109 protein-coding genes and 1 tRNA gene (1 of these 110 only partly in view) are annotated in these 112,455 nt (G+C 73.4%); 57 read left to right on the forward strand and 53 right to left on the reverse strand.

Features of this window, described 5'->3' with window-relative positions:
- On the forward strand, positions 1–362 hold the final stretch of the coding sequence (locus D7193_RS08295) for an SDR family NAD(P)-dependent oxidoreductase (protein WP_120778687.1). 463 nt of this gene lie to the left of the window's left edge; the window shows 362 of its 825 coding nt (coding positions 464–825); its start codon lies off the left edge, out of view; its stop codon occupies positions 360–362.
- 36 nt (positions 363–398) lie between these two features.
- Here D7193_RS08295 and D7193_RS08300 read toward each other — a convergent pair whose 3' ends face one another.
- Both D7193_RS08300 and D7193_RS08305 read right to left on the reverse strand, forming a co-directional pair.
- Positions 399–2,615 carry an APC family permease gene (locus tag D7193_RS08300; protein WP_120778688.1) on the reverse strand — a complete coding sequence of 739 codons (2,217 nt, stop codon included), beginning with the start codon at positions 2,613–2,615 and terminating at the stop codon, positions 399–401.
- 107 nt (positions 2,616–2,722) lie between these two features.
- A complete protein-coding gene (locus D7193_RS08305) occupies positions 2,723–3,679 on the reverse strand; it encodes a DMT family transporter (protein ID WP_120778689.1) in 957 nt (318 codons plus the stop codon).
- A gap of 101 nt (positions 3,680–3,780) precedes the next feature.
- Here D7193_RS08305 and D7193_RS08310 point away from each other — a divergent pair, with 101 nt between their 5' ends.
- Positions 3,781–4,494, forward strand: coding sequence for an HAD family hydrolase (locus D7193_RS08310; protein ID WP_120778690.1), 714 nt, complete (start codon positions 3,781–3,783; stop codon positions 4,492–4,494).
- Between the two features lie 15 nt (positions 4,495–4,509).
- On the opposite strand, the gene D7193_RS08315 is transcribed toward D7193_RS08310, so the two are convergent.
- Positions 4,510–5,022 carry a hypothetical protein gene (locus D7193_RS08315; protein WP_120778691.1) on the reverse strand — a complete coding sequence of 171 codons (513 nt, stop codon included), beginning with the start codon at positions 5,020–5,022 and terminating at the stop codon, positions 4,510–4,512.
- Between the two features lie 54 nt (positions 5,023–5,076).
- Entirely contained in the window at positions 5,077–5,946 is an 870-nt protein-coding gene (locus D7193_RS08320) for a PhzF family phenazine biosynthesis protein (RefSeq protein WP_120778692.1), read from the reverse strand.
- Positions 5,947–5,979: 33 nt separating this feature from the next.
- Between D7193_RS08320 and D7193_RS08325 the strand changes: the two genes are divergently transcribed.
- The 3 genes from D7193_RS08325 to D7193_RS08335 all read left to right on the forward strand — a co-directional run bounded on the left by D7193_RS08325 (position 5,980) and on the right by D7193_RS08335 (position 9,156).
- The gene (locus D7193_RS08325; RefSeq protein ID WP_120779354.1) at positions 5,980–7,266 is read left to right on the forward strand and encodes a magnesium transporter MgtE N-terminal domain-containing protein; all 1,287 of its coding nucleotides are present in this window, start codon (positions 5,980–5,982) and stop codon (positions 7,264–7,266) included.
- The gene (locus D7193_RS08330; protein WP_120778693.1) at positions 7,259–7,843 is read left to right on the forward strand and encodes a DUF1003 domain-containing protein; all 585 of its coding nucleotides are present in this window, start codon (positions 7,259–7,261) and stop codon (positions 7,841–7,843) included. The genes D7193_RS08325 and D7193_RS08330 overlap by 8 nt, the downstream gene beginning before the upstream one ends.
- Positions 7,844–8,007: 164 nt before the next feature.
- Complete coding sequence (locus D7193_RS08335) at positions 8,008–9,156, forward strand: Mrp/NBP35 family ATP-binding protein (protein WP_120778694.1); 1,149 nt, start codon at positions 8,008–8,010, stop codon at positions 9,154–9,156.
- Positions 9,157–9,279: 123 nt separating this feature from the next.
- Here D7193_RS08335 and D7193_RS08340 read toward each other — a convergent pair whose 3' ends face one another.
- Together D7193_RS08340 and D7193_RS08345 are read right to left on the reverse strand one after the other, a co-directional pair.
- A complete protein-coding gene (locus D7193_RS08340; RefSeq protein ID WP_120778695.1) occupies positions 9,280–9,699 on the reverse strand; it encodes a twin-arginine translocase TatA/TatE family subunit in 420 nt (139 codons plus the stop codon).
- Between the two features lie 75 nt (positions 9,700–9,774).
- Positions 9,775–11,091 (reverse strand): S1C family serine protease, encoded by a 1,317-nt coding sequence (locus D7193_RS08345; protein ID WP_120779355.1) that lies wholly within the window; start codon positions 11,089–11,091, stop codon positions 9,775–9,777.
- A gap of 303 nt (positions 11,092–11,394) precedes the next feature.
- Here D7193_RS08345 and D7193_RS08350 point away from each other — a divergent pair, with 303 nt between their 5' ends.
- Positions 11,395–11,967: an O-methyltransferase gene (locus D7193_RS08350; protein ID WP_120778696.1), complete on the forward strand. Its 573-nt coding sequence runs from the start codon at positions 11,395–11,397 to the stop codon at positions 11,965–11,967.
- A gap of 45 nt (positions 11,968–12,012) precedes the next feature.
- Here D7193_RS08350 and D7193_RS08355 read toward each other — a convergent pair whose 3' ends face one another.
- Positions 12,013–13,488, reverse strand: a complete 1,476-nt coding sequence (locus D7193_RS08355; protein ID WP_120779356.1) for a leucyl aminopeptidase family protein — start codon at positions 13,486–13,488, stop codon at positions 12,013–12,015.
- Between the two features lie 136 nt (positions 13,489–13,624).
- The gene (locus D7193_RS08360; RefSeq protein WP_007455245.1) at positions 13,625–13,792 is read right to left on the reverse strand and encodes a DUF3117 domain-containing protein; all 168 of its coding nucleotides are present in this window, start codon (positions 13,790–13,792) and stop codon (positions 13,625–13,627) included.
- A gap of 190 nt (positions 13,793–13,982) precedes the next feature.
- On the opposite strand from D7193_RS08360, the gene D7193_RS08365 reads away from it, so the two are divergent.
- Together D7193_RS08365 and D7193_RS08370 are read left to right on the forward strand one after the other, a co-directional pair.
- Positions 13,983–14,801, forward strand: coding sequence for a PaaX family transcriptional regulator (locus D7193_RS08365; RefSeq protein WP_120778697.1), 819 nt, complete (start codon positions 13,983–13,985; stop codon positions 14,799–14,801).
- A 4-nt stretch (positions 14,802–14,805) separates the two neighbouring features.
- Positions 14,806–15,597: an enoyl-CoA hydratase/isomerase family protein gene (locus D7193_RS08370; RefSeq protein WP_120778698.1), complete on the forward strand. Its 792-nt coding sequence runs from the start codon at positions 14,806–14,808 to the stop codon at positions 15,595–15,597.
- A 46-nt stretch (positions 15,598–15,643) separates the two neighbouring features.
- Here the strand turns inward: D7193_RS08370 and D7193_RS08375 are convergent, their stop codons facing one another.
- Positions 15,644–16,264: a hypothetical protein gene (locus tag D7193_RS08375; RefSeq protein ID WP_120778699.1), complete on the reverse strand. Its 621-nt coding sequence runs from the start codon at positions 16,262–16,264 to the stop codon at positions 15,644–15,646.
- Between the two features lie 13 nt (positions 16,265–16,277).
- Positions 16,278–16,859, reverse strand: coding sequence for a DNA-3-methyladenine glycosylase I (locus D7193_RS08380; protein WP_174242564.1), 582 nt, complete (start codon positions 16,857–16,859; stop codon positions 16,278–16,280).
- A gap of 145 nt (positions 16,860–17,004) precedes the next feature.
- On the opposite strand from D7193_RS08380, the gene D7193_RS08385 reads away from it, so the two are divergent.
- Complete coding sequence (locus D7193_RS08385; protein WP_120778701.1) at positions 17,005–17,913, forward strand: sterol desaturase family protein; 909 nt, start codon at positions 17,005–17,007, stop codon at positions 17,911–17,913.
- A gap of 24 nt (positions 17,914–17,937) precedes the next feature.
- Here the strand turns inward: D7193_RS08385 and D7193_RS08390 are convergent, their stop codons facing one another.
- Both D7193_RS08390 and D7193_RS08395 read right to left on the reverse strand, forming a co-directional pair.
- Entirely contained in the window at positions 17,938–18,429 is a 492-nt protein-coding gene (locus D7193_RS08390) for an SRPBCC family protein (RefSeq protein ID WP_120778702.1), read from the reverse strand.
- Positions 18,426–18,995 carry a DivIVA domain-containing protein gene (locus D7193_RS08395; protein ID WP_120778703.1) on the reverse strand — a complete coding sequence of 190 codons (570 nt, stop codon included), beginning with the start codon at positions 18,993–18,995 and terminating at the stop codon, positions 18,426–18,428. The genes D7193_RS08390 and D7193_RS08395 overlap by 4 nt, the downstream gene beginning before the upstream one ends.
- A gap of 152 nt (positions 18,996–19,147) precedes the next feature.
- On the opposite strand from D7193_RS08395, the gene folP reads away from it, so the two are divergent.
- On the forward strand, positions 19,148–20,017 hold the full coding sequence (folP, locus tag D7193_RS08400) for a dihydropteroate synthase (RefSeq protein ID WP_120778704.1): 870 nt from the start codon (positions 19,148–19,150) through the stop codon (positions 20,015–20,017).
- A gap of 41 nt (positions 20,018–20,058) precedes the next feature.
- Here the strand turns inward: folP and ndhC are convergent, their stop codons facing one another.
- Complete coding sequence (ndhC, locus tag D7193_RS08405) at positions 20,059–20,436, reverse strand: NADH-quinone oxidoreductase subunit A (RefSeq protein WP_120778705.1); 378 nt, start codon at positions 20,434–20,436, stop codon at positions 20,059–20,061.
- Positions 20,437–20,567: 131 nt separating this feature from the next.
- On the opposite strand from ndhC, the gene D7193_RS08410 reads away from it, so the two are divergent.
- From D7193_RS08410 to D7193_RS08420, 3 genes are all read left to right on the forward strand, one after another.
- A complete protein-coding gene (locus D7193_RS08410; RefSeq protein ID WP_120778706.1) occupies positions 20,568–22,028 on the forward strand; it encodes a hypothetical protein in 1,461 nt (486 codons plus the stop codon).
- 253 nt (positions 22,029–22,281) lie between these two features.
- A complete protein-coding gene (locus D7193_RS08415) occupies positions 22,282–24,129 on the forward strand; it encodes a 2-oxoacid:acceptor oxidoreductase subunit alpha (protein ID WP_120778707.1) in 1,848 nt (615 codons plus the stop codon).
- Positions 24,122–25,156 carry a 2-oxoacid:ferredoxin oxidoreductase subunit beta gene (locus D7193_RS08420; RefSeq protein WP_120778708.1) on the forward strand — a complete coding sequence of 345 codons (1,035 nt, stop codon included), beginning with the start codon at positions 24,122–24,124 and terminating at the stop codon, positions 25,154–25,156. The genes D7193_RS08415 and D7193_RS08420 overlap by 8 nt, the downstream gene beginning before the upstream one ends.
- 102 nt (positions 25,157–25,258) lie before the next feature.
- Here the strand turns inward: D7193_RS08420 and D7193_RS08425 are convergent, their stop codons facing one another.
- Positions 25,259–25,906 (reverse strand): FMN-dependent NADH-azoreductase, encoded by a 648-nt coding sequence (locus D7193_RS08425; protein WP_120778709.1) that lies wholly within the window; start codon positions 25,904–25,906, stop codon positions 25,259–25,261.
- A gap of 90 nt (positions 25,907–25,996) precedes the next feature.
- Between D7193_RS08425 and D7193_RS08430 the strand changes: the two genes are divergently transcribed.
- Positions 25,997–26,479, forward strand: a complete 483-nt coding sequence (locus D7193_RS08430; protein ID WP_120778710.1) for a MarR family winged helix-turn-helix transcriptional regulator — start codon at positions 25,997–25,999, stop codon at positions 26,477–26,479.
- A gap of 42 nt (positions 26,480–26,521) precedes the next feature.
- Here D7193_RS08430 and D7193_RS08435 read toward each other — a convergent pair whose 3' ends face one another.
- A complete protein-coding gene (locus D7193_RS08435) occupies positions 26,522–27,535 on the reverse strand; it encodes a potassium channel family protein (protein WP_120778711.1) in 1,014 nt (337 codons plus the stop codon).
- Positions 27,536–27,698: 163 nt separating this feature from the next.
- On the opposite strand from D7193_RS08435, the gene D7193_RS08440 reads away from it, so the two are divergent.
- The 4 genes from D7193_RS08440 (at position 27,699) to D7193_RS08455 (ending at position 30,663) form a co-directional block, all read left to right on the forward strand.
- Positions 27,699–28,211, forward strand: a complete 513-nt coding sequence (locus D7193_RS08440) for a SigE family RNA polymerase sigma factor (RefSeq protein WP_338324083.1) — start codon at positions 27,699–27,701, stop codon at positions 28,209–28,211.
- Between the two features lie 11 nt (positions 28,212–28,222).
- The gene (locus tag D7193_RS08445) at positions 28,223–29,332 is read left to right on the forward strand and encodes a hypothetical protein (RefSeq protein ID WP_120778713.1); all 1,110 of its coding nucleotides are present in this window, start codon (positions 28,223–28,225) and stop codon (positions 29,330–29,332) included.
- 113 nt (positions 29,333–29,445) lie between these two features.
- Entirely contained in the window at positions 29,446–29,925 is a 480-nt protein-coding gene (locus tag D7193_RS08450) for a helix-turn-helix domain-containing protein (RefSeq protein ID WP_120778714.1), read from the forward strand.
- A gap of 135 nt (positions 29,926–30,060) precedes the next feature.
- Positions 30,061–30,663 (forward strand): ATP-dependent Clp protease proteolytic subunit, encoded by a 603-nt coding sequence (locus tag D7193_RS08455; RefSeq protein WP_120778715.1) that lies wholly within the window; start codon positions 30,061–30,063, stop codon positions 30,661–30,663.
- A 304-nt stretch (positions 30,664–30,967) separates the two neighbouring features.
- On the opposite strand, the gene D7193_RS08460 is transcribed toward D7193_RS08455, so the two are convergent.
- The gene (locus D7193_RS08460; protein ID WP_120778716.1) at positions 30,968–31,321 is read right to left on the reverse strand and encodes a winged helix-turn-helix transcriptional regulator; all 354 of its coding nucleotides are present in this window, start codon (positions 31,319–31,321) and stop codon (positions 30,968–30,970) included.
- A gap of 113 nt (positions 31,322–31,434) precedes the next feature.
- On the opposite strand from D7193_RS08460, the gene D7193_RS08465 reads away from it, so the two are divergent.
- The 4 genes from D7193_RS08465 to D7193_RS08480 all read left to right on the forward strand — a co-directional run bounded on the left by D7193_RS08465 (position 31,435) and on the right by D7193_RS08480 (position 35,817).
- Positions 31,435–32,283: an SDR family oxidoreductase gene (locus tag D7193_RS08465; RefSeq protein ID WP_120778717.1), complete on the forward strand. Its 849-nt coding sequence runs from the start codon at positions 31,435–31,437 to the stop codon at positions 32,281–32,283.
- 100 nt (positions 32,284–32,383) lie between these two features.
- Positions 32,384–33,046: a class I SAM-dependent DNA methyltransferase gene (locus D7193_RS08470; protein WP_120778718.1), complete on the forward strand. Its 663-nt coding sequence runs from the start codon at positions 32,384–32,386 to the stop codon at positions 33,044–33,046.
- 135 nt (positions 33,047–33,181) lie between these two features.
- Complete coding sequence (locus D7193_RS08475) at positions 33,182–35,266, forward strand: phosphocholine-specific phospholipase C (RefSeq protein WP_120778719.1); 2,085 nt, start codon at positions 33,182–33,184, stop codon at positions 35,264–35,266.
- A 104-nt stretch (positions 35,267–35,370) separates the two neighbouring features.
- Positions 35,371–35,817 carry an Rv0361 family membrane protein gene (locus D7193_RS08480; RefSeq protein WP_120778720.1) on the forward strand — a complete coding sequence of 149 codons (447 nt, stop codon included), beginning with the start codon at positions 35,371–35,373 and terminating at the stop codon, positions 35,815–35,817.
- Positions 35,818–36,098: 281 nt separating this feature from the next.
- Here D7193_RS08480 and D7193_RS33180 read toward each other — a convergent pair whose 3' ends face one another.
- Complete coding sequence (locus D7193_RS33180; RefSeq protein ID WP_147434339.1) at positions 36,099–36,548, reverse strand: zinc finger domain-containing protein; 450 nt, start codon at positions 36,546–36,548, stop codon at positions 36,099–36,101.
- Between the two features lie 145 nt (positions 36,549–36,693).
- Between D7193_RS33180 and D7193_RS08485 the strand changes: the two genes are divergently transcribed.
- Positions 36,694–37,533, forward strand: a complete 840-nt coding sequence (locus tag D7193_RS08485; protein WP_241562851.1) for a helix-turn-helix domain-containing protein — start codon at positions 36,694–36,696, stop codon at positions 37,531–37,533.
- Positions 37,534–37,598: 65 nt separating this feature from the next.
- Positions 37,599–38,180, forward strand: coding sequence for a dihydrofolate reductase family protein (locus D7193_RS08490; protein WP_120778722.1), 582 nt, complete (start codon positions 37,599–37,601; stop codon positions 38,178–38,180).
- Positions 38,181–38,261: 81 nt separating this feature from the next.
- On the opposite strand, the gene D7193_RS08495 is transcribed toward D7193_RS08490, so the two are convergent.
- Entirely contained in the window at positions 38,262–38,711 is a 450-nt protein-coding gene (locus D7193_RS08495; RefSeq protein WP_147434340.1) for a hypothetical protein, read from the reverse strand.
- Positions 38,712–39,622: 911 nt separating this feature from the next.
- Between D7193_RS08495 and D7193_RS08500 the strand changes: the two genes are divergently transcribed.
- Both D7193_RS08500 and D7193_RS08505 read left to right on the forward strand, forming a co-directional pair.
- Complete coding sequence (locus D7193_RS08500) at positions 39,623–40,114, forward strand: VOC family protein (RefSeq protein ID WP_120778724.1); 492 nt, start codon at positions 39,623–39,625, stop codon at positions 40,112–40,114.
- Positions 40,115–40,623: 509 nt separating this feature from the next.
- Entirely contained in the window at positions 40,624–40,944 is a 321-nt protein-coding gene (locus D7193_RS08505; protein ID WP_147434341.1) for a tyrosine-type recombinase/integrase, read from the forward strand.
- A gap of 330 nt (positions 40,945–41,274) precedes the next feature.
- Here D7193_RS08505 and D7193_RS08515 read toward each other — a convergent pair.
- A tRNA-Arg gene (locus D7193_RS08515) sits at positions 41,275–41,350 on the reverse strand.
- A gap of 564 nt (positions 41,351–41,914) precedes the next feature.
- A complete protein-coding gene (locus tag D7193_RS08520) occupies positions 41,915–42,661 on the reverse strand; it encodes an SDR family oxidoreductase (protein WP_120779357.1) in 747 nt (248 codons plus the stop codon).
- Positions 42,662–42,770: 109 nt separating this feature from the next.
- Between D7193_RS08520 and D7193_RS08525 the strand changes: the two genes are divergently transcribed.
- From D7193_RS08525 to D7193_RS08540, 4 genes are all read left to right on the forward strand, one after another.
- Positions 42,771–43,004 carry a hypothetical protein gene (locus tag D7193_RS08525; protein ID WP_120778727.1) on the forward strand — a complete coding sequence of 78 codons (234 nt, stop codon included), beginning with the start codon at positions 42,771–42,773 and terminating at the stop codon, positions 43,002–43,004.
- Between the two features lie 115 nt (positions 43,005–43,119).
- Positions 43,120–44,163, forward strand: a complete 1,044-nt coding sequence (locus tag D7193_RS08530; protein WP_120778728.1) for a sensor histidine kinase — start codon at positions 43,120–43,122, stop codon at positions 44,161–44,163.
- A gap of 7 nt (positions 44,164–44,170) precedes the next feature.
- On the forward strand, positions 44,171–44,830 hold the full coding sequence (locus D7193_RS08535) for a response regulator (protein ID WP_120778729.1): 660 nt from the start codon (positions 44,171–44,173) through the stop codon (positions 44,828–44,830).
- 89 nt (positions 44,831–44,919) lie between these two features.
- Positions 44,920–45,534: a hypothetical protein gene (locus D7193_RS08540; RefSeq protein ID WP_120778730.1), complete on the forward strand. Its 615-nt coding sequence runs from the start codon at positions 44,920–44,922 to the stop codon at positions 45,532–45,534.
- Positions 45,535–45,539: 5 nt separating this feature from the next.
- Here D7193_RS08540 and D7193_RS08545 read toward each other — a convergent pair whose 3' ends face one another.
- From D7193_RS08545 to pgsB, 4 genes are read right to left on the reverse strand one after another with little or no spacing between them, the layout of a single operon-like run.
- On the reverse strand, positions 45,540–46,712 hold the full coding sequence (locus D7193_RS08545; RefSeq protein WP_241562852.1) for a CapA family protein: 1,173 nt from the start codon (positions 46,710–46,712) through the stop codon (positions 45,540–45,542).
- Between the two features lie 14 nt (positions 46,713–46,726).
- Positions 46,727–47,782: an NlpC/P60 family protein gene (locus tag D7193_RS08550; RefSeq protein WP_120778731.1), complete on the reverse strand. Its 1,056-nt coding sequence runs from the start codon at positions 47,780–47,782 to the stop codon at positions 46,727–46,729.
- A complete protein-coding gene (locus D7193_RS08555) occupies positions 47,782–48,246 on the reverse strand; it encodes a poly-gamma-glutamate biosynthesis protein PgsC/CapC (protein WP_120778732.1) in 465 nt (154 codons plus the stop codon). Before D7193_RS08555 ends, D7193_RS08550 begins: the two co-directional genes overlap by 1 nt.
- A 14-nt stretch (positions 48,247–48,260) precedes the next feature.
- Positions 48,261–49,667 carry a poly-gamma-glutamate synthase PgsB gene (gene pgsB, locus D7193_RS08560; RefSeq protein ID WP_241562853.1) on the reverse strand — a complete coding sequence of 469 codons (1,407 nt, stop codon included), beginning with the start codon at positions 49,665–49,667 and terminating at the stop codon, positions 48,261–48,263.
- 895 nt (positions 49,668–50,562) lie between these two features.
- Here pgsB and D7193_RS08565 point away from each other — a divergent pair.
- Positions 50,563–51,852: a sensor histidine kinase gene (locus tag D7193_RS08565; protein ID WP_120778734.1), complete on the forward strand. Its 1,290-nt coding sequence runs from the start codon at positions 50,563–50,565 to the stop codon at positions 51,850–51,852.
- Entirely contained in the window at positions 51,849–52,517 is a 669-nt protein-coding gene (locus tag D7193_RS08570) for a response regulator transcription factor (protein ID WP_174242602.1), read from the forward strand. Before D7193_RS08565 ends, D7193_RS08570 begins: the two co-directional genes overlap by 4 nt.
- 14 nt (positions 52,518–52,531) lie before the next feature.
- On the opposite strand, the gene D7193_RS08575 is transcribed toward D7193_RS08570, so the two are convergent.
- Complete coding sequence (locus D7193_RS08575; protein ID WP_120778736.1) at positions 52,532–52,942, reverse strand: DUF6010 family protein; 411 nt, start codon at positions 52,940–52,942, stop codon at positions 52,532–52,534.
- 81 nt (positions 52,943–53,023) lie between these two features.
- Here D7193_RS08575 and D7193_RS08580 point away from each other — a divergent pair, with 81 nt between their 5' ends.
- On the forward strand, positions 53,024–53,980 hold the full coding sequence (locus tag D7193_RS08580) for a GlxA family transcriptional regulator (protein ID WP_120778737.1): 957 nt from the start codon (positions 53,024–53,026) through the stop codon (positions 53,978–53,980).
- Between the two features lie 70 nt (positions 53,981–54,050).
- Here D7193_RS08580 and D7193_RS08585 read toward each other — a convergent pair whose 3' ends face one another.
- From D7193_RS08585 to D7193_RS08595, 3 genes are all read right to left on the reverse strand, one after another.
- Positions 54,051–54,809: an SRPBCC family protein gene (locus D7193_RS08585; protein WP_120778738.1), complete on the reverse strand. Its 759-nt coding sequence runs from the start codon at positions 54,807–54,809 to the stop codon at positions 54,051–54,053.
- A gap of 87 nt (positions 54,810–54,896) precedes the next feature.
- A complete protein-coding gene (locus D7193_RS08590) occupies positions 54,897–55,358 on the reverse strand; it encodes a DUF6069 family protein (protein ID WP_120778739.1) in 462 nt (153 codons plus the stop codon).
- 1 nt (position 55,359) lies between these two features.
- Positions 55,360–55,968, reverse strand: a complete 609-nt coding sequence (locus D7193_RS08595) for an ArsR/SmtB family transcription factor (protein ID WP_174242565.1) — start codon at positions 55,966–55,968, stop codon at positions 55,360–55,362.
- Between the two features lie 278 nt (positions 55,969–56,246).
- On the opposite strand from D7193_RS08595, the gene D7193_RS08600 reads away from it, so the two are divergent.
- On the forward strand, positions 56,247–57,272 hold the full coding sequence (locus D7193_RS08600; protein ID WP_120779360.1) for an aldo/keto reductase: 1,026 nt from the start codon (positions 56,247–56,249) through the stop codon (positions 57,270–57,272).
- Between the two features lie 331 nt (positions 57,273–57,603).
- A complete protein-coding gene (gene ileS / locus D7193_RS08605; protein ID WP_120778740.1) occupies positions 57,604–60,726 on the forward strand; it encodes an isoleucine--tRNA ligase in 3,123 nt (1,040 codons plus the stop codon).
- A gap of 48 nt (positions 60,727–60,774) precedes the next feature.
- Here ileS and D7193_RS08610 read toward each other — a convergent pair whose 3' ends face one another.
- On the reverse strand, positions 60,775–64,089 hold the full coding sequence (locus D7193_RS08610) for an ATP-binding protein (RefSeq protein ID WP_120778741.1): 3,315 nt from the start codon (positions 64,087–64,089) through the stop codon (positions 60,775–60,777).
- Between the two features lie 220 nt (positions 64,090–64,309).
- On the opposite strand from D7193_RS08610, the gene D7193_RS08615 reads away from it, so the two are divergent.
- The 3 genes from D7193_RS08615 to D7193_RS08625 all read left to right on the forward strand — a co-directional run bounded on the left by D7193_RS08615 (position 64,310) and on the right by D7193_RS08625 (position 67,163).
- Complete coding sequence (locus D7193_RS08615; protein ID WP_120778742.1) at positions 64,310–65,182, forward strand: alpha/beta fold hydrolase; 873 nt, start codon at positions 64,310–64,312, stop codon at positions 65,180–65,182.
- A 371-nt stretch (positions 65,183–65,553) separates the two neighbouring features.
- Entirely contained in the window at positions 65,554–65,889 is a 336-nt protein-coding gene (locus D7193_RS08620) for a YciI family protein (protein WP_120778743.1), read from the forward strand.
- A gap of 8 nt (positions 65,890–65,897) precedes the next feature.
- Positions 65,898–67,163, forward strand: a complete 1,266-nt coding sequence (locus tag D7193_RS08625; RefSeq protein ID WP_120778744.1) for an RNA polymerase sigma factor — start codon at positions 65,898–65,900, stop codon at positions 67,161–67,163.
- An 8-nt stretch (positions 67,164–67,171) separates the two neighbouring features.
- On the opposite strand, the gene D7193_RS08630 is transcribed toward D7193_RS08625, so the two are convergent.
- Positions 67,172–68,080: an LLM class flavin-dependent oxidoreductase gene (locus D7193_RS08630; protein WP_120778745.1), complete on the reverse strand. Its 909-nt coding sequence runs from the start codon at positions 68,078–68,080 to the stop codon at positions 67,172–67,174.
- On the reverse strand, positions 68,077–70,398 hold the full coding sequence (locus D7193_RS08635; protein ID WP_241562854.1) for an LLM class flavin-dependent oxidoreductase: 2,322 nt from the start codon (positions 70,396–70,398) through the stop codon (positions 68,077–68,079). The genes D7193_RS08630 and D7193_RS08635 overlap by 4 nt, the downstream gene beginning before the upstream one ends.
- Before the next feature lie 135 nt (positions 70,399–70,533).
- On the opposite strand from D7193_RS08635, the gene D7193_RS08640 reads away from it, so the two are divergent.
- Genes D7193_RS08640 through D7193_RS08650 form a run of 3 tightly spaced genes read left to right on the forward strand, consistent with a single transcriptional unit; the run spans position 70,534 to position 72,841 of the window.
- On the forward strand, positions 70,534–71,013 hold the full coding sequence (locus D7193_RS08640) for a MarR family winged helix-turn-helix transcriptional regulator (RefSeq protein ID WP_206611856.1): 480 nt from the start codon (positions 70,534–70,536) through the stop codon (positions 71,011–71,013).
- Positions 71,014–71,054: 41 nt separating this feature from the next.
- Complete coding sequence (locus D7193_RS08645; protein WP_206611857.1) at positions 71,055–71,888, forward strand: MEDS domain-containing protein; 834 nt, start codon at positions 71,055–71,057, stop codon at positions 71,886–71,888.
- Positions 71,885–72,841, forward strand: a complete 957-nt coding sequence (locus tag D7193_RS08650; protein ID WP_120778746.1) for a sensor histidine kinase — start codon at positions 71,885–71,887, stop codon at positions 72,839–72,841. The genes D7193_RS08645 and D7193_RS08650 overlap by 4 nt, the downstream gene beginning before the upstream one ends.
- A 45-nt stretch (positions 72,842–72,886) precedes the next feature.
- On the opposite strand, the gene D7193_RS08655 is transcribed toward D7193_RS08650, so the two are convergent.
- Positions 72,887–73,345: a hypothetical protein gene (locus tag D7193_RS08655; protein WP_120778747.1), complete on the reverse strand. Its 459-nt coding sequence runs from the start codon at positions 73,343–73,345 to the stop codon at positions 72,887–72,889.
- 2 nt (positions 73,346–73,347) lie between these two features.
- The gene (locus D7193_RS08660) at positions 73,348–75,786 is read right to left on the reverse strand and encodes a molybdopterin oxidoreductase family protein (RefSeq protein ID WP_120778748.1); all 2,439 of its coding nucleotides are present in this window, start codon (positions 75,784–75,786) and stop codon (positions 73,348–73,350) included.
- Positions 75,787–75,948: 162 nt separating this feature from the next.
- Here D7193_RS08660 and D7193_RS08665 point away from each other — a divergent pair, with 162 nt between their 5' ends.
- Both D7193_RS08665 and D7193_RS33380 read left to right on the forward strand, forming a co-directional pair.
- Entirely contained in the window at positions 75,949–76,473 is a 525-nt protein-coding gene (locus tag D7193_RS08665; protein ID WP_120778749.1) for a DUF421 domain-containing protein, read from the forward strand.
- Positions 76,474–76,550: 77 nt separating this feature from the next.
- Positions 76,551–76,721 carry a hypothetical protein gene (locus D7193_RS33380; RefSeq protein ID WP_158674783.1) on the forward strand — a complete coding sequence of 57 codons (171 nt, stop codon included), beginning with the start codon at positions 76,551–76,553 and terminating at the stop codon, positions 76,719–76,721.
- Positions 76,722–76,775: 54 nt separating this feature from the next.
- Here D7193_RS33380 and D7193_RS08670 read toward each other — a convergent pair whose 3' ends face one another.
- Positions 76,776–77,183, reverse strand: coding sequence for a four-helix bundle copper-binding protein (locus tag D7193_RS08670; protein WP_120778750.1), 408 nt, complete (start codon positions 77,181–77,183; stop codon positions 76,776–76,778).
- Positions 77,184–77,392: 209 nt separating this feature from the next.
- On the opposite strand from D7193_RS08670, the gene D7193_RS08675 reads away from it, so the two are divergent.
- The 3 genes from D7193_RS08675 to D7193_RS08685 are packed head-to-tail and all read left to right on the forward strand — an operon-like array spanning position 77,393 to position 78,716.
- The gene (locus D7193_RS08675; protein ID WP_147434342.1) at positions 77,393–77,803 is read left to right on the forward strand and encodes a hypothetical protein; all 411 of its coding nucleotides are present in this window, start codon (positions 77,393–77,395) and stop codon (positions 77,801–77,803) included.
- Positions 77,800–78,300, forward strand: a complete 501-nt coding sequence (locus tag D7193_RS08680; RefSeq protein ID WP_120778752.1) for a universal stress protein — start codon at positions 77,800–77,802, stop codon at positions 78,298–78,300. Before D7193_RS08675 ends, D7193_RS08680 begins: the two co-directional genes overlap by 4 nt.
- A complete protein-coding gene (locus D7193_RS08685; protein WP_120778753.1) occupies positions 78,297–78,716 on the forward strand; it encodes an SAV_915 family protein in 420 nt (139 codons plus the stop codon). The genes D7193_RS08680 and D7193_RS08685 overlap by 4 nt, the downstream gene beginning before the upstream one ends.
- On the opposite strand, the gene D7193_RS08690 is transcribed toward D7193_RS08685, so the two are convergent.
- From D7193_RS08690 to D7193_RS33850, 8 genes are all read right to left on the reverse strand, one after another.
- Positions 78,679–79,359: a response regulator gene (locus tag D7193_RS08690; RefSeq protein WP_120778754.1), complete on the reverse strand. Its 681-nt coding sequence runs from the start codon at positions 79,357–79,359 to the stop codon at positions 78,679–78,681. The genes D7193_RS08685 and D7193_RS08690 overlap by 38 nt on opposite strands.
- Positions 79,356–81,908 (reverse strand): sensor histidine kinase, encoded by a 2,553-nt coding sequence (locus D7193_RS08695; protein WP_120778755.1) that lies wholly within the window; start codon positions 81,906–81,908, stop codon positions 79,356–79,358. Before D7193_RS08695 ends, D7193_RS08690 begins: the two co-directional genes overlap by 4 nt.
- An 88-nt stretch (positions 81,909–81,996) precedes the next feature.
- A complete protein-coding gene (locus D7193_RS08700) occupies positions 81,997–82,878 on the reverse strand; it encodes a potassium-transporting ATPase subunit C (protein WP_120778756.1) in 882 nt (293 codons plus the stop codon).
- Positions 82,878–85,070, reverse strand: a complete 2,193-nt coding sequence (gene kdpB / locus D7193_RS08705) for a potassium-transporting ATPase subunit KdpB (protein WP_120778757.1) — start codon at positions 85,068–85,070, stop codon at positions 82,878–82,880. Before kdpB ends, D7193_RS08700 begins: the two co-directional genes overlap by 1 nt.
- Positions 85,071–85,090: 20 nt before the next feature.
- Positions 85,091–86,746 (reverse strand): potassium-transporting ATPase subunit KdpA, encoded by a 1,656-nt coding sequence (kdpA, locus tag D7193_RS08710; RefSeq protein ID WP_120778758.1) that lies wholly within the window; start codon positions 86,744–86,746, stop codon positions 85,091–85,093.
- Positions 86,746–86,835 (reverse strand): K(+)-transporting ATPase subunit F, encoded by a 90-nt coding sequence (kdpF, locus tag D7193_RS08715; RefSeq protein WP_091592907.1) that lies wholly within the window; start codon positions 86,833–86,835, stop codon positions 86,746–86,748. Before kdpF ends, kdpA begins: the two co-directional genes overlap by 1 nt.
- Before the next feature lie 271 nt (positions 86,836–87,106).
- Positions 87,107–87,652: a plasmid pRiA4b ORF-3 family protein gene (locus D7193_RS08725; RefSeq protein ID WP_241562855.1), complete on the reverse strand. Its 546-nt coding sequence runs from the start codon at positions 87,650–87,652 to the stop codon at positions 87,107–87,109.
- Positions 87,653–87,671: 19 nt separating this feature from the next.
- Positions 87,672–88,127 carry a hypothetical protein gene (locus D7193_RS33850; RefSeq protein ID WP_187356246.1) on the reverse strand — a complete coding sequence of 152 codons (456 nt, stop codon included), beginning with the start codon at positions 88,125–88,127 and terminating at the stop codon, positions 87,672–87,674.
- Between the two features lie 246 nt (positions 88,128–88,373).
- Between D7193_RS33850 and D7193_RS08735 the strand changes: the two genes are divergently transcribed.
- Positions 88,374–91,571 carry an AfsR/SARP family transcriptional regulator gene (locus D7193_RS08735; RefSeq protein WP_120778759.1) on the forward strand — a complete coding sequence of 1,066 codons (3,198 nt, stop codon included), beginning with the start codon at positions 88,374–88,376 and terminating at the stop codon, positions 91,569–91,571.
- Here the strand turns inward: D7193_RS08735 and D7193_RS08740 are convergent.
- Positions 91,547–92,338 (reverse strand): ABC transporter permease, encoded by a 792-nt coding sequence (locus D7193_RS08740; protein WP_120778760.1) that lies wholly within the window; start codon positions 92,336–92,338, stop codon positions 91,547–91,549. The two genes, D7193_RS08735 and D7193_RS08740, sit on opposite strands and share 25 nt — an antisense overlap.
- The gene (locus tag D7193_RS08745; protein ID WP_120778761.1) at positions 92,335–93,291 is read right to left on the reverse strand and encodes an ATP-binding cassette domain-containing protein; all 957 of its coding nucleotides are present in this window, start codon (positions 93,289–93,291) and stop codon (positions 92,335–92,337) included. Before D7193_RS08745 ends, D7193_RS08740 begins: the two co-directional genes overlap by 4 nt.
- 113 nt (positions 93,292–93,404) lie before the next feature.
- Here D7193_RS08745 and D7193_RS08750 point away from each other — a divergent pair, with 113 nt between their 5' ends.
- Both D7193_RS08750 and D7193_RS08755 read left to right on the forward strand, forming a co-directional pair.
- Positions 93,405–94,553: an acyl-CoA dehydrogenase family protein gene (locus D7193_RS08750; protein WP_377456391.1), complete on the forward strand. Its 1,149-nt coding sequence runs from the start codon at positions 93,405–93,407 to the stop codon at positions 94,551–94,553.
- A complete protein-coding gene (locus tag D7193_RS08755; RefSeq protein ID WP_120778763.1) occupies positions 94,543–95,715 on the forward strand; it encodes a CaiB/BaiF CoA transferase family protein in 1,173 nt (390 codons plus the stop codon). Before D7193_RS08750 ends, D7193_RS08755 begins: the two co-directional genes overlap by 11 nt.
- Positions 95,716–95,799: 84 nt before the next feature.
- Here the strand turns inward: D7193_RS08755 and D7193_RS08760 are convergent, their stop codons facing one another.
- A complete protein-coding gene (locus D7193_RS08760; protein WP_120778764.1) occupies positions 95,800–97,200 on the reverse strand; it encodes a cation:dicarboxylate symporter family transporter in 1,401 nt (466 codons plus the stop codon).
- A gap of 109 nt (positions 97,201–97,309) precedes the next feature.
- Here D7193_RS08760 and D7193_RS08765 point away from each other — a divergent pair, with 109 nt between their 5' ends.
- The 6 genes from D7193_RS08765 (at position 97,310) to D7193_RS08790 (ending at position 103,311) form a co-directional block, all read left to right on the forward strand.
- The gene (locus D7193_RS08765) at positions 97,310–98,899 is read left to right on the forward strand and encodes a sensor histidine kinase (RefSeq protein WP_120778765.1); all 1,590 of its coding nucleotides are present in this window, start codon (positions 97,310–97,312) and stop codon (positions 98,897–98,899) included.
- The gene (locus D7193_RS08770; RefSeq protein ID WP_120778766.1) at positions 98,896–99,579 is read left to right on the forward strand and encodes a response regulator; all 684 of its coding nucleotides are present in this window, start codon (positions 98,896–98,898) and stop codon (positions 99,577–99,579) included. Before D7193_RS08765 ends, D7193_RS08770 begins: the two co-directional genes overlap by 4 nt.
- Positions 99,580–99,654: 75 nt before the next feature.
- Positions 99,655–100,905 (forward strand): DUF2786 domain-containing protein, encoded by a 1,251-nt coding sequence (locus D7193_RS08775; RefSeq protein WP_120778767.1) that lies wholly within the window; start codon positions 99,655–99,657, stop codon positions 100,903–100,905.
- 149 nt (positions 100,906–101,054) lie between these two features.
- Positions 101,055–101,411: a YciI family protein gene (locus D7193_RS08780; RefSeq protein ID WP_241562920.1), complete on the forward strand. Its 357-nt coding sequence runs from the start codon at positions 101,055–101,057 to the stop codon at positions 101,409–101,411.
- Positions 101,408–102,679: an RNA polymerase sigma factor gene (locus D7193_RS08785; protein ID WP_120778769.1), complete on the forward strand. Its 1,272-nt coding sequence runs from the start codon at positions 101,408–101,410 to the stop codon at positions 102,677–102,679. Before D7193_RS08780 ends, D7193_RS08785 begins: the two co-directional genes overlap by 4 nt.
- Positions 102,676–103,311 (forward strand): dihydrofolate reductase family protein, encoded by a 636-nt coding sequence (locus D7193_RS08790; RefSeq protein WP_120778770.1) that lies wholly within the window; start codon positions 102,676–102,678, stop codon positions 103,309–103,311. The genes D7193_RS08785 and D7193_RS08790 overlap by 4 nt, the downstream gene beginning before the upstream one ends.
- Positions 103,312–103,362: 51 nt before the next feature.
- Here the strand turns inward: D7193_RS08790 and D7193_RS08795 are convergent, their stop codons facing one another.
- From D7193_RS08795 to D7193_RS08830, 8 genes are all read right to left on the reverse strand, one after another.
- Positions 103,363–104,838, reverse strand: a complete 1,476-nt coding sequence (locus tag D7193_RS08795) for an alpha/beta hydrolase (protein WP_120778771.1) — start codon at positions 104,836–104,838, stop codon at positions 103,363–103,365.
- Positions 104,839–104,957: 119 nt separating this feature from the next.
- Positions 104,958–105,227, reverse strand: coding sequence for a hypothetical protein (locus tag D7193_RS08800; protein WP_147434343.1), 270 nt, complete (start codon positions 105,225–105,227; stop codon positions 104,958–104,960).
- A 5-nt stretch (positions 105,228–105,232) separates the two neighbouring features.
- A complete protein-coding gene (locus D7193_RS08805; RefSeq protein WP_120778773.1) occupies positions 105,233–105,580 on the reverse strand; it encodes an ArsR/SmtB family transcription factor in 348 nt (115 codons plus the stop codon).
- A 142-nt stretch (positions 105,581–105,722) separates the two neighbouring features.
- On the reverse strand, positions 105,723–106,232 hold the full coding sequence (locus D7193_RS08810) for a hypothetical protein (RefSeq protein WP_147434344.1): 510 nt from the start codon (positions 106,230–106,232) through the stop codon (positions 105,723–105,725).
- A gap of 167 nt (positions 106,233–106,399) precedes the next feature.
- Positions 106,400–106,573, reverse strand: coding sequence for a CsbD family protein (locus D7193_RS08815; protein WP_120778775.1), 174 nt, complete (start codon positions 106,571–106,573; stop codon positions 106,400–106,402).
- A gap of 174 nt (positions 106,574–106,747) precedes the next feature.
- A complete protein-coding gene (locus tag D7193_RS08820) occupies positions 106,748–109,015 on the reverse strand; it encodes a heavy metal translocating P-type ATPase (RefSeq protein WP_120778776.1) in 2,268 nt (755 codons plus the stop codon).
- A gap of 11 nt (positions 109,016–109,026) precedes the next feature.
- Entirely contained in the window at positions 109,027–110,016 is a 990-nt protein-coding gene (locus D7193_RS08825) for a hypothetical protein (protein WP_120778777.1), read from the reverse strand.
- A 30-nt stretch (positions 110,017–110,046) separates the two neighbouring features.
- Positions 110,047–110,256, reverse strand: a complete 210-nt coding sequence (locus D7193_RS08830) for a heavy-metal-associated domain-containing protein (RefSeq protein WP_120778778.1) — start codon at positions 110,254–110,256, stop codon at positions 110,047–110,049.
- A gap of 145 nt (positions 110,257–110,401) precedes the next feature.
- Between D7193_RS08830 and D7193_RS08835 the strand changes: the two genes are divergently transcribed.
- Together D7193_RS08835 and D7193_RS08840 are read left to right on the forward strand one after the other, a co-directional pair.
- Complete coding sequence (locus D7193_RS08835) at positions 110,402–110,698, forward strand: metal-sensitive transcriptional regulator (protein ID WP_074311710.1); 297 nt, start codon at positions 110,402–110,404, stop codon at positions 110,696–110,698.
- Between the two features lie 298 nt (positions 110,699–110,996).
- Positions 110,997–112,355, forward strand: a complete 1,359-nt coding sequence (locus D7193_RS08840) for a YibE/F family protein (RefSeq protein ID WP_120778779.1) — start codon at positions 110,997–110,999, stop codon at positions 112,353–112,355.
- Positions 112,356–112,455 lie beyond the last annotated feature (100 nt).

Consider the following 112,455-nt stretch of genomic DNA (forward strand, 5'->3'; position numbering starts at 1 on the left):
GCCGGTACCGGCCGATGACCGCGTACGGCACCAGCAAGCAGGCGAACATCCTCTTCGCCGCCGAGGCCGCGCGGCGGTGGCCGGAGGTACGCGCGCACAGCTTCCACCCCGGCGTGGTGCGCACCCGCTTCGCCAACGACAGCCGGCTGGTGGCTCTCGGCATGCGGCTGCTGCCGTTCCGCAGCCCGGAGAAGGGCGCCGAGACGCTGGTCTGGCTGGTCAACTCCGACCCGGCCCGGCTCGTCGACGGCGGCTACTACTACGACCGGCGGCTGCGCCGGCCCCTGCGCAAGGCGGCCGATCCGCAGCTCGCCGCCCGCCTCTGGACGGCCAGCGCAAAGGCCGTGGGCATCGACGAGTAGGGCCGGCCGCTGCCGCGGCATCGAGGTACCTGGCGGTTACTCGCCGAGGTGGACGGGCAGGTTGGTCACCACGACGCCGGGCAGCGCACGCAGCGCGCGGCGCAGCCGCTGGCCGGTCCGGCTGTGCAGGAGCTGGTGCCGCCGCCGGCGGACGACCACCTCGGGCACGACGACGGTGAGCAGCACGTCGGGCCGGGAGGCGTGCAGCGCCTCCAGGTAGTGCGCCAGCGGCCCGATCACCGCTCGGTACGGCGACACGATCGTCTCCAGCCGGACGTGGTTGCCCCAGGCCTGCCACTGCTCGCGGAACCGGTCCGACTCGGCGTCCTCGGGAGCGATGTGCACGGCGAGGGTCGGCTGACCGAGGGACGCCGCGTACGCCAGGGCACGCAGCGACGCCCGGTTCAGCCGGGCGACCGGCACCACGACCAGGTGCCGGACCTGCTGCGGAAGTTCCTGGGCCTCGGCCGCCGCACCCGGTTCGGTCGCGCCGGGCAACGGCGCCGGTGCGACCGCCGTCCCGGCACCCGCGCCGTCGGGCGAGGCCTGCAGCGCCAGCGACCGGTGCAGCGTCCGGTAGTGCCGTTGGATGGCGCGGAACAGGAGGATCAGCAGCGGTACGGCGATCACCACGACCCATGCGCCCTCAGTGAACTTGGCGAACGCGGCGGTGATCAGGACCAGTCCGGAGAGGACGGCGCCGACCCCGTTGAGGACCGCCCGCCGGCGCCACCCGCGTCCGCGCCGCCGCCGCCAGTGCACGACCATCCCGCCCTGGGAGAGGGTGAACGCCAGGAAGACGCCGACCGCGTAGAGCGGGATGAGCGACTGGGTGTGTCCCCGGAACGCGACGAAGATCAAACCGGCGGCGAGGGCGAGCGTGGCCAGTCCGTCGTTGAACGCCAATCGGTCCCCCATGTGCAGGAACCGGCGCGGCGCGTGGCCGTCCCGGGCCATGAAGAAGAGCAGCCGGGGGAAGTCGTTGAACGCGGTGTTCGCGGCCAGCAGCAGGATCAGCGCGGTCGAGGCCTGGATCAGCCCGTACCAGGGTCCGCTCGGGAAGCTCTGCCTGGCGAGCTGGGAGAGCAACGTCTGCTCCGGGACCGGTACCAGCCCGGACAGGTGGATGAGCACGATGAGCCCGACGAAAAGCACCACGAGCATGCTGACCATCCAGGTCAGCGTCGTGCGGGCGTTGCGCCACTCGGTGCGCCGGAAGGCTGGTACGGCGTTCGACACCGCCTCGATACCGGTCATCGACACCGCGCCGGAGGAGAACGCGCGCAGCACCAGCAGCAGGCCGAGCGCTTCGGCCGCCGCCGTCGGCGGCGGTGGGACCGGCGCGAACCCCCGGCCGGCCGCGTGGGCGTAACCCGCGAGGAGCACCGCGATGACCGCCACCAGGAAGGCGTAGGTGGGTAGCACGAAGATGTTCCCGGCGACCCGCACGCCGCGGAGGTTGCCGGCGAGCAGCACGCCGATCACGAGGAGCCCGAGAGGCACGGCGAATGTGGTGAGCGCGGGCATCGCCGAGGTGATCGCCGCGATGCCGGCGGACACTGAGACCGCCACGGTGAGCACGTAGTCCATCATCAGGCCCGCAGCCGCGGCGAGGCCCGGGCCGCTGCCCAGGTTGTCGCTGGCGACGATGTAGGAGCCGGCGCCGTGCGGGTACGCGCGGATCGTCTGGCGGTACGAGGTACCCACGGCGATCATGAGCGTCACGAGGAGCGCCGCGAGCGGCAGCGACAGCGACAGGGCACCGCTGCCGGCGAGCAGCAGCACCCCCAGCATGGCCTCCGGCCCGTACGCGATGGAGCTGAGCAGGTCGGAGGAGAGCACCGGAAGCGCGACCAGCTTGCGCATGCGCTCGTACAGCACGGCGGTGCTGCGGAGCGGCGGCCCGAACAGCACGCGCCGGAGCCGGCTGAGGGCCCGGCCGAACCGACTCCCCGGGACGTAAGCGTGTTCCGTAGCGACGAGCTCGCCCGGCTCGTCGGTGCGGAACATCTCGATCGGGGCGAGGCGCCCGAACCGGCTCGGCGCCGTCCGCCCGTCCAGGCGGCGCAGGGTCGGGTCGACCGGAAGCTCGGCGGACGACGTGGCCGCGGGCGGCGTACGCCACTGCTCGCCGATCCTGCGCAGCGAGGGCAGTTCCTCCGGGCCAAGGGGCGGAAACTCGGCCGACGGTGTGACGACCGTGCCCTGCGCACCCTCGTCCTCCTCGCCCTCCGCGCCGCGCCGCCCGGTCATCCCACGCTCCCCTCCCTCCGCACTTTCACGGAAAGCGGCCCTTCCGGCGGCGGAATGCCGACTCTTTCCGAGAAAGTGCGCCCGCGCGGGGGCGGCGGAGTGGCGGCTCAGTCGGGCAGCGGGCTGGCGTCGGCGGGGACGGGGGCCGGCTCGGCGCGGCGGCCGGCGCGCGCGCCGCCGAGCACCACCACGGCCACCCCGGCCAGCAGCAGCGCCAACCCGGGCAGGGCGAGGGGGCGGGGCAGCTGACCGAGCCAGACCCAGCCGATGAGCGCGGCGCCCGGAGCCTCCAGCAGGACCAGCACGCTCACCGTCGTGGCGGAGATCCGGTGCAGCGCGTAGTTGAACATCGAGTGCCCGAGCAGTTGGGCGCCGGCCACCAGGGCGAGGATCGCCAGCCAGGTGCGATTGTCGAAGCCGACCAACCGCACCCCGCCGACCAGGCAGACGACCAGCAGGATCACGGCACAGACCCCGTAGCAGATCGTGGTGTACGTCGTGGTGCTGATGCTGGTCCGCGCGCGCTCCCCGAAGGCGGTGTAGACCGCCGCGAACATCCCGCCGGCCACGGCGAGCAGGTCGCCCGCGACGGCCCGGCCGGACACGGCGAAGTCGGCACCGGTGGCCACCGCGGCACCGACCACCGCCACGCCGATCCCGGCCCAGACCACCAGCGGCAGCCGCCGGCCCTGCCCCCGCGCGATCAACCCCTGCCACACCGGCTGGGTCGCGCCCAGGGCGGTCGCCGCGGCGACCGAGGTGAGCTGAGGGCTCGGCATCCAGGTGGCGAAGTGCGCGGCCAGCGCGACACCGGAGAGCACGCAGTACCAGCCCTCGCGCCGCCCGGCGCCCACCGTCAGTCTCCGGAACTCGGCCCGCCGGCGGGTCATCGAGACCGGCCCGACCACGGCGACGGCGAGCAGGTTGCGCCAGAACGCGACGGCCAGGGCGGGAGCGGCCGCGAAGGCGATCAGCGGCGCCGACGACGAGACGGCGACGACGGCGAGGGCGACCGCGCCCGTGGTGAGCGGGTCGAGCGGCGGGCGGTGCGGAGGCGAGGACACGAGGAGCAATCCTCACACGGCCCGGGTCACCACGGACCGTGCGCGCTCCGCTACGATCACGCGGTCCGCGCCGGCGACCCCCCGTCCGGAGGCGTTCCCCCATGCCCAGGTTCCAGGCCGTACTCTTCGACTTCTTCGGCACGCTGACCCGGTCCGTGCAGCGTGGCGAGGCCCACCACGGCACCGCCCGGCTGCTCGGCTGCACCAACGAGACGCTCGCCGCGGTGCTCGACCGCACCTTCTACGAGCGGGCGACCGGCCGGCTCGGCAACGCGGAGGCGACGCTGCGCTGGGTCTGCGCGCAGGCCGGGGTACACCCGTCCGATGGGGCGGTGCAGGCCGCCGTGGCGTCCCGGCACCGGGCCGTACGCGCCGACACCCGGCTGCGGCCGGACGCCGTGCCCACGCTGGCCGCGCTGCGCCAGCGTGGCCTGCGCACCGGCGTGATCAGCGACTGCACCCACGAGCTGCCCGCCTTCCTGCCGGACCTGGCGATCGCGCCCCTGCTCGACGTGCGGGTCTTCTCCGTGCAGGTCGGGCGGTGCAAGCCGGACCCGGAGGTCTACCTCGCGGCGTGCCGGCGGCTGGAGCTGCCGCCCGAGGCGTGCCTGTTCGTGGGCGACGGCGGCAGCCAGGAACTCACCGGGGCGGAGCGGGCCGGGATGGCCGCGGCCCGCTTGGCCGCGCCGGATCTCGCCGAACACATGGTGTTCAACGCCGACCTCGGCTGGAGCGGCCCGGTGCTCGGCTCGCTGCGCGAGGTGCTCGACCTGGTCGACGCCGGCGTCGCGGCCACCGCCCACGGGCACGGCTGACGCGGCCGGGCGCCGTCAGCGGCGGCGGACCCGGTGCAGCCGGAACGGCCGGCGGGTCGGCCGCGCCGCCGGGGTGTCCCGGGGCGGCTCGGCGAGAGACCCGCTGGGCAGGGCGTCACCGGAGACCGGCTCGCCGGCCGGGGTCAGCCGGTTGACGGCGCAGCCCTCGTCCGCCCAGCGCCGCATGAGGTCCGCGGCCGGCCCGTGCGCGTTCAACCGCTTCCCGGCCAGCAGCGGCGCGACGGTGTCCCACTCCTCGCTGCCGGGACGCACCCGGCTGACCGCGGCCGGCCACGTCACGACCCGTCCCCCGTGGTCGCCCCGCATCGTCACGTGCGCCTCGGCGGCGTCGGCCAGCCCCGGCGCGGCCTGCTCGCCGGGACCGGTGACCACGAGCAGCGTGCCGTCGAGCGTGGCGCACCAGAGCGCCCGGGCGGGACCGCCGGCCACGCTCACCCAGGCCACCGCCGCCTTCTTGATCACCTCGTCGACCAGGGGCGTGCTGCCCCGCCGGTCCTCGTCCGTCACAGAGGCATCCTCTCCCACCGGGCGTGGTCGCGTCAGCGTCGGCGTACGGATCGCTCAGCCCACGAACGGCGGCACCATGATCTCGCCACGGGCCACCGGGACGACCTGCCCGGCCACCGTGGCGCCCACCGCCGCCCCGTTCGCCGCGGTGACCGTGCAGGCCAGCGACGAGGGACGGTTGATCTCGATGCCCTGGCGGACCGTGTAACCGGCCGTGCCGTCGCCCGGCAGCAGCCCGCTGGCCACCAGCCACACGCCGAGGCCCAGGGCGGCGGAACCGGTGGCCGGGTCCTCCGGGACGCCGAGGCCGGGCACGAAGACCCGGCTGTGCGCGGTTTGCGAGGCGGCGTCCCAGGAGAAGACGCAGACGTGATCCACTCCGTACCGCTGCGCCGCCGTCGGGTCCATCCGCGCGCGGGCCACGGCCTCCGGACGGACCGGGAGGTACGGGAACTCCAGCCCGCACCCGGCGACGCGCGGCGCCGGGCCGGCGTGGTCGTCCGCCGCGAGGCCGACGATCTCCAGCAGCGAGTCCGGGTCCAGTTCGGGGCCGAGGGTCGGCCCGCCGCCGGTGAGGGTCGCCCCGGTCGCGGTCACCTCGATGGGCAGGACGCCGGCGCCGCACTCCTGGGTGACCTGCCCCACACCGAAGAGGCCCCGCCGGCTCGCCACGACGGCCGCGCCCACGCTCGGGTGGCCGGCGAACGGCAGCTCCTCCACCGGTGTGAAGATGCGGGCCCGGTACGTGGCACCGACCTGTGTGGGCGGCAGCACGAACACCGTCTCGGAAAGGTTGAACTCCAGCGCGAGCGCCTGCATCTGCTCGGTGGCCAGAGCCTCGGCACCGAACACGACGGCCAGCGGGTTGCCGGCGAACGGGCGGTCGGTGAAGACGTCCACGATCTCGTACGCCAAGGTCGACATGCTGATAAACACTAGGCGCTTAGGCTGGTGGCCGTGACGACCCCGACCCGGGTGTACATCGCGAGACTCGCCGGAGTCGCCGTCTTCGATCCCAACGGCGACCAGGTGGGCCGTGTCCGCGACGCCGTGGCCCGCCTCCGGCCCACCCAACGGCCACCGGAGGTGGTGGGGCTCGTCGCCGAGATGCCGATGCGCCGGCGGATCTTCCTGTCCATCAACCGGATCACCTCGATCGACGCCGACGCGGTCGTGCTGGGCAGCGGCACGCTCAACCTGCGCCGCTTCGAGAAACGGCCGAACGAGCTGCTGGTCCTCCAGGAGCTGCTGGACCGGCGGGTGCAGGTCGACCCGGGCGGGCAGTCGGGCACGGTGGTGGACGTGGCGATGGAGTGCAGCCGGGGCGGCGAGTGGTCGCTCACCCGGGTCGCCGTGCGGGAGCACACCGGCCGGCTCACCCGCCGGGGCCACCTGCACCAGGTCGAGTGGGAACGGGTACGCGGGCTGAGTGGGATCGCCGACAGCCGGGGCACGGCCAACCTGCTCGCCGTGCTGGAGGACATGCGCCCCGCCGACCTGGCGAACGCGTTGCAGGACCTGCCCGACGCGCGGCGCAACGAGGTCGCGGCCGCCCTGGACGACGAGCGGCTCGCGGACGTGCTCAGCGAGTTGCCCGAGCGCGACCAGGTGGAGATCCTCGCCGCGCTGGACCGCGAGCGGGCCGCGGACGTGCTGGAGGAGATGGACCCGGACGACGCGGCCGATCTCCTGAACGAACTTCCCCCGCCGGAGCAGGACGTGCTGCTGGACCTGATGCAGCCCGACGAGGCCGACCCGGTGCGCCAGCTGCTCAAGTACAGCCCGGGCACGGCGGGCAGCGTGATGACCTCCGAGCCGGTGATCCTCCCGCCGGACGCCACGGTCGCCGAGGCCCTGGCCCGGATCCGGGAGCCGCAGCTCAGCCCCGCCGTGGCGGCGCAGGTGTTCGTGGCCCGCGCCCCGATGACCACCCCGACCGGGCGCTACCTGGGCATGGTGCACTTCCAGCGGCTCCTGCGGGAGGCGCCGTCCGACCTCCTCGGCGGGGTGGTGGTCAACGACATCGACCCGCTGCAGCCCACCACGCCGCTGCCGGAGATCACCCGTCGGATGGCCACGTACGACCTGGTCGCGATGCCGGTCATCGACCGGAACAACCGGCTCGTGGGCGCCGTGACCGTGGACGACGTCCTGGACCATTCGCTCCCCCGCGACTGGCGGGACCGGGACGCGCTCGCCGCCCCGACCCCCGCCGAGGCGACGGTGGACGGCGCGGATGGCTGAGCAGCGGAGGGCGGAGCGGCTGGACCAGCCGCGCGAGCCTCGGGGCGTCAAGCTGCCCCGCTTCGACCCGGAGGCGTTCGGCCGCTGGTCGGAGGGGATCGCGCGGAGCATGGGCACCGCGAACTTCATCGTCTACATGACGTTGGTGATCGGGGTCTGGTTCGGGTGGAACACCCTCGCCCCGGCCAGCCTGCGGTTCGACCCGTACACCTTCACGTTCCTCACCCTGGTGCTGTCGTTGCAGGCCAGCTACGCGGCGCCGCTGATCCTGCTCGCGCAGAACCGGCAGGCGGACCGGGACCGGGTGGCGCTGGAGGAGGACCGGCGGCGGGCCACCGCGCAGAAGGCCGACACCGAGTACCTGGCCCGGGAGATCGCCGCGCTGCGGATCGCGCTGGGTGAGGTGGCCACCCGGGACTTCGTCCGCACCGAGCTGACCCGACTGGCCGAGGAACTGGACGAGGCGAGTCAGCGCCGGCAGCGGCGGCAGCAGGAGAAGGGCCGGCCCCGGACGGCCGGCGGCGAGGGGCTTGACGAGCCCCGCGACGAGGTGGACAGCGACCTCCGGAACGTTTGAACGCCGCGCGCCTCAAGGGGCCAGGCGAGCGGCGTTCGTCTCGATCGTCCCACTTCGTCGGTTGGTCGTCCAGCCCTCGTCGGGTCACCGTGGGGTCCATCGATTCGCTCACACCGCCACCGGTGAGCGCGGCCACGGATCACCGCCGACGTAACATTGCGGGCATGTCAGCACCCGTCAGCACCGTCGAGGACGCGATTCAGGCCGCCCTGGCCACGGTCAACGACCCGGAGATCCGCCGGCCCATCACCGAGCTGGACATGGTGCGGTCCGCCACGGTCGGCCCCGACGGCGTCGTACGGGTCGAGCTGCTGCTCACCGTCGCCGGCTGCCCCCTGAAGGACAAGCTGCGCGCGGACATCACCGCAGCGGTCGCCGCCGTGCCCGGCGTGACCGGCGTGGAGATCGAGTTCGGGGTGATGAGCCCCGAGCAGCGCCAGTCGCTGCAGGCGAAGCTGCGCGGCGGCACCGCGGCCGCCGAGCCGGTGATCCCGTTCGCCCAGCCCGGCTCGCGCACCCGGGTGTACGCGGTGGCCAGCGGTAAGGGTGGCGTCGGCAAGTCCAGCGTGACGGTCAACCTGGCCGCGGCGCTGGCCGCCCGCGGGCTCTCCGTCGGCGTGGTCGACGCGGACATCTACGGCCACTCGGTGCCCCGCATGCTCGGCGCGGACGGTCGCCCGACCCGGGTGGAAGACATGATCATGCCGCCGCAGGCGCACGGCGTGAAGGTCATCTCGATCGGCATGTTCACGGCCGGCAACGCCGCCGTCGTGTGGCGCGGCCCGATGCTGCACCGAGCGTTGCAGCAGTTCCTCGCGGACGTCTACTGGGGCGACCTGGACGTCCTCCTGCTCGACCTGCCCCCGGGCACCGGCGACGTGGCCATCTCGCTGGCCCAGCTGCTGCCCAACTCCGAGATCCTCGTGGTGACCACCCCGCAGGCCGCCGCCGCCGAGGTGGCGGAGCGGGCCGGCGCGATCGCGTTGCAGACCCACCAGCGGATCGTCGGTGTGATCGAGAACATGTCGTGGCTGGAGCTGCCCGACGGCTCGCGGATGGAGGTCTTCGGCGCCGGCGGCGGTCAGGCCGTGGCCGAGTCGCTGACCCGGACCATCGGCGCCCAGGTGCCGCTGCTCGGGCAGATCCCGCTCGACACCCGGGTACGCGAGGCCGGCGACGCCGGCAACCCGATCGTGCTGGCCGAGCCGGAGTCGCCGGCCGCCGTGGCGCTGGGCGGGGTGGCCGACCGGCTCGCCGTCCGGCGCGAGTCGCTGCTCGGCAAGCCGCTCGGCCTGAAGCCCGCCGGTCGCTGAGCGGGCCGCCCGCCGCGTCCTCGGCGGGCCGGCCCGACGCCCGCGCGTCGCGGGGTGGGCGGGGGCAGGCTCGAGTCGACTGATCACTGGCCCGGCCCTCGGGACGCCCGAGGGCCGGCGCGTTCAGGTGGCGTCGTCGTAGCTGACCCGGGGTGCGGGGGCGGGGGCGTTTCCGGTGGCGGTGGACGGGCGGCTGCCCGACCGCAGGTCGGCCGCGTTGGCGACGTCCTTCAGGTCGTCGTGCACCCCGGTGACGTCCGCCCGCAGGTTGTCGTAGACACCCTGCAACGGCTTCCGGATCGCCTGCTCGTCCTCCTCGCTGAGGAGGTGCTTGCGGATGAACGCCTTCGGGTGCAGATCCTCCAGCTGGATGTCGGTGCCCAACTCCCGGCTCAGGTCGCTGGTGGCGCTGCTGGCCATCTTGCGCAGGTTGCGCACCATCCGCAGCCCGTCGCTGATGACCGTCGGCAGCCGGTCGCCGAAGATCAGCAGCGCCAGGAGCAGCAGCCCACCGATCTCCCACCAGTTCAGGTTGTCGAGCATCCCCGCAGGCCCCCTCTCGGCGTCAGAGCCAGACTACGCACGAACGCGGGCCACCGGGGAGGGGGTGACCCCTCGTCACTTGGCATCTGCGGCGAGCGTCACGGACGCGTTCTGCCTGCTGGACCCCCGGCGGTACTCGACGGTGACCACCGAGCCGGGCGCGAATTTGCGGACCAGGGCGATCAGGTCGCTCGGCTCGGCCATCGGCCGCCCGTTCAGCCGCAGGATGACGTCCCCCGCCTGCAGCCCGGCGCCGGCCGCCGGGCCGGACGGCTCGACCGACGCGAGGCGTACGCCGCCACCCGCGACGGCCGCCCCGGGGCCCCCGACCTGCGCGCCGATCACCGTACGGCGGGCCTTGCCGGTGCCGATGATGTCCTGGGTCACCCGCTTGGCCTGGTTGATCGGGATGGCGAAGGCGAGGCCGATGTTGCCGGCCTCCTGCCCGTCGGAGACCAGCGACTTGATGGTCGAGTTCACCCCGACCACACGACCGGCCGCGTCCACGAGCGGGCCGCCCGAGTTGCCGTGGTTGACCGCGGCGTCGGTCTGGATGGCCGCGTAGTAGCGGACCGGCCCGCCCGGCTCGCCGGCCTGCATCGTCCGGTCCAGCGCGCTCACGATGCCCGCGGTGACCGTGTTGGCCAGCGAGAGCGGCGAGCCGATCGCCAGCACCGGGTCGCCGACGGCGAGGGCGTCGGAGTCGCCGAACTCGACCGGGCGCAGGCCGGTGCGCTCCACCTTGATCACCGCGATGTCCGACTCCGGGTCCTGGCCCACGACCTTGGCCGGTGCGGAGGTGCCGTCGTTGAAGACCACCGAGGCCTTGCCGGTGCCGCCGGCGACCACGTGGTCGTTGGTGATCACGTGCCCGTCGGCGCTGACGACGAAGCCGGAGCCCTCACTCGTACCGCCGACGCTGCTGACCCGGACCGTGACGACGCTGGGCAGCACCCGTTCGGCGACCCCGGCCAGCGACTCCGGCTTGCGTTGGGCGAGCGCGGGCGCCTGGGCCGGGTCCGCGCCGAGCACGGTGCCGGCCGCCACGCCTCCGCGCACCGCCAGCGCGTAGCCGAGCGCGCCGCCGAGGGCCCCCGCGAGCAGCGCACTGACCAGCGAGATGAGCAGCACCTGGCGCAGCCCCGGCCGGCCGGGCGCGTCCGGGTCGCTGACCGGCTCCGGCGCCGTACCGCCGCTGGCGGGCGCCGGGACGACCACCGCGGCCGGCGCGGCCGGGTCGCGCCACGGGTCGGCCAGCGCGTCGGACCACCAGGGCGATGCGGCGCGGCCCCCGGCGGTGCCGGGCGCGGCGGCCGACGGGTCAGCGGCTCGCGGCGGTGCCGCCGGAGTCGGCGCATCACCGGGCCGGCGCCAGTCCCAGCCGTCGGTCACGTCGGTGCCTCCCAGTCCGTCCCCCGGGCCCCGCACCCGCGCGACCAGACAAGCCCGCCCAGGCCGCTATCGACGGGACACCGCTTCCAGGATTGCACGGATGTCCGGGATGGGGTCAGCGGTTGCCCCCGCGATCGTGAGCGCGGGACGCGCGGCTGCGCCCGCGAACGGCCCGCCTTAGGCTCATAGCCGCCAACCCGCCCCCTGCACCATTTCGCCGCCCGGAGGTGCCCCATCGCCACGGTCGCCGGTTCCGGCAGCCCCGCTCTGCAGTTCGCCGAGTCGTACGTCGCCGAGGACCTCGTGCTGCGGACCGCCCGCAGCCTCGCCCGCGAGGTGGGCCTCGACGCGGTGACCCCGGGCTCGGGCGCCGCGTTGCGGCTGCTGGCCGCCGCCGGCAACGCCCGAGCGGTGGTGGAGATCGGCACCGGCACCGGTGTCAGCGGCGTCTGGCTGCTGCGCGGCATGCGGGCGGACGGCGTCCTCACGACCATCGACGTCGAGGTCGAACACCAGCGGATCGCCCGCCGGATCTTCGCCGAGGCCGGCTTCGCCGCCGGACGGACCCGGATCATCACCGGCCGGGCGCTCGACGTGCTGCCCCGGCTCGCGGACGGGGCGTACGACCTCATCTTCGTCGACGCCGAGGCGACCGGTTTCCACGCCTGCGTGGACGCGGCGCTGCGGCTGTTGCGCCCGGGGGGCGTGCTCGCGCTCAACGGCGCCCTGGCCGGGGGCCGGATCGGCGACCCGGCCGCGCGGGACGCGGAGACGGTGACCGTCCGGGAGACGATCAAGGCGATCCGGGAGTCGGAGCACTGGACGCCCGCGCTGCTGCCCGTGGGGCACGGGCTGCTCGCCGCCGTCAAGTGCTGACCGTCCCGGTGGACCGCCGGGACGGCCGTCCACCGGGACGCCCGCTCAGCCCAGCGTCGCCAGCCAGCGCAGCAGGGTGCGTACGCCCCAGCCGGTCGCGCCCCTGACCAGCTCGGCGTCGTCGGAGTCGGCCCACGACGGCGCGGACATGTCCAGGTGCGCCCAGCGGTCGCGCAGCTCGCCCGTGAACTCGCGGAGGTAGAGCGCGGCGACCACCGAGCCGGCCCCCTGCGTCGGCGCGCTGTACAGGTCGGCGATCTCGCTGCCCAGGTACTCGACGTAGTCGGCGGGCAGCGGCATCCGCCAGGCCGACTCGCCGGCCTCCCCGGCCGCGGCGACCAGGTCGGCGGCGAGCCCGTCGCTCTCGCTGTAGAGGGCCGCCGTGCGCTTGCCCAGGGCGACCGCGTTGGCACCGGTCAGCGTGGCGAGGTCGACCAGCAGGTCCGGCTTGAGTTCCTGGACCGCGTACGCGAGGGCGTCGGCGAGCACCAGCCGCCCCTCGGCGTCCGAGTTGGTGGTCTCGCTGGTCACCCCGCCGTAGTGGCGGATGACGTCGCCGGGCCGGAACGCCGAGCCGCTGGGCATGTTCTCCGCGAGCGGCGCCAGCGTGGTGACGCGTACGGGCAGCCGCAGCGCGGCGGCGCCCACCGTAGCCGCGATCACCGAGGCGGCGCCGCCCATGTCCTTGCGCATCAGCTTCATGGCCGGCACCGGCTTGATCGAGATGCCGCCGGTGTCGAAGGTGATGCCCTTGCCGACCAGGACCACGTGCGTACGCGCCCCGGCCGGGTGCCAGTCCAGCTCGACCAGGCGCGGTTCGCTCGCGGAGCCGCCACCGACCGCGAGGATGCCGCCGAAGCCCTCGGCCACCAGCTGGGCGCGGTCGCGTACCCGCAGGTGCAGGTCGGCGATCCCGGCGCTCGCCTCGGCGACCTGGTCGGCGAACCACTGCGGGTTCTTCACCGAGGAGGGGGTGTTGGTCAGGTCCCGCGCGAACCGGGTCATCCGGGCCGTGGCGCGGGCCGCCTCGACGACCGCGAGGTGCGCGTCCGGATCGGCCACCACCAGGTCGACCGCGGCCAGGGCGGGCGGGTCACCGGCGTCGGTGAGGCGGAAACGGTACGAGGCCAGCAGCAGCCCCTCGGAGAGCCCCCGTACGGCGGCCGGCGACGCGTCCGCCGGGAGCGCGATCGTGGCGTGCGTCTCATCCGCGGCGGCCCGGGCGACCGCGGCGCCCGCCCGCCGCCAGCCCGCCTCGTCACCGTCGCCCACCCCGACCAGAAGCAGCACGCCGGGGGTGCGCCCGGGTCGCAGCTGCACCCGGGTCTCGCCGGCACGGCCGGTGAGCCGGGCGGCCGGCGTCAGCGCGGCGGCCTCGTCGGCGACTCCGTCGGGCAGGGCCACCGCGGGCGGGACCGGCACGGCCCGGGCGTCGCCGCCCTCCCCCGTGTCGGCGGGTCGGACGGGCAGGACGAGGGTGTCGAGCCGGTCAGGCTCGGCGAGCAGACGGATGGCGAGCACGCGGGACCGTACCTCCAAGGAAGATCGCGGCGCGGGGAGATCCGCACCGGTGAAGCCCTGAGCCACCGGCCGGGCCGGTGGCTCAGGGTATGACGAACCGTCCGGACGGCGGCACGCCGCCCGGACCGCTTGTCGATCAGCCGGCGGCCGCCTTCAGCGCGTCACCGAGCGCGTTGGCCTCGTCCGGAGTCATCTCGACGACGAGCCGGCCACCGCCCTCCAGCGGGACCCGCATGACGATGCCCCGGCCCTCCTTGGTGACTTCCAGCGGACCGTCGCCCGTCCGCGGCTTCATCGCCGCCATGTTGTCTCCCCTCAGACCTACACCAGGGTCGGTGGGTTGCCCCACAGCCACTTCGTCACGACCACCCGCAACCGTCGCGGGGGCGTCGACCAACGATTTTCCCTGATGAACACCGCCGGACCCAAACCGAAGCAGCATTGATGTAACAGCATCTAGCTTATCTTGAGAAGGCCTGTCACAATGTGCGGTCATGCAGGCACGGTCGGCACTCTTCGACCTGTACGGCGACCACCTCCGGTCCAGGGGTGGCCGAGCGCCGGTGGCCGCCCTGGTCAAGCTCCTGGCACCGCTCGGCATCGCCCCACCGGCCGTGCGCACGGCGGTCTCCCGCATGGTCCGCCAGGGCTGGCTGGACCCCCTCAGACTGGCCTCCGGCCCCGGATATTCGATCACGCCGAAAGCCGCCCGGCGGCTGGACGACACGGCCGCCCGGATCTACCGGACCGGCCGGGTCAGCTGGGACGGCCGGTTCGACCTGCTGGTGCTGGAGGCGCCGGCCTCCCGCCGGGAACGGCAGCGGCTGGCCGCCAATCTGACGTTCCTCGGCTACGGCACGCTGGACGAGTGCACCTGGGTGGCGACCCGGCCCGGCGAGGACGTGGACGTCCTGCTCAGCGAGGCGGGGGTGCGCTACGAACGCTTCACCGCGGCGCACGCGGCCGGGACCCCCGGCGCGATGGGCGTGGTGCGCCGTGCCTGGGACCTGGGCGAGATCGGGCGGGCGTACGAGCGGTTCGTCGCGGAGCAGCGGCCGCTGCTGAGCAAGGTGACTGTGCGCAGCGGGGACGAGGAGGCGTACGCCGCCCGGTTCCGGCTCGTGCACGCGTGGCGTACCTTCCTCTTCCGGGACCCGCAGCTGCCCCCCGCCCTGCTCCCCGAGCGCTGGCCCGGCACCGCCGCGGCCAGCTTCTTCGACCGGCACGCGGCGCGGCTGCGGCCGGCCGCCGACCGGTACGTCGAGCAGTGCCTCGACGCCGGCAACCGCCTCGCCAGACAGAAGGGTCGTTAGACACGTGATCGAGCCCCTGCTCGTCGACCGGACCGACGCCGTCGTCACGCTCACGCTGAACCGCCCGAAGGCGATGAACGCGCTCGACGTGGCGCTGAAGGAGGCGCTCCGGGACGTCCTGGCCGAGCTGGAGACCGACCGGACCTGCCGGGCCGTGGTGCTCGCCGGCGCGGGCGGGTCGTTCAGCGCGGGGCAGGACCTGCGCGAGCACGTGGCGACCCTGGAGTCCGGCGACGGCGATCCGCTGTCGACCGTCCGGGCCCACTACAACCCGATCGCCGCCCGGCTGGCGAACCTGCCGAAGCCGGTGGTGGCCGCGGTGCGCGGGATGGCGGCCGGAGCGGGGGCGTCGCTGGCGTTCCTGGCCGACATCCGGATCGGCGGCCCGGGCACGAGCTTCCTCATGGCGTTCGCGAAGGTCGGCCTCGCCGCCGACACCGGCGCCTCGTGGACGCTGCCCCGGCTGGTCGGCCACGCCAAGGCGGTCGAGCTGCTGATGCTCGCCGAGCCGGTGCGGGCCGAGGAGGCGTGCCGGCTGGGGCTGCTGAACCGGTTGGTGGACGACGACGAGCAGGTGCTGCCGGCCGCGCAGGAGCTGGCCGCGCGCCTCGCCGCCGGGCCGACCGTCGCGTACGGCGCGATCAAGCGCCAGCTCTCCATCGCCGACGCCGGCACGCTCGCCGACGCCCTCGCGGCCGAGGCCCAGGCGCAGGCGATCTGCGGCGCCACCACCGACCACCGGGCGGCCACCATGGCCTTCGTGGCCAAGGAGCGGCCCACCTTCGAGGGCCATTGAGACACCCTCCGCACCGCCCGCGCGGACGCGGGCGGTGCGGACCGGCTCAGTCGTCCTCTTCCGGATCCTGGTTGGCCTCGGCGCCCAGCACGAACGCCTGCATGGCCAGCTCGTCGCCGGACGGCGAGACGAAGGCGGGCAGCTCGCGGGGGCCCAGCTCCTGCACGTACGCCCAGAAGAGCCGGACGGCCTCGGCCGGCGAGTCGGCCTCGATCGGCAGGTCGAGGCTGACCAGCCAGGTGCGCCGGGGCGGTGGTGGACCGAGCCGGTCGGCGAGCCCCCGGTAGACCGCCGGGTCGAGCGCGGTGACCGGCCCGTCGAGGGTGAGGTGGCCGGCCGGCAGCGGCTCGTCGAACGCCCGCCGGGTGTACGTCACCACCAGCGCCGCCTCCCGGTCGGACTGCGGGTCGTCCGGGTCCTCGGGCCGGGCGCCGGCCGGCGCGCTGACCCGGCCGAGCGCCACCAGCCGGACCGGCTCGTCGACGAGCACCGCCACCTCGTCACCGGGGCGGGGGCGAACGGTCTCGTCCAGGCCGGTCAGCTCGAGCGTGTCGTGGTGCACCAGCCGCTCGGCGTCGTAGCGGCCGGCGGGCAGCAGCACGGCCCAGGCGCCGGCGCCCGCCGCCCGGCTCGCACCGGCCGCTCTCTGCGCGGTGTCGGTCGTCATGCCCCCCATCCCATCACGCCGTCCCGGTCGGCCTCACGTGACAGCCGGCCAGGTGGTCGTCGACCATGCCCGTGGCCTGCATGAGCGCGTACGACGTGGTGGGCCCCACGAACCGGAAGCCGCGCTTCTTGAGCGCCTTGGCCATCGCCGTCGACTCGGGGGTGATGGCCGGCACCTCGGCGAACGAGGCCGGGCGGCTCGGTCGCCGGGACGGGGCGAACGACCACAGCAGCGCGGACAGGCCCTCGGGCAGCTCGGCGGCGGCCCGGGCGTTCGCGATCGCCGCCTCGATCTTGGCCCGGTTGCGGACGATGCCCGCGTCGGCCAGCAGCCGCGTCACGTCGGCCTCGCCGTAGGCGGCCACGGCGGGGATCCGGAACTCGTCGAACGCGAGCCGGAAGGCCGGGCGCTTGCGCAGGATGGTCAACCAGGACAGCCCGGACTGGAACGCCTCCAGCGTCATCCGTTCGTAGAGCACGTCGTCGCCGTGCAGCGGCTGGCCCCACTCGGTGTCGTGGTAGACGGCGTAGTCCGGGGTGCTGGCCCCCCATGCGCAGCGCGGCAGCCCGTCGGCGCCGATCACCAGGTCACTCACGGCCCACACGGTAGGCGAAACCTCCGACACCCCCATTGCCTCCCGGCCGGAGCCTGCCTATGGTGCAGGTTACCGACCGGTAGGGGCGCGGCCTCCGAGGGCACGCGGAGGCCGCGCCGTGGGCACCGACCGCGGGAGGCGGGCCATGAAGGAATTCCCGGACGTCATCGCCTGGTCGATCCCGGCCTTCGTACTGCTGGTGGTGCTGGAACGGATCTCCTACCTGCTGCACCGCGACGACGACGAACTGGGCTACGCCGCCGCCGACACCGCCACGAGCCTGGCCATGGGTCTGGGCAGCGTCTTCACCGACCTGCTCTGGAAGGTGCCGATCGCCGCCGCGTACGCCCTGCTCTACGCGCTCACTCCGCTGCGGGTCGCCGAGGTCTGGTGGACCTGGCCGCTGATCCTGCTCGCGCAGGACCTCTGCTACTACTGGTCGCACCGCGGCCACCACGTGATCCGGATCCTCTGGGCCGCCCACGTGGTGCACCACTCGTCGCAGCGGTTCAACCTCTCCACGGCACTGCGCCAACCGTGGACCAGCGTGACCGGCTGGATCTTCTACATCCCCATGATCCTCCTGGGGGTGCACCCGGCGGTGGTCGCGTTCGCCGGCTCGGTCAACCTGCTCTACCAGTTCTGGATCCACACCGAGCGGATCGACAAGCTGCCGCGCTGGTACGAGGCCGTGTTCAACACCCCGTCCCACCACCGGGTCCACCACGCCTCCCAGGGCGGCTACCTGGACCGCAACTTCGGCGGCATCCTCATCGTCTGGGACCGGTTGTTCGGCACGTTCGCCCCGGAGGGCGAGCGCTGCGTGTACGGCCTCACCAAGAACATCGGCACATACAACCCGATCCGTGTCGCGTTCCACGAGTACGCCTCGATCGCCCGCGACCTGCGGGCCGCCGCCGGCTGGCGGCAGCGCGCCGGCCATCTGTTCCGCTCGCCCGGCTGGCAGCCGGCCCCGACCGGACCGCTTCCGGCCACCGCGGCGCCGCCGCTGCCCAGCGCGTCCACCGCCGCGCCAGGCGGGTCGGCCGGCTGACGCGGCGGGTCGGCCGGCTGACGGTCAGGGCAGGCGGCCCTGCTCGACCAGGCGGCCGAACCGGCGCAGCGCCTGGGTCAGCCCGACCTTCGGGCCGGGCCAGAGCAGCGGCCAGGCGACCCGGCCGGCCGTGCCGCCGGGCAGGTGGAACCACTCGTGCCAGACAACCTGCGTCCGGTCCCGTGCCAGCGGCGTGCAGCGCAGGACCCCCGGCCCGCGCAGCAGCCGGCCGCAGTGCACCACACCGATCTCGTACGGCTCGTCGACCCGGACCACGCGCATCTCGTCGCGGAGTTCGGCCGGGCCGAGGGCCGTCACGGCCTCCACGAGGCTGCCCTCGCGCCCGTCGCCCTCGACCACGCGCACGCGGGTGAACGGGATCCAGTCCGACTGGCGTTCCCACGCCAGCAGCGCCGCGAAGACCCGCTCCGCCGGGGCGTCGACGATCACCGCGGCGGTGACCTCGGCGGCACCCGGTTGGGCCTCCCCGGGCAGGTCCTCCTCGCCCTCCGTCACACCGACTCCGAGCGCACCACCGTGCCCGGCTCGTCCGAGTCGTCCGCCGCCAGGCCGCCGCCCGGCGCGGCGCCGTCCGCGTCGGCTGGCGACGAGGTGGCCTCGGGCAGGGCCTCCATGGTGGCGGCGCTGTCGTCACCGTCGTCCGGCGCGGCCTCGGTGGCCAGGGCACCGGGCACGGCCACGACGCCCGCCGGCGGCGCCATGCCGGCGGCCTGCTCGCGCGCCCGCCGCAGGGCGTCCGCGTCCGTCGTACGTCCCTCGCGCAACGCGGCGACCTCCGCTTCCAGCACGCCGATCAGCTCGGACTTGTACCCGATGTCGTAGGCGGCGCGACGCATCGCCTGGTCCACCTGGCCCATCCGGTACCCACGCAGGGCGGTGTCGAACCGGACGTCCGCCACGTCCGACTCGTGCAGCGGGCGGTTGCCCGGCAGCGGTACGGCCCGCCCGTCGGGCTCGGTCGGCACGAGCCCCGGATCCCGGCCGGTGACCAGCACCGTCACCCCGAACACCACCGCCGCGACGGTCAACGCCACGACCAGCATGAGCAGAAGCTGACCCATGCACAGATCGTGGCATGCCGGCCCGGCCGGAGCGACCCCGCCACCGAGGCCGGCCCGGCGGACCGCACGGAGGCCCCGCCGGCCGACCGGTTAGCGTCGGGACCGGCCCGCGGCGCGGTACGGCGGCGGGAGGACACGGAAGGGAGGCGGCCATGGCCGGGGAGCTTCGGCTCGGTGGGCGCACGTTCGCCCCCGGCGAGCTGGTGGTGATGGCGATCGTCAACCGCACGCCGGACTCGTTCTTCGACCGGGGCGCCACCTTCGCGGCCGACAGCGCCCTGCGGGCCGTCGAGCGGGCGGTGGACGAGGGCGCCGGAATCATCGACATCGGCGGCGTGAAGGCCGGCCCGGGCGCCGACGTGGACGCCGCCGAGGAGATCCGGCGCACGGTCGACACGATCGCCGCCGTCCGGGCCGCGTTTCCCGACGTCGTCATCTCGATCGACACCTGGCGGGCCGAGGTCGCCGTGGAGGCCGTGGCCGCCGGCGCCGACCTGCTCAACGACACCTGGTCCGGGGCGGACCCCGCGCTGGCCCGGGTCGCGGCGGAGACCGGGGCGGGGCTGGTCTGCTCGCACGCCGGCGGTCTGGCCCCGCGTACCCGCCCGCACCGCGCCGCCTTCGACGACGTGGTGGCCGACGTGGTCGCCACGGTCACCGGGCTCGCCGAGCGTGCCGTGGCGCTGGGCGTACGCCCCGACGGGATCCTCATCGACCCGGCCCACGACTTCGGCAAGAACACCCGCCACTCGCTGGAGATCACCCGTCGGCTGGACGAGCTGACCGCCACCGGCTGGCCGCTGCTGGTCGCGCTCTCGAACAAGGATTTCGTGGGTGAGTCGCTGGACCTGCCGGTGACCGAACGGCTGGAGGGCACGCTCGCGGCGACCGCGGTCTCCGCCTGGTTGGGCGCCCGGGTGTTCCGCGCCCACCAGGTGCGTCCCACCCGTCGCGTGCTGGACATGGTGGCGACGATCCGGGGCGACCGCCCGCCCGCGGCCACCCGCCGCGGTCTGGCCTGATCCACGCCCGGGCGTAGGCGTCCCGCCCCCTCGGGGGCGGTTCAGGTCCAGCGCAGGATGTTGCGGCGCCAGGCGTAGAGGATGCCCAGCGCCAGCACGGCCACGAAGATCGCCATCTCGACGACCGTGACCAGCCCGAACCCGGGGCGGTCGAAGACCACGGCCCACGGGAAGAGGAACACCGCCTCGACCGCGAACAGCACGTAGAGATACGCGTAGACGTAGTAGCGGATCTGCATCTGGGCCCAGTCGCCGCCGACCGGGTCGAGCCCGCACTCGTAGCTCGTCCGTTTGCCGGGCGGATCAGCCGGACGGCTTGGACGTAACACCCGATTGGCCGAGAACGCCACACCGAAGAAGAGGACGCTGACGAGCAGCAGCAGCCCGAGCGTCGCGTACGAGCCCAGGTATCCGGTCACGGTCGGCAGCCTACCGTCCGGCGCCCGGGGACGTACCGAACACGTTACGGATTCGTTTCCGCCCGGGACTAGTGCCGCACGGCAAGCATTAACGACCATGAGGGACCCCACCCCTCACCACCGGAGGACGCATGGCCAGCGTGGACGTACCGCCCGAGCGGGCACGACGGCGCCCCGTGCCCGCGCTCGGGGTGGCGCTCGCGCTGGGCGTGCTCGTCGCGCTCGCCGGGCCCGGCTGGGCCACGGCCGCCGGCCCGGAGGCCAGCCCGGCCGCCGTGGTCACCGAGCCCGGCACCGATCCCGGCGGGGAAACCCCCACCGCCGAGCCGACCGGGCCGTCCCCGGACCCCACCACCCCGCCGCCGACCATCGATCCGCCCGAGGAGACCACTCCTCCGCCGCCGACGACCACGCCCCCGCCGCCGGCCACCACCGCGCCCGAGACGCCGCCTCCCACCACCACCGTGCCCACCCCCGCCACGAGCCGGTCCACCCGGCCGTGGACACCACCGCCGCCGCGGCCCCCGGCGTCGAGCGCCGCACCGGCGCCGACGCCGCTCGGCGTCCGGATCACCACGGGCGACGTCCGGCTGGGCCCCGGCTACTGGAACGCGGCCAGCACCGTCACCACCCTGCGGGTCACCGTCACGAACACCGGCCGCACGACCGAACGGATCCGCCTGTCGTACAGGCTCCCCGCCGGCCTCACCGACGCCGGCACGGCCGGCTGCGCGGCCAGCGGCGACCGCGCGTACCGCTGCGGCGAGTGGACGGCCGACGCGGGCGACCGGTTCAGCACCCTCGTCCGCGTCCGGGTCGCCGGCAGCGCCTGGCAGCGGATGCCGCTGAGCGGTTCGGTCACGGTCACCGCGAGCGCCCCCGGGGTGAGCGGGACGGCGCGCGACAACGAGGGCTTCGCGGTGCTCTTCCCGCCCGGCCCGCCGGTGCCCGGCATCACGCTCCAGGCCGACGAGGTCGCCTTCGACATCAGCGGAGGCGCGAGCGACCTCGCCGTACGGCTCGCCAACACCGGCACGGTCGACGCCGCCGGCCGGATCGACGTCGTCCTTCCCGCCGGGGTCTCCGTGCCGGTCCCGCCCGCCGGCTGCGCCACGGTCGACCCCGGCCGGACCCGCTGCGACCTCGGCACCGTCGCGGCCGGTCGCCGCGCCGACCTGCGCCTGCCCGTCGAGGCGACCCCGGAGGCACAGCGGGACGCCCCACTGGCCGGCGCCGTGGTCGGCCGGCTCGATCCGCGTAACGGGCGGACCCGGCAGGTGCAGATGAGCTTCCGGATCACCGCTGCGGCGGCGCTGGCCACCCCGGTGGCCGCAGGTCCCCTGCCGACCGGCTCGCAGGGCGTGCTGGCCGCCGACGACGTCCTGCCGGACCCGGCCGACGGCGGCTCGGGGCGGCGTACCGTGATGATCCTCATCGCCGCCTCGGCCCTGCTGGTCGTGCTGGCCCTCGGGCTGGCGACCACGTCGCTGCGGCGTCGGCTCACCGAGCCGCTGGCCGAGCCGTCGGCGGCACCGGGAGGTGACCTCCGGGTCGGCCGGGCAGACGCCGGGCCGGACATCGGCCGACGGTGATCTCGATTACGGCGGGCGACGCGAAACACCACTAAGTGGTGAATTTCACCCCCCGATTCGGTCCCAGTCGCCGAACCTCCGGGGAAGGTGACGGGTCGATCCGACGTAGGCTCTCAGGTGAGAAACCACATGCGGGCCGGGCCAGCCACGGCCGGCGCGGTGCAGCGGTGCGTCAGGGAGGTCACGTGGCCGGGCGAGGCGAGGTCACCCTGATGTCGGGCCGCCATCGCGCGCAGCGAAGCGAGGTGCAGGCGTGACCAAGCAGATCCGTCAACTGGACCGGGTGGTCATCCGGTTCGCCGGCGACTCCGGCGACGGCATGCAGCTGACCGGGGACCGGTTCACCTCGGAGACGGCCCAGCTCGGCAACGACATCTCCACACTGCCCAACTTCCCGGCCGAGATCCGGGCCCCCGCCGGGACGCTGCCCGGCGTTTCCAGCTTCCAGGTGCACTTCGCCGACTACGACATCCTCACGCCCGGCGACGCGCCGAACGTGCTGGTGGCGATGAACCCGGCCGCGCTCAAGGCCAACCTCGCCGACCTGCCCCGGGGCGCGGACATCATCGTCAACACCGACGAGTTCACCAAGCGCAACCTCGCCAAGGTGGGCTACCAGGTCAGCCCTCTCGACGACGACACCCTCGCCGGCTACGCGGTGCACCCGGTCGCGCTCACCACCATGACGATCGGCGCGCTCGCCGACCAGGACGTGTCCAAGAAGGACGCCGAGCGGGCCAAGAACATGTTCGCCCTCGGCCTGCTCTCCTGGATGTACTCCCGCCCGTACGAGTCGACGCTGCGGTTCCTGGAGCGCAAGTTCGCGGCCCGTCCCGAGCTGGTGGCCGCGAACGTCGCCGCCTTCCGGGCCGGCTGGAACTTCGGCGAGACCACCGAGGACTTCGCGGTCCGCTACGAGGTCAAGCCGGCGAAGATGCCGCCGGGCACCTACCGCAACATCACCGGCAACGCGGCGCTCTCGCTCGGCCTGGTGGCCGCGGGCGTCCGCTCCGGGCTGCCGGTCTTCCTCGGCGCCTACCCGATCACGCCGGCCTCGGACATCCTGCACGAGCTGAGCAAGCACAAGCGGTTCGGCGTGCTCACCATGCAGGCCGAGGACGAGATCGCGGCGGTCGGCGCGGCCCTCGGCGCCTCGTACGGAGGCTCGCTCGGCGTCACCACCACGAGCGGTCCCGGTGTCGCGCTGAAGAGCGAGACGATCTCCCTGGCGGTCGCGCTGGAGCTGCCGCTGGTCATCGTGGACGTGCAGCGTGCAGGGCCGTCGACCGGCATGCCGACCAAGACCGAGCAGGCCGACCTCAACCTGGCGCTCTACGGCCGCCACGGCGAGGCGCCGGTCGCCGTGATCGCACCGAAGTCACCGGCCGACTGCTTCTACGCGGCCCTGGAGGCGGCCCGGATCGCGCTCACCTACCGCACCCCGGTGATCCTGCTGTCGGACAACTACGTCGCCAACGGTTCCGAGCCGTGGCTGCTGCCCGACGTCGAGTCCCTGCCCGACCTGCGGGTCGAGTTCGCCACCGCCCCCAACGGGGAGGACGGCACCACCTTCCTGCCGTACCTGCGGGATCCGGAGACCCTGGCCCGGCCGTGGGCCATCCCCGGCACCCCCGGCCTGGAGCACCGGATCGGCGGGCTGGAGAAGGCCGACAAGACCGGCGACATCTCGTACGACCCGGCGAACCACGACTTCATGGTGCGCACCCGCTCCGCCCGGATCGAGACGATCCCGGTGCCGGACGTCGAGGTCGAGGACCCGGACGGCGACGCCCGGGTGCTGGTGCTCGGCTGGGGGTCGACGTACGGGCCGATCGGCGCCGCCTGCCGCGGTCTGCGCCAGCGCGGGCTCTCCATCGCCCAGGCGCACCTGCGGCACCTCGCGCCGATGCCGGCCAACCTGGGCGCGGTGCTGCGCGCGTACGACCGGGTCGTCATCCCCGAGATGAACCTCGGCCAGCTGGCGCACGTGATCCGCGCGAAGTACCTGGTCGACGCGATCGGCTACAACCAGGTCCGCGGCCTGCCGTTCACCGCCGCGGAGCTGGAGACGATGCTGGAAGAGGTCCTGAAGAATGTCTGAGCCCATCGCCCTCAAGCTCACCGCCAAGGACTTCAAGTCCGACCAGGAGGTGCGCTGGTGCCCCGGCTGCGGCGACTACGCGATCCTGGCCGCCGTCCAGCAGTTCATGCCCGAGCTGAACATCCCGCGTGAGCGGATCGTCTTCGTCTCCGGCATCGGGTGCTCGTCCCGCTTCCCGTACTACATGAACACGTACGGGATGCACTCGATCCACGGCCGCGCCCCGGCGATCGCCACCGGCCTGTCGGCCACCCGCCCCGACCTGTCGGTGTGGGTCGTGACGGGTGACGGTGACGCCCTGTCGATCGGCGGCAACCACCTCATCCACGCGCTGCGCCGCAACGTCAACCTCAAGATCCTGCTCTTCAACAACCGGATCTACGGTCTGACCAAGGGGCAGTACTCGCCCACCTCCGAGCTGGGCAAGATCACGAAGTCGACGCCGGTCGGTTCGGCGGACGCGCCGTTCAACCCGCTCTCGCTGGCGCTCGGCGCGGAGGCCACGTTCGTGGCCCGCACCATCGACTCCGACCGCAAGCACCTCCAGTCGGTTCTCCGGGCGGCCGCAGAGCACCAGGGTTCGGCGTTCGTGGAGATCTACCAGAACTGCAACATCTTCAACGACGGCGCGTTCGACCCGCTGAAGGAGCCGGCCACCCGGGACGACTTCCTCATCCGGCTGGAGCACGGGCAGCCCATCACGTTCGGCCGGGACGGGCAGTTCTGCGTGGTGCACCCGCCGGGCGGGTTCGGCCTGGAGGTACGCGAGACCGCGGCGACCAGCCCGGAGGAGATCGTCGTGCACGACGCGACGGTCACCGACCCGGCGTACGCGTTCGCGCTGTCCCGGCTGCCCGGCCTGGACCTGCGGAACACCCCGATCGGGGTGTTCCGCTCGGTGGGCCGGCCGTCCTACGACAGCGTGGTGCAGGAGCAGCTGGCCACCGCCCGGGCGACGGTCAGCGAGACGCCCGAGCAGCAGCTCGCCGGCCTGCTCAACAGCGGGGACACCTGGACCATCCTCTGACGCGGGCGGCGGGAGACCGCCGCCGCACCGGCACGCACGAAGCGGGCGGGTCGTTCCCACGGGAACGGCCCGCCCGCTCGTCGTAGCGGCCGATGGCACCGCTCAGGCAGCCGCCGAGGCGGGCACCCAGAGCTCGTCGATGGCCCGCTCGGCCGCGGCGAGGCTCTGCTCGTGCAGCGGGACCAGCTCGGCCATGGCCGGCACCACCGGTGCGAGCGTCAGCTCGGCGGTGATGAAGCGCGGCTCCAGGCCGGTCTGCGAGATGCCGTGCGGCAGCCACGGCTCGGCGTGGTCCCAGCCCTCCCGCGGGGTGCCCACGCCGTAGCCACCGCCGCGGCTGGCCACGACGACGAACTCGCGGTCGCCCAGCAGGCCGGCGCCGGTCGCCGGGTCGTACGCGATCCCGGGCGCGATCAGGTGGTCCACCCAGGTCTTCACGCTGCTCGGCGCGCTGTAGTTGTAGAGCGGCAGGCCCAGCAGGACCGTGGTGGCCTGCTTGACCTCGGCCACCAGCTGCTCGGTCAGCTCCCAGGACGCGCGCTGCGCCGGCGTGTGCTGGTCGAGCGGCGTCATCCGGGCGAGACCGCCCGCCTCGTCCAGGTGCGGCAGCGGGTGCTTGCCGAGATCCCGGTAGGTCACCGTGCCGTCCGGGTGGGCGGCGCGCCAGGCGGCGGCGGCGCGGGCGGTGAGCCGCCGGCTGGTCGACAGCTCCCCACGGATGCTGGAGTCGATGTGCAGAAGATGCGGCATGGGCTAATCCTCCATGGCTTGCGGATCGTTCGTGTAGCGCCAACTATTTATAGCAGGCACATGTTCCGCTCCGGAGGTAGACTGAGTCACATGGCTGCCGGGCCGGTCCACCAGAGGGAGCGCCACTCAGGCGCTCTGCTCGAATACCTCGCCCGGCGGATGCGCGTACGGTCGGAGTCGGTGCTGGCGCCGCTCGGCCTGCGCCCCAGGCACCTCGTCGCCCTCACCGTGCTGCGGGACACGGGCGACATCAGCCAGCAAGGCCTGGCCAGCACCCTTCAGATCGACGGCACGAACGTCGTGGGGCTGCTCAACGACCTCGAGACCGCTGGCCTGGTCGAGCGCCGACGTTCGCCGGAGGACCGCCGGCGCCACGTGGTGGCCATCACCCCGACGGGTTCGAAACGGCTCAACGAGGCCGAATGCGCGCTCGCCACCGCCGAGGACGACGTGCTCGGCGGGTTGCAGCCTGCGGAGCGCGACCAGCTCTACGACCTGTTGCGACGGGCGACCAGCGGCGCGGGCATCACCTGCGCGGAAGCGACCGCGGACGACCCCGACCCGCTCTGCTGACGCCCCGGAGCCCCGCTCGGCCCTGGGCGCGGGACGGAAGGATCAGACGGCGGGCGCCGACTGCGGGCGGTCGTCGCGGACGTGCACCAGCATGTCGCCGGTTTCGATCACCGCTCCGGCGCGGTCCGCGAGGGTGACCACCTTGCCGCGCCGGACCAGCGCGATGACGAGCGAGTCCAGGTCGCGCGGCGACCGGCCCACCTCGTCCCGCTCGGCCGACCGCATCGCGAGCGCCATCCCCTGACCCGGGGTGAGCAGGTCCTCGACGACGTCGATCAGCGGCGGCGCCGAGGTCGACAGACCGAGCAGCCGGCCCGCCGTGGCCGAGGAAACGATCACGTGGTGCGCCCCGCTCTGCTTCAGCAGCGGTGCGTTCTCCGCCTCGCGGGCGGCCGCGATGATCCGCACCTGCCCGGCGGTGAGCTGCCGGACGGTCAGCGCCACCAGGACCGAGGCGTCGTCGCTGTCGGTCGCGATGATCACCGCCTTGGCGGTCTTCACGTGCGCCTCGTTCAGCGTCGCCGAGCGGGTCGCCGAGCCCTCGATGGCGACCAGACCCGCCGCCGTGGCCTGCCGCAGCGCGGCCCCGCTGCGCTCGACGACGATGATCCGCGACTTGTCCAGCCCGTTCTCGAGCAGGGCGGAGACCGCGCTGCGACCCTTGGTGCCGTAGCCGCAGATGATGACGTGATCCTTCACGGTCTTCCTCCACCGCACCAGGCGACGGCCGGTCCGGTACTGCTCGGTCAGGACTTCGAGAGTGGTGCCGACCAGGATGATCAGGAAGATCACCCGGGCCGGGGTGATGTAGACGACGTTCACGAGCCGGGCGCCCTGGCTGACCGGGGTGATGTCGCCGTAGCCGGTGGTGGAGAGAGTCACCACCGCGTAGTAGAAGCAGTCGAGGAGGGTGAGCCCGTCCTCGTTGACGTCGCGGTATCCGTCGCGGTCGACGAAGACCACGGCCACGGTGACGAAGACGAGGGCGAGCGCGGCGGCCAGCCGCAGGCTGAGCGCGCTCAGCGGGCCGCGACGCTGCGCAGGGAAATGGATCACCCTCGAACCTGCTCCGTCGGCTGCACGCCCACAACATAGCGGGTACGGCGGAATCCGCACGTCCGGGTGGTCGACCCGGGCAACCGGATGCGGTACCGGACCCGACTACCAGTCGACGATGACGACCCGGCCGAGGCCGGCGGACGGAGAGGGCCGATTGCCCGTGGAGACGAGCGGTGGGCGCGCCGCCGGAGCCGACGCGGAGTTCACCGACTTCGTCGGGTCCCGGATGGCGCATTGGCGGCGGACCGCGTTCCTGATGTGCGGTGACTGGGACCGCGGCGACGACATCCTGCAACGGGTGCTCACCGAGCTGTACCGCAACTGGACCCGGGCCCGGCGGGCGGAACACCCGGACGCGCTGGTCCGCACGATGCTGCTGCGGCGACTGCTCGACGATCGGCGCCTGCGCTGGACCCGGGTGGTGCTCGGCGCCACCCTGCCCGAACGGCAGACCGAACCGGTCGACCCGACGGAGCGGATCACGCTCGTCGGGGCGCTGCGCCAGGTCCCACCCCGGCAACGCGCGGTGCTGGTGCTCCGGTACTTCCAGGACCTCAGCGTCGAGGAGACCGCCCGGGCTCTCGGCTGCTCGACAGGAACCGTCAAGAGCCAGGCGGCGAAGGGCCTGAACGCCCTGCGTGCCCTGCTCGGTCCCGCGCCGGCCGGGCGCTGAGAGGAGCGACGATGCTGGACGAACGTGAACTGAGCGCCCTCCTGCGCGCCGAGGTCGACTCGGCGGAGCGACCCTCCACAGTGCTCGACGTCGGGCGGGCGATGGCCACCGGCCGGCGACAGCGTCGCCTCGCCCGGTCGACGGGGGCCGCCCTGGCGGTCGGCGTCCTGGTCGCCGCCGGGCTGACCGTTCCCGGCGTGCTGGGGCCCGACCGGCCACCCGCGCCCGCCGACACCGCCGCGCCGGGCCGCGCGACCGCCCTGCCGGCGGCGCTGACCGTCGTCGAACCGGACGTGGTGTACGTCCGCTTCGGCTGGCTTCCGGAGGGGGTGCGGCACCTCCAGTACCAGGCGGGACTGCTGCTGTCCGGTCCCGGTGTCCACCTGGCCGCTTCCTTCAACGAGACGGGCGAGCCCTGGCGCGGCGCCACGGTGGACCTGTTCCCGAAGGGCGCGCAGCCACCTGCGCCGCAGCTCGACGACGGGAGCGCCGCCCCGCTGCAGGGCACCCACGCCGGGCCCGACCTGCATGGTGGGCCGAGCACCTTCGTCTCGTACGCGGGGACGCAGCGGTCCGAGGCGATCCTGCGCTGGCAGTACGCCCCGGACGGGTGGGCCCAGGTGCGGGTCCTCGGTCTCCCCGGCGACCCCGAGGACACGGCCGGACGGGTGGCCCGGACGTTGACCTTCGGGCAGGAGGTGCTGCCCATGCCCGTGACCCTGAGAGGCGTTCCGGACACGCTGCGCCCCATCACCGGCGACGTCACACTCGATTTCCACGAACCCGGCTCCTGGTACGCCGGCATGACGTGGTCGCCCGAGCCGCCGGACGCCGACCCCGGCCAGCAGCGGGCCCGCACCCTGAACGTGGGCTTCTGGCCGTACCGGCCGGCCACGGACCCGAACGGCAAGGGGTACGTCGATCCCAACACCACCATCGACGGGCACCCGGCGGCGCTCACCGGCGAGGGTGGCATGGAGTCGCTGACGGTCTACGGCGTCGCGGGGATCAACGTGTCGATCGACGACGACGGGCTGTTGCCGGGCGGCAGCCGGGCTCTCTTCCGCCGGCTCGGCATCGGCCCGAGCGCCGCCGACTGGCTGCCGCACCTGTACCGGTGAGCGTCCCGGACGGGCGTCCGCCGGCGCGGATACCCGTCCGGGGCGGTCCGGGCCGGTGGCAGCGGGCATGATGGGGGTGGTCCCGGACGACGAGGCGTGGAAGTGAGGCCGGCATGTCGTTGCTGCGACGGGTGATCGGTGGGGTGCTGCGCCGGCTTCGGCTGCGCCAGGGCCGCACCCTGCGGGAGGTGGCCCAGGCCGCCGGGGTGTCCGTGCCCTACCTCTCCGAGGTGGAACGCGGGCGCAAGGAGGCGTCCTCCGAGGTGCTCGCGGCGATCTGCCGGGCGCTCGGCATCCACCTCTCCGAGCTGCTCGAGGAGGCACGGGACGACCTGCGGCGCGTCGAGCCCCGCGTGCCGGCCGCGCCCCGCTCCGGGCCCGCCACGCTGGTGCCGGCGCCCCGGCCGCAGAGCGGGCCGGACCTGCGGCTCGGTCCGCGTACGCCGCGGGCGATGCTGCACCGCGGGCCGGGCGCGGGTGGGCCCACGCTCCGGGTCGGCGTGTCCGCCGCGCCGGCCGGGCGGCCCGGCCCGCGCAGCGCCGCGCTGCTCGCCTGCGGGCGGGCCCGCGCCGGCCGGCTCACCGCCGTCTGACCCCGACCGGTTCTGCCGGCGGCGAATCTGCCGCCGGCAGAATCGCTGGGGCCGCGACCGCCACCGCGCGCACGCTGGAGAGGCCGGTCCCCCGGGCGGTCCCGCCGCCCGCCGGCACGGTGGAAGGCGGACGCGATGATCGGGTACGACGCGGTGCGGATGCTGGACGGCGGGCAGCCGTCCTTCGGTGACCAGGTGTTCGAGCGGTTGCTGAAGGAGCGCATCGTCTTCCTCGGCACGGAGGTCACCGACGCGTCGGCCAACCAGATCTGCGCGCAGATCCTGCTGCTCGCCGCCGAGGACCCCGACCGCGACATCTTCCTCTACATCAACTCGCCGGGCGGCTCGGTGAGCGCGGGCATGGCCGTCTACGACACCATGCGCTACGTCCGGAACGACGTGGCCACGCTGGCGATCGGCTTCGCCGGATCGATGGGGCAGTTCCTGCTCTGCGCAGGGACGGCCGGCAAGCGCTACGCCCTGCCGCACTCGCGGATCATGATGCACCAGCCGTCGGGCGGGTTCGGCGGGACGGTCGCGGACATCACGATCCAGGCCGAGAACATGCTGCGCGTGAAGCGGTCCATGCAGGAACTGATCGCCCGGCACAGCGGCCGCTCCCTGGAGGAGATCCAGCGGGACTGGGACCGGGACCGCTGGTTCACCGCCGAGGAGGCCCGGGAGTACGGGCTCATCGACCAGGTGATCACCGGCGTGGACGAGCTTCCGGGAAGCTGAGCGGTGGCGGCCGGCGATGGTCCCGCCGGCCGTCACCGCTCACCCGGAACAGGGCAGGCGCGATGGTTCCTCCGTCAGGAGCGACATCGACAAGAGTCGGCGAGCGGCGGCGGACGCGCCCCCTCACTCGCGTCCGACACCGACAGCCGCAGGAATGCCATGACCTGCCGATCTCGATAGCCGGAGCCTATTCCGGTCGGGAATCCCTCGCTGGGGCGCGCGACCCCAGCGTATTCGCGTGATTTCTCGTTACATCGGGCGGCGGCCGGCGCGTGGGCCCCTGGTACGCCGCCGCCGCCCGCCGTCAGCGGGCGTCGTAGCGGGCCCGCGCGGCCTCCACCTCGGCGAGGTGGCTGGTGGCCCAGACCTCGAGGCCGGAAACCAGGTCGAGCAGGCTGCGGCCCAGATCGGTGAGGGCGTAGTCGACCCGGGGCGGTACGGAGGCGTGCACCTCGCGAGTGAGCAGCCCGTCGCGCTCCAGGCCACGCAGCGTCTGAGTCAGCATCTTCTGGCTGATGCCGTCGATGCGCCGGGCCAGGTCGCCGTACCGCTTGACCCCGTCGGCGAGGGTGAGCACCACCAAAACGCTCCACCGGTCGCCGATCCGGTCGAGCACCTGCCGGCTGCCGCACTTTCGGTCGTAGACGTTCGGTTCCACCTCTTGACTCTCCCAGCGTGGGTTACGCACTTCAAGGTGCCTACTCTCCAACGGGAAGTGGGATGCCCGGATTCCCGTTGCAGCGGAGGTCCAACCGACCGAAAGGAAGCACCATGGCCATCGTCGTCACCGGCGCCACCGGGCACCTCGGCCGCCTCATCGTGGAATCGTTGCTCGACCGGGGCGTACCGGCCGACGGGATCGTGGCGCTCGGCCGGGACACCGGCCGGCTCGCCGACCTCCACGCGCGCGGCGTGACCGTCCGGCAGGCCGACTACAACGACGTCGACTCGCTCCGCGCCGCCTTCGCCGGCGCCGACAAGCTGGTCTACGTGTCCGGCACCGAGCTGGGACGCCGGGTCGAGCAGGCCCGCAACGTGATCACCGCCGCCAGGGAGGCGGGGGTGGGCCTGATCGCGTACACCAGCATCCCCAAGGCCGACACCAGCCGGCTGATCCTCGCGGCCGAGCACCGCGGCACCGAGCAGGAGATCGCCGCTTCCGGCCTGCCGTACGTCTTCCTCCGCAACAGCTGGTACTTCGAGAACTACCTGCCCCAGATCCCCACGTACCTGGAGCACGGCGTCGCGGGCGCGGCCGGTGACGGCCGGGTCAGCGCCGCCGCCCGCGCCGACTACGCCGACGCCGCCGCCGCGGTGGTCACGGGCGAGGGCCACGCCAACCAGGTGTACGAGCTGGGCGGGTCGCCGTTCACGCTGGCCGACCTCGCCGCGGAGCTGTCCCGGCAGACCGGCCGGGACGTCCGCTACACCGACCTGCCGGAGGAGACGTACATCGAGGTCCTGGTCGGCGCCGGCGTCCCGCGGGACTACGCGGCCGTCCTCGCCGACGGCGACCGCGGCATCGCCCGCGGCGAGCTGGACGTCGAGGGTGACGACCTGAAGCGGCTCATCGGCCGCGAGCCGGTCACCCTGGCCGACGCGATCCGCGCCGCGCTCTGAGCACGCGTCGCCGCCCCGCCCGCGCCCCGGGCGGGACGGCGACGTCCGGGGCGCCCGGGCGGGCCGGGTCGCGGAGCGCGGCGGCGTAGCGTGCCGGGGCATGACCGAACCGGACTTCCTGCGTGAGACCCGGGCGTCCTACGACGCCGTCGCCGACCGGATGGCCCGACAGTTCCGCGACGAACTGGCCAGCAAGCCGTGGGACCGGGCGGTGCTCGGGGCGTTCGCCGAGCTGGTGCGGCGGGCCGGGAACGGGCCGGTGGCCGACGTCGGCTGCGGGCCCGGCATGGTCACGGCTCACCTCGCGAGCCTCGGGCTCGACGTGTTCGGCATAGACCTGTCGCCGCAGATGCTGGCGCAGGCGCGACGCGACCATCCGGGGCTGCGGTTCGAGGAGGGTTCGATGACCGCGCTCGACCTGCCCGAGGGCGGCCTCGCGGGCATCACGGCCTGGTACTCGATCATCCACGTGCCGGACGAGCTGCTGGCCGCCACCTTCACCGGCTTCCACCGCGCGCTCGCCCCGGGCGGCCACCTCGCGATGGTCTTCCAGGTCGGTGACGAGCGGGTCGTGCGTACGGAGGCGTTCGGCGAGACCATCTCGCTGACCTTCCGCCGCCGCCGGCCGGACCACGTGGCGGCGCTGCTGACCGCGGCCGGGTTCGAGGTACGCGCGCGACTGCTGCGCGAACCCGAGCCGTACGAGGGCGGAACGGAGAGCACACCGCAGGCGTACCTGCTGGCCCGCCGGCCCGGCACCTGACGGCCCCACGGGTCCACCAGGCCCGACGCCGGTCGACGGGAGGTCGCGGAAGCAACCAGCTACGGCCACCTCCCGTCAACCGGGCGCCGGTAGCGTCCCGTCGCCAGACTCTCGGAACGCACCTCGGGGTGAGCAATGGGCACAGTGGATCGCCGTACCTTCCTCAAGATGGTGGGCGCGCCCGCCGTGGGCGCCGCACTTCCAGCGGACCTCAGCAAGGCGCTGTCCATCCCGGCGAACAACCGGACGGGCTCCATCCAGGATGTGGAGCACGTCATCTTCCTCATGCAGGAGAACCGCTCCTTCGACCACTACTTCGGCACCCTGCGGGGCGTACGCGGGTTCGGCGACCCGCATCCGGCGACGCTGCCGTCCGGCAAGAGCGTGTGGCACCAGCCCGACGGCGCGGGCGAGCTGCTGCCGTTCCGCCCCGAGGTGAAGGACCTCGGCCAGACCTTCCTGCCGGACCCGCCGCACGGCTGGAACGACGGGCACGACGCCTGGAACGGCGGCCGGTTCGACCAGTGGGTGCCCAACAAGGGCGTCACCGCGATGACCTACCACACCCGTCAGGACCTGCCCTACCACTACGCGCTCGCCGACGCGTTCACCGTCTGCGACAACTACCACTGCTCGCTGATCGGCCCGACCGACCCGAACCGCTACCACATGTGGAGCGGCTGGGTCGGCAACGACGGCAAGGGCGGCGGCCCGGTCATCACCAACGCCGAGGCGGGCTACGACTGGTCGACGTACCCGGAGCGGCTGGAGCGCAACGGCATCTCCTGGAGGATCTACCAGGACGTCGGCACCGGCCTGAACGCCGCCGGCTCCTGGGGCTGGACCAGCGACCCCTACATCGGCAACTACGGCGACAACTCGCTGCTCTACTTCCACCAGTACCAGAACGCGCAGCCCGGAACGCCCCTGGCCGACAAGGCGAAGACCGGCACCGAGATCAGGACGCAGGGACGCGACCCCGAGGCGCTGCTCGCCGACTTCCGGGCCGACGTCGAGCACGACCGCCTGCCGCAGGTGTCGTGGATCGTGGCGCCCGAGGCGTACACCGAGCACCCGAACTGGGAGCCCGCCTACGGCTCCTGGTACGTCTCGCAGGTCGTCGACATCCTCGCCTCGAACCCCGAGGTGTGGAGCAAGATGGCCCTGTTCGTGACGTACGACGAGGAGGGTGGCTTCTTCGACCACCTGGTGCCGCCCACGCCGCCGCAGAACCGCGCGCAGGGCCTCTCGACCGTCCCGGTCACCAACGAGATCTTCCCCGGCGACGCGCACAACCAGGCCGGCCCGTACGGCCTCGGCATCCGCGTACCGATGATCGTCGTCTCGCCGTGGACCCGTGGCGGCTGGGTCAACTCGCAGCTCTTCGACCACACCTCGCTCATCCGGTTCCTGGAGGCGCGGTTCGGGAAGGGCCGGCCGGACCTCACCGAATCGAACATCACCCCGTGGCGGCGCGCCGTCGTCGGCGACCTCACCACCGCCTTCGACTTCCGGAACCCGAACCGGTCCCACGAGGTCAAACTGCCGGACACCGAGGACTTCAAGCCCGGGGACCTGGTCCGCCATCCCGACGAGGTGCCGGTCCCGCCGGCCGACCAGCGGCTCCCGAAGCAGGAGCGGGGCGTACGGCCCGCCCGTGCGATCCCCTACACCCTGCACGCCGACGGGCGCGCCGAGGACGACGCGTTCCACATCGACTTCCGCAACGCCGGCGGGGTCGCCGCGGTCTTCCAGGTGCGCGAGGCGGGCAGCGCGGACGCGCCGCGCAGCTACACCGTCGAGCCGGGCCGGCACCTCACCGACAGGTGGGACGCCACCTCCGGCTACGACCTGTCGGTGCACGGGCCCAACGGCTTCTTCCGCCGGTTCACGGGCGCCGAACCGGGCACGCGCTCGACCGACCTCGCCATCACCCCGTCGTACGACGAGCACGGCTACACGCTCGTCCTCGAACTCCGCAACCGTGGCGGCAAGCGGGTCGAGGTGACCGTCCGGGACGCGTACCACTCCCGTCCGGTGACGCTGTCGCTGCGCCCCGGCGAGACCGAGCGGGCCCGCTGGGAGCTGTCCCGCACGCACGGCTGGTACGACCTGACCCTGACCGTCGCGGGCGACTTCCGGTTCACGCACCGCTACGCCGGACACGTCGAGAACGGCAAGGACAGCATCAGCGACCCCGCGCTCGGCGGGCTCGTCTAGCGACACGACGGAGGCCGCCGACCCGGTCGGCGGCCTCCGTCCGCCCACGGTGGACACCCCCCGACGTCACGTCGGCGCTTGCCGATGGCCCCTACCCTGCCGGCATGGCGTACGAGCCGGTCATGGTGCCACCGAAGAACACCGGTACGAGACGGACGGTGCTCATCGTCGTCGGTGTCGTGCTCTCCCTCTGCTGCCTCGGCGGCATCGTCGGCGGCTTCCTGCTCTGGGACCTGGCCCAGGAGGCCAGAGGGCCGGCGCGCGAGAGCGTGGACACCTTCGCCGGGGCGATGGTCGAGCGGGACTTCGCGACGGCCTACGGCCAGGTCTGCGGCCAGCTGCGGGATCGGCAGAGCCAGGCCGACTTCGTCCGCCAGCAGTCCGAGCTGTTCACGGCGACCGACTACGAGATCGTCGGCGTGAACGTCGTCAACCGGAACGGCCAGGTCCGCGGGGAGGCCAACGTGCGTTGGGTCCTATCGAACGGGTCCAGCGGGACCCAGGTGCTCAACCTGGTGAAGGAGGACGGCGACTGGCGGATCTGCACGTGACGGCGTTCCGGGCCGGCCGTCGGCTTGATCCGCTCCATTTCGCCGATGTGGCGGCGTCAGGGCGCTCAACCGCGGGTGACAGCCGCCCGGCCCTTCCGCGAGGCGTCGTCCATGACCTGCTCGATCCCCTTCGGCCGCCCTACCTAGCTGCTTGTCCATCGACCGGTCGGTGCGATCGAGCCCCTCGGCGTCATGGTGCGGTTGTCTGCGGCGAGTCTCGGAAAACAGACTGTTCCTGGTGATCTCCTCGGCCCGGCTCCTGATCGCGGTTCCGCGCTGCGTCATCGTCTCTCCTGGCGCTGGGGCGACTCCCGCCAGAATGGTCGCATCAGCGAGCGCAGCCGGATGGGAATTCGGCCTTTCACGAGGGAACTTCGTGCCTGTTCCAGATCCTGCCTCAACGCGGCATCCGCCAATGGAACGGGAGGAGGCACCTCCCCCTTCAGCGCCCTTTCGACCAACTCGATCCGTTCGGGGTGAAATGCCTCACGTAGAGGGTGGCGAGGAATGTTGATACAGCGCTGGCCAGGCAGAGATTCACAGATTGGGCACTGGATGAACAGCCCACCCGACGGCACCAGTGCGACGCCTTGAGCAAGCGCCGCTCTGCCGATCTTCACAATTGCCCCGTACAAGTCGGAGTCCTGGTATCGAGTAGCAGCAACAGCAACGTCCCGCATCCCTTCCCAGAACCGCTCGTCGGCGTCAGGTTCGTCGATCTCGATCCGCACAACCTCGCCATCCCCGCATTCGGGCGAGCCAAACCGGCTCTTCACAATGCAAAGTCTCCGGGATCGGCGCCGGCTCGATGCTGGCAGCGGCGCGTCTGGGCCATCCCGGCCCGCGATGCCGGCGGGCGTCGGCGATGCTGTGGGCGTGGAGTACGTGTCCAGAGTGCCGCGACCGCCGCTGGACGGGCTGATCGACGACCTCTACTACCTGGAGGGTGCGCCGCCGTACGCCCGGCTGACGCTGCCGCCGGCGCCGTCGGCGTTGCTCATCGTCAACCTCGGGGCGCCGTTCCGCATCCGCGCCGGCACCGACATCGAGACGGTTGAGTACGCCGACGGCTGCGTGGTCACCATGCGCACCCGGGCGTTGGAGTTCGGCTACCCGCTCTGGACCCGGTCCGTCGGCGTGCACGTCAAGCCGTGGGGGCTGGCGCCGTTCCTGCCGATGCCTGCGGCCGAGCTGTGCGACCGGCCGGTGACGATAGAGCAGGTTTGGGGCCGGCCCGCCATTGCTGAGCTGCGAGACCGACTGGCCACGGCGGACGGACCGCACGAGATGCTGGCGCTGCTCGAGGAGGAGCTGATGCGACGGCTGTGCGAGACCGCCGGCCTGGGGCTGGTCCGCCATACGAGCAGCGTCATCGCGGCGACCAGCGGGGCGGTGGCGATCGGCGACCTGAGGGTTTCGGCCGGTGTCAGCAGCACTCATCTGGCACAGCGGTTCAAGGAGCTCATCGGCGTCACACCGAAGCGGCTGGCCCGCACCTACCGCTTCACCGCCACCGTGTTCTCGATCGATCCCGCCGGACCGATCGACTGGGGCGACCTCGCCGGTCGTGCAGGCTACTTCGACCAGGCCCACTTCGGTCACGAGTTCCGGGCGTTCACCGGGCTCACGCCGACCCGGTACGTCGAAGTCCGGCAGCGGTTCCTGCGCGAACATCCCGGCCACGTGCTGGACGGCTGGCCGCTGCCGGCCGATTGATTTCTTACAAGAGCGACAGCTCACGACACGCTAATTTCGTGGCACCCGAAGCAGAGGAGAGCCCCGTGGGCAAGGTGGTCGTGTACAGCTCGGTGTCGGTGGACGGCTTCGTCGCGGACGAGAATGACCAGCCCGGACCGCTGTTCGACTGGTTGTCCAACGGTGACGTCCCGCTGGACGAGAGCGGCGAGCTGAAGGTGTCGCAGACGTCCTACGACTACACCCGGGCGTACTGGGACCAGATCGGGGCGACAATCGTCGGCCGCCACGTCTTCGACATGACGGACGGCTGGGACGGGAAGCCTCCGGGCGGGATCGACCACGTGGTCGTCGTGACGCACCGGCCGGCGCCCGAGGGCTGGGACCCCGAGGCGCCGTTTCACTTCGTCGACGGCGTCGAGGCAGCCGTGGCCAAGGCCCAGGAGCTTGCGGGTGACCGCGTGGTCGAGGTCGCCGCTGGCGACGTCGGTGGCCAGGTGCTTGCCGCGGGCCTGGTCGACGAGGTGCGCATGGACGTCGTACCCGTCGTGTTCGGGTCCGGCAAGCGCTACTTCGGGTCGGTCGACGCGCAGCACCTGTTGGAGGATCCTGACGTGGTGATTCAGGGCAACCGGGTGCTTCACCTGCGCTATCGGGTGCGCCGTTGACCGATCTGAGCGGGCAAGCGAAGAAGTCCACTGCGAACGGTGACACCGATGCCCCAGGCGGCCTCGACCCCGGCCACAGAGCTAACGCTGCTTGATCTTCACAACGGTCATGATCACCGCGAGCGCCAGGAACAGCACCGCCGACCCAGCTACCAAGGGATTGACGAAACCGGGCACCAGATCGGGGCCGCACGTGGTGTCGTGCAGCGGCCACATGCTGTGCGATCCGCCAGCCGGGCCACCATGGCGGTAGTCGTAGCCCTCCGGCCGTCTCAGCGCGCACCGATCGTCAGCGTCGGTGATCAAGCCAAAGGTCGTCGCCGCCAGCCCATGACCGTAGGCGGCGATACCCGTCAAGGCCGCCGCGACCGTCAGCAACCAGCCCGCCCGCGTCAGTGCCCCTGATCTGTCCCGCATGACCTGGTCGCCTCTGAGGGCGAGCGCGGCAAGTACGACGAGCACAGCGGCACCGGCCGCTACCAGCGGCCAGGCCAGCGCCAGCAGCACAAGCGCAATGAAGACGAAAGCCATCGACTGCAACGTACACTCGGGGCGGTTGTCCCCGGCCTCGTCACCCCGCCTGAGTCCCCGAGACGGTTTCGGTCGAGCCCGCTCGGCACTGAGGCCGTTCTCCTCGACGGGCGGTCGTAGACCGTGTGATCTGCTGCCAACGGCAGGATTCGAACCTGCGACATCGGTTGAGGAAGTGTGGACACGGGCGGAAGTCGTTCGGCAGGCAGTGACCTGGCTTGACCTGCGCCGCCACGCCGGCTGCCACGTCCAGGCGCTGACCGCCGTTGGCCGCCGTCGCCCGTACCGACGCGCACGCAACGGGCACGGCGACCGAGGGATTATGAGATCAAACTGCCCGCCCCGCCGACCTAGGCACATGGCGTTCTAGCAGCGGAGACACCTCTCGACATCTCACACCGCTCCCCCGCCGTCCGTCGACCTCTTGCGGACTGGATGCGGACCGCTCACCTCGGGCTCGTGGCGCGCGTGGCGGGGGGCGGGTCGCGGTGTCCGATATTCAGTCCCGGGATCGCTCCGGGGACCTACCAGTGCCCGCCCCCCGTAGCCGCGCTGTCCCACATGGGGTTGCTCTGACCGGCCAACTGCGGCGCACCGTAGTAGGCGGGTACGAGGTCGCGCCCCGGTCCCTCATCGCCGTCGACATGGTCACGGTGATCGGGTGATCCGAGGCCAAGCTGTCAGCTTGGGAATCTCACAAGAACGCCTCGGAGGGACCCGTCACGACTGTTCGCCGCGCGATCAGTTGGCCTGGTTTGGCCTCTGGTGACACCATCTTGCGGCCCGTGGAGGCCCGGCCGGTCCTCTGATCCGGGGCCTCGTCGGCGCTGTCCAGCTCCGTGCGGCACGGCGTCGGCGACGCCTGATCGTAGCGCCTCAAGGTGTCAGTGCCTCGTGTCAGACTCTCGGCCATGAGTGATCTTCGGTTGACACGCCATAGCGATGAATCCAGCGACCGTGCCGGGGCAACCGCGGACCATCAGCGCGAGGGTGTCCCTGAGCGGGCGCCCGACGTAGCAGGTGCGCAGATCAACCTGTTCTGCGAAGACGTCGAGCGCTGTGCGAGCTTCTTCGAGGAGCTCGGGATGCCGCGGGTGTTCGTATCGCCCGACCCCGCCGCTCCAGAGAAGATCGAGGTCGATGCCGCTGGCGTCCGGATCGGATTCGACTCGGTCCAGGCGGCGAACCGCATCGCGGGTCTCGGGGTCGCCGCTGGCGGTGCGCGTTCCGCCGAGGTGGCGCTGTGGGTACGCGACGTCGATGCCCTCTACGAGCGTGCGCTTCGTGCCGGCGGTAGCTCGGTTCGTGCGCCTATGGATGCTCCGGACGGTCGGTTGCGGTATGCCTGGGTTCTCGACCCAGAGGGGCACCAGATCAGGCTCCTGCAGAAGCGCCACGGCTGACGTTTGACGAACGCCGAAGCGGAGACGTCCTGACGTCCTGAAACCCGCCCTGACCTTGGCGCGAAACTCACCACGAGCGTCCCCGCTCCTGCGGCCACACGGCGGGCCTCAGAGCCATCTCCGCTGCTGCCGTTCAGCGGCTTGGCCGGCCGGCCCGGCCGATGCCGGCGCCTGCGTCGCCAGCAGGCCGGGGCCGGGCCGGCGCGGCCCGCTAGCGGGCCGCCTTGATCACTCTGCGCCTCGTACGTTCGCCGCTCGTCGGGAGGCGGATCAGTTCCTCGCGATGGTGGAGGCCGACATTGCTCGTGATCGGTGGGTGTTGCCGGATGCCCGGCGGATGACGGTCGGTGAGTGGACGGAGCAGTGGTTCGGTTCGGCAAACCGGTCGTGGAAGCCGAAGACCCGGCACACTTACCGTTCCGTCCTTGACCGGATCGTCCTGCCGGGCCTTCGGTGCCATGGCGCTGACCTCGTTGCGTCCGATCATGGTGGCTCGGTGAGCCGGTGACTTGTCCGACCGGCTCAGTGCCTTCCAGGTGCGGCAGGCTTATCGACTGTTGGCGCAGATCATGCGGGCGGCCGTCGACAACGAGATCATCGGGTCGAGCCCGTGCCGTTCGGTGCGGCTTCCTCGGGTGCCGGAGTCGGATCCGGCCATTCTGACCGTCGCCCAGGTCGACAAGCTCGCCGCCGTGTGCGACGTGCCGGATCGGGTGCTGGTGCTGCTGCTCGCCTACAGCGGGTTGCGGATCGGTGAAGCGCTCGCGCTGCGCCGCCGTCACATCGACATCCGCTCGGGTCGGGTGGCCGTCGCCCAAGCGGTGGCGTAGGTGCCCGGCGGCCCGGTCATCGACACCCCGAAGAACCACCAGCGGCGGGAGCTGGCCGTACCGGCGTTCGTCGTGCAACTGCTCGTCCACAAGCTCGGCACGGTGGCGCCGAGCTGGGTCGCGGACTCACATGGCGTCCTGGTGGCGGCTCGGCCACGCCAACGCCAGCGTGACGATCCGCCACTAGCCCGCGCCGTGGATGGCCGGGACGCTGAGGTCGCTCAGCACCTGGATGCGAGCAGGGCCAAGGAAGCGAGGCGATCGGGCGGCACGCAGCGGGCACGGAAGCCCCGGAAGGCGGAAAAGTGATCGTTGATCAAGGGTGTGACCTGGTGCCCCCGGCAGGATTCGAACCTGCGACACACGGTTTAGGAAACCGATGCTCTATCCCCTGAGCTACGAGGGCGCGAGGGCCTAGTCTAGCGACCTGGGGGTTCACCTGAGGTGGCAGGGAGTGGCCCACGTTCACCCACGTTCCCCGCATCGCCGTCCTCCCAGCACAGGAGCACCTACCTGCGCCTCGGCAACAACCCGATCCGCCTCCCACCACCGCTGGACCGTCTCATCGACGGCTTCGTCCACCACCGGGTCGGACACACCGCCGTGGCCTGCACCCAGGCAGCCCATGGCTGTTCCCCGGCGGGGCACCCGGCCGTCCGCTCAGCGGGCCACAACTCGCCGCACGACTACGGCGCCTCGGCATCCCAGCCCGGCTGGCCGCAACAGCGCCCTCATCGACCTCGCCGCCCAGCTACCCGCCGCCGTCCTCAGCCAACTCCTGGCCTGCACCTGCAAACCGCAACAGCGTGGACCGTCGAAGCCGGCAACGCCCGGCTTCGATACACCGCCGCACTCGCCGCCCAACGCCGCAGCAGCGGCAGCGGCAGCGGCAGCGGCAGCGGCAGCGGCAGCGGCAGCATGGCGTTGGTCACGGTGATCACCCCGAACGACCCGAGTTGGACCAATCCGGTCAGATGGCCAACCCGGCACCCCCGGACACGACGATCTCCTGCCCGGTGATGTAAACGGCATCGTCCGAAGCCAGAAAAGCGACCGTCCCCGCGATGTCTTCTGGCGTCGCGAGGCGGCCGAACGGATTGTGCTCGGCCATCGCCGTCATCGTCCCCGCGACGTCATCGGTTGCCGTCCGGATCGAGGCTCTCGTCATCGGAGTGTCGGTCATTCCGGGGCTGACCGCGTTGATACGAATCCGGCGCGGTGCGAGCTCGAGCGCAAGTGTCGGGATCATGGCCAGCATCGCGCCGTGTGACCCGGCCGCGACGCTGCTGCCGGTGAGGCTGCGCGTTGCTCCGATACCGACGGTCACGATGACCGAAGCGCCGTCGGACAGCAGCGGCAAGGCCTTGACCAGGGTGAAGAACACCCCCTTCGTGTTGACGGCGAACACTTCGTCGTAGCCCGATTCGTCCCAATCCTCCAGCGTCATCGGACGGTTGACGCCGGCGTTCAGGAACAGCGTGGTCAGACTTCCGAACTGTCCTCCGACTTCGGACATGACGTTGTCGATGTCCGACAGCGACCGCGCGTCGGATTGCAAAACCAGGACATCGCTGGGCAATTCTTGCCGTGCGCGAGCCACACTCTCCTCGCGTTGTCCGGTGACGGCAACGCGGTAGCCGCGATCGTGCAGAGTCCGCGCGGTCGCCTTTCCGATTCCGCTGGTGCCGCCCGTAATCAGGGCCGTACGTTCCGACATCGCACTCACTTCATCGTCGTTATTGTCTGGACTGGGCGGACCAATTGCAACTTCGCCGCCAGCATGGTGTGCTGGCTGATCTCTCCAGGGTTGAGACTCCTACTGGACTATACCGTCCAGGTTTGGCCAACTCCGCGGCGCCGACCTGCACCTCGACGCGCCCTCGCGCACCGGCACCGAGAACCTCATCATCGCCGCCGCGCTGACTCCCGGCCGCACTGTCATCGAGAACGCCGCCCTCGAACCCGAAGCCCTCGACGTGGTCACCATGCTCCCCGTCACGGGAGCGAAGATCCACGGCGCCGGAAGCTGGACGCCGCGGAGGTGGCCTTCGTCCTGCTGACCAGCGACCCCTTCCCGTCGCTGACAGCGGCGACTGCTTCCGTCACATCGACATGTGTGTCGATCGGCCCCGCCAGCTCTCCCGCCTCGACGGGGAGGCGGGTTACGGTCAGCGCGTGGCGTTGCTGGTCGTGGTGGCGGCTCTGGTCGTCGGCGGGGTGCAGGCCGCCGGCGGCGATGTGTCCGTCGCGGGCCGGCTCTCCGGTGCGGCGATCCTCCTCGCCGCGACCGCCGCCCTGCACTGGCGCCGTCGCCGACCGGTCGTGGTGCTGGCGGTCACGGCTGCCGCCGCGGTCGGCTACTACCTGCTCGGATATCCGTTGGGTCCGGAGCCGGTGCCCTTCGTCGTGGCGCTCTACGCGACGGGGGAGGCCGGCCGGCGGTCGATCGCGGTTTCGGCGGTCCCGATCGCGGTCGGGCTGGTGCTGGTCGCCGACATCGCGGCCGGCCGGCCACCGGAGGGCGAGGACCTGGTGGCGGTCACGGCCGTCCTGGTCGCCGCGGTCGGGTTCGGCGAGCTTGCCCGGTCCCGCCGGGAGCAGCGGTACGCGCACGCCGAGCGCGCCGCCGCCCAGGAGCGCCTGCGGATCGCCCGGGACCTGCACGACACACTGGCGCATCAGCTCACCGCGATCAGCGTCCAGGCGGGTGCCGCGCTCCGTAAGCGTGACAGCCGGCCGGAGCTGGCGTACCCGGCGCTGGAGACGGTCCGCGAGGTGGCCGGGGACGCCCTGCGTGAGGTCAGATCGGTGCTGGGCGTTGTCCGCGCCGATCCCGCTGGCGCGTCGAACGCGCGCGAGGCGGTGCCGGCGCTGGGGGCGCGGGCGGGGCTCGCGGTGACGATGACCGTGTCCGGCGAGGCCGTTGCGCTGCCACCCGACGTCGACGCCGCGACCTACCGGATCGCGCAGGAGGCGCTCACCAACGTCCGCCGGCACGCCGGCGTCAGCGAGGCGGAGGTCCGGCTCGCGTACCTGCCACGTCACGTCGAGATCGAGGTGCTCGACAGGGGCCGCGAACCTGCGGGCGGCGCCGGTCGGGCCCAGGACGGCCACGGCATCGCCGGGATGCGGGAACGCGTGACGGCGCTCGGCGGGCGGTTCAGCGCGGGTCCCCGTCCCGGTGGCGGGTTCCGGGTGTGGGCGGTTCTTCCCCGATGATGGTCCAGTGATCACCGTCCTCGTCGCCGACGATCACGAACTGGTCCGGTCCGGGCTGCGGGTGATCCTGGACGAGCCGGACCTGACCGTGGTGGCCGAGGCCGCGACCGGCACCGAGGCCGTGCGGCTGACCCGCGAGCATCGGCCCGACCTCGTGCTGATGGACATCCGGATGCCCGAGCTGGACGGGCTGGAGGCGACCCGCCGGATCCACACCGACCCGGTTACCGCCGGGGTCCGCGTGGTCGTGCTGACCACGTACGACCTGGACGAGTACGTGTTCCGCGCGCTGCGCCTCGGGGCCAGCGGCTTCGCGTTGAAGGACTTCGACCCGGGCCAGCTCGTCGACGGCCTGCGGGCCGTCGCGCGGGGCGACGGCATGCTGGCGCCCGCCGTCACGCGTCGCCTCATCGCCGTCTTCGCCCGGTCCCCGTCCCCGGACACCGGGCGTCTCGATCCGGAGCGGCTGACGGCGCGGGAGCGGGAGGTGCTCGATCTGGTCGTCGCGGGCCGCGACAACGCCGAGATCGCCGACGCGTTGCGGATCAGCCCAGCCACGGCCCGGACACACGTCAGCCGGCTGCTGGCCAAGGTCGGCGCCCGGGATCGCGCCAACCTCGTGATCATGGCGTACGAGTCGGGGCTCGTGGTGCCGGGAACCCCGTGACTCCTCCGGGTGCGGGCGCAACATCTGCGTACGCCGGAATCCCGCCTACGGCGGATCCGGCGCGCCCCGCACCCGCACAGGATCGGGTCATGACCGTTGCCTTCCGCACCGCGCTCGTCCTGGGCCCCGCAGGTTCCGCGCTCGCGACGTACTTCTGGACCGACGGACGCTACGGCGCCACCGGCGGCACCATCCTCGTGCTCGCCATGGTGGTGTGGGCGTACGGGCTCGTCGGCCTGCTCGACGAGGTGCGCCCGCGCACGCCGCGGTACGTCGCGGTCGCGCTGCCGGTGTTCCTGTACGGCGTGATGGGCGGCGCGGCGTTCGGGTTCCAGGGCGTCTTCGAGGACATCTTCGCGCAGTCGACCGACGCGTCCCTCGACGCGCTCGCCGCGCACCCGTTCGCCGCGAACCTGCTGCTGTGGCTGCCCGGCCCGGTGATGCCGCTCAGCCTGTTCGTGCTCGGCGTGGTGCTCGCCCGCGTCCGCTTCGTGCCACTGTGGACGGCGGCCCTGCTGTGCGCGGGAGCTGTCGCGTTCCCGCTCAGCCGCGTCCCCCGGATCGACCTGGTCGCCTACCTGGCCGACGCGCTACTCGTCGTGGCGTTCGCGGCCATCGCCTGGCGGCCGTCGGCCCGCGCGACGCGGCAGCCGCACGAGGCGTCGGGACCGCACCAGCCGCCGATTCACGGGGCCGTGCGCTAGCCGCGCTAGTGGTCGATGCGCAGACCCGCGGCGGCCGCGCCCCGGGAGTTCACGTAGCCGCTGATCCGTTCGATGGCCGCGGTGTAGGCCATCCGCCGGCGGTCGAGGCGCGGCATGGGGTCGATGGCCGCGGCGAGGTTCACCACGCGGATCGTCGGCTTCAGGGACAGCCAGATGGGCGTGGCCCGGGCCTGGGTCACCTTCCACTTGTGGTTCGGCTGTTCGGTGAAGGTGAACGTGGCGATGACGCCCTCGCGGTTGGCGTCGATCGGGAAGTCGTGGCGGGCCAGGGTGTTGCCGACGCCGTACGCGATCCACTTGTCGCCGACCTTCTCGAACGGCTGCACGACGTGGGCGTGGTGGCCGATGATCAGGTCGATGTTCGGGTCGGCGATCAACTGCCGTGCCCAGAACAGCTGTTCGCCGCTCGGTTCGTGGACGAGTTCGGTGCCCCAGTGCGCCGAGAGCACGATGATCTGGGCGCCGGCCTTGCGGGTGGCGGCGGCAGCTGCCTTGATCGCCTTCACGTCGATGCGGTTGGCCAGCCACTCCTTGCCGGCCGGCGGCTTGAGCCCGTTGAAGTGCATGGCGTACGACAGGTGCCCCACCTTCACCCCGTTGACGGTGTAGATCGTCGGGCGGGCGCGCGCGGCGGCGCTGCGGAAGGTGCCGGTGTGGCCGAGACCGGCCGCGTCGAGCGCGTCGAGGTTGTCGTAGACGCCCTTCTCACCCTGGTCCAGGGCGTGGTTGCTGGAGGTGGAGCAGACGTCGTAGCCGGCCGTCTTCACGGCGGCCGCCATGTCGGTCGGCGCGCGGAAACGCGGGAAGTCCTGCGGGCTGCCCGGCCCCATGGGCGCTTCCATGTGGCAGATGGCCAGGTCGGCGGCCGAGATGACGGGACTGATGTCGGCGAACATCGGGTTGAAGTCGTACCCGTCCCGGCCCTCCTTCTCCGCGTCCGCCCGGCCCTGCTGCCAGGTCGGCGGGTGGACGAGGATGTCGCCGGAACCGGCGATCGTGATCTGCCTTGGTCCGCCGGGGGTGGCCGGCGCCGCGGCCTGGCCGACCGGGCTCGGTTCGGGCGACAGCCGTTCCCGGAGGACGTCGCCGCGCAGCGCCCAGACGATGCCGGGCGAGAGGACGAGCGCCACGATGAGGATGATGCGGACAGCACGCATGACCGTTTCCAGTGCTAGAGGCGGATGACCCGGCGCAGCCGGTCGCCGAAGTAGCCGGAGTCGACGACGCCGTCACCACGCACGTCACCGAAGGTGGGCCCGTCGACGGTGCCCCGGGAGGACACGAACCGCATTCCGCCGTCCGTGTCCTTGCCGAGGTAGATCCCGGAGTGGGTGATGAGGTTCGGGTCGTCGTGCAGGGCGAAGAACACGAGGTCGCCGGGAAGCAGGGTGGACAGGTCGGTGGGGGGCCGGCTGGGGGTGCGCCCGGCGGCGATGAGCACCGAGCGGGCGTACGCGGCCATGCTCGCCGCGGTGCGGGGCAGCCCGTTGACGGTGGTGCTGACCGGCCCGTTCAGCAGCGGGATGCCGAACCGGTAGCCGTAGATCAGCCGGACGTAGCCGGAGCAGTCGAGGTCACGGTCCCACCGCTTGGACGGCTTCGCCTTGCCCGTGTCGGAGAACTTCCACGGGATCTCCAGGTAGTCGTAGAAGTCGGCGCCGTCCCGCTCGTCGGCGCTGTGGACGTACCCGAATCCGGCGTCGCCGATGTAGCGGACCCCGTCGCGGTTACGGCCGTCCGGCGCATCGGCCAGGTACTGCATGGTGGCGCCGAGCACGTCGATCGGCGGGCTCTCGTCCTCGATCTGGTCGAGCAGCCAGCCGGCGAACTTCTCGTCCTCGCTGCGCTGCGGCTGCCACGCCTGCGGAGCGACCCGCACCCAGGACGTCGAGTCGATCACGGCGGGGGTCGACGACGGCTCGGCGAACTGGCGGTGCGGGCCGGCGACGACGACGGTGCGGGCACCGACGGTCAGGGTGGCGACCAGCGCCTTGTCGCTGCGCCGGCGGACCTCGGTGCGCTCCGGCCGGTTCCGCTCGACCAGCTCGTACTGCTGCGCCAGCCGCTCGACGTCGTTGCGGGGGGTGGAGGTCGCGCCGGTCGGGCCGGACCAGCCGGAGCTGGGTGCGGTCGTCGAGTCGCCGCGCACGAGTCGTACGACGACCAGGCCGGCGACGAGCACGGCGGCGATCGCCATGACGGTGAGGAGGATCCGCAGGTTACGCATCAGATCGAGATCAGCAGTAGGGCGGCACCGGCGGTGCCGGCGCTGACCACGCCGGTGGCGGCGAGCGTCTGCAGTGCTCGCGGGCGCACCAGTTGGTAGGTCATGAGGCCGGGGATGATGAACGACAGGGTGTCACCGCCGAAGAGGTACGGGAACCGCACGTGCAAGAGCACGAACGAGGTCACCGAGATGAACGAGGAGACCAGCACCGCCACGGCGAAGAGGCGCTTGCCGTAGAGGATCGTCACGCGCTGCAGCACCTTCATGACGCCCACCGTGATCGCGGTGATCGCCACGACGGGGGCCAGGCTGCGGGCGTCCTCGAGGGCGGTCAGCACCAGGCAGCCGGGCACCATGAGCCCGGCTGGCGCGACGTTGGTGATGAGGTAGCCGACGAGCCCGAACAGCAGCCCCGCGGCGATGATCACGGCGCTGAGTTCGGAGGACAGGTCGAACGTGGGCATGACGGTTCCTTCGCTCAGGGGCGGGCTGCCCGGCGGCGGTCGGCGTGCAGGACGGCGATGCGGGCACTGTTGAGCACGGCGGTGGCGGTCAGGTCGGCGCGGGACAGCACGACGGTCGCGTCCATGTCGACCGGGGCCTTGTTGTCGGCCCCGTCCGGCTTGCGGGCGGTGTCGAGCTTGTAGATGCGTTCGAGGGTCTGGGACAGCTCGTCGAACGGCGCGGCGGCGGTGGCGGCGACGGTGACGGAGTGCAGCGCCTCCAGGAGTTCCTCGCCGCGGCCGTGGATGTTGCCGATCATGAGCAGCGCCGTGCCGGTCTCGCCGGCACCGAGCTTCTCCACGATGGCGTCCCGCAGTTCCTCGCCGGTGCGGTGCTCGCCGTCGAGGTCGACCACGCGGTCGCGCCACTGCTCGGGGATCAGGTGCAGGGCGCTGCGGGTGGGCGTACCGATGAGGAAGACCCGGCTCGGCTTGATGTCGGGGATGATGCCGCCCATCTGGCCGTTGCGCTCGATCCGGTCCGGCCGGCAGTTGATCACGACGGCGACCCGCTCGCCGATGAGCCTGCGTTCCCGCAGCAGGTTGATGTTCATGAGGGTCGACTCCGGGTCGTTCGCGGCGAAGAGGTTCACCGCGGCGAACCGCCGGCCCTGGTGGGCGCAGGCGTCCACCCGGAGGACACCCGGATCCGGGGAGGCCTGCCACATGCCCTTCAGCGCGGTGGCCCGGTCCACGCCGCACAGCTTCGCCACGGCCAACGCGATCGCCACGTTCTCCTTGAACGTGATCCACCGGAAGCGCCGCATCTCCGCGTCGGTGACCGAGTCGGGGTCGACGGCGACGACGCTGCACTGGCGGCGCTCGGCCTCCTCCCGCAGGATGTGCAGCCGCTCCCGCTCCGCCGTCACGACCGTGCCCCGGTGCGGCATCGACCGGCTGAGAGAACGCGCCACGTCGTCGAGCGTCGGGCCCATCTCGTCGAGATGGTCCTCCCGGACGTTGCTGATGACGACGATGTCGCCCTCGATAAGCAGTTCCTGGTTCACCTGCTGCAACTCGGGAAGGACCGCCATGCACTCGATGACCAGCGTGTCCGCGCCCGCGTGCACGGCGCGGCGGACCACGCCGATCTGCTCGATGACGTTGACACCGCCCCGACCGCGGCGGATGGGCACCTCCCGGCCCTGCGGGTAGATGAGCCGCGCCGCGGTGCCGGTGGTCTTCGCGAACACCGTCCGCCGGCTGTCCGCACGCAGGGCGCCGGCGATGAGCCGGGTCACCGAGGACTTGCCCCGGATGCCGTTCACCACGATCCGCGTGGGCAGCTCCGCCAGCTGCCGGCGGTGGCGCGTGCGCTCCACCACGAGGTGGACGAGCAGCGCCACGATGCCGATCCCGAGCAGCCACAGGGGCGTCGTCACCGACGTCATCGTGGTCGTCTCGTCGAGGTCAGGCTGCCGCCAGGCATGGTCGTTCTCCGTCGGGGACGTGAGGGATGGGTGGGAGAGGCCGCCAGCCGTGAACGGTCAGCCACGGGCCGACGCATGACCGGCCCGAAAGGCTAGGTGGACCACGTGCAGGGGGTCAATGGATGGGAGAGCCAGGGAACACGGGGAGTGAGGCATCTGACACCGCAGACGTCCTCGTCACGGCCGCCGAGGGCTCACCGCGACGCACAGGTCACCGCGCGTGGCGGGCTCCGCATCGAGGGCCCGAGCTGGCTACGGCCGGAGCCGGTCGGCCTCCGCACCTCTCACGTTGGACAGACACACGTACCTCCCCGTTCGCACGACACCTGCCGCCGACAGCGACGGAGCGCGGCCTCGGCAGCGCACCATGAGAACACAGCGGCAGGTGACCCGAGAACTGTCACATGAGGCGGCGGTCCTGGCGACGCCGCGTACGCGAGGGCCGTTGCCCGGAATAGGTGGATAGTCCTGATCGCACTGTCGATCTACTCGCCGATTGAGGCATTCGCCGCGCTTGCCCCAGGCCATCGGGCCAGGGCAAACCTGGCCGTTCGGCCCCCCTCGTCGATCCGGTCGGCGGCAACCCCCGGACGAGCCGTGATCGAAGTACGCCCACGCGCGGTCTTGAACCCGTATCGGGTCGCCATCCCGTGACGCGTCTGGCGAACGCGCCGATCCGTGCCACCGGACCAGAAGTCACCGAGAATTCTTCCGCGCGTCACCGACCGGCGGCCGGTGCCGGCCCGGCGGCCCTGGGGAAGGGCCGCCGTGGGGTAGTGCTGGGTCTACCCGCGATGTCGCGCCAGACGGCTGGGTGCCGGCCCGCACCGTCGATAGCGTCGGCGGCATGACATCGGCTGAGCCTGCGCACCTGCTCACGGCCCTGCGCCGCCGCGACTATCCCCTTACCTGGTGGCCGTGGCGGGCGATGGCCTACCTGGCGACCACCGTCCCGATCGCGGGCGTCCTCTGCCTCGGCCTCCTGGTCGTCGGGGCTCCCCTGATCGCGGCCGTCAACGCCGTACGCCAGCACGGCCGCCCGATCTCGCTGCCCCTCGCGCTGTTCCTCGCCGTCGCGGCGCTGGCCGCCGTGGCGCTCGCGCCCTTCGTGAGCGCCGCCGTGGCCGCGGTCGAGCGCTCGCGGCTCGCGGTGATCGACCCGCGCCCACTGCCCGCACGCCCCTGGTCGGGGCTCGCGGCGCGCTACACCACGGCCAGCGCCTGGCGGGAGGTCGCCTACACGGTGTGGCTGGGTGGCGTGGTGCCGCTTGCGTACTGGATCTACACGCTGCTCGTCCTGATCGACCTCATGCTGATCGCCGGTCCGTGGCTCGCCCACAACGGCGACCGGGTCGTCCTGATCTGGTCCACGGCGGACACGCCCGGGGAGGCCGTCCCGTACGCGGTCGCGGCCGTCCTGCTGCTGCCGGTGCTCTGGTACGGGCTGGGCGGGCTCGCCGCGGCCCAGGGTGCGGTGGCGCGCTGGCTGCTGGGCGGGCCGGCCGACGGCACTGCGCTGCGGGAGGTCACCCGCTCGCGGGCCCGCCTGGTCGACGCGTACGAGGCCGAGCGGCGGCGTATCGAACGCGACCTGCACGACGGCGCGCAACCGCGACTGACGAGCCTCACCCTGCACCTCGGCATGGCCCGGCTGGACGTGCCCGAGGACTCCCCCGCCGCCCGGCCTCTCGCGGTGGCGCACGACCAGGCCAAGGGGCTGATGGTCATGCTCCGCCAGATCGTGCACGGCATCCGCCCCCAGAGCCTCACCGATCTCGGGCTGGCCGGCGCGGTCCGGGAACTCGCCGACGAGAGTGTCGTGCCGGTGACCGTGCACGCCGACCTCGACCGGCCACTGCCCGAGACCGTCGAGAACACCGCCTACTACGTGGTCGCCGAGTCCCTCACGAACGTGGCCCGGCACGCCGGGGCGACCCGGGCGGACGTACGGCTCACCCGGACCGGCGACCGGCTCGTGGTCGAGGTGTCCGACGACGGCCGGGGCGGGGCCGACCCGGCGCGTGGCAGCGGCCTCACCGGGCTCGCCGACCGGGTCGGCGCGGCCGGCGGGCGGCTGCTGCTGGCCAGCCCGGACGGCGGCCCTACGCTGGTGCGGGTGGAGCTGCCGTGCCGATGACCCGGGTCGTGCTCGCCGAGGACGAGGTCCTGCTGCGCGAGGGCCTCGTCGGCCTGCTGGAGCGGTTCGGCTTCCAGGTGCTCGCGGCGGTCGGCTCGGCGCCGGAACTGCTGGACGCCGCCCGCGCGCACCGGCCGGACCTCGTGGTGACGGACATCCGGATGCCGCCGGGCCGGCGAGACGACGGGCTGCGCGCGGCCGTCACGCTGCGTACCGAGCGCCCGGACCTCGGCGTCGTGGTGCTCAGCCAGCACGTGCAGGCCGAGTACGCGGCCGCGCTGCTGGACAGCGGCGACGGCCAGCGGGTCGGCTACCTGTTGAAGGACCGGGTCGCCGAGGTGGCCGAGTTCGTCGCTCACCTGCGCACGGTGGCCGGTGGCGGGACGGTCGTCGACCCCGACGTCGTACGCCGGCTGCTGCATCGCCCGCGCGACCCCCTCGCGGCGCTCTCCGCCCGGGAGCGCGAGGTGCTGGCGCTCATCGCGGAGGGCCGGTCCAACGCGTCTATCGCCGCGGCGTTGTACGTCACCGAGGCGGCGATCGGCAAGCACGTGGGCAACATCCTCACGAAGCTCGGCCTGCAGCCCAGCGACGACACCAACCGCCGGGTGCTGGCCGTCCTCACGTACCTGCGCACCGGGCCGGCCTCCGGCGTCGGAGCCTGACGCCGCGCACGTCGTCAGCCCGCCGCGGGCGTGCGGGTGAACCGGGTCCGCAGCGCGTCGGTGACCGAACGCCCACCGGTCAGGCACCAGACCGCGATGACCGGGTCGCAGATCGCGCAGCCCAACGAGGAGCCGGGCGCGAACGGCAGGATCGCGCCCCCCTTCACGTGGTGGACGACGTCCCACGCGGTGTGCAGCAGCCAGCCGAGGCCGATGAACCGCCACGACTCCAGCCCGCGCCAGGCGACGTACGTCAGCAGGGCGGTGAACGCGACCTCCGCGACCCCGAGGCCGCCCCCGCTGAGGTACGCCGCTCCGGCACCGCCGACCAGCACCGCGTTGAACCGGCGGCGGTGGGGTTCGGGGATCAGCGAGTTCACGCAGACGTACAGGACACCGATGAGCAGCGGTACGAGAACAGTCACGAGCCGACGCTAGGCGGCACGGGCCGCGGCGGGCAGTGGCCAGGCGGACGGTGACCAACGGAATCGCGCCAGGATGGGTACATGCACCGTGTCGCGATCCTCGCCTACGACGGCGTCGTGCCGTTCGACCTGTCCGTGCCGATCGAGGTCTTCGGCCGGGCCCGGCTCGCCGGCGGCCACCCGGCGTACGAGGTGGGGGTGTGCGCGGCCGGCGAGGAGGTGCGGGCCGGTCTCGTGAGCATCCGCGCGACGCGCGACCTGGGCTGGGCGGCCGGGGCGGGGACCGTGGTGGTCCCGGGCGTCGCCGACCTCGACGACCCGGTGCCGCCGGTCGTCGTCGACGCGCTGCGCGCCGCGACGGGCCGGCTGGTGTCGATCTGCACGGGCGCTTTCGTCCTCGCCGCGGCCGGGGTGCTCGACGGCCGTCGCGCCACCACCCACTGGGCCGCGGCCGCCGAACTGGCCCGCCGCCATCCGGCGGTCGACGTCGACCCGGACGTGCTCTACGTCGACGAGGGGTCGGTGTTGACGTCGGCCGGCGCCGCCGCCGGTCTCGACCTGTGCCTGCACGTCGTGCGCCGCGACCACGGCGCCGCGGTGGCCGCCGAGACCGCCCGCAGCTGCGTGATGCCGCTGGAACGGGCCGGTGGCCAGGCCCAGTTCATCGCCCACGAGCCGCCCGCGCCGGACGGTCAATCGATGCAGCCGCTGCTCGTGTGGCTGACCGAGAACCTGGCCGCTCCCCTGACGCTGGCCGACATCGCCTCGCGGGCGGTGATGAGCACCCGCTCGCTGAGCCGGCACTTCCGGCAGCAGACCGGCGCCACGCCGATGCAGTGGCTCACCCGGCAGCGCGTACGCCGCGCCCAGCAGTTGCTGGAACGGACCGACACACCTGTGGAACGGGTCGGCGAGTTGGTGGGCTTCACCTCGCCGACCGCGTTCCGGGACAGCTTCCGGCAGGTCGTCGGGGTCAGTCCCCGGGCGTACCGGGCCGCGTTCCCCCGCGACGCGGAGGCTCGTGCGGTCACCGGGTGACCGCGCGGGCGCGCACGGAGACGGCCGCCTCCCGTGCGGTCACGGGGGCGGCCGTCGCCGGCGTCGGCCGTCAGCCGATCGGGAGCTTCTCCACCCAGCTCTGCCAGGCCTGCTCGGCGCGGGCCGGATCCTGGTCGGCGGCGAAGAGGTGGTGGCCGAGGACCAGGACGTTGCCCCGGTCGGTGCCGGAGTGCAGGAACCGGTAGAGCGCGTCGTCGGTGCGGACCCCGAAGTAGGTGGGCAGACCGGCGAGGTCGACGACCCCGTCGATCGGCGGCAGGCCGTCGACGGTGAGCCGGGCGCGCTGCCCCTCGGTCACCGGGCCGGTGATGCCGAAGGCACCGGCCACCGCCGCCCAGACCTGCTCGGGCGTGCCGGCCTGCGGGCGGAACGCGGCCACGGGCGCGCCGCTCCGGCCCGGGAAGTGGGCCACGTACGCGGCGAGCGTGCCGAGGTACATGTCCCAACCGGCCTTCATCGCCTCGTACTCGGTCTCCCAGTTGTCGCCGAGCACGCCGCTCTGCACCAGTCGCAGCACGGTCGAGCCCTGGCCACGGCCCTCGATCAGGTACTCCATCGCCGTGATGGCGCCGTCCGGCCCGGGCGCGGTCCGGTACGCGAAGCGCCGGCCGGGCTCCCACGCGGTGACGGTGGCCTCCTGGGTCTGGCCGGCCATCGTGAAGCTCGTACGGCCGCCCTCGCGCGGCTCCACCTCGCTGCGTCCCATGAACCACGAGTCGATGCCGGGGCCGGTGGCGATCGCCTCCCACACCTGCTCGGGCGTGGCGGCCAGCTCGACGTCCTTCTGCAGCTCGAAGCGCTGTCCCATGATGGTGAACCTTCCATTCGGTGGTCGGAGTTCGGTGTCGGGTCGGACGGTGCGGGGCGCGCCGGGGCGGGCGCCCGGTGCGGAGGGTCAGCGGGCGGCGACGCCGGCCCGGTGGCGCAGCATCGGCAGCAGAGCGAGGGCCACCACGACGTGGAGTACGCAGAGCATGACCCGGGTGTCCACGGTGGCCCGTTCGAGGAAGACGGGGATGAACGAGGCGAGCAGCACCGTGCCGGCGAGCCCGCTCCAGACGACACGGGCGCGCGCCGTGAACCGCTCCAGCAGCGCGAGGCTCCCCCAGCCCAGCAGCGCGAAGACCAGGCTGAAGGCGGCTATCTCCGGCAGGATCAGCGGGTGCGACCGCGTGGCCCCCGGGTCGGTGAGCGTGAAGTCGGTGCCGGCGGCGCGGGCCACGAGGTAGATCACGCTGGTGGCGACGACGGCGGTGGCCACGCCGAGGGCCCGCTGGCGACGGCGACGGGTGGTGGCGCCGACGGTGTGGCCGATCGGGTAGGCGCTGGCGGCGATCGTGCTGGTCGTGGCGGTCATCTCAGGACTCCTTCGATGTGGTGTCGGTCGGTGCGGTGACGTTGGGGTGCAGGGCGAGCACCACGCGGTGCTCGCGGCCGCCGGGGGCGGCCTCGTCGTGGTAGCGGGCCACCAGGGCGGTGAGCGTGGAGGTCAGCTCCTCGGCGAACGCGGCCCGGTCGGCCGCCGAGGCGAACCGCACGGTGGCGTCGACGGCGAAGGTCGCGACCCGCTTCTTCGCCCGCTCCGCGCCGGTGATCAGCGCGCCGACGTCCTGCACGAGGCGGGCGGCCACCGCGAGCAGCCACCGTGCCGACAGGCGGTCCGGCGACTGGGCGGGGTCGGGCCGTACGGCGGACAGGGCCGCCGGGGAGATCACGTACGACGCCGCGGTGGCGCGCATGACCCGCTCGGTGACGTTGCCCTTGCGGCGCTCCTCCACCAGCTCGATGAGGCCGTGCTGCTCGAGGGCGCGGAGGTGGTAGTTGACCTTCTGCCGAGGCAGGCCGACCCGGGCGGCGAGCATCGTCGCGGAGGCCGGCTCGGCGAGCGCGGCCAGCAACCGGGCCCTCGTCGGGTCCAGCGACGCCTCGGCCGCCGCCGGATCCTCGATCACTGCGATGTCGAACATGACCTGACTCTGTCACCGACGACTTTTTTTGTCAAGCCAAATCTTTTTGTCGGTGAGTCCCGGCTCCTCGTGATCAAGAGGTTTGCGTCGTCCGGGGGCCGGATCCTGACCGAAACCTCTTGATCAACGGGGCGGACGGCGGCTGGGTGACCCGGGGCATACCGCGGGGCTGGGCGATCCGGCGGTCCGCTCGTACGCTTGGTTGGACACCATGTCCAACAAGGTGTCCAGTCATGCGGCGGCCGACCCGGCCGCACGGCCTCACAGGGAGATCCACCGTGAAGTACCGACTCCTCGGCCCCACCGGCGTCTGGGTCTCCGAGATCTCACTCGGCACGATGACGTTCGGCGGCGCGGACAACCCCGGCTACTCCGCTCTGGGCGCGCTCGGCCGGGACGACGCCGACCGCATGGTCGGCACCGCGCTCGACGCCGGGATCAACTTCGTCGACACGGCGGACATGTACAGCGACGGGGAGAGCGAGGAACTGCTCGGCCACGCGCTACGGCACCGGCGGAACGACGTGGTGCTCGCCACGAAGGTGTTCGCCCCCACCGGCCCGGGCCCCAACGCCGCCGGCTGGTCCCGGCTGCACGTGCTGCGGGCGCTGGACGACAGCCTGCGCCGGCTCAAAACCGACCACGTCGACCTCTACCAGCTGCACCAGTTCGACCCGCTGACCCCGTTCGAGGAGGTGCTCTCCGCCCTCGACGACGCGGTACGGCAGGGCAAGATCCGCTACATCGGCGCCGCGAACCTGGCGGCCTGGCAGATCAGCAAGGCGCTCGGCGTGTCCGCGCTGCGGAACCTGAACCGTTTCGTCTCGGCGCAGGCGTACTACTCGCTGGTGGGCCGCGACGTGGAACGTGACCTGGTGCCGATGGCCCGGGCCGAGAACGTGGCGCTCACCGTGTGGAGCCCGCTGGCCGGGGGGTTCCTCACGGGGAAGAACCGGCGGGACGCGGCGGCGAGCGGCCGGCGTACGGCGGCCGGCTGGTCGACCTTCCCGCCGGTCGACCCCGAGCACGGGTACGAGGTGCTCGACGTGCTCCGGGCCATCGCCGAGCGGCACGGGGCGAGCGTGTCCCGGGTGGCGATCGCCTGGCTGCTGGCCCGGCCGGCGGTCACCAGCGTGATCGTCGGCGCGCGGACCGTCGACCAGCTCACCGACAACATCGCGGCCAGCGGGCTCACGCTGACCGAGCGGGACCTGGCCGACCTGGAGGCGGTCAGCCAGCAGCCACCGGCGTACCCCAACTGGATCCAGGAGATGTTCGCCCCGGTCCGCGACCCGAACGCCTGACCGGCCGCGGGCCGCGGACCGACGGGTCCGCGGCCCGCGGTATCAGCGTCGTGGCCGGGGCCTCGACTGGGCTACGATACGAGCGGAAGGCGCAGATGGGGACGAGTACCGTCGCACGCAGCCACGAGCGATCCGGGGATGGTGGAAGCCCGGAGGTGTGCGCGGCGGGAAGATCACCCCGGAGCCGTCGGAAGAAAGGCCGCCAGGCCGAGTAGACCCGACCACACCCGAAACGAGAGGGCCGGAAACGGTCAAGGAGGGTGGTACCGCGGGGCCGTACGGCCTCGTCCCTCCGGCGGAGCCTCAGCACAGACGCGCCGACGGAGGAGCGATGTACCGCAGCGTACCGACCCAGGTCGATCTGCCCGACCTCGACCGCGAGGTCCTGCACTTCTGGCACGCGAACAGCATCTTCAGGCGCAGCCTGGAGCAGTCCGAGGGCCGGCCGGAGTGGGTCTTCTACGAGGGACCGCCGACCGCCAACGGCATGCCCGGCGCCCACCACATCGAGGCGCGGGTCTTCAAGGACGTCTTCCCCCGCTACAAGACGATGAAGGGGTTCCACGTCGCCCGCAAGGCCGGCTGGGACTGCCACGGCCTGCCCGTCGAACTCGCCGTCGAACGGGAACTCGGCTTCTCCGGCAAGCAGGACATCGAGAAGTACGGCATCGCGGAGTTCAACGCCCGGTGCCGCGAGTCGGTGACCCGGCACACCGACGCGTTCGCCGAGCTGACCGAGCGCATGGGCTACTGGGTCGACATGGACGACGCCTACCGGACCATGGACCCGGAGTACATCGAGTCCGTCTGGTGGTCGCTGAAGCAGATCTTCGACAAGGGCCTGCTGGTCGAGGACTTCCGGGTCGCGCCGTGGTGCCCGCGGGACGAGACCGGCCTGTCCGACCACGAGCTGGCCCAGGGCTACGAGACGGTCGTCGACCCGTCGGTGTTCGTCCGGTTCCCGCTCACCTCGGGGCCGCTGGCCGGCCGGGCCGCGCTGCTGGTCTGGACCACCACGCCGTGGACGCTGCCGTCGAACGTCGCGGTGGCCGTCCACCCCGACGTGCGGTACGTGGTGGCCAGTGACGGCAACGAGCAGCTCGTGGTGGCCGAGCCGCTGCTCGCGTACGCGCTGGGCGACGGCTGGGAGATGACCGGCGAGTCGTTCAAGGGCAAGGAACTCGAGCGGTGGACCTACCGGCCTCCGTTCGACCTGGTCGAGGTGCCCGACGCGCACTTCGTGGTCCTCGCGTCGTACGTGACCACCGACAGCGGCACCGGCCTGGTCCACCAGGCGCCCGCGTTCGGCGCGGACGACCTCGCCACGGCGCGGGCGTACGGGCTGCCCATGGTTAACCCCGTCCAGTCCAACGGCCGCTTCTTTCCGGAGATCCCGCTGGTCGGCGGGAGGTTCTTCAAGGAGGCCGACCGGCCCCTCATCGAGGACCTCCAGCTCCGCGGCCTGCTCTTCAAGAACGTCCCGTACGAGCACACCTACCCGCACTGCTGGCGGTGCCACACCGCGCTGATCTACTACGCCCAGCCGTCCTGGTACGTGCGGACCACCGCCGTCCGGGACGCGCTGCTGCGCGAGAACGAGCGCACCACCTGGCACCCGGCCACCGTGAAGTACGGCCGCTACGGCGACTGGCTCAACAACAACGTCGACTGGGCCCTGTCCCGGCGGCGCTACTGGGGCACCCCGCTGCCCATCTGGCGGTGCCCGAACGACCACCTCACCTGCGTCGGCTCGCTGGCCGAGCTGAGCGAGCTGACCGGGTCGGACGTGACGGGCCTCGACCCGCACCGGCCGTTCATCGACGAGGTCACCTTCGCCTGCCACTGCGGGGAGACCGCCCGCCGGGTGCCCGAGGTCATCGACGCCTGGTACGACTCCGGCTCGATGCCGTTCGCCCAGTTCGGCTACCCGTACCGCAACGCCGACCTGTTCGCGAAGCGCTACCCGGCCCAGTTCATCTCCGAGGCGATCGACCAGACGCGTGGCTGGTTCTACACGCTGATGGCCGTCGGCACGCTGGTCTTCGACCGCTCGTCGTACGAGAACGTGGTCTGCCTGGGCCACATCCTCGCCGAGGACGGCCGGAAGATGTCCAAGCACCTGGGCAACATCCTGGAGCCCATCCCGCTCATGGACCAGCACGGCGCGGACGCGGTGCGCTGGTTCATGGCCGCCGTCGGGTCGCCCTGGTCGGCGCGCCGGGTCGGGCACACCGCGCTCCAGGAGGTGGTCCGCAAGATCCTGCTGACCTACTGGAACACGGTCGCCTTCCAGTCCCTGTACGGCCGTACCGCCGGCTGGACGCCGTCGGCGGACGACCCGGCGCCGGCGGACCGGCCGGTGCTGGACCGGTGGGTGCTGTCCGAGCTGAACACGCTGGTGCAGCAGGTCGACGCCGCCATGGCGGACTTCGACACGCACCAGACGGGCCGGCTGCTCGCCACGTTCGTCGACGACCTGTCCAACTGGTACGTCCGGCGCAGCCGGCGGCGCTTCTGGCGGGGTGACCGGGCCGCCCTGGCCACCCTGCACGAGGCGCTGGCGACCGTGACCCTGCTGCTCGCGCCGCTCACGCCGTTCATCACCGAGCGGGTCTGGCAGGACCTGGTCGTGCCGGTCGACCCGGAGGCGCCGCAGTCGGTGCACCTCGCGCCGTACCCGGTCGCCGACGAGTCCCTCATCGACCCGGCGCTGTCCCGGCAGATGGCGCTCGCGCGCCGGCTCGTCGAGCTGGGCCGGGCCGCGCGGGCCGACTCGGGGATGAAGGTGCGCCAGCCGCTGTCCCGGGCGCTGGCCTCCGCGAACGGCTTCGACGAACTCGGCCCCGAGCTGCTCGCGGAGATCGCCGCCGAGCTGAACGTCGGGTCGGTGGACCCGATGGGCGGCGCCGGTCGCTCGCTGGTGGACACCACGGCGAAGGCCAACTTCCGTGCCCTCGGCAAGCGGTTCGGCAAGACGGTGCAGCAGGTCGCGAAGGCGATCGCAGCGGCCGACGCGGCGACCCTGCGGGACTCGCTGCGCGACACCGGGTCGGCCACGGTCCAGGTGGGCGACGAGTCGGTGACGCTCGGCCCCGACGAGGTCGTCGTGACGGAGACCCCGCGCGAGGGCTGGGCGGTGGCCAGCGACGCCGGAGCGACCGTGGCGCTGGACCTGCACCTCACCCCGGAACTGCGCCGGGCCGGTGCGGCCCGCGACGCGATCCGGCAGATCCAGGAGGCGCGCAAGGCCAGCGGTCTCGAGGTGACCGACCGGATCGAGCTGCGCTGGCGCACGGACCGCGAGGAGACCGCGCTGGCGCTGCGCGAGCACCGCGACCTGGTCGCCGAGGAGGTGCTGGCCACGGACTGCGGCGAGGGCGAGCCGTCGTGGTCCGGCGCGGAGCCGTTCACCGAGGAGTCGCTGGGCCTCACCTTCTGGCTCCGCCGGTCCTGACCGGAGGCGGGGTGTCCCGGGCCGCGGCGGCCCGGGGCACCCCGTGCGTCAACCCGCCGCTGCGAGGCGCGCCGCGAGCGCCCGGGCCGTCCGGTCGTGCGCGGCCGCCTCGTCCGTACGGCCCAGCGCGGTCGCGAGGTCGGCCAGGTGCCGGGCCACCGGGCCGAGGCTGAGCGCACCGCTGCCCGCCCCGGCCAGCTCGGGGGCGGCGGGCAGCAGCTCGGCGTACGCGTACCGCATCGCCGGCTCGTCGCCGACGGCGAGCGCGGCACGGGCGGTCAGGCAGAGCCGGGCCTCCCGGAGCAGGTCGTGCGGTGACTCGGGCAGGGCCCGCAGGGCGGCCACGGTCTCGTCCCGGCGACCGGCGGCGGCCAGCACGAGTGCGTGCACCCACGGTTCGTACGGCCCGAGGTCCCCCTCCGGCACGTCCACCGGCGCGCTCGGGAGCGCGTCGGCGAGCCGCGTCGACAGCAGCGCGAGCGGCAGCAGACCCTCCGCCATGCCGGGCATCCCCGCGGCCGGTGTCCGGGCCGCCGCCCGCCGGTACGCGACCTCCGCCTCGGCGTGCCTCCCGAGCAGGGCGAGGCGCAGCGCGGCGTACCACTGTGTGAACACGCCCACGAGGGGCAGGTCGTGCCGGGCGGCGAGCCGGTCGGCGGCGGCCGCGGCCGCGTCGGCGGCGGGAAGATCGGCCAGCGCGGCGTTGGCCTGCACCACGATGAGGTGGCCGAGCACCTCGAAGGTCACCAGATCGTGCCGGGCCGCGACGTCGACCAGCTCGGCGCCGAGGCGCGCCCGCTCGGCGGCGAGGCCGGCCCGCCCGAACGTGTGCATGAAACGCGCGTTGAGCGCGAACGCCAGCAGCGCCGGACGGCCCAGCTCTCGGGCGATGGCCTCGGCCTCGACGGCCGCCTGGCGACCCCGGTCACCGGTGGTGCCGCGCAGCTCCAGGGCGAGCGTGCTGAGCAGGCGGCTGCGCAGCTCCGGATCGGCCGCGCCCGCCGCGGCCAGCGTACGGTCGGTGGCCTCGACGATACGGCGGGAGAGCGCCTCGTCGTCGTTGCGGGTCCACACGGCCGGCACGTCGAAGGCCGTGAGCACGGCCGCGACCAGTGCGGGGTCGTCGAGCGTCTCGGCCGTGCGGATCGCCTCGGCCCGGTAGTGGCGGGTGCGATCCAGGTGACCGGTGACGGCCAGCGCCCGGCCGAGACCCATGACCGCGTCGAGCCGCCCCCGTACGTCGCCGTCGCCGGCCCGGTCGTGCGCCTCGACGGCCTGCTGCCACAGCCGCGCCGCCTGGTGCGGATGGGCGCGGCGCTCGGCCTGCTCGGCGGCGATCCGGGCGTAGCGGGCCGCCCGCCCGGCCGTGGCCCGAGTCGCGGCAGCGGAGAAGTGGTGGGCGAGGGCCACCACGTCGTCCGGGTGCAGGCGCTCGACGGCCTCGCCGGCGGCGGCGTGCCAGCGGGCCCGGCGCGGCGCCGACAGGTCGTCGTACAGCGTGTCGCGGACCAGGACGTGGGTGAACCGCAGCGCGCCGTCCTCCTCGGTGAGGAACCCGGCGGACAGCGCCCGGTCCAATGCGTCGAGCACCACGGCGTCGCCCCCCGCGAACGCGGCCAGCACGTCCGGGTCGACGTCCCGGCCGAGGACCGCGGCCTGCCGCAGCACGTCCTGCGCCGCCGCCGGCAGTCGGGTGAGCCGGTGCCGGATGACGTCCCGAACCCCGGCCGGCACCCGGTCCAGCGCCGCCTCGCCCTCGGTGGCCAGCAGCCGGGCCAGCTCCCGTACGAAGAACGGGTTGCCGCCGCTGCGCCGGTGGATCGTCCGCACGGCGGCGCCGTCCAGCTCCCGTCCGGCGACGGCGCGGGCGAGGTCACCGGTCGACGGTTCGGCGAGCCCGCCCAGGTAGACGCGGAGCGGCTCGACACGCGCGAACCGGGCCAGTGCCGCCGTCAGCTCCGGCGTGATCTCGGTGGCCCGGTACGTGCCCACCACCAGCACCGGGCCGCCGACCGCGTCCGGCTCGGTGAGCAGCGCGGTGAGCAGGTCGAGGGTGCCCTCGTCCGCCCGGTGCAGGTCGTCCAGCACCAGCAGCACCGGCGCGGCGCCCGCCACCGCGCCGAGCTGCGCCGCGGCGGCGCGGTGCAGCCGGAACCGGGCCACGGCCGGATCGGCCCCGGCGGTCTCCTCCGCGGGCGGTTCGACGCCGGTCTCCGCGGCCAACCGGTCGGCGACCTGCCGCCACGGCCAGGCCACCGGAGCGCCGTCGTACTCCGGGCTGCGGCCCCAGGCCGTGACCCAACCGGCCGCCGCCAGCTCGGCGGTGAGCGCCTCCGCGAGCGCGGACTTGCCGGCGCCGGCGTCGCCGGAGACCAGGGCGAGGGTCGGCGTGCCGCGCCGGACGGCCCGCTCGGCCGCCTGCCGGAGGCGGGCCAGCTCCTCGTCCCGCCCCACGAACGGTCGCCGCCCCGCGCCGCCGGCCGCCGGTGCGGCGGCGGGCGCGATCCGCGGGGCCGGCCCGGTCAGGCCGGTCGGTTCCGGCGGGCCAGTCGGGGTCGGTGGGCCAGTCGGGACGGCCGCGCCGGTCGGGGCCGGCGGGCCGGTCAGGTGCGGGGCCTGGGCGAGGATGTCCGCCTCCAACTGCCGCAGCCGGGGGCCGGGGTCGACACCGAGCCGGGTCACCAACGTCTCCCGGGCGCTGCGCAGCGCGGCCAGCGCGTCGCCCTGCCGGTCCGCCCGGTACAGGGCCAGGGCCAGCAGCCGCCAGGCGTCCTCGCGCAGCGGGTGATCGGCGACATGCGCCCGCAGGTCCGACGCGGCCTCGGCGGCCCGCCCGAGGGCCAGCAGGGCCTCCGCCCGCCGCTCGACGGCCAGCATCCGCAGCTCGTCCAGGCGGTCGATCTCCGCGCGGGCCCAGCTCCGGTCGGCGTACTCGGCGTAGGCGGGGCCGCGCCACAGGGCGAGCGCGTCGTCGAGGCGGGCCAGCGCCACCCCGGGCTGCCCGTCGGTGAGCAGGTCCGCCGAGGCGGCCACCGCCGTCTCGAACCGCCAGGCGTCCACGGCGTCGGGTGCCGGATGCAGCGCGTACCCGGGGGGCGTGGTGACCAGCAGGCGGGGCGGCCGGCGGGGTGGCCGCTCGGGTTCCAGGGCGCGGCGCAGGTCGGCCACGAAGGTCCGCAGCGCGGCGACGGCCCCGTCCGGTGGCTCCTCCCACAGGGCGTCGACCAGGCGGTCGACCGGCACCACCCGACCGCGGGCGACCAGCAGCCGGGCCAGTACGGCGCGTTGGCGGGCGCCCCGGAGCGCCACGGGCCCCCGGGCGTCGTCGGCCCGCACCGCCCCGAGCACGCCGAACGTCACCATGGCCCCAATCTAGGCAGGGCCGGCCGGGCGGAGCCGGTCGGTGACGGCCGAGGGGGCCGTCGGCCGGCGTGTCGCCTCGCCGGGACGTCGGGGATCGGGCACTCATCCGGGCACTCATCCGGCACTCATCGCCTGCTGATCGGCGGGACGCAGGCTCGACGCGTAACACCGGGTGCGGGCCGCTGGTCCGCCCCGGACCTCCGACAACGAAAGGCTCCCCGTGGAGATCAAGGGCTTCGACTACCAGCGCGTCACCGTGGACGACGGCGTGACGCTCCGGGCGGCCGTGGGCGGCTCCGGCAGCCCGGTCGTCCTGCTGCACGGTTTCCCCCAGACCCACCTCATGTGGCGGCACGTGGCCGCCGACCTCGCCGCCGACCACACGGTGATCTGCCCGGACCTGCGCGGCTACGGTGCCAGCGACAAGCCGGCCGACACCGACGGCGAGCGGTACGCCAAGCGGACGATGGCCGCCGACGTGGTGGCGCTCGCCCGGGCGCTCGGGTTCGACCGGTTCGCCCTGGCCGGCCACGACCGCGGGGCGCTGGTCGCCGTCCGGGCCGGCCTCGACCACCCGGACGCGGTCACCCACCTCGCGGCGCTCGACGTGCTGCCCACCCTCGACATGTGGGACGTCCTGCACGGCACCACGGCGGCCGTGGGCTTCCACCTCTACCTCATGGCCCAGCCGCCCGGCCTGCCCGAGCAGCTGATCAGCGGGAGCCCGGACGCGTTCTTCGGGCACTTTCTGGACATCTGGACCCGCGACCCGGAGGCGATCCCCGCCGACGTGCGGGCCGCGTACCTGGCGGCGTCCCGGGAGGCCGTCACCTCGATCGTGGCCGACTACCGGGCCTCGGCCGGGATCGACGTCGCGCACGACGAGGCCGACCGCGCGGCGGGTAACCGGCTGCGGATGCCGGTGACCGTCCTCCAGCAGGACTGGGGCGCCGCCCTCGGTTACGACGCCGCCGCGCTGTGGCGGGCCTGGGCGCCCGACCTGGCGCACCGCACCGTCTCGTGCGGCCACTTCATGGCCGAGGAGGCGCCGGCGGAGGTCGTCGAGGCGTTGCGGGCGCTGCTCGCCCGGTAAGGGCGGCGGCTCACGGCCGGCTCGGCTGTCCGCCCGAGCCGGCCGCCAGTCGTCACCCGATGTCACTGCGCGAGCGCCGACCGGCACCCACCTCCCGCCCTTTGCTCTGCACCCCTATAGGCACCAAGCACGCAGCGTCATGACAGCTCGGCATCGGATCGGTGCCGCTCCGAGATTTCACCAGCTCATCGCCGTGGTGCGTCCGCGGGTGCAGAGCAAAGCGTCGAGATGGGGTACACGCCGGATCGAGCGGGCAGTGACTCTCCGTCACCCTCGGAGCGGAGGGCAGAATTTTTCCGAGGGCGTGTCGATCCGCGCCGGTCCCGTTCGTCGTCACGGCGTACGGCAACCGGGAGAGACAGGAGTGGGACATGAAGTACATGCTGCTGATCTACAGCGGGTCCGCGGAGGCGCCGGACCCGTGCACCTTCGAGGACTGGGTGGCCTACGACAAGGAGGCCACGGAGGCGGGGATCGTCGTCTCCGGCCACTCGCTGGCCGACCTGACCACCGCCACCACCGTCCGGGTCGACGCGACCGGTGAGCGGGCCGTCACCGACGGGCCGTTCGCCGAGACGCGGGAGGTGCTGGGCGGCTACTACGTCATCGACGTACCGAACCTCGACGTCGCCCTGGACTGGGCGGCCCGCTGCCCCGGGTCACGGGGCAACGGGGCGGTCGAGGTGCGGCCGGTCGCCGAGTTCTAGGCGCGACCGTGACGGACGAGCGGGCAGCCGGCACGCACGGCTCGGTCGAGGCGGTGTTCCGCGAGGAACGCGGCCGGCTGCTCGCCGCCCTGGTCCACCGCTTCGGCGACCTCGACCTCGCCGAGGACGTCGCGTCCGAGGCGATCGAGGCGGCCCTGCGGCACTGGCCGGCGGACGGCGTACCGGCCCGGCCCGGCGCCTGGCTGCTCACCACGGCCCGCCGCCGGGCCGTCGACCGCCTGCGGCGCGACCAGGCGTACGCGGCCCGGCTGGCCCTCCTGGCCGCGGAGGCGGAGCGGGCCGGCCCGGCCGCGCCCGCGGACACCGACGGTGGCCTGCCCGACGAGCGGCTGCGGCTCTTCTTCACCTGTGCCCACCCGGCGCTGCCCGCCGCGGACCGCGGGGCGCTGACCCTGCGCTATCTCGCCGGGCTGACAACACCCGAGGTGGCGCGGGCCTACCTCGTTCCGACCGCGACGATGGCCCAGCGGCTGGTACGCGCCAAGAAGAAGATCCGCGAGGCGCGGATCCCGTTCCGGGTTCCCGACCCGCACGAGCTGCCGGGGCGCCTGCCCGGGGTGCTCCAGGCGGTCTACTCGATCTTCACGGAGGGGTACGCGGCCAGCTCCGGCCCGCACCTCCAGCGCCTCGACCTCGCCGAGGAGGCCATCCGGCTGGCCCGGATCCTGCGCCGGCTGCTGCCCGCCGAGCGCGAGGTGGCCGGCCTGCTCGGGCTCATGCTGCTGGTCCACGCACGGCGGGACGCCCGCACCGGCCCCGGTGGCGAGCTGGTGCTCCTCGACGCCCAGGACCGCACCCGGTGGGACCGGGACATGATCGCCGAGGGGCAGGCGCTGGTGCTCACGGCGCTGACCGGCGGCCCGCCCGGCCCGTACGGCGTGCAGGCCGCCATCGCCGCGCTGCACGACGAGGCCGCCGACGAGGCGTCCACCGACTGGCCGCAGGTGGTCGCGCTCTACGACGTCCTCCTGGTGCTGTCGCCGTCGCCGGTGGTCGCGCTGAACCGGGCCGCGGCGGTCGCCATGCGGGACGGCCCGGAAGCCGGCCTCGCCCTGCTCGACGACCTGGCCGGGGAGCCGCAGTTGCGGGGTCACCACCCCTACCCGGCGGCGCGGGCGGACCTGCTGCGCCGGCTCGGCCGCCGCGCGGAGGCCGCGGTCGCCTACCGGGAGGCGCTGGACCTCGCGGGCACCGAGCCGGAGCGGGAGCACCTGCGCCGCCGGCTGGCCGCGGTCGAGGCGGACACCGCCTGACGCGCCGGTCAGCGGCTGGCGCGGGCACGCTCCTCGGCGACGAGTTCCCGGGTGGCCGGGGCGACCTCGGCGGCGAACAGTTCGAGCGTGGCCGGGTCGTCGGCGGCCAGGATGAACGCGCTCACCCCGTACTCCAGGGCCAGGCCCGCGAGGTCCTCCGCCCACTGCTCCGGCGGACCGTCGAGCAGCGCCCGGCCGTTGGTAGCGAACCGGCCGCCGATGTTGAGCAGCCGGCGCACCCCCGCGGGGTCCCGGCCGGCCGCGACGGCACCCTCATCGATGTGGGCGTTCATCGCCGTGAGATCGGCCGGCCCGCCCGAGAGGTACTGGAGGGTGGGCAGCCAGCCGTCGGCCACCCGCCCGGTCAGGCGCAGCATCCTCGGCTTGTACGCGCCGATCCAGACCTTCACGTCGTGGGCCGGCGCCGGACCCCGCTTCGCGCCCTGGACGCGGTAGTACGTGCCGTCGACGCGGATGCCGCCCGGCCTGTCGGCCGCCCACACCTCGCGGATGACGTGGATGGCCTCCTCCAGCGCGTCCACGGCCTGGCCGGGGCTGAGCCGCCGGCCGCCCATCGCCTCGATGGCGTCCCAGAACCCGCCGGCGCCGATGCCCAGCTCGAAGCGGCCGCCACTCAGCAGGTCGAGGCTCGCCGCGCTGCGCGCCAGCACCGCCGGCTGCCGCAGCGGCAGGTTGAGCACGTTGCCGCTGAGGTGGATCCGCTCGGTGCGCGCGGCCGCGTAGCTCAGCAGCGTCCACGTGTCGTGGAACCGCGGCTGGTACGGGTGGTCCTGGAAGGTGACCAGGTCCAGCCCGGCCCGGTCGGCGGTCACGGCCAGGTCCACGGCGTGGTGGACGGGCTGGGCGGTGGGGGTCACGAAGGCACCGAAGAGCAGGTCGTGCCCGTAGTCGGTCATGGTGTCGTCCTCGCTGACGGTTCGGGTGTGGGCTCGGGTGCGATGGCGAAGTTGTCGCGGAACAGGCAGTCCGGGTCGTACCGCCTCTTCAGCGTCCGCAGCCGGGCCAGGGTGCGGGGCGGGAACGCCTCGCCGACGCGTTCGGGGCGCAGGTCCGTCTCGAAACTGAGGTAGGTGCCGCGCAGGTGGGGGCCGAGGAGGTCGTCCCAGAGAGCGTCCAGCCGCCCCCGGTGCCGGCCGAACGCGGTGACGTGGAAGTTGGCCCCGCGGTGGCTCCAGGCCATCGCGTCCGGGTCCACGTCGGTCACGGCGCCGCCGATCGACCGGATGTGGAAGAAGTAGACGACCCCGCTGGCCAGCAGGCGGGCGGCGGCCTCCGCGAACTCGGGCGTGAGGTGCGCGAGCAGGCCGGTGCGGGAGATCGGTTCGCCCTGGGCCTGGTGCGGGGCGTCGCTCGCGTTCGCCATCACCGAGGCGTACGAGGTGATGACGACCGACTGGTCGTAGCCCGGCGCGATGTCGGCGACCGGCTGGAGCTGCGCGACGATCGTCGCCGGGTCGTCCGAGTCGACCATCGCCATCACCTGGGCGACCGGCGGCTGACCCGGCCGGGGCGGGCCCATGAGGATGGCGCTCGTGAGGTCGCGCGGCGCGGCCTCGACGGCGGCGCCCCAGCGCGTCAGGAGGTCCGTGGGGCGGCTGGCGTCCAGCGCGAACTGGGCCCAGCCCACCGGTCCGACCTCGTCGACCTCGAACTCGAACGCGGTCACGATCCCGAAGTTGGCGCCGGCGCCGCGTACCGCCCAGAACAGGTCGGGGTTCTCGGTGTCGCTGGCGCGGACCTGGGTGCCGTCGGCGAGGACCAGCTCGACCGCGCGCAGGTGGTCGATGGTCAGGCCGTGCTTGCGGGCCAGCCAGCCGACGCCGCCGGCGGTGGCGAGGCCGCCCACGCCCACGCCGCCGTAGTCGCCGGAGGTGAGGGCCCAGCCGTACGGGGCGAGGGCTGCGGCCACGTCCATCCAGCGGGCCCCGGGCCCGATCCGGACGCGGCGGGTCGCCTCGTCGAGCACCCGGATCTCGTTCATCCGGGCGAGGCTGATCACGAGGCCGCCGTCGTTGGTCGACCGGCCGCTGATGCCGTGGCCGCCGCTGCGGACGCCCAGCGGCAGGTGGCGGTGCGCCCGGGCGAAGGCGAGCGCGTCGGCCACCTCGGCCGGGTCACGGGGCCGGAGCACCAGGCCGGGCGCGCCGCCGCGCAGGTAGGTCGACTTCACGTGGGCGTAGGCGATGTCGCCGGGCTCCACGGCGCCGTCGGCCAGGGAGGCCGGCACCTCGTCGTACGCGATTCCCGGACGCCGCTTCGCGCGGACGCTCGCGGTGCGCCGGGCGGTGCGCGGCAGCGGGGCGGGCAGGGCCCGGTCGACGGCCTCCCGCAGCGCCGGCGCGACCTCGCGCGCGAACCGCTCCAGCGTCGCGCCGTCGTCGGTCATCAGGACGATGGTGCCGATGCCGTGCTCGACGACCAGCGGCAGCAGGTCCTCGACCCAGTCGGCGGCCGGTCCGTGCAGGAAGCCCTGGCGGGTGGCGGAGAACCGGCCGGAGACGTTCAGCAGCCGGCGGATCTCCGCCGGGTCGCGCCCGGCCGCCCGGGCCGCCTCGTCGATGATCTTGTTGGCGGTACCGAGGTCGTCCGGGCCGGACGTGGCGAGCCACCCGTCGGCCTTCGTACCGACCAGCCGGAGCAACCGGGGATCGGAGCCGCCGAGCCAGATCGGGATGTGGTGCGCCGGCAGCGGGCCGCGCGACGCGCCCGCGAGGCGGTGGTGGTCGCCGAGGTAGCGGACCGGTGTGGGGTCACCCGCGTCCAGCACGGCCCGGACGACGTCGATCGACTCGTCGAGCGCGTCGACCGCCGTGCGCGGGTCGAGCCGGGGGCCGCCCACCGCCTCGACCGCGTCGAGGCCGGACGCGCCGGCGGAACCGGCCGCGACCCGGTCACCCGTGCCCAGGGCGAGCTGCAGCCGGCCGCCGGAGAGCAGGTCCAGGCTGGCGGCGGAGCGGGCGATGACGGCCGGGGACCGCAGCGGCGCGGTGAGCACGTTCGCGGCGAGATGGATCCGGTCGGTCCTCCCGGCGACCCAGGAGAGCAGCGTCCAGGCGTCCAGGTGCGCCGGCTGGTCCGGGTCGTCGGGGAAGGTGACCAGGTCGTACCCGAGCGCCTCGGCGCGCCGGGCGAGCGCCACCGGGGTCTCGGGTGAGGCGTTCACCGGTGTGATGAACGTGCCGAACTCGAGGCGGTGGCCGTAGTTACCTGACACGACTGTCTCCCGAAGGTTGATGCGTCAACCAGAATACGGCTCGCGCCGAACCCCCGCCTGTGATCCGCGTCATCAGGAGCCGACCCCGTGTTCTCCGGCCGGGCCGCTCCGCGCGCCGCGATTTACGCTGGTCGGGTGGGCGATTCCGGCAACCGGCTCGACGAGCGCGAATACCAGGTCTGGCGCGCCTTCCACCGGATGCACGACAAGCTCGCGCTCGCCCTGAACCAGCACCTCCAGCAGGACGCGGGCATCTCCGAGTCCGACTTCCAGGTGCTCGCCGCGCTGGCCGAGGCCCCGCGGCACGCGCTGCGTGCCCGCGAGCTGCGCGAGGAGCTCCAGTGGGAGAAGAGCCGCCTCGCGCACCAGATCCGCCGGATGGAACAGCGCGGGCTGGTCGCCCGCGACGACTGCCCCGAGGACGGCCGCGCGGCCACCGTCCGGATCACGGACGTGGGGCTGAGCACCGTCCGGGGCGCCGCGCAGGCCCACGCGGCCCGGGTCCGCGAACTCTTCTTCGACGCGCTCACGCCGGCCCAGCTCGACGCCTTCGACGAGGCCGGCGCCGCCGTGCTCGAACGGCTGCGGCAGCGCTGCCCCGCGGAGGCGCCGTGAGCGGGCCGGTGGTCCTAGACTGCCGGGATGGGGCACCGGGCGTGACCAGCGAGATGGGTGCTTCGACGCCGTACGGTCATGTCTGCTGGGTTCATGACGATCCGGCCCCTTTCCATCACGCGGCCCAGGCGTTCCTCACCGCCGGGCTCGCAGCCGGGGAACGGCTCTGGTACGTGGCCGCCGGCCCCGCCGAGCCGGTCGTCGCGCGGTTGTCCGCCGTACCGGCGCTGCGCGACGCACTGGCCCGCGGGACGGCCGAGGTGGTGTCGGTCGGCGACACGTACCGCAGCGACGCCGTCGTGGACGGCCCGACCCAGGTGCGGGCGTACGCCGACGCGACCGAGGCCGCCCTCGCCGACGGCTTCCGGGGGCTGCGGGTGGTGGCCGAGGCGACCCCGCTGGTCCGCACCCCGGCCCAGCTCGACGCGTTCGCCCGCTACGAGCACCTGGTCGACCGGTACATGCGCGCCCGGCCCTTCTCCGCCATGTGCGGGTACGACCGGCGGGAGATCGGCAGCCGGGCCGCGGCCGAGCTGGCCTGCCTGCACCCGGAGACGAACGCGCCGGAGGCGTCCTTCCAGCTCTACGCCTGTGATTCACAGGGTGACCGGGCCGGGCTCGCCGGCGAGCTGGATCTCACCGCGGAGGACCTGTTCACCACCGCGCTGGAGCGGGCCGACCTGCGGCCGGTCGACGGCCGCCTGGTGGTGCAGGCTCCCGGGCTGCGCTTCATCGACCACCGGGCGCTGCTACGCCTGCACGACTACGGCCGGCGCCGGAACGCGAGCGTGGTGCTCCGCTCGCCGCACGCCACCGCGTCCCGCCTCGCGGGTCTGCTCGACCTGCCCGGGCTCACGGTGGAGGTGACCGGATGAGGACGGGCGCCGCCGCCGGCCACCAGGGCTATTACCACGAGGCCGTCCGCTACGGCTCCGACGAGGAGCTGCTCGCCGTCGTGGTGCCGTTCCTGCTCGACGGCGTCGGGGCGGGCGAGCCGACGTTCGTGGCCCTCGGCGAGCGTACGGGCGGGCTGGTGCGGGCGGCCCTGCCCACCGGCTCCGGCGTCGAGTTCCTCACCGGCGGCAGCGTCTACGCCCGGCCCACCGCCGCGATCCGCTCCTACCGGGAGCTGCTGCACGCCCAAGTGACCGCCGGCGCCGGCCAGATCCGGATCGTGGGCGAGCTGCCCACGGCCACGTTCGGCGCGACGTGGGACTGGTGGGCCCGGTACGAGTCGGCCATCAACCACGCGTACGACGACTTCCCCCTGTGGAGCATGTGCGCGTACGACACCCGGATCACGCCCCCGCACGTGCTCGACGAGGTGGCCCGTACGCACCCCCGGTTCGCCACCCCGGACGGGGCCCACGTGCCCAGCCTGGCCTACACCGAACCGACCGTCTACCTCTGCGAGGACCGGGGGGCGCCCCCCGACCCGTTGCAGACGGCACCCCCGCTGGTCGAGCTGACCGACCCCACGGCCGCGCAGGCCCGCGCCGCCGTGTACACCGTCGACCGCGGTGCCCTGCCCGCGGACGACGTGGAGGATCTCGTGGTGGCCGTCAGCGAGACCGTCACCAACGCGCTGCGGCACGGGCGCCCGCCCGTCCGGCTGCGCCTCTGGGCGGGCCCGGACCGCATCGTGGCGACGGTGACCGACGAGGGAGCCGGCCCGAAGGACCCGTTCGTCGGTCTCCTTCCGGCCGGCGACGGGGCCACCGGCGGTCTCGGCCTGTGGATCACCTACCAGTCGTGCAACCACGTGAGCCTGCACCGCGGCGGCCCGGCCGGCTTCACCCTGCGGCTCACGGCCGGCAACCCGCACTGACCGGCGACCCCGGCCGGCGTCGCCGCCGGCCGCCGGCCGGTGCCGTCACTCCGCCACCACCAGCGCCTGCGGTGCGGCCTGCTTCATCCGCGTACGCAGCCACTTGAGCTGTATCGAGGTCTCACCCTCGCAGCGCTTGACGACCGCGAGCAGGTCCCGGTCCCGGGCGCCGTACGCGGCCTGCCCCACCACGGTCCAGCTGATGTCGCACTCGGCGGCCATGAGGTAGAGGTCCTGGAGATCGCGCAGGAGACCGATGCCGCCGCTGCGGGTGCCCCGGAACAGCTCCGAGTGCAGCCGGTCCGGCTCGGCCGGCGCCTCCTCGGCGTAGCGGGCCGCGAACGGCTGCAACTGCGCGGCGTGCTCGTCGCAGCGCTCCGCCAGCTGCTGGCAGAGGTGGTAGACGTCGGGCTCCTCCCCGTGCGCGCTGCCGACCTGCCGGAACGCGTCGGCGAGGTTGACCTGGGCGCGGTGCAGCAGACCGAGGTAGTGGGCGAGGTGCATGGTCACTCCCCTCCGGTGTGGCTGGTCGCCTCTGCCGCCGGGCCGCCGACCGTGGCCGGCACGACGGCCGCCACGGGCGCGCTGCCCCCGACGGTGGGGGCCGGTGACGGTACGCCTCCGCCGTCGGCGAGACGGGCCACGGCGACCGCGGCGACCTTGAACAGCGGCTGTTTGGACACCGGGTCCCAGGCCGTGATGGTCAGCTCGTTGGCGGCCCGCGGCGTACGCTCGGCCGGGTCCTGGTCGAACCAGCCGTAGTGGAACGGCAGGAAGACCACCCCGGGCCGGATCCCGCTGAGCCGGGCCCGGGCCTGCACGGCGCCGCGCGCCGAGGCCACACCGACCAGGTCGCCCTCCACGATGCCGAGGCGCTCGGCGTCGGCCACGTTGAGCTCCACCCAGACGTCCGGCGCCGCGGCGTCCAGCTGCGGCGCCCGCCCGGTCTTCGTCCGGGTGTGGAAGTGGTAGACGGTGCGGCCGGTGGTGAGCAGCAACGGGTGCCCCTCGTCGGGCACCTCCGGCGAGGGCCGGTAGTCGACCGCGTGCAGGAACGCCCGTCCACCCGGCTGCTTGGCCCGGTACTCCTCGGCCGTGAACTCGGCGCCGGTGGCCAGGTCCTGGCCGTAGGTCTCGCACACCTCCGGGTCGGTGGGGAAGATCCCGTCGGTGTAGAGCCGCTCGGTGCCGTCCGGCCGGGCGTCGGTGCACGGCCACTGGATGCCGCTGCCGCCCCGCAGCTTGTCGTACGTGAGGCCGGTGTAGTCGCACGGCCGCCCCCGCGAGCACTCCTTCCACGCCTCGAACGCCTCCTCCGGGGTCGTCCACGGGATCAGCGGCCTGCCGTCCCGGTCGCGGAAGTCCATGCGCCGCGCGTAGTCGAGGAAGATGTCCAGGTCGGCGCGCGCCTCGCCGGGCGGGTCCACCGCCTTCTCGCTGAGGTGCACCGTCCGGTCCACGTTGGTGAAGGTGCCCGTCTTCTCACCCCAGGTCGCGCCGGGCAGCACCACGTCGGCGAGTTCGGCCGTCTCGGTCAGGAAGAGGTCCTGCACCACCACGAACAGCTCGGGCCGGCGCAGGATGCGCCGGATACGGGCCAGGTCGGGCAGCGAGACCGCCGGGTTCGTGGCGCTGATCCAGAGCAGCTTGATCGATCCCTGCTCGGCGTACCGGAAGATCTGCATGGCGTGCGTCGGCGGCGCCCAGTGTGGGATCACCTCGGGCTCGACGTTCCACAGCCGGGCCAGCTCCGCGATGTGCTCCGGGTTGTCCCAGTTCCGCAGGCCGGGCAGGTCACCGTCGGCGCCGGTCTCCCGGGTGTTCTGGGCGGTCGGCTGGCCGTTCATCTGATAGATGCCCGCGCCGGGGCGCCCGATCATCCCGCGCAGCAGGTGCAGGTTGTTGACCTGGCAGGCCGCCGCGGTGGCCTGGTTGGACTGGTAGAAGCCCTGGAGCACGGTGGAGAGCAGCCGCCGGGAGGAGCCGAGCAGTTCCGCGGCACGGCGTACGTCGGCCGCGGGCACGTCACAGATGTCCGCCGCCCGCTCCGGCGGGTACCCGTCGACCCGCCGGGCCAGCTCGTCGAAGCCGAGCGTGTGCGCGGCCACGTACTCCTCGTCGTACCAGCCGTTGCGGATGATCTCCCGCAGCAGGCCGTTCATCAGCGCCACGTTGGTGCCGTTGCGGATCGGGAGGTGCACGTCGGCCTCCCGGGTCACCGCCGTGGAGCGCGGATCGACGGCGAGCATCGCCGGCGGGTTCGGGCCGCGCCGCCGGTCCAGCATCCGCATCCACAGCACGGTCTGTGTCTCCGCCACGTTGTGGCCCCACAGCGCGATCGCGTCGCAGTGGTCCACGTCGGTGTACGAACCGGGCTGGCCGTCCGCGCCGAACGTGGCCTTCAGCGCCGATGCGGCCGTCGCCGTGCAGAGGCGGGTGTTGCCGTCCATGTGCGGGGTGCCCAGTCCCGCCTTGCCGATTACCCCGAGGGTGTAGTACTCCTCCAGGAACAGCTGCCCCGTCGTGTAGAAGCCGAAGTGGCCCCACCCGCCCGGCCCCGCGAGCAGTTCGTTCGACCGGGCCACGATCCGGCCCATGGCGGTGTCCCAGTCCGTCTCCACGAGCCGGCCGCCCTCGCGTACCAGCGGGCGGGTCAGCCTGTCCGGGCTGTTGTTGGCCTGCCACCCGTAGAGGTCCTTCGGGTCGAGGCGCCCCCGGTTGACCCGGTCGACGGCCCGACCCCGGACGCCCACGATGCGGCCGTCGCGCACCGCGATGTCGACGGCGTCACCGTTGGAGTGCAGCACCGAGGCCGACTGCACCCAGGAGTCCACATCCGACTCGCGCAGGTCGCCGTCGAGGAAGGTGTCCACGCGCACCGGCCACTCCTGCCCCGCGCCGTACGGTGTGCGGGGACCCCAGGGGTCGGCGATCCGGTCAACCATGATCCGTTCCCTCCGCCGTGAGGACCTCCGGGCCACTGGTCCGTACCTTTCTCCACGAAACCGATCCTCACACCTGGGCCGCTCACATCGGGGGAAACGGGCTGCATCCGGCCGCGTCGGCCGCCGAGGAATGGGACCTCGAGGAGGCGGGTAGCCGTCTCCGTGGCCGACTGGGTGCAGCTGTTCGTTCCGAGCACGCCGCTGCTCGAGACGGTCGTGCGGGGCAGCGTCATGTACCTGACGCTCTTCGGGCTGCTCCGGGTCATCCTCAAGCGCGAGAGCGGCACCACCGGCGTCACCGACCTGCTGGTCATCGTGCTGCTCGCCGACGCCGCCCAGAACGGGATGTCGGGCAACTACACCTCCATCACCGACGGGGTCCTGCTCGTCGCAGTGATCATCGGCTGGTCGTACCTGCTGGACGCCGTGGCGTACCGGTGGCCTGCCGCGGCCCGGCTCATCCGGCCTAGTTCACTGGTCCTGGTGCGGGACGGACGGATGCTGCACCGCAACATGCGACGGGAACTGATCACGGACGAGGAGCTGCGCCAGCAGCTCCGCGAGCAGGGCATCGACGACGTGGCGAAGGTGCGGGAGGCGCGCATGGAGTCCGACGGACAGCTCAGCGTCACCACCCGTACCAAGGATCAACCCCGAAAACAGGGCCGGAAGCGGGGCGTGTACTAGCCCGCCGTTTGCCCGCCGCAGGGTCGGGAACGCGTGTGGTGCCCGGCGCGAGGCCGTGCCTCGTGCCCGTCACACGGATGGAGGCTGAGATGACCAGCCGCGAGCAACTGCACGATCTGCGTCAGCGCGCCCACAACGCGGGCATCGAGGGCAACTCCAAGATGACGGAGAGCCAGCTGAAGGACGCCCTCAAGAGGGTCGACAAGGGCATGGACCCGCAGACCGCGAAGCAGCAGACCAAGCGGTGACGCTGCTCGTCCCGCCGACCGCCCCGGTACGCCGGAGCGGTCGGCGGTTCCTTCTCAGCTGATGGTGGCCAGCAGGTCACGGCAGGCACGCTCGCACTCGCGGCAGGCCTCGGCACAGATCCGGCAGTGTTCGTGCCGGTCGGCGTGCCGGGCGCACTCGTCACCACAGGCCCGGCAGGTGGTGGCACACGCCTCCAGCATGCTGCGGGTGACGTTGGCGTCGTAACCGGTGTGGCGGGACAGGACCCGGGACGTCGTGGTGCAGACGTCCGCGCAGTCGAGGTCCGACCGGGCGCACTTGGCCAACTCGGCCACCATGTCCTCGCTGAGACAGGCGTCCGCGCAGGCGGTGCAGGCCTGGGCGCAGGCGTTGATTGTGTCGATCACCGCGGCGAGTTTCGCCCGGTCCAGGTTGATCGACTTCGGGTACGCATCGAGCATGGACGTGGTGACGCTGGCCATCGCGGATCGCCTCCGATCGTCGGCGGTTGCCTTCCCCGACCGGCCGTACCCGAAGGGCCCGTGGCCATGCCTGGTGGCCGGCGGCGCCCGCGTGCCGGACGGCCACGAGCACCCGCGGCCCGTCAACGGGGCGTCAAGATTGGCCGCACGAGCGTCATAACGCCGTATCGGCACCGGCTACCGGCCCGCCGGCTCGCCACGATGACGACATGACCTCACGACGGTCGGGGAGGCGGGACCGGGAGCCGGTGGACGCCGGATGGCTGGTCCGGCGAACACCGGACCAGCCGGTCGACGGCCCACCCGGGCAGGAGCCGGAACGGCGGCACGAGGTGCTGGTCGGGGTCCGGCTCACGGCCGCCACACCCGGTAGCCACCTGCTGGAGTACCTGCGTACCGAGCCGTGCGCGGTCGCCGCCTGGTGGATCGCGGCGGACATCGACGCCGTGGTGCGCCTCTCCGCCGACAGCCTGACGACCCTGCACCGTGCCGTCGTCGACCTGCGGCGGCGTGGCGGCGCCGAGGTGGTCGTCACGCACTCCATCCTGCGCGCCCTCGACCTGTCCCCCGCCACACCGGCGGTCGGCGCCGCACCGGTCCGCCTGGGGGAACCGGCATGAGCCGCCTCTCCCCGTCCCCGCGCATCGTCGTGGGCGTCGACCGGTCGTACGCCGGGCTGGAGGCGCTGCGCACCGCCGTACGCCTGGCCCGCCGCGACGGCGCGTGCGTGCACGCGGTACGGGCGTGGGCCTTCGCGCCCGTCTGGCGCCCCGGCACCATGCCCTGGATCTGGCAGGAGGACCTGGCCCGGGCGGCCCGCGTGTACGTGAAGGAGGCCTTCGACGCCGCGCTGGGGGGCGTACCCCACGACGTGGCCGTGCGGGTCGTCGCGGAGCAGGGCTACGCCGGCCAGGTGCTGGTCGACCACGCGTTCCGCGACAACGACGTCCTGGTCGTGGGCAGCCCCCGGCGGGGCCGGTTCGGCGCGGGCGGGCACGTCACCCGGTACTGCGTGTCGCGGGCCGGCGTGCCCGTCATCGCGGTGCCCGCGCCGGCCTGGGCCCGCGCCGAGACGATCCGGCGCTTCGGCCGCGATCTCGAACGATTCACCCCGTGACCGGCCGTCCCGACGGCCGGCCGACAACCTGGACGAAAGGCACCACGATGGACGACGGTCCGGATACCTGGCTCGTCCCGGTACGCACCGTGCCGGGACGAGACCTGGTGGTCGTACGGACCGGCCGGCTCCCGCAGGGGCAGCGGGTCGGTCTCGCCTTCAGCGGGCCGGAGAAACTGGCCGCCGCGATGGGCGACGACCAGCCGTGGATCCAGCTCTGCGAGGCCGCGCTGCGGGGCATGCTGAGGCCGCTGGGCGTCGAGCGGATCCAGGTCGACCCACTCCTCGTGGCGCCTCCCGTCCGGCCCGAGCCGTCCCGCGTGCCGGTGGTCCGCCGGCCCGCGCTCGCCGGGGCGCGCGACGCGTCCGGTCCACCGCTCAGGGCCGGTACCGGTAGCCCATCCCGGGCTCGGTGATCAGGTGCCGGGGGCGTGCCGGGTCGTCCTCCAGCTTGCGGCGCAGCTGCGCCAGGTACTGCCGCAGGTAGTTGCTCTCGTTCTCGTACTCCGGCCCCCACACCTCGTGCAGCAGCTGCCGCTGGCTGACCAGCTTGCCGGGGTGGCGTAGCAGCTTCTCCAGCACGGACCACTGGATCGGGGTCAGCTTGACCTCGACGCCGTCGTCACGGGTGACCGTGTGGTCGGCGAGGTCGACGGTGTGGCGTCCCACGCGCAGGGTGGCGCCGGTCTCGCTGGCGGGGCTGAGCCGCCGGGTGACCGCCCGGATGCGGGCCAGCAGTTCCTCGACCCCGAACGGTTTGGTCACGTAGTCGTCGGCGCCCGCGTCCAGCGCCTCCACCTTGTCCTCGCTGCCGGCCCGTCCGGAGAGCACGATGATCGGCACGCTCGTCCACCCGCGCAGGCCGCGGATCACCTCGACGCCGTCCATGTCGGGCAGGCCCAGGTCGAGGACGACCAGGTCGGGCGGGTGACTCGCGGCGGCCTTGAGCGCGCCCGCGCCGGTGTCGGCGACCACGACGTCGTACCGGCGGGCGCGCAGGTTGATCCTCAAGGCCCGCAGGATCTGCGGTTCGTCGTCGACGACCAGGACGCGTGTCATTCCTGTGGTCCCTCCACCATGCCCGCGGTGGCGGCCGGCAGCCGCAGCACCATGGTCAGTCCACCACCCGGCGTGGTCTCCGGAGTGAGACTGCCGCCCATCGCCTCGGCGAGTCCACGCGAGAGCGCCAGCCCGAGCCCCACCCCGGTCTGGTTGTCCCGGTCGCCGAGGCGCTGGAAGGGCAGGAACACGTGCTCCCACTGGTCCTCGGGAATGCCCGGGCCCGTGTCGATGACCCGCAGCTCGACCTGGCCGGCGTGCGCGCTCGCGGTCACGGTGGGCGGGCGGTCGGGCGGGCTGTAGCGCAGAGCGTTGGCGATGATGTTGACGAGCACCCGTTCCAGCAGGCCGGGGTCGGCGGTGGCGGCCGGCAGGTCGGCCGGGATGTCGGTGCTGACGCCCGCCGCGGGCGGCCCAAGTTCGTCCAGGGCGCGCGGCACGGCGTCCTCCAGGCCGATCGCGGCCGGGGTGAGGCCCAGCACGCCCGCCTGGAGCCGGCTCATGTCGAGCAGGTTCGCCACCAGGCGGGCCAGCCGGTCCAGCGACTCCTCGGCGGTGGCCAGCAGCTCCGCCCGGTCCGCCTCGTCGAACTCGATGTCCGGGCTGCGCAGGCTGGTCACGGCCGCCTTCGCCGAGGCCAGCGGCGTACGCAGGTCGTGGCTGACGGCCGCGAGCAGCGCGGTCCGCATCCGGTCCGCCTCGGCGAGCGGCCGGGCCGTGGCGGCCTCCTCGGCCAGCCGCTCCTGCCGCAGCGCCACCGCGGCCTGCGCGGCGAACGCCTCGACGAGCCGGCGGTCGGCGGCCTCCAGTCGCCGCCCGCAGAGCACGATGGTGATCCGCTCGTCGACGGGCACGGTGGTCTCCCCGACGTCCGGCGTGGTAGCCGGGTGTTCGCCGACGCTCGCCACCACGCACCAGGACCGCTCCTCCCGCGCCCGGGCCGGCCGGCCGCTGGCCTCCTCGGCGAGTTCCAGCATGCTGACGGCGCGCAGCCCGAACGTCTCCCGCAGTTGGTCGAGCAGCGCGATGAGCGGCCGCCCGCCCCGGAGCACGCCACCGGCCACCGCGGCGAGGGTCTGGGCGTCGGCGGCGGCCCGGGCGGCCTCCCGGGTGCGCCGCGCGGCGACGTCCACGACCCAGCTGACCGAGACCGCCACCCCGACGAAGACGGCCAGGGCGAGCAGGTTGTCCGGCTCGTTGATGGTCAGCGTGTGGAAGGGCGGGGTGAAGAACCAGTTGAGGATCAGCGACCCGCCGAGCGCGGCCACGAGCGCCGGCCAGAGCCCGCCGACGAGAGCGACCGCGACCACGGCGGCGAGAAAGAGCAGGATGTCGCTGGCCAGGGTGAGGTCGGGCAGGAGGGTGAGCGCCAGCGTCAGCAGCGGCACGCCGAGCGCCGCGAGGGCGAAACCGAGCAACCGCCGGCGCCGGGACAGCGCCGCCGGCACCCCACCGGCCCGACGCCCGCGGCCGGCCTCGGTGTGGGTGACCAGGTGCACGTCGATGGCGCCGGAGTGCGCGATGGTCGTCACGCCGACGCCACGGGAGAGCAGTTGGGCGAAGCGGCCGCGGCGGCTGGCGCCGAGCACCAGCTGGGTGGCGTTGACGCCCCGGGCGAAGTCGAGCAGGGCGGCCGGCACGTCGGCCCCGAGGACCTGGTGGTACGTGCCGCCGAGGCTCTCCACGAGCACCCGCTGCCGGGCGAGCTGCGCCGGGTCGGCGCCGACGAGCCCGTCGCTGCGGGCCACGTGCACGGCGAGCAGGTCGGCGCCCTTGCTGCGGGCCGCGATACGGGCCGCTCTGCGTACCAGGGTCTCCCCCTCCGGCCCGCCGGTCAGCGCCACGACCACCCGCTCGCGGGTCTCCCACGTCTCGGCGATGCCCTGCTGGTCGCGGTAGCGGCCGAGCTGCTCGTCCACCTTGTCGGCCAGCCAGAGCAGCGCCAGCTCGCGCAGCGCCGTGAGGTTGCCGACCCGGAAGTAGTTGCCCAACGCCGCGTCGATCTTGTCGGGCCGGTAGATGTTGCCGTGCGCCATCCGCCGCCGCAGCGCCTCGGGGGTCATGTCGACCAGCTCGACCTGCTCGGCGGCCCGCACGATCTCGTCGGGCACCGTCTCCCGCTGGACGGTCCCGGTGATCTGGGCGACGACGTCGTTGACCGATTCGAGGTGCTGGATGTTGACCGTGGAGAGCACGTCGATGCCGGCGTCGAGTAGCTCCTGGACGTCCTGCCAGCGCTTGCCGTTGCGGGAGCCGGGCACGTTCGTGTGCGCCAGTTCGTCGACCACGGCCACCTGCGGCCGGCGCGCGAGGATCGCGTCGACGTCCATCTCGGCGAACTCGCTGCTCCGGTACTCGATCGAGCGGCGGGGCACCTGCTCCAGGTCGCCGATCATGGCCGCGGTGTGCTTGCGGCCGTGGGTCTCGACCAGCCCGATCACCACGTCGGTGCCCCGCTCGGCCCGCCGGTGTGCCTCCTCGAGCATGGCGTACGTCTTCCCGACGCCGGGTGCGGCGCCCAGGTAGATGCGCAGCTCTCCTCGTGGCACGGAACCATCCTCTCCTGCGCCCGGTGACGGGCGGTCACGGCGCGGGGCGAGACCACGTTTCGTGGTCCCGCCCCGCGTGCCCGGCGGATCAGCGTGCGGGAAACTCCCGGTCCAGGGCCAGGTTCAGTTCCAGCACGTTGACCCCGCGCCCGCCCATGAAGCCGAGCGCCCGGCCGGTGGTGTGCTCCTCGACCATGCGGCGGACCGCCGCCGGGTCCGCGCCGCGCTCGCGCGCCACCCGGTTCACCTGAAGGTCGGCGTACGCCGGGCTGATGTGCGGGTCGAGGCCGCTGCCGCTGGCGGTGACCGCGTCGGCGGGTACGGCCGGCTCGGCGGGCGCGTCGCCCCGGATCGGGGTGATGTTCCCGCCCTCGGCCACGTAGTCGTGGCCGGGCTCGGCCAGCTCGACCCGCGTCCCCTCGTAGGTGCTCACGAACGGGGTGGCCGGGGCGACCTGGTTGACGCTCACCACGCGGGTGACCGGGCCGGTCAGCCCGTCGGCGCGGAACACGGCGAGCACCGCGCCGACCCCGTCCGGGGTGCAGAACGGCCGGCTGCCGTCCACGCCGTCCAGTTCGCCGACCGCCTTGCTGCGCGCGCAGACCTGGGTGAGCAGGCTCTGCGACGACTCCTCGGGGTCGGTGGCGAGGGTGTCCACCACGCTCTCCGGGCCCAGGTTGCTGGCCGAGGTGGACGTGGGGTCGTAGCCGTCGCCGGCCGCCGACGGTCGGCTCTGGAAGTAGCGGGCGATCGGGTTCCCGTCCGCGTCGGTGAAGGACTGGCCGATGAGGCTGCTGCCCACGGTGCGTCCGTCGACGCTGATCAGGGAGCCGTCCGCCCTGCCGTCGAGGCCGGGGATCCGGCCCACGGCGACCATCGCGAGCGGGTAGGCGATGCCGAGCAGCACCGTGAAGACGAGCACGGCCCGCAGGGCGGCGAGGTGCTGGGCGATCCAGCTTGGTAGGCGCATCACGAGATCCCTGGGATGAACTGGATGAGCAGGTCGATGAGCTTGATGCCGACGAACGGCACGACGAGGCCGCCCAGGCCGTAGAGCCAGAGGTTGCGGCTGAGCAGCTTCGACGCGCTTGCCGGCCGGTACCGCACGCCGCGCAGGGCGAGCGGGATCAGCGCGACGATGACGACCGCGTTGAAGATCACCGCGGCCAGGATCGCCGACTCCGGGCTGGCGAGGCGCATGATGTTCAGCGCGTCGAGGCTCGGGTAGATGCCGGCGAACATGGCCGGGATGATGGCGAAGTACTTCGCCACGTCGTTGGCGATGGAGAAGGTGGTCAGCGCGCCCCGGGTGATCAGCAACTGCTTGCCGATCTCGACGATCTCGATGAGCTTCGTCGGGTCCGAGTCGAGGTCGACCATGTTGCCGGCCTCCTTGGCGGCCGACGTGCCGGTGTTCATGGCCACGCCGACGTCGGCCTGCGCGAGCGCGGGCGCGTCGTTGGTGCCGTCGCCGGTCATGGCGACCAGCCGGCCACCCTCCTGCTCCTTGCGGATCAGGGCGAGCTTGTCCTCCGGCGTGGCCTCGGCGAGGAAGTCGTCCACCCCGGCCTCGTCGGCGATCGCCTTCGCGGTCCGCGGGTTGTCGCCGGTGATCATCACGGTCCGGATGCCCATCCGGCGCATCTCGTCGAAGCGCTCGCGCATCCCGGACTTGACCACGTCCTTCAGGTGGATGACCCCGAGCGCCCGGGCCGGCTGGCCGTCGAGGTGCTCGGCGACCACGAGCGGGGTGCCGCCGGTGCCGCTGATCGCATCGACCAGCTCGCCGACCTGGCCGGTCGGGTGGCCGCCGTTGTCGCGTACCCACTTCATGACGGCAGCCGCGGCGCCCTTGCGGATGCGGCGCACGCCGCCGTCGACGCTCTCCGCGCCGAGGTCGACGCCGCTCATCCGGGTCTCCGCGGTGAACGGCACGAAGGTGGCGTGCGGCATGACGCCCGGCTCGCGTTCGCGCAGCCCGTACTCGTTCTTCGCGAGGACCACCACCGAGCGCCCCTCCGGGGTCTCGTCGGCCAGGCTGGAGAGCTGCGCGGCATCGGCGACGTCGCCGGGGTCGACCCCCTCGACCGGGAGGAACTCGGCGGCCTGCCGGTTGCCGAGCGTGATCGTGCCGGTCTTGTCGAGCAGCAGGGTGTTCACGTCGCCCGCCGCCTCGACGGCACGGCCGCTGACCGCGAGCACGTTGCGCTGCACGAGGCGGTCCATGCCGGCGATGCCGATGGCCGACAGCAGCGCGCCGATGGTCGTGGGGATCAGGCAGACGAGCAGCGAGACGAGCACGACCCCGGTGACGCCGGCGTCGGTGATCGCGCCGGTGTCGGCCGCGGCGGCCTGGAAGGCCTTCGAGAAGATGGCCAGCGGCTGGAGGGTGACCACCGCGAGCAGGAAGATGATCGTGAGCGCGGCGAGCAGGATGTTCAGCGCGATCTCGTTCGGCGTCTTCTGCCGGTTGGCGCCCTCGACCAGGGCGATCATCCGGTCGATGAAGCTCTCCCCGGGCTTCTGGGTGATCTTCACGACGATCCGGTCGGAGAGCACCCGCGTGCCGCCGGTGACCGCGCTGCGGTCGCCGCCGGACTCCCGGATGACCGGGGCCGACTCGCCGGTGATGGCCGACTCGTCGACGCTCGCGATGCCCTCGACCACGTCGCCGTCGCCGGGGATGGTGCCGCCCGCCTCGACCAGGACGATGTCGCCCTGCCTCAGCTCCGGTGCGGGCACCGCCTCGTCCCGGTAGCTGTTCGCCGGGGCGCCCGGCTTCCAGCCGATCAGACGGGTGGCGATGGTGTCCCGCTTCGCCTGGCGCAACGTGGCCGCCTGCGCCTTGCCGCGGCCCTCGGCGACGGCCTCGGCGAGGTTCGCGAAGATCACGGTGAGCCAGAGCCAGATGGTGATGGCCCAGGCGAACACGGACGGGTCCGTGATCGCCAGCACCGTGGTGAAGACCGCGCCGACCTCGACGATCAGCATGACCGGGTTGCGCCACAGCGTGCGCGGGTCGAGCTTGCGCAGCGCGTCCGGCAGGGACCGGAGCAGCTGCTTCGGGTCGAGCAGGCCGCCGCCGACCCGGTTGCCCTGGGTGGCGGGCGTACCCGGGGTCGGCTCCTCGCCGGCTCCCGATGTCACCGACGTGACGGACATGTTCTCGTTCCTCATGGAGATCAGAGCCCCTCGGCCAGCGGACCGAGCGCGAGGGCGGGCAGGAAGGTCAGCGCGACGAGGACCACCGTGACGCCGACGACCATCCCGACGAACAGGGGGCGGTGGGTCGGCAGGGTGCCCTCGGACGCCGGGGTGGGCTGCTGGCGGGCCAGCGAACCGGCCAGGGCGAGCACGAAGATGATCGGCAGGAACCGGCCGAGCAGCATGCACAACCCGAGCGCGGTGTCCCACCAGGTGGTGTTGACGGTGATGCCGGCGAACGCGGAGCCGTTGTTGTTGCTCGCCGAGGTGAACGCGTAGAGCACCTCGGACAGCCCGTGCGGGCCGACGTTCAGCGCGGTCGCGTTGTTGCCGGTGGCGAACGCCGCGGCCGTGCCGATCAGCACCAGCGCCGGGGTGATCAGAAAGTACATCGAGGCAAACTTGATCTCCCGGGCACTGATCTTCTTGCCCAGGTACTCGGGCGTGCGGCCGACCATCAGGCCCGCCACGAAGACCGTGATCACCGCGAGGATCAGCAGGCCGTACAGGCCGGCGCCGACACCGCCGGGGGCGACCTCGCCGAGCATCATGTTGACCAGCGGCATCATGCCGCCGAGCGCGGTGAACGAGTCGTGGAACGAGTCGACCGCGCCGGTCGAGGTCAACGTGGTCGCCGCGGCGAAGGTGGCCGAGTTCGAGACGTCGAACCGGACCTCCTTGCCCTCCAGCGCGGCGCCGACCGCCTGCGGCACCGTGCCGTGGCCGCTCAACTCGAAGACGTTGGTCAGCGTGACGCTGGCCAGCGCGAGGATGGCCATCACGGCGGCGATCGCGTAGCCCTGGCGGTTCTGGCCGACCATGCGGCCGAAGACCCGGGGCAGGCTGAACGGGATCATGAGGATCAGGAAGATCTCGATCCAGTTCGTCCAGGAGGTGGGGTTCTCGAACGGGTGGGCGCTGTTGACGTTGTAGAAACCGCCACCGTTGGTGCCCAGCTCCTTGATCACTTCCTGGCTGGCCACCGGCCCGCCGGTGATCGTCTGAGTGCCGCCGGTCAGCGTCGTGACGTCGGTGCCGCCCGACAGGTTCTGCACCACACCGCCGAGCATCAGCGCGAACGCGCCGAGTACGGCGACGGGCAGCAGGATGCGCAGGGTGATCCGGGTCAGGTCGACCCAGAAGTTGCCCAGCTGTTCGGTGCGGTGCCGGGCGAAGCCGCGGACCAGGGCGATCGCGACCGCGATGCCGACCGCCGCGGAGACGAAGTTCTGCACCGCGAGGCCGGCCATCTGCACGAGGTGGCCCATGGTCGACTCACCGGAGTACGACTGCCAGTTGGTGTTGGTCACGAACGACACGGCGGTGTTCCAGGCGCCGTGCGGCACCACGGGGTCGAAGCCCAGTGAGAGCCAGAGCTTGTCCTGCACGCGCTGGAGCAGGTAGAGGAACAGCAGTGAGGCGACCGAGAAGGCCAGTACGCTACGGGCGTACACGCCCCAGCTCTGCTCGGCGGCCGGGTTGACCCCGACCAGCCGGTAGATCCCGCGCTCGACGCGGGACTGCCGGGTGCCGGAGACCACCCGGTACATGTAGTCGCCGAACGGCTTGTAGATGGCGACCAGCGCCACCACCAGCGACAGGACGAAGATGACGCCGGCTGTTGTCGTGGTCATCAGAAGCGCTCCGGGAACAGCAGGGCGACCACCAGGAAGATCCCGAGGCCGATCGCCAGCACCAGGCCGACGGCGTTGACCGCGCTCACAGCTTCTCCACCGCCCGAACCACCAGGGCGAGCGCCGCGAAGAGCGCCACCGTCAGGACCACGAACACCACGTCAGACACGCTGACTCCTCGTACGGATAAGGGTCGTCGCGACCGCCTGCCGGTCGCGCGGGGCAATCAAAGCCCCGTGCTCAGCCGGGTGACAGGGCCTATAACGGGACCATGACGGCGGCCGGCACCTTTTTGACGCCCTTTTCACAGGCCGCCCTCCTACGGGTGACCCGGGCGACACCCCCGCCGCCGGGGGCAGGTCAGGAGCGGGTGCCCCAGGACGGCAGGATCGGCGGCAGGTCGGAGAGCAGGGCGGACGAGCCGCGCACCGTCGACGGTTCCGCCGGGTCCTCGGCGTGCTGCCGGCCGTACTGGTCCGGGAGCACGCCCCACCCGCGGTAGGGACAGGGCCGCTCGGACGGAGGCGCGGCAGGCGTGTCCGGGGTTGCCCGCCGGATCCGGCACAGGTGGGTCCAGTCCGCGCCCAGGTCGAACACGTACGCGACGGCCCCGCCGACGGGCACCACGTCGAGGCGGGTGGTCCGGCCGTCGCGGGTATCCGGAAAGGCCGGACCGTCCCGCCAGGCGGACCAGCTGGCCTGGCTACCGTCGGGCAGGACGAACATGCGCAGATGCGCCAGGTCCCAGCGGCCGAAGGCGAGATCGATCGCCTCGGCCAACTGGGCGAAGGTGTGCGAGCGGTGGGCGGCGAAGACGCGGCCGGGGCGCGGCCACCAGTCCCGGCCACGCCCCGTCACCAGCTCGACGGTGATGGACAGCGACCCGTCCGCTGGCGTGGGAGACACGCCGCCGGACGGTCGCGGTTCAGGCCGCACGGCGACCGGAGGGGTCGTCCGGCGGGGCGACCACCGGCTCCGCGTCCGGCGTCAGCGGCCGGGGGACCAGAGCGGTCGGGCTCGGCCGGGGCGGCATTCCGGATGCCGGCGACGAGGAGCGCATGGAGCGGTAGCCGGCGCCCAGGAGCGCGGCGAGCGCGATCGCCGCCGTGTACGACCAGACAGTGCTGGAGGCGCCGGTCAGCTCCCCGAAGCGGTTGGCCAGGAACCCGACGAAGGTCAGCGCCGCGAGCACCGTCACGGCCGCCAGGGCCCGCAGGTCCGGCACGAGGGCGGCGTACCCGCCGACCGCGACGGCCAGCACGAACACCCGGCCGGACAGGTCGCCCGGTGGAAAGAGCGCCGCCGCGAGCAGCACCGCGCCGACCACCAGGACGGCGCCAGCGGCGATGGCGATGCCTGTCGGTGTCCGGACGTCCGGCACGGAATCTCGATCGTGGTCGACGTTCACGGCCCGCCTCCGCCGGTACGCACGGACCCGCCCGTCGGGCCCGTCCGACGCCATACCAATCCGACCGGCCGCCCACCGTCGATGGTTTTCACGCACCCGTGACGGCGGCAGCCGGATTCTTGACAGGCTCATAACGCGGCCCGCGCCATCCGCGGTCGTGTCGGCGAGCGCCGGCCCGGGGGGTGCTGGCGATGGCGCGGACGGGCCTAACCTTGTCCCGTGACCGCCGAGCTGATCCTGCTTGCGGGCGTCTCCCACCGAGGCCGGGAGATCACCGGCGCCCGGCTCCGCGGGCTCCTCGCCCTGCTCGCCGGTGACCTCCGCGCCGGCTGCGGCACCGGCCGCCTCATCGCCGGGCTCTGGCCGGACGAGCTGCCGGAGAACCCCGCCAAGGCGTTGCAGGTGCTGGTCTCCCGCGCCCGGGCGCAGCTCGGCGCGGACGTCATCGAGCGGACGCACACCGGCTACCGGCTCACCCTCACCGAGGAGCAGGTCGACGCCGCCGCCGTACGCGGCCACGCCGCCGCAGCCGCCGAGCGGGAGCGGGCGGGCGACCACGCGGCGGCGCTCGCCCACGCCGAGGCCGGGCTCGCGAACTGGGTCGGGCCGCCCGAGGAGACCGACCCCGGTGACGACCCGCTCGCGGCGCTGCGGGCCGAGCGGGCCGCCACCTATCGCACGTTGGCGCGCGCCCTGGCCCTGGCCCTGGCCCGGCTCGGGCGGCACGCCGAGGCGGTCGGGCCGCTCGGCCGGCTGGCCGCGGACCGTCCGCGCGACGAGGAGGTCCTGGCCGAGCTGCTGCGCGCGGAGGCGGCCACCGCCGGCCCGTCGGCGGCGCTGGCCCGGTACGAGGCGTACCGCCGGAGGCTGCGCGACGACCTCGGCTCGGATCCGGGCCCCGCGCTCCAGGCCGTGCAGCGGGACCTGCTGCGCGGCGAGTCACCCACCGTCCGGCAGGGCGTGTCGCACGAGCCCAACCCGATGCTCGGCAGGGACGCCGACATCGCCGCGGTGACCGGGCTGCTGCGCACCGCGCGGGTGACCTCCGTCGTGGGGCCGGGCGGGCTGGGCAAGACCCGGCTCGCGAACCTCGTGGCCCGGCAGGCCGAGCAGCGTGTGGTCCACCTGGTGCCCCTCGCCGGGGTGCGCACGGACGACGACGTGGTACCCGAGGTGGCCGCCGCCCTCGGCGTCGGGGAATCCCTCGGCGCCGCCGCGTCGGCCCGTACCGGCGGCGGGCGGGACGGGCCGGCCGGCATCGCCGCGGCGCTCGGCCCCGGCCCGGCGCTGCTGGTGCTCGACAACTGCGAGCACGTCGTGCGGGGCGCCGCCGAGCTGGTCGGCGGGCTGGTGTCGGCGACCCGCGACGTACGGGTGCTCACTACGAGCCGTACACCGTTGGGCCTGTCCTCCGAGTCGGTGTACCTGCTGCCGGAGCTGACGCTGGACACCAGCGTCGAGCTGTTCCGCCAGCGCGCCCGCGCGGCGCGACCCGGCGTCGAGCTGCCCGCGGACGTGGTGACCGCGCTCTGCCGGCACCTCGACGGGCTCCCGCTCGCCGTGGAACTGGCGGCGGCGCGCGTCCGGACCATGTCGGTGGCGGAGATCGCGGGTCGGCTGGACGACCGGTTCGCCCTGCTGCGCGGCGGGTCGCGGGACGCGCCGCAGCGGCACCACACGCTGCACTCGGTGGTCGACTGGAGCTGGAACCTGCTCGACGAGGCGAGCCGGGCGGCCATGCGCGCGCTGTCCGTCTTCCCCGGCGGCTTCACCGCGGACGCCGCGCGTTCGCTGGTCGACGGCGACCCGCTGCCGGTGCTGGAGCACCTCGTGGACCAGTCGCTGCTCAAGGTCGACGAGACCCCGACGGGCGTACGGCTGCGGATGCTGGAGACGGTCCGGGAGTTCAGCGCCGCACGGCGGGACGAGGCCGGGGAGACCGGGGTGGCGACCGACCGTTTCCTGGCCTGGGCCCGGGGCCTCGGCCTGCGGACCCACGAGGCGCTGCTCGGCCCCGAGGCGTTCGGGACCGCCGAACTGGTCCGCGCCGAGCAGGACAACATCGTGCAGGCGTACCGGATCGGGCTGGCCCGGGACGACGCCGCCACGGTGGCCGCCACCGGGGCGGTCCTGGCCGGCATCTGGACGCTGGACACCGCCTACACCCGGATGGTCGCGCTCGCCGAGGAGACCGGGCCACTGCTGTCGCACTACCGGCCCGCGGCGGAGTTCGTCGAGGTCACCAGGACCGTGTCGGCCCTCTCCGCGGCGAACCTCATGATGATCCAGGGGCCCCGGCCCATCCGCCCGCTGGTCACCCTGCGCCGCCTGCCGCCACCGTCGCCGGCGACCCTGGTCGGGGCGCTGGCGATCCTGCTGGACGCCCTCCCGGCGATCGCCGCGGACCGGGCCGCGCTGGACGCGCTCCGCGCGCGCCCGGAGCCGCTGGTGGCCTGTTTCGCCCACTGCCTCGCGTCCTACGTGCACGAGCGGGAGGGGGATCGGGCGTCCGCCCTCGACGCGGCCCGGAGGTTGGTGGACGGCTCCGACGTGCGCGTCAGCCCGTGGTTCCGGATCCTCGCCCATTCCCGGTTCGCCGAGCTGCTCGTCCAGACGGAGGAGTGGGGGCAGGCACGGCACCACCTGCTCGCGGCGCTGCGCCTGCTCGAGGAGACCGGGCCGTGGACCGACGTGATCCAGATCCGGTGGACGCTGGCACTCGCCTGCCTCGCGACCGGCGACGTCGACGAGGCGGAACGGTGGCTCGACCTGGCGGCCCGGGACAGCCCCGATGACGGGTTCGGGTTGGCGTCGTTCGAGGCCGGCGTCCGCGGCGAGGTCCGCCTCGTCCGGGGCGACGTCGAGGGCGGGCTCACGCTGTGGCGACAGGCCGTGACCCACGTGACCCTGTACGAGGACCCGCTGTTCCAGGCCGACCCGGCCGGCGCCGCCGCGTGGGCGTTCCAGGTGCGGGCGGCCGCCGCCGTCGCGCACGCCCGGCACGGCCGGCTCGACCTCGTTCCCACCCTGCCCGACGAACTGGCCGACGGCCTGCACCGGATGCTCGCGAACTCCGCCGCCAACCCGCCCGCCTTCGTCACGGAACAGCCGATCTGCGGCACGCTGCTCCTCGCACTCGCCATCGTGGACATCGGGCGGGCTCGGCGCGGCGACCGGGCGGCCGCCGCCGGGGCCGCCCGGCTCGTCGCCCTGGCAGAGCGGTTCGGCTTCCTGCGCGAGTTCCAACCCACCATGTCCTCCGCCCGTGCCCGCAGGGACGCCGAACAGGCCGACAGGGCGGCGTACGCCGACGCGGTGTCGGCGTACGCCGGCCTGGAACCGGCCGAGCTGCGGGCGGCCGCGCTGTCGGCGCTGGCCGCCCGCGCCGGCGGTCACCGCGACGGGTCGCGGTCGTAGAGGCGGCGCGCCCAGAGGTAACCGAGCAGGGCGATCCCGGCGCACCAGGCGACCGCCTGGGCGGCGCTGGAGCCGATCGGCCCCCCGACGAGCAGGCCGCGCAGGGTCTCCGTCACGGGCGTGAACGGCTGGTACTCGGCGAACCAGCGCAGCCCGGCGGGCATCGAGTCGGTGGGGACGAACCCGCTGCCCAGGAACGGGAGCAGCAGGAGCGGCATGGGCAGGTTGCTCGCCGTCTCCACGCTCTTGGTCACCATGCCGAGGGCTACCGACAGCCAGGTGATCGCGAAGGTGACGGCGGCGAGCAGCCCGGTGGCGGCCACCCACTCGACCGGGTTGGCGGTGGGGCGAAACCCGACCAGCAGGGCGACGCCGGTGACCACCGCCAGGCCGAGCATTGTCTGGATCAGGCTCCCGACGACGTGACCGGTCAGGACGGACACGCGGGCGATCGACATGGTGCGGAACCGGGCGACGATGCCCTCGGTCATGTCCATGGCCACCGAGATCGCCGTGCCCTGGGCCACCCCGGCCACGGTGATCAGCAGGATGCCCGGGGTCACGTACGTGGCGTACTCCCCCCGGCCGCCGGACGGGGCGCCGAGGCCGGCGCCGAGCGTGCCGCCGAAGACGTAGACGAAGAGCAGCAGGAAGACCACCGGGACGCCGATGACCATCAGGGTCAGGGACGGATAGCGCTGCATGCGCCGCAGGTTGCGCCGGACCATCGTGGCGGAGTCGCTCAGCGTGTAGGTCAACGTGCTCATGCCGGGACCTTCTCTTCGGTGTCGTGGCCGGTGAGGGTGAGGAAGACGTCGTCGAGGTCGGGCGTGTGGACGCTCAGGGACTCGACCTCGACCTGGATGTCGTCGAGCCGGTCGAGCACGGCCCGCAGGGACCGGACGCTGCCGTCGCTGGGCACGCGCAGGGTGAGCGCCTCGTCGTCGCGGCGCACCTCACCGAGGACACGGGCGGCGGCGGCCAGGCCCGTGGGGTCGGCGAAGCGCAATTGGAGGTGACCGCCCGGTACGCGGCGCTTCAGCTCCTCGGCGGTGCCCTCGGCGACCAGTCGGCCGCGGTCGAGCACGGCGATCCGGTCGGCGAGCTGGTCGGCCTCGTCCAGGTACTGGGTCGTGAGAAAGATGGTCACCCCGCCGGCCACCAGGTCGCGGATGATGTCCCACATGGCCCGGCGGCTGCGCGGGTCGAGACCGGTGGTCGGCTCGTCCAGAAAGATCAGGCGTGGTTCACCGACCAGGGTCATCGCCAGGTCGAGCCGTCGCCGCATACCTCCGGAGAAGGTCACCGCCGGCTTGCCGGCCGCGTCGACCAGGCCGAACTGCTCGAGCAGCTCTGCGGTCCGCCGGCGCCCCGCGGCCCGGCCCAGGTGGCGCAGGTCGGCCATGAGCTTCAGGTTCTCGGCGCCGGTGAGCAGGTTGTCGACCGCGGAGAACTGGCCGGTGACGCCGATGCCGGCGCGCACCCGGTCCGGCTCCCGGCTCAGGTCGTGCCCGACGACCCGTACGTCGCCGCCGTCGGCCCGGATCAGCGTGGAGAGGATCTGCACGGTGGTGGTCTTGCCGGCGCCGTTCGGGCCGAGCAGGGCGAACACGGTGCCCTCGGCGACGTGGAGGTCGATACCGTCGAGGACGACGTGGTCGCCGTACGACTTGCGGAGACCGGTCGCGGCGACCGCCGGTCGTGGAGTGGATGTCGTCATGGGGGAAGCGTGCGGCCGGGCCGGATCAGCGCGGTTTCACCGCGGTTTCACGGCGCCCGGCCGCGCGTTCCCGCTTGTTGACACGCCGGTAACCGCGGGCGATCGTGATGGCCATGCCGCACTCCTCCCCCTGGCGCAGACCGGAACACGACGAGCTGGCCGACCTGGCCCGCCGCTTCTTCGGCAAGGAGGTGCTGCCGCACGCCGACCGCCTGTCGGCACAGGGGCATCCCGACCGGGAGCACTACCGCCGCGCCGGCGAGCTGGGCCTGCTCGGCCTGTCCGTCCCCGAGGAGTACGGCGGCGGGGGCGGCGACTTCACCCACGAGACGGTCCTGCTCCAGGAGCAGGCGTACGCCGGGGAGACCAGCCTCGGTCTGGCCGTGCACAGCGGCATCGTCACCGGCTACCTCGTGGCGTACGGCAGCGAGGAGCAGAAGCGGCGGTGGCTGCCCGGCCTGTGCAGCGGCGAGCTGGTCGGCGCGATCGCGATGACCGAGCCGGACGGCGGCTCGGACCTCCAGGCGATGCGCACCCGCGCGGTTCGCGACGGCGACGACTACGTGGTGACCGGCGCGAAGACGTTCATCAGCAACGGCGGGCTCGCCGACCTGGTCATCGTGGCCGTCAAGACCGACCCGGAGCAGCGCGCGGCCGGCATCTCCCTGTTGGTCTGCGAGGTGGGCGGCGAGCCGGAGGGCTTCCGGCGCGGCCGGCTGCTCTCCAAGATCGGGCTGCACGCCAACGACACGGCCGAGCTGTTCTTCGACGGGCTCCGGGTTCCGGCCGCGAACCTGCTGGGCGACGCCGAGGGGCTCGGCTTCGTGCAGCTCATGCAGCAGCTCCCGCAGGAGCGGCTGGTCATCGCGGTGGGCGCGGTCGCCGCCATGGAGCGGGCCGTCGAGCTGACCGTGGCGTACGCGAAGGAGCGCACGGCGTTCGGCAAGCCGCTGCTCGGGCACCAGAACACGCGCATGGTGCTCGCCGAGTGCGCGACGCGGGCGCGGGCCAGCCGCGTCTTCCTGGACGACTGCGTCGCCCGGCACGCGCGGGGCGAGCTGGACGTGGCGACCGCCGCCATGGCCAAGTACTGGCTCACCGAGGGGCAGTGCGAGGTCGTCGACCGCTGCCTGCAACTGTTCGGCGGCTACGGCTACACCACCGAGTACCCGATCGCCCGCATGTACGCCGACGCCCGCGCCCAGAAGATCTACGGCGGCACCAACGAGATCATGAAGGAGCTGATCGCGCGTGCCCTCTGAGGGCGGGCCGGGTCCGGGCCGGGCGCCGGGTGGCCCGGGCCCCGGCGGTGGGCCGCTCGCCGGGGTGCGCGTCGTCGAGCTGGCCAGCCTCGCGCCCGCGCCGTTCGGCTGCATGGTGCTCGCCGACCTCGGCGCCGACGTGGTCCGGGTCGACCGGCCCGGCGGTCCCGCGGCCGGCCGGCTCGCCGCGCCCGTGGGCGGGCCGCTGCAGCGCGGTCGCCGGGTCACCGCGCTGGACCTGAAGTCGGCGGACGGCGTGGCCGACCTGCTGCGCCTCGTGGAGCGGGCGGACGTGCTGGTCGAGGCGTACCGGCCGGGGGTGGCCGAGCGGCTGGGTTTCGGGCCGGAGACCTGCCGGGCCCGCAATCCCCGGCTCGTGTACGCCCGGATGACCGGCTGGGGGCAGGACGGCCCGCTGGCGTCCCGGGCCGGGCACGACATCGACTACATCGCGGTGGCCGGCGCCCTGGAGCCGCTGGGCCGGGCCGGCGAGCGGCCGCACGCGCCGTTGAACCTGATCGGCGACTTCGCGGGCGGCGGCATGCTGCTCGCCGTCGGGGTGCTCGCCGCGCTGCTGGAGCGGGAACGCTCGGGCGCCGGGCAGGTGGTGGACGCGGCGATGGTCGACGGCTCGGCGCTGCTCACGGCGTTCCTGCACGGCATGCTGAGCACCGGCCTCTGGTCGGCACCGCGCGGGCGCAACCTGCTCGACGGCGGAGCGCCGTTCTACGACACGTACCGCACCGCCGACGGTGGCTTCGTGGCTGTCGGCGCGCTGGAGCCGGCGTTCTACGCCGCCCTCCTCACCGGCCTGGGGCTGGCCGACGATCCCGACCTTCCGGCGCAGTACGACCCGGCGGGCTGGGACGAGATGCGCCGCCGGTTCGCCGAGCGGTTCGCGAGCCGGACCCGGGACGAGTGGACGGCGGTCTTCGCCGACCTGGACGCGTGTGTGGCGCCGGTGCTCGCGCCCGGGGAGGCGCACCGGCACCCGCACAACGCGGCCCGGGGCACGTTCGTCGAGGTCGGCGGGGAGGTCCAGCCGGCGCCGGCACCCCGGTTCGACCGGACCCCGGCCCCGCCTCCGGTCCCGGCGCCCGACCCGGACCGGGACGTGCTGCCCGTGTCGTCCGTGCTGGAAGCCTGGCCGCCGCGCCACTGACGGCGGGCCCACGCGGACGGCAGATCCTGGGGGTTTCCGTCCCGCACCGACGGAAACCGCCCAGGATCGCGAACCGGGGGGCGGTCAGGCCCGGCCGGCTCCGGCGGCCTCCTCGGCCCGTTCCGGGCCCGTCGCGGCCTCCGGTTCCGCCGGCTCATCGTCGTCGTGGTGCTCGTCGAGCATCGTGGCCTCGTCGAACGGCCGCTCGCCGGAGAGCACGGCCTCGGCCTGCTCCCGGTCGAACTCGCCGGTCCAGCGGCCGACCAGGACGGTGGCGACGGCGTTGCCGGCGAAGTTGGTGAGCGCCCGCGCCTCGGACATGAACCGGTCGATGCCCACGATCAGGCCGACCCCGTCGACCAGCGCCGGCTTGTGGGACTGGAGGCCACCGGCGAGCGTGGCGAGCCCGGCGCCGGTGATGCCGGCGGCGCCCTTGGACGCGATGATCATGAAGGCCAGCAGCGAGACCTGCTCGCCGACGGAGAGCGGGTCGCCCATCGCCGAGGCGATGAACAGCGAGGCCATCGTCAGGTAGATCGCCGTGCCGTCGAGGTTGAATGAGTACCCGGTCGGGACCGTGATGCCGACGACCGGCTTGCTGACCCCGAAGTGCTCCATCTTGGCGATCAGCCGAGGCAGCGCCGACTCCGACGACGACGTGGAGACGATGAGCAGGAACTCCCGGCCCAGGTACCGCAGCAGCGCGAAGATCGAGATCCGGGCCACGACCCACAGCAGCGCGCCGAGCACCACCAGCACGAAGATCAGGCAGGTGACGTAGAAGCCCAGCATGATCTGCGCGAGGCTCTTGAGCGCGTCCACGCCCGTGGCGCCGACCACCGCGGCCATCGCGCCGAACGCGCCGATCGGCGCCAGCCACATGATCATGGTAAGGATCTTGAAGACGAGCCGCTGGATGGTGCCCACGGCCCGCAGCACCGGCTCGCCCCGGCGGCCCATGCCCTGGACGGCGAAGCCGACCAGGAGCGCGACCAGCAGGGTCTGCAGCACCTCGCCGCCGGTCAGCGCGGAGAGGAGCGAGGTCGGGATGATGCCGAGCAGGAAGTCGACAGTGCCCTCGCTCTCGGCGCCGGCCGCCTTCTGGCCCGCCTCGGCCAGCTCGTTGCTGAGCTGGAGCCCGGAGCCGGGGTGGATCACGTTGCCGACGACCAGGCCGATGGCCAGCGCGACGGTCGACATCACGAGGAAGTAGCCGAGCGCCAGGCCGCCGACCTTGCCGACCTTGGCCGCCTGCCGTACGGAGCCGACGCCGAGCACGATGGTGCAGAAGATGACCGGGCTGATCATCATCTTGATCAGCGCGACGAAGCCGGTGCCCAGGGGCTTGAGCTCCTGCGCCGCGTCCGGCGCCACGAAGCCGAGCAGGATGCCCGCCAGGACGGCGACGATCACCGCGAGATAGAGGAGGTGGGTGCGGTCCCGACGGGACCGTGCAGCCGGTGTGCTGGTGGTGGGGGTCTGCATGGCAGAGACTGTGGCGCAGGTCTCAACCGGAATCAGCCTTGCGTTCATTCTGTTCACCGCCGTGGACGGCCGACGAGCAGGACCGCGAGGTCACCCACGACGAGGAGACATGACCGGACGGAAGTGGAGCATCGCCGGGCAGCTGTTCGCCCTCCAGGTCGTGGTGGTCACGCTCCTGGTGGCGGCGGCCACGGCCGGCGTCGCGCTCGTCGCCCGCGCGGACGCCCGGGAGGCGGCCCGCATGGAGGTGCTGGCCGTCGCCGAGACCGTCGCCCGGTCGCCCGAGGTGGCCGCCGCGCTCCGCTCTCCCGAGCCGTCCGCGACCCTCCAGCCGTACGCCGAGTCGATCCGGCGCGCGACGCACACCGACTTCGTGGTGGTGATGGCGCCCGACCGGACCCGCTACTCGCACCGGGACCCGGCGCAGATCGGCCGGCCGTTCATCGGCGAGATCGCGCCGGCCCTGGCGGGGAGACCGATCACCGTCATCAACACCGGCACGCTCGGCGAGTCCGTCCGTTCGGTGGTGCCGGTACGCGACGCCGACGGCCGGGTGATCGGGCTGGTGTCCGTCGGCATCACCACCGAGGCGATCAACCGCGAACTGCTCGCGAAGTCGCCGGTGCTGGTCGCCGCCACCGCCGCCGCGCTGGCCCTCGCCGCGGCCGGCTCCTGGCTGCTGAGCCGCCGCCTACGCCGGCAGACCCACGGCCTCGGCCCGGCCCAGATGACGCGCATGTACGAGTACTACGACGCGGTGCTGCACTCGGTCGGCGAGGGCCTCGTGGTGGTCGGCCCGGACCTGCGGATCGCCCTGGTCAACGACGAAGGGCGGCGCCTGCTGGGGCTGCCCGCCGACGAGCCGCTCGTCGACCGGCCGGTCACCGAGGTCGACCTGCCGCCCGCCCTGACCGAGCTGATCGCGACGGGCCACGCCGCCCGGGACGAGCTCATCCTCACCGCAGAGCGGGCCCTCGTGGCGAACCTGCGCCGGACGGGCACCGGCGGGCGGGCCATGGGTACCGTGCTGACCCTGCGCGACCACACCGAGCTGCGGGCCCTCACCAGCGAGCTGGACTCGGTCCGGGGGCTGACCGAGGCGCTCCGGTCGCAGGCCCACGAGGCCGCGAACCGGCTGCACACCGTGCTCACGCTGGTCGAGCTGGGCCGCACCGAGGAGGCCGTCCGGCTGGCCACCGAGGAGTTAGCGCTCGCCCAGCAGCTCACCGACCAGGTCGTCGGGGCGATCACCGAACCGGCGCTGGCCGCGCTGCTGCTCGGCAAGTCGGCCCAGGCCGCCGAGCGGGGTGTCGAGCTGACCGTCGACCCGGCCTCCCGGCTCGACGTCGGCACGTTGCCGGCCGGGGACCTGCTCACCGTCGTGGGCAATCTCGTCGACAACGCGCTGGAGGCGGTCGCGGCCGGGGAACCGCCCCGCCGGGTACGCGTCCACGTGGCCGAGACGGCCGGCGAGGTACTGGTCGAGGTGACCGACAGCGGCACCGGACTGCCGCCGCCCCGGGTCGTCGACGCGTTCCGCCGGGGCTGGTCGACCAAGGCCAGCGGCCGGGGTCTCGGGCTCGCCCTGGTCGCCCAGGTGCTGGCCCGGCACGGCGGCCGGCACGAGGTGGCGGCGGCGGCCGACGGCGGGACGGTGTTCCGGGTGCGGTTGCCGGTGCCCGCGGAGCTGTCCTCGTGACCGAGATCCGGGTGCTCGTCGTCGAGGACGAGGAGCTGATCGCGGAGGCGCACCGCGCGTACACCGAGCGGGTGCCCGGGTTCCGCGTGGTCGGGGTGGCGCACACCGCCCAGGACGCGTTGCGCCTGTTGCGCCGCACCGGGGAGGACGCCGTCGACCTGGTGCTGCTCGACCTCCACCTGCCCGACGTACCCGGGCTGGAGGTCTGTCGCGCGATGCGGGCCGCGGGCAGCGACGCCGACGTGCTGGCGATCACCTCGGCCCGGGACCTCGCCATGGTGCGCGCCGCGGTGGCGCTCGGCGTGACCCACTACCTCCTGAAGCCGTTCACCTTCGCCGCCTTCCGCGACAAGCTGGAGCGGTACGCCGAGTACCGGCGGCAGACGTCGGCGGGCGGGGCGGTGGCCGCGCAGCACGAGGTGGACCGGATGTTCGCGACCCTGCGCGGGACCGCGGCCGGCACCCTCCCCAAGGGGCTCGGCGCGCAGACCCTCGACACGGTCCTGGACGTGCTGCGCCGCCGGCCCGGACTCTCCGCCTCCGAGGTGGCCGAGCACGCCGGGATGTCCCGGGTCACCGCGCGGCGGTACCTGGAACACCTCGCCGACACCGGCCGGGTGACCCGCACCCCGCGCTACGGCACGCCCGGCCGCCCCGAGGTGGAGTACCGGCCCACCTGAGCAGCGGCCCGGTGGCGGCAGCGGGCATGATCCTGGTGGCGGCACCCGGGCCCGCCAGCGAGGAGGGACGACGCCGTGCCGGACGCCGAGGAGCTGATCACGGACGCGGTCGCGGCGGTACGCGGCACCGACGTACGCCTCGCGGAGCGGCAGCTGGACCGGCTCGTGGTCGGCACGGGCGGGACGGAGGGCGCGGCCAACGTGGACGCCGCGATCCTGCGCCGCCTGGCCCGCGACGTCGGGCGGCTCTGGCCGCGCGGCTGGCAGCCCGCCGACCTGGCCCGTGTCGCGGACCGCCGGCTGGGCGTTCGGCCGGCCCGGCTGCTGCGCGACGCCGTGGCCGCGCAGCGTCGCGAGCTGCCCGACCCGGTGCCGTCCTGGTGGGACGCGCAGCTGCGCGATCTGGACGCCCGCGTCTGGTGGGACGACGACCGCCGGCACCTCGCGGCCTGGGCGCGGCGGGAGGCGGTGGACCGGGTGACCGCGCTGCGGGAGGCGGTCGACGCGCTCGCGCTGGTGGCCGGGCTGCCGCCGATCGCCGTGCTCCGGCCGCCACCGGGAGCCGCGGGCGCCGCACTGACCGGCCCGACCGGTGGTGGCACCGGCTCCCGGATCCTCGACCGGGTCCGGGCGCTGCTCGCCAAGGCCGAGTCGACCACCTTCCCGGCCGAGGCCGAGGCCCTGACCGGCAAGGCGCAGGAGCTGATCACCCGGCACCGCCTCGACGAGGCGCTGCTGGCGGCCACCGAGCAGCCGCGCTCCCGGCCCGGCGGCGTACGGCTCGACGCCGACGCCCCGTACGCCGGGGCCAAGGCGCTGCTCGTGCAGGAGGTGGCGGCGGCGAACGGCTGCGAGTCGGTCTGGTCGGCCGATCTCGGGTTCGCCACCGTGCTCGGCTGGCCGGACGACCTGGCCGCGGTCGAACTGCTCTACACCTCCCTGCTCGTGCAGGCCACCGCCGCGATGCTGCGGGGCAGGGGCGAGCGGCGGGCGGCCGGGCGGCGTACCCGCGGCTACGACGAGTCGTTCCTCAACGCGTTCGCCCTCCGGATCGGCGAGCGGCTGCGGGCGGTCAGCGAGGCGGCGAACCGGCAGGTGGCGGAGGCCGCCGGCGCCGAGCGGCTGCTGCCGGTGCTCGCCGCGCGGGGCGAGGCGGTGCGGGAACGGATGGAGACCCTCTTCCCGGGGGTGACCCGGGAGCGGCTGACCGTACGGGACGTGGAGGGCTGGGCATCCGGCACGGCGGCTGCCGACCGGGCGTCGCTGGACGTGCGCGGGACCGCCCCGAACCGGCAGGTGCGCGGGGGCCGGCGAGGACGGCGCTGATCCCGCCCGGCGTGCCCGTCCCCCGCGCGGCGACATTTCTGGGATTTTTCTTTCGGCGGGTGTAGGGAACGGGGCGTCGGCTCCGACCCCTCGGTGAGCCGCACCGATCACGGGCGCGGCCTGGACGCGAGGAGCAGACCGTGAAGTACATGCTGTTGATCTGGAACCGGCCCGGTTTCGTCGAGGAGCTGACCGAGCAGGACCGGGTGGCCCTCTTCGGCGAGGTCGACGAGATCATGAAGGAGCTGTCCGAGTCCGGGGAGCTGGTGGGCGGGCAGGCGCTCGCCGACCCGTCGCAGACCCGTACCGTCCGGCTGGCGGGCGGGCACCCGGAGGTCGTCGACGGGCCGTTCATGGAGAGCAAGGAGCAGTTCGCCGGGTACCTCGCGGTCGACTGCGACACCCCGGAGCGGGCGGCCGAGATCGCGGCGCGCTGGCCGGACGTCCGGTACGGCGGGGTCATGGAGATCCGCCCGATCATGGACGAGGCCGGGACGGAGATGTGACCGCCGGGACGCGCGAGGTCGAGGACCTGCTGCGCACTCTCGCGCCGCAGGTCCTCGGCCTGCTCGTCCGCCGGCACGGCCAGTTCGACCGGTGCGAGGACGCGGTCCAGGAGGCGCTGCTCGCGGCCGCCCTCCAGTGGCCCGAGCAGGGCGTGCCGGAGAACGCGCGCGCCTGGCTGCTCACGGTGGCCACCCGCCGGCTGACCGACGAGTGGCGCAGCGAACACGCCCGCCGCGACCGCGAGATCGCGGTGGCGGTCCGCGAGCCCGCGTACGCCGCGGTCGCTCCCGCGGCCGACGCGGAGCCGCCGGCCGGCGACGACACCCTGCGGCTGCTCTTCCTGTGCTGCCACCCGGCGCTCGCACGGTCGGCGCAGGTCGCGCTGACCCTGCGGGCGGTCGGTGGTCTCAGCACCGCGCAGATCGCCCGGGCGTACCTGGTGCCCGAGGCGACGATGAGCCAGCGGATCCGCCGGGCCAAGCAGCGGATCGAGGCGACCGGGGCGCGCTTCACCATGCCGTCGCCCGCCGAGCGGGACGAGCGCCTGGGCGCGGTGCTCCAGGTGCTCTACCTCGTCTTCAACGAGGGGTACACGGCCTCCAGCGGGCCGGACCTGCACCGCGCCGACCTGACCGGCGAGGCCATCCGCCTGACCCGGATGCTGCACGGGCTGCTCCCGGACGACGGCGAGGTGACCGGGCTGCTCGCGCTCATGCTCCTCACCGACGCGCACCGGGCGGCGCGGCTCGGCCCCGGCGGCGAGCTGGTGCCGCTGGCCGAGCAGGACCGCGACCGGTGGGACCGGGCGGCCATCGAGGAGGGCGTCGCCCTGGTCACCGAGGCGCTGACCTGGTCACCGCCGGGCCCGTACCAACTCCAGGCGGCCATCGCCGCGGTGCACGCCGAGGCCCCGTCGGCCGCCGAGACCGACTGGCCACAGATCCTCGCGCTGTACCGACTGCTCGCCCGGGTCGCACCGAACCCGATGGTCACGCTCAACCAGGCCGTCGCGGTGGCCATGGTGCAGGGCCCGCGGGCCGGGCTCGCCCTGCTCGCGCCGCTCGCCGAGGACGACCGTACGGCGGGACACCACCGGCTCGCCGCGGTCCGCGCCCACCTGCTGGAGCTGGCCGGCGAGACCGGAGCCGCCCGTGAGGCGTACCTGGCCGCGGCGCGGGCCACCACCAGCATTCCCGAACAGCGCTACCTGGAGCTGCGCGCCGCCCGGCTCGCGGCCACCGACCCACCGATGAGGACGGACGCATGAGCACGGTGACGAGTCAACTGTCGATCTCGCTGGACGGCTACGTGGCCGGGCCGGAGCAGAGCCTCCAGGACCCGCTCGGCCGGGGCGGCGAGCAACTGCACGAGTGGGTCGTCGGCCTGGACAGCTGGCGGGCGCAGCACGGGCTGCCCGGCGGCGAGTCCGGAGTGGACGCCGACGTCGTCGACGAGATGACCCGGGACGTCGGCGCGTACGTCATGGGACGGCGCATGTTCGGCGGCGGCGACGGGCCGTGGGACGAGACGTGGCGCGGCTGGTGGGGCGAGGAGCCGCCGTTCCACACCCCGGTCTTCGTGCTCACCCGTCACCCGCGGGAACCACTGGTGATGGCCGGCGGCACGGAGTTCCACTTCGTCACCGACGGCATCCACTCGGCGCTCGACCGGGCCCGGGCGGCGGCGGGCGACGGGACGGTCATGGTCGCCGGCGGTGCGAGCACCGTCCGGCAGTACCTGGCGGCCGGCCTTCTCGACACCCTCCAGCTGCACATCGTCCCGGTCGTGCTCGGCGCCGGTGAGCGCCTTCTCGACGACGTGGGCGACGTGCGTTTCGAACAGGCCGCGGTGGTCGCCGGGCCGACCGTCACCCACGTGACCTACCGGGTGCTGCGCTGAAGCGGTGACGTCCGGCCGCCGTGGGTGCGGCGGCCGGATGTCACCGTCGCGTCAGGCGACCGGGTCCACGGCCGGGCACCGGGCGCCCCGGGCCGGCACCGCCACGTCGAGCAGGTACCGGTCGACCGCCCGGGCCACGCAGGGGCTCGTCGTGTAGCTGCCGTGCCCCCAGCCCTCGTACGTGAGCAGCACGCCGTGGCGCCCGAGCTGGCGGGCCACGCTGGTCGCCCAGTTGTAGCCGCTCGCCGGGTCGTGCCGGGTGGCGGCCAGCAGCAGCGGCACGTCGGCGCGTACCCGGAGCCGGTGCTGCGGGTTCGGCACCGGGGTCGGGGTGCCCAGGCAGGTCGAGACCGCGAAGACGGCCTGCGGGTACCGGAGGTCGGGCGCGAGCCGTGCGAGCCGGCGCAGGTGCCCGGCATAGTCGCGGTAGTCGCGGACCGGCAGCGACCAGTCCTGGCAGAAGACCGCGAAGGGGTACGGCGCGACGGCCGTGTCCGCCGCACCCGCCGTCGTGCTCACAGCGTCCGCCGGGGCGGGCGTGGACTCCATGGTGCGGATGTCGTCCGCGAGGCCCGGCCAGTCCGGCCCGTAGAAGGCCCGCTGGGCCAGCCGGCTCAGCAGGTACGGGCTCAGCCGGGCACCGGGACGGTCGGGGTCGGCGAGGTCGCCCCGCTCGGCACGGGCCCAGAGGCCGGCCCACACGGCACGGACGTCCCGCCCGTGCAGCGCGCACCGTTCCGCCCGCGCGCACCAGGCCACGAACTCGTCGAACGAGTCCTGCGCGCTGACGGCCTGGGTGTCCAGGAAGGACCGCGTGTCCACGCTGTGGTCGACCGTGCTCTCCAGCACCATGGCGCGCACCCGCTGCGGGAACAGCTCCGCATACTGGAGCCCGAGGAGCGTGCCGTACGAGCTGCCGTGGAACGTCAGCCGGGGCTCGCCCAGGGCGGCCCGGATCGCGTCCAGGTCGCGCGCCGCGCTGATCGTGTCGACGTGGTCGGCGAGCGGCCCGGTCCGGGCCCGGCAGTCGGCGCGCAGCCGCTCGTTGCCCGCCAAGGCTGCGGCGAACCCGGCCTCGTCGGCGATCACCTGCGGCTGTGCGGCGAGCAGGTCGGTGGCGCACACCACCGGGTGGCTGCGACCCGTGCCACGGGGGTCGAAACTGACGATGTCGAAGCGGCGGCGCAGGTCGTCGCCGAACCGGCGGATGCCGGTGACCACGCGGTCCACGCCGCTGTCGCCGGGGCCACCGGGGCCGAACACGAGCGAACCGCTCCGGGCCGCGGGGTCGGTCGCGGCCCTTCGGGCGAGCGCCAGGTCGAAGCGCTCCCCGTCCGGGTGGTCCCAGTCCACCGGGACGGAGAGCGTCCCGCACTCGGCGGTGGGGTCCTGCTCGCAGGGATGCCAGGTGATGGTCCGCTCGGGCGCCGGGCGGGCCGCGGCGGCGGGCGGGCCGCCGGCACCGACCAGCGCGACGACCGTCGCGGCCGCCAGCGTCCAGCCGACGGATTTGCGTACGCGCAGCACGAGATGCTGTCCTCTCCTCGAAGGGGCATTGCGGGAAGAACTCGCCCGTGGGCGAGGCGATGCTGCTTCCACCCGGGCCGTCGAGTTGCCGCTCGACGGCCCGGGGCACCGGGCCCGGGTCAGTCGACGTCCCGCAGGACGCGTTCCAGCGCCGTCATCCGGTCCTCCATCGATCCCAGCCGGCCGTTCAGGGCGGCCAGCAGGCGGTCGTTGCTGTCCTGGAGCCGGACCGCCGTCTCGGCGAGCTGGCGGTACCGCTCCTCGTGGACCCCGGCGAGCCGTGCCCGCCGTGTCTTGGCGACCTGCACCACGGTCACCGTGAACACGCTGATGAGCAGGGCGAAGATGCCGATCGCCCCGACCACCTCGGTCCAGTCGTGGTCGCTCATGCCGGTCACCGCTCGTCACCGTCCGTGCCCGTGGCGTCCGACGGGGTCAGCGTCCGGGCCGCGTCCGCGATGGTGTCCGGGGTGAGCCGGAGCACGAACGGTGTCACCTCGTAGTACTTCATTGCCTTCCCGTCCTCCGACAACTCCAGCTGGGCGGACACGAGGCCGGCCGCCGCGAGCTTCCGCAGGTGGACCTGCAGGAGCGCACGGCTGATCCCGAGATCCCGGGCGAGCCGGCTCACGTACGCCCGCTCCCGGGCCAGCGCGGCGATCACCCGCATCCGGTGCGGGTTGGCCAGGGTGGCCAACACCCGCACCAGGTCGTCTCCCGACAGCGGCGGGTGATCACTCATGACGAGCCCTTGCACATGCAAACGGAAGTTAGCGGGTCGGCGTCCACGATGAACAGAGTCGCGCCCGCGATCGAGGGTGAAGTCAGGGTTGGCACCCAGGGGTGGCCGACGACGGGGGTCCCAGGGAGAGCGGGCGTCCCTCTCAGGGGCGGCAGTCGCGCATCAGGGTCGCCGGGATTCCGGTGAAGGTGTCGTCGAGCCAGGCGGCGGGGCGGTCGGCCCGGGCACCGGCGTCGATGCGGTCCGCAGTGCCGGAGACGAGCTTCCTGATCTCCCGGTCCTGTGCGCGACGGGCTTGTGACCGCACCTCGTCGGCCAGGTCCGCGAGCGTCCCCCGGAGCTGGGCGGTGATCTGCTCGCCGGTCAGCTCCCGCTCGGTGGCCGCGGTGGAGTCGGCGGCGATCTTCCGGCTGGCCTCGATGATGAGCCGGTCGACGGCCTGGCACACCTCGACCGTGTTGGCGGCGGTCACCGCGGACGGGCTGGTGGTCGGCGTCGCCGGGGCGGCCGCCGTGGTCGTGGGAGTTCCGGCGGAGGCGGGGGCGCGCGGCTCGTCGCCGGCCGCCTGGCACCCGGCGAGCAGGGCCGCCAGCAGGGCAGACAGTACGGCCGCACCGGCGGTCCGCCGGGCGGCCGGCATGCGCTGGGACATCGTCCTCTCCCGTCCGTGGTGGGCGTCCCCCGCTCGACCCGTCCGCGCGTCCCTCGTCCTGCCAACGATCCGGCGACAGGCCGGGACACGTCGGCGGCCGGAGGGCGGGGCCCCGGCGTACGGCACGCCGGGCCGGTGTGGACCGGCCCGGCGTGCGTACGGAATGGTCAGCTCTTGAAGGCGTCCTTCACCTTCTCGCCGGCCTGCTTGAGGTTGGCGGCGGCCTGGTCGTTGCGACCCTCGGCCTCCAGCCGCTCGTTGTCGGTGGCCCGGCCGGTGTGCTCCTTGACCTTGCCGGCCGCGTCCTCTGCCGCGTTGCCGATCTTGTCATCCATGCCCATGACGAACCTCCCTGCGAGACGTCGCTACGGCCGGAGAGGTACCCCGCTCACCCGCTGGTCAATCGGGATCCACGGGGATCGACCCGCCGTGACGGCGGCCGACCCGGCGTGGACGGGTGCGTCCTCGCCGGGTCGACCCCGTGGGGCGGCGGCTGCCGGTGCCGGCGCCGCGCGTCAGGCTTCCGGCATGGCCGGCCGGAAGCGGCGCAGGCGCAGGCTGTTGGCGACCACGAAGACCGACGACAGGGCCATCGTGGCGCCGGCGATCATCGGGTTGAGGAGGCCGGCCGCGGCCAGCGGCAGGGCCGCCACGTTGTAGCCGAACGCCCAGAACAGGTTGCCCCGGATCGTGTTGAGCGTGCGTCGGGCCAGCCGGATCGCGTCCACCGCGGCGGTCAGGTCACCACGGACCAGGGTCAGGTCGGACGCCTCGATCGCCACGTCGGTGCCGGTCCCCATGGCCAGGCCGAGGTCGGCCTGCGCCAGCGCGGCGGCGTCGTTCACGCCGTCCCCCACCATGGCCACCGTCCGGCCCTCGCGCTGGAGGCGGGCGACCACGTCGACCTTGTCGGCCGGCAGGACCTCGGCGATCACCTCGTCGATACCGACCTCGGCGGCCACGGCGCGGGCGACCGTCTCGTTGTCGCCGGTGAGCAGGACGGGGCGCAGGCCGAGGTCGCGCAGCCGTGCCACGGCGGCCGGGCTGGTCGGCTTGACCACGTCGGCGACCGCCAGGACGCCGCGGACCCGGCCGTCCCAGCCGGCCAGCACGGCCGTCCGGCCGGCGGCCTCCGCGGCGGTCGCGGCGCTCTCCACCTCCGCGGGTACGGCGTACCCGCGCTCGCGCAGCAGCCGGAGCCGGCCCACCAGCACGCCGCGCCCCTCGACGGTGCCGCTCACGCCGAGCCCTTCGACGTTCGCGAAGTCGGTGACCGGCGGCAGCGCACCGGCCTCGGCGGCGCCGGCGGCGACCGCCCGCGCGATCGGGTGCTCGGACGCGGACTCCAGCGCGCCCGCCACGCGGAGCAGCTCGTCGGCGTCGGTGCCCTCGGCGGGCAGCACGTCCACGAGGGTCATCCGCCCGGTGGTCACGGTGCCGGTCTTGTCCAGCACCACGGTGTCGACCCTCCGGGTGCTCTCCAGCACCTCCGGTCCCTTGATCAGGACGCCGAGCTGCGCGCCCCGGCCGGTGCCGACGAGCAACGCGGTCGGGGTCGCCAGGCCGAGGGCGCAGGGGCAGGCGATGATCAGCACGGCGACCGCCGCGGTGAACGCGGCCGTCGGCCCCGCTCCGGTGCCGAGCCACCAGCCCAGCGTGCCGATGGCCAGCGTGATCACGATCGGGACGAACACCCCGGAGATCCGGTCCGCGAGCCGTTGCACGGCCGCCTTGCCGCTCTGGGCCTGCTCGACCAGGCGGGCCATCTGCGCGAGCTGGGTGTCACCGCCGACCCGGGTCGCGGTCACCACGAGGCGGCCTCCCGCGTTGACGGTCGCGCCCACCACGCTGTCGCCGGGACCCACCTCGACCGGCACGGATTCGCCGGTCAACATGCTGGCGTCGACCGCGCTGGTGCCCTCCTCGACCACCCCGTCGGTGGCGATCTTCTCTCCGGGCCGGACGACGAACCGGTCGCCCACGGCGAGCTGGTCGACCGGGATCCGCGTCTCCGCGCCGTCGCGCAGCACGGCCACGTCCCGCGCGCCGAGTTCGAGCAGGGCGCGCAGGGCGGCGCCGGCGGTCCGCTTGGAACGGGCCTCGAAGTAGCGGCCGGCGAGGATGAACACCGTCACCCCGGCCGCCGCCTCCAGGTAGATGTTCCCGGCCCCGTCGGAGCGGGTGATGTCGAACCGGAACGGGTGCGTCATGCCGGGCATCCCGGCGTCGCCGAGGAAGAGCGCCCAGAGCGACCAGCCGAACGCGGCGAGCGTGCCCACCGAGACCAGGGTGTCCATGGTGGCGGCGCCGTGCCGCAGGTTGATGAGCGCGGCGCGGTGGAACGGCAGGCCACCCCAGACCACCACCGGGGCGGCCAGGGTCAGCGACAGCCACTGCCAGTAGTCGAACTGCCAGGCCGGCACCATCGCCAGAAGGACCACCGGAACGCTCAACGCGGCGGAGACCCACAGGCGGTTACGCAGGCCCCGCAGTTCGTCGACCGGCGCCGCGGCCGGCGCCGCGCCCGCCGGTGCGGGCGGCGGCGGCAGGCTGGCCGTGTAGCCGGTCTTCTCCACGGTGGCGATCAGGTCGTCCGGGGTGATCTCGTCGGCGTACCGGACGGTCGCCTTCTCCGTGGCGTAGTTGACGCTGGCCGACACCCCGTCCATCCGGTTCAGCTTCTTCTCGATCCGGGCGGCGCAGGAGGCGCAGGTCATGCCGCCGATCGAGAGCTCGATCTGGTTCGGTGCCGTCGGCAGCGGCGTGCTGCTGGTGGTGGTCATCACGGCTCCCGTCAGTTGTGCCCGTGGCCGGGCGTGCCGTGCCCGGCCTCGCCGGTCGGTGCGGGTGTGCCCGGGGTGGAGGTGGTGGTGGGCGGGGCGGCGGCCGCCGTGGCGCCGGCCACCACGGTGAACTCCGCGGTGTGGACCGCGCCGCCGTGCTTGAAGTCCAGGTAGAGCCGGTACGCGCCAGCCGAGGGCACCTCGGCGAGGAACGTCACGGCCGGGCCGGGCGCGGTCCGCCCGTCGCCGGGCTCCCCGTCCGGGTGCACGTGCAGGTACGCGAGGTCGCCCTGGCGCAGCGCCACCAGGTGGCCGTACGCCCCGAGGTAGGGCTCCAGGTCGGTGACCGGCTTCCCGTCACGGCTGATGGTCAGGGTCACCTCGGCGGTGCGACCGGGCTGCGGGTCGCCGGCCAGGGTGACCGTGTAACCGTCGACGGTGGTGCTGGTCGCGGGCGCCGGCAGCGGCCGGGCGGTCAGCGGGCCGGGCACGGTCACGTCGACGCCGAGCGTCAGGGCCTCGCCCCCGGTGGGCGTGAAGTCGGCGAACGCCCGCCACGCGCCGGGCCCGTCGAGCGGGGAGGCGACCCGCCACGTGCCGTCCGGGTCGAGATCGGGGTGCACGTGCCGGAAGCCGGAGAGGTCGCGTCGCGCCACGATCAGGTGCATGCGCTTGTCATGCGCCACGTCGTACGCGGTGACCGGCCGGCCGTCGGGGCCGGTGATCCGGAAGGCGAACTCGCCGGCCGGGGCGGCGACCGGTGTGAGGGTGTAGCCGCGGTCGGAGACCAGCAGGCCGCCGGGCAGGTGCTCGGACGCACCCTCCGTGCCACCGTGTCCGGTGTCTCCCGTGGTGCCGTGTCCGGTGTCGGCGCTGCCGTCGTGGGCGGCTTCGGCGGCGGCGGGGGTCACGGGGCCGGCCACGCGGCCGACCCCGTACGCCGCACCGAACACCGCCGCGAGGCCGAGGGCGAAGCCGCTCAGTTTCATCGTGGTGTTCATGGTGGTACCTCGATCAGACTCAGGCGCCGGTCACGCGTCGACGAGGTCGTAGCCGGCCTCGTCGACGGCGGCGCGCACGGAAGCGGTGTCCAGCGCGTCCTCGCTGGTGACGGTGACCTGGCCGCTGGCCAGGTCGACCTGGACGTCGTTCACGCCCGGAATGGCGCCTACCTCGGCGCTCACCGCGCTCACGCAGTGGCCGCAGGTCATGCCCTGCACCTGGTACGTCGTGGTGACCATCGGATCTCTCCTTCCCCACCCACCCTATACCCCCCAGGGGTAGCGAGAGGCGGACTCCTGCCCTGTCGGCGCACCGATACCGGGCGGGGGTATCGGCACCAGAGGACCGTACCATACCCCCTGGGGGTACGCTATCCTTGTCGACATGACCACACCCACTCCGATCCGCGGCTACACCGCCAGCAAGGACCAGCTGCTCGCGCGGCTCCGGCGCGTCGAGGGGCAGGTGCGTGGCGTCGAGAAGATGGTCGACGACGACCGCTACTGCATCGACGTGCTCACGCAGATCTCCGCGATCCAGGCCGCGCTGGACAAGGTCGCCCTCGGGCTGCTCGACGGGCACGCCCGGCACTGCATGCACGAGGGAGCGGCCGAAGGTCGCGCCGACGAGATGGCCACCGAGATGATGGCCGCCGTCGGCCGCCTCATGAAGCGCGGCTGAGCCCCGCATCGATCCGCCCACCCGACACCGGCCCGCGCGACCTGCGACGGCGGGTCCGCCTGGTTAGCATTCCGACGATGGCTCCCCGGATCCCGCACCGCCCGGCCCGCTCGCGCCGCCGGGCGGGCGCGCCGTCCGTCACCGCCGACCCGGGCCTTTCGCCCCGCCGGGCAGCGGTACGTGACCACGCGCTCACCCCACGGTCAGCCGGGACGCCCGCCGCGACGGTCGTGCCACCCCACTGAACCGATCGCCCCGCCGGCACGTACCCCGCCCCGGATTCGTTGGGAGACTCGCATTGGGCGCCGACCACACCCGTCCCGCTCCGTCCGCCCCGCCGAGGGTGCGACGGATCCTCATCGCGACGGTGGTCCCTCTCGTCCTCGCCACCGTGGTCGCGGCCCTGATGCTCTGGCCGCGCAACGCCCCCGAGCCGGCCGACGCCACCGATCCGCCACGCCACCACGGCACCGTCACCCGGGTCGTGACCGAGCCGTGCCCGCCCACGCCGGAGCAACCGGAGGGGGCGCCCGGGACGCGTCCGGAGCGGTGCGGCACGGTGGCCGTGCGGGTGGACAGCGGCCCGGCGGTCGGCCAGCAGGTCGAGACGCCCGTACCGGCCGGGCCCGGCGCGCCGACCGTCGACGTCGGCGACGAGGTCATCCTCGTGGAGCTGTCCGACCCGGCCGATCCCTCGTCGGTCATGTGGAACATCGCCGAGCACCAGCGCGGCACGCCGCTGGTCTGGCTGGCGGTGATCTTCGCGGTCGCCATCGTCGCGTTCGGCCGGTGGCGTGGCCTGGCCGCGCTGGCCGGCCTGGCGGCGAGCTTCGCCATCCTGCTCACCTTCGTGCTCCCCGGGATCGGGGCGGGCCGCGACCCGCTGCTGGTCGCGGTGGTCGGGGCCGCGCTCATCATGTTCGTGGTGCTCTACCTGACGCACGGTGTCACCGCGCAGACCTCGGTGGCCGTGCTCGGCACCCTCGGCAGCCTCGTGCTCACCGGGATCCTCGGCACGGTGGCCACCGCCGCCACGCACCTGACCGGCTTCGGCAGCGAGGACGCCACCACCCTGTCGATGTTCCAGGCCGACGTGGACCTGCACGGCCTGCTGCTGGCCGGCATCATCATCGGTTCGCTCGGCGTGCTGGACGACGTGACGGTCACCCAGGCGGCGACGGTCACCGAGCTGGCCCACGCGAACCCGACCCTGTCCCGACTCCAGCTCTACCGCGCCGCGACCCGCGTCGGCCGGGCGCACATCGCGTCGACCGTCAACACCATCGTGCTCGCGTACGCCGGCGCCTCACTGCCGCTGCTGCTCCTGCTCACCGCCGACTCCCGCCCGGTGGGTCAGCTCCTCACGAGCGAGTTCCTGGCCCAGGAGATCGTCCGCAGCGCGGTCGCCACGTTGGGTCTCATCGCTGCCGTACCGCTGACCACCGGGCTCGCGGCCCTGGTGACCACGGCGGGCCGCCAGACGCCCGGCTCGCCGGCCGGCGAGCCCGCACCACCCCCCGCCCCCCGACCGTCGCGCGACCGGGCCGAGACGCTCGAAGCGTTGAGCGCCGCGCGATCCGGCCGCGCTTCGACACCGCCCCCCGCCGCCTCCGACCGGTGGCCCGACCAAGACAGGAGCACGGACAGCGCATGGTGACACTCCTCAGCGTGAGCACGCCGGTCCGAGGTCCTGCCGACTGCGTCACTCGTCACCCAGCGCAATGGCGAAATGACGCTTTTAGTCGGCATCCGGACGT

The sequence above is a fragment of the Micromonospora costi genome (assembly GCF_003626655.1).
Taxonomy (GTDB): Bacteria; Actinomycetota; Actinomycetes; order Mycobacteriales; family Micromonosporaceae; genus Micromonospora; species Micromonospora costi.

What these genes read in the sequence shown, in the direction of transcription:
- D7193_RS08300 (WP_120778688.1), bottom strand. Translation starts at nt 2,615, where the DNA reads ATGACCGGGCGGCGCGGCGCGGAGGGCGAGGAGGACGAGGGTGCGCAG.
- D7193_RS08495 (WP_147434340.1), bottom strand. Translation starts at nt 38,711, where the DNA reads ATGGCTTTCGTCTTCATTGCGCTTGTGCTGCTGGCGCTGGCCTGGCCG.
- D7193_RS08550 (WP_120778731.1), bottom strand. Translation starts at nt 47,782, where the DNA reads ATGCGTAACCTGCGGATCCTCCTCACCGTCATGGCGATCGCCGCCGTG.
- kdpB (WP_120778757.1), bottom strand. Translation starts at nt 85,070, where the DNA reads ATGTCCGTCACGTCGGTGACATCGGGAGCCGGCGAGGAGCCGACCCCG.
- D7193_RS08465 (WP_120778717.1), top strand. Translation starts at nt 31,435, where the DNA reads ATGGCCATCGTCGTCACCGGCGCCACCGGGCACCTCGGCCGCCTCATC.
- D7193_RS08320 (WP_120778692.1), bottom strand. Translation starts at nt 5,946, where the DNA reads ATGTCGACCTTGGCGTACGAGATCGTGGACGTCTTCACCGACCGCCCG.
- D7193_RS08410 (WP_120778706.1), top strand. Translation starts at nt 20,568, where the DNA reads ATGGCCAGCGTGGACGTACCGCCCGAGCGGGCACGACGGCGCCCCGTG.
- D7193_RS08445 (WP_120778713.1), top strand. Translation starts at nt 28,223, where the DNA reads ATGCTGGACGAACGTGAACTGAGCGCCCTCCTGCGCGCCGAGGTCGAC.
- D7193_RS08810 (WP_147434344.1), bottom strand. Translation starts at nt 106,232, where the DNA reads ATGTCCCAGCGCATGCCGGCCGCCCGGCGGACCGCCGGTGCGGCCGTA.
- D7193_RS08630 (WP_120778745.1), bottom strand. Translation starts at nt 68,080, where the DNA reads ATGACCGACTACGGGCACGACCTGCTCTTCGGTGCCTTCGTGACCCCC.
- D7193_RS08520 (WP_120779357.1), bottom strand. Translation starts at nt 42,661, where the DNA reads ATGTCGGAACGTACGGCCCTGATTACGGGCGGCACCAGCGGAATCGGA.
- D7193_RS08310 (WP_120778690.1), top strand. Translation starts at nt 3,781, where the DNA reads ATGCCCAGGTTCCAGGCCGTACTCTTCGACTTCTTCGGCACGCTGACC.
- D7193_RS08450 (WP_120778714.1), top strand. Translation starts at nt 29,446, where the DNA reads ATGTCGTTGCTGCGACGGGTGATCGGTGGGGTGCTGCGCCGGCTTCGG.
- D7193_RS08800 (WP_147434343.1), bottom strand. Translation starts at nt 105,227, where the DNA reads ATGAGCGACCACGACTGGACCGAGGTGGTCGGGGCGATCGGCATCTTC.
- D7193_RS33380 (WP_158674783.1), top strand. Translation starts at nt 76,551, where the DNA reads ATGGAGGCTGAGATGACCAGCCGCGAGCAACTGCACGATCTGCGTCAG.
- D7193_RS08820 (WP_120778776.1), bottom strand. Translation starts at nt 109,015, where the DNA reads ATGACCACCACCAGCAGCACGCCGCTGCCGACGGCACCGAACCAGATC.
- D7193_RS08745 (WP_120778761.1), bottom strand. Translation starts at nt 93,291, where the DNA reads ATGACGACATCCACTCCACGACCGGCGGTCGCCGCGACCGGTCTCCGC.
- D7193_RS08620 (WP_120778743.1), top strand. Translation starts at nt 65,554, where the DNA reads ATGAAGTACATGCTGCTGATCTACAGCGGGTCCGCGGAGGCGCCGGAC.
- D7193_RS08540 (WP_120778730.1), top strand. Translation starts at nt 44,920, where the DNA reads ATGACCGTTGCCTTCCGCACCGCGCTCGTCCTGGGCCCCGCAGGTTCC.
- D7193_RS08590 (WP_120778739.1), bottom strand. Translation starts at nt 55,358, where the DNA reads ATGACCGCCACGACCAGCACGATCGCCGCCAGCGCCTACCCGATCGGC.
- D7193_RS08765 (WP_120778765.1), top strand. Translation starts at nt 97,310, where the DNA reads ATGACCGGACGGAAGTGGAGCATCGCCGGGCAGCTGTTCGCCCTCCAG.
- D7193_RS08365 (WP_120778697.1), top strand. Translation starts at nt 13,983, where the DNA reads ATGCAGGCACGGTCGGCACTCTTCGACCTGTACGGCGACCACCTCCGG.
- folP (WP_120778704.1), top strand. Translation starts at nt 19,148, where the DNA reads ATGGCCGGGGAGCTTCGGCTCGGTGGGCGCACGTTCGCCCCCGGCGAG.
- D7193_RS08475 (WP_120778719.1), top strand. Translation starts at nt 33,182, where the DNA reads ATGGGCACAGTGGATCGCCGTACCTTCCTCAAGATGGTGGGCGCGCCC.
- D7193_RS08385 (WP_120778701.1), top strand. Translation starts at nt 17,005, where the DNA reads ATGAAGGAATTCCCGGACGTCATCGCCTGGTCGATCCCGGCCTTCGTA.
- D7193_RS08455 (WP_120778715.1), top strand. Translation starts at nt 30,061, where the DNA reads ATGATCGGGTACGACGCGGTGCGGATGCTGGACGGCGGGCAGCCGTCC.
- D7193_RS08340 (WP_120778695.1), bottom strand. Translation starts at nt 9,699, where the DNA reads ATGCTCGACAACCTGAACTGGTGGGAGATCGGTGGGCTGCTGCTCCTG.
- D7193_RS08780 (WP_241562920.1), top strand. Translation starts at nt 101,055, where the DNA reads ATGCTGTTGATCTGGAACCGGCCCGGTTTCGTCGAGGAGCTGACCGAG.
- D7193_RS08570 (WP_174242602.1), top strand. Translation starts at nt 51,849, where the DNA reads ATGACCCGGGTCGTGCTCGCCGAGGACGAGGTCCTGCTGCGCGAGGGC.
- D7193_RS08670 (WP_120778750.1), bottom strand. Translation starts at nt 77,183, where the DNA reads ATGGCCAGCGTCACCACGTCCATGCTCGATGCGTACCCGAAGTCGATC.
- D7193_RS08675 (WP_147434342.1), top strand. Translation starts at nt 77,393, where the DNA reads ATGACCTCACGACGGTCGGGGAGGCGGGACCGGGAGCCGGTGGACGCC.
- D7193_RS08700 (WP_120778756.1), bottom strand. Translation starts at nt 82,878, where the DNA reads ATGCGCCTACCAAGCTGGATCGCCCAGCACCTCGCCGCCCTGCGGGCC.
- D7193_RS08690 (WP_120778754.1), bottom strand. Translation starts at nt 79,359, where the DNA reads ATGACACGCGTCCTGGTCGTCGACGACGAACCGCAGATCCTGCGGGCC.
- D7193_RS08760 (WP_120778764.1), bottom strand. Translation starts at nt 97,200, where the DNA reads ATGCAGACCCCCACCACCAGCACACCGGCTGCACGGTCCCGTCGGGAC.
- D7193_RS08825 (WP_120778777.1), bottom strand. Translation starts at nt 110,016, where the DNA reads ATGAACACCACGATGAAACTGAGCGGCTTCGCCCTCGGCCTCGCGGCG.
- D7193_RS08330 (WP_120778693.1), top strand. Translation starts at nt 7,259, where the DNA reads ATGGCTGAGCAGCGGAGGGCGGAGCGGCTGGACCAGCCGCGCGAGCCT.
- D7193_RS08595 (WP_174242565.1), bottom strand. Translation starts at nt 55,968, where the DNA reads ATGTTCGACATCGCAGTGATCGAGGATCCGGCGGCGGCCGAGGCGTCG.
- D7193_RS08580 (WP_120778737.1), top strand. Translation starts at nt 53,024, where the DNA reads ATGCACCGTGTCGCGATCCTCGCCTACGACGGCGTCGTGCCGTTCGAC.
- D7193_RS08425 (WP_120778709.1), bottom strand. Translation starts at nt 25,906, where the DNA reads ATGCCGCATCTTCTGCACATCGACTCCAGCATCCGTGGGGAGCTGTCG.
- D7193_RS08470 (WP_120778718.1), top strand. Translation starts at nt 32,384, where the DNA reads ATGACCGAACCGGACTTCCTGCGTGAGACCCGGGCGTCCTACGACGCC.
- D7193_RS08805 (WP_120778773.1), bottom strand. Translation starts at nt 105,580, where the DNA reads ATGAGTGATCACCCGCCGCTGTCGGGAGACGACCTGGTGCGGGTGTTG.
- D7193_RS08680 (WP_120778752.1), top strand. Translation starts at nt 77,800, where the DNA reads ATGAGCCGCCTCTCCCCGTCCCCGCGCATCGTCGTGGGCGTCGACCGG.
- D7193_RS08420 (WP_120778708.1), top strand. Translation starts at nt 24,122, where the DNA reads ATGTCTGAGCCCATCGCCCTCAAGCTCACCGCCAAGGACTTCAAGTCC.
- D7193_RS08555 (WP_120778732.1), bottom strand. Translation starts at nt 48,246, where the DNA reads ATGCCCACGTTCGACCTGTCCTCCGAACTCAGCGCCGTGATCATCGCC.
- D7193_RS08815 (WP_120778775.1), bottom strand. Translation starts at nt 106,573, where the DNA reads ATGGGCATGGATGACAAGATCGGCAACGCGGCAGAGGACGCGGCCGGC.
- D7193_RS08545 (WP_241562852.1), bottom strand. Translation starts at nt 46,712, where the DNA reads ATGCGTGCTGTCCGCATCATCCTCATCGTGGCGCTCGTCCTCTCGCCC.
- D7193_RS08650 (WP_120778746.1), top strand. Translation starts at nt 71,885, where the DNA reads ATGAGGACGGGCGCCGCCGCCGGCCACCAGGGCTATTACCACGAGGCC.
- D7193_RS08360 (WP_007455245.1), bottom strand. Translation starts at nt 13,792, where the DNA reads ATGGCGGCGATGAAGCCGCGGACGGGCGACGGTCCGCTGGAAGTCACC.
- D7193_RS08585 (WP_120778738.1), bottom strand. Translation starts at nt 54,809, where the DNA reads ATGGGACAGCGCTTCGAGCTGCAGAAGGACGTCGAGCTGGCCGCCACG.
- D7193_RS08660 (WP_120778748.1), bottom strand. Translation starts at nt 75,786, where the DNA reads ATGGTTGACCGGATCGCCGACCCCTGGGGTCCCCGCACACCGTACGGC.
- D7193_RS08375 (WP_120778699.1), bottom strand. Translation starts at nt 16,264, where the DNA reads ATGACGACCGACACCGCGCAGAGAGCGGCCGGTGCGAGCCGGGCGGCG.
- D7193_RS08335 (WP_120778694.1), top strand. Translation starts at nt 8,008, where the DNA reads ATGTCAGCACCCGTCAGCACCGTCGAGGACGCGATTCAGGCCGCCCTG.
- D7193_RS08395 (WP_120778703.1), bottom strand. Translation starts at nt 18,995, where the DNA reads ATGGGTCAGCTTCTGCTCATGCTGGTCGTGGCGTTGACCGTCGCGGCG.
- D7193_RS08750 (WP_377456391.1), top strand. Translation starts at nt 93,405, where the DNA reads ATGCCGCACTCCTCCCCCTGGCGCAGACCGGAACACGACGAGCTGGCC.
- kdpA (WP_120778758.1), bottom strand. Translation starts at nt 86,746, where the DNA reads ATGACCACGACAACAGCCGGCGTCATCTTCGTCCTGTCGCTGGTGGTG.
- D7193_RS08655 (WP_120778747.1), bottom strand. Translation starts at nt 73,345, where the DNA reads ATGCACCTCGCCCACTACCTCGGTCTGCTGCACCGCGCCCAGGTCAAC.
- D7193_RS08740 (WP_120778760.1), bottom strand. Translation starts at nt 92,338, where the DNA reads ATGAGCACGTTGACCTACACGCTGAGCGACTCCGCCACGATGGTCCGG.
- D7193_RS08480 (WP_120778720.1), top strand. Translation starts at nt 35,371, where the DNA reads ATGGCGTACGAGCCGGTCATGGTGCCACCGAAGAACACCGGTACGAGA.
- D7193_RS08610 (WP_120778741.1), bottom strand. Translation starts at nt 64,089, where the DNA reads ATGGTGACGTTCGGCGTGCTCGGGGCGGTGCGGGCCGACGACGCCCGG.
- D7193_RS08835 (WP_074311710.1), top strand. Translation starts at nt 110,402, where the DNA reads ATGACCACACCCACTCCGATCCGCGGCTACACCGCCAGCAAGGACCAG.
- D7193_RS08565 (WP_120778734.1), top strand. Translation starts at nt 50,563, where the DNA reads ATGACATCGGCTGAGCCTGCGCACCTGCTCACGGCCCTGCGCCGCCGC.
- D7193_RS08430 (WP_120778710.1), top strand. Translation starts at nt 25,997, where the DNA reads ATGGCTGCCGGGCCGGTCCACCAGAGGGAGCGCCACTCAGGCGCTCTG.
- D7193_RS08790 (WP_120778770.1), top strand. Translation starts at nt 102,676, where the DNA reads ATGAGCACGGTGACGAGTCAACTGTCGATCTCGCTGGACGGCTACGTG.
- D7193_RS08500 (WP_120778724.1), top strand. Translation starts at nt 39,623, where the DNA reads ATGAGTGATCTTCGGTTGACACGCCATAGCGATGAATCCAGCGACCGT.
- D7193_RS08830 (WP_120778778.1), bottom strand. Translation starts at nt 110,256, where the DNA reads ATGGTCACCACGACGTACCAGGTGCAGGGCATGACCTGCGGCCACTGC.
- ileS (WP_120778740.1), top strand. Translation starts at nt 57,604, where the DNA reads ATGTACCGCAGCGTACCGACCCAGGTCGATCTGCCCGACCTCGACCGC.